100 protein-coding genes, 3 tRNA genes and 1 pseudogene are annotated in these 102839 nt (G+C 72.1%); 88 read left to right on the plus strand and 16 right to left on the minus strand.

From position 1 onward, the window contains the following. Positions 1 to 1028: 1028 nt before the first annotated feature. Entirely contained in the window at positions 1029 to 1322 is a 294-nt protein-coding gene (locus tag ACFYE3_RS02870) for a cytoplasmic protein (RefSeq protein WP_387605087.1), read from the plus strand. Between the two features lie 127 nt (positions 1323 to 1449). On the opposite strand, the gene ACFYE3_RS02875 is transcribed toward ACFYE3_RS02870, so the two are convergent. After that, positions 1450 to 1593: a hypothetical protein gene (locus ACFYE3_RS02875; protein WP_387605086.1), complete on the minus strand. Its 144-nt coding sequence runs from the start codon at positions 1591 to 1593 to the stop codon at positions 1450 to 1452. A gap of 516 nt (positions 1594 to 2109) precedes the next feature. Between ACFYE3_RS02875 and ACFYE3_RS02880 the strand changes: the two genes are divergently transcribed. The 8 genes from ACFYE3_RS02880 (at position 2110) to ACFYE3_RS02915 (ending at position 11215) form a co-directional block, all read left to right on the plus strand. After that, positions 2110 to 3321, plus strand: coding sequence for a glycosyltransferase family protein (locus tag ACFYE3_RS02880; RefSeq protein ID WP_387605085.1), 1212 nt, complete (start codon positions 2110 to 2112; stop codon positions 3319 to 3321). Next, a complete protein-coding gene (locus tag ACFYE3_RS02885) occupies positions 3318 to 4652 on the plus strand; it encodes a glycosyltransferase (protein WP_387605084.1) in 1335 nt (444 codons plus the stop codon). Before ACFYE3_RS02880 ends, ACFYE3_RS02885 begins: the two co-directional genes overlap by 4 nt. Further along, on the plus strand, positions 4652 to 5926 hold the full coding sequence (locus ACFYE3_RS02890) for a glycosyltransferase family 4 protein (RefSeq protein ID WP_387605083.1): 1275 nt from the start codon (positions 4652 to 4654) through the stop codon (positions 5924 to 5926). The genes ACFYE3_RS02885 and ACFYE3_RS02890 overlap by 1 nt, the downstream gene beginning before the upstream one ends. Then, complete coding sequence (locus ACFYE3_RS02895) at positions 5923 to 7752, plus strand: ABC transporter ATP-binding protein (RefSeq protein WP_387605082.1); 1830 nt, start codon at positions 5923 to 5925, stop codon at positions 7750 to 7752. The genes ACFYE3_RS02890 and ACFYE3_RS02895 overlap by 4 nt, the downstream gene beginning before the upstream one ends. Further along, positions 7749 to 10301, plus strand: coding sequence for a phosphotransferase (locus ACFYE3_RS02900; protein WP_387605081.1), 2553 nt, complete (start codon positions 7749 to 7751; stop codon positions 10299 to 10301). Before ACFYE3_RS02895 ends, ACFYE3_RS02900 begins: the two co-directional genes overlap by 4 nt. A 54-nt stretch (positions 10302 to 10355) precedes the next feature. After that, positions 10356 to 10835, plus strand: coding sequence for a hypothetical protein (locus ACFYE3_RS02905; RefSeq protein WP_387605080.1), 480 nt, complete (start codon positions 10356 to 10358; stop codon positions 10833 to 10835). A 173-nt stretch (positions 10836 to 11008) separates the two neighbouring features. Next, positions 11009 to 11080 (plus strand) — tRNA-Thr (locus tag ACFYE3_RS02910). 61 nt (positions 11081 to 11141) lie between these two features. Next, positions 11142 to 11215: transfer RNA gene (locus tag ACFYE3_RS02915), tRNA-Met, on the plus strand. A gap of 108 nt (positions 11216 to 11323) precedes the next feature. On the opposite strand, the gene ACFYE3_RS02920 is transcribed toward ACFYE3_RS02915, so the two are convergent. Further along, positions 11324 to 12469 carry a calcium/sodium antiporter gene (locus ACFYE3_RS02920; RefSeq protein WP_387605079.1) on the minus strand — a complete coding sequence of 382 codons (1146 nt, stop codon included), beginning with the start codon at positions 12467 to 12469 and terminating at the stop codon, positions 11324 to 11326. 112 nt (positions 12470 to 12581) lie between these two features. On the opposite strand from ACFYE3_RS02920, the gene ACFYE3_RS02925 reads away from it, so the two are divergent. The 4 genes from ACFYE3_RS02925 to ACFYE3_RS02940 are packed head-to-tail and all read left to right on the plus strand — an operon-like array spanning position 12582 to position 15078. Then, positions 12582 to 13031: a MaoC family dehydratase N-terminal domain-containing protein gene (locus tag ACFYE3_RS02925; protein WP_298586249.1), complete on the plus strand. Its 450-nt coding sequence runs from the start codon at positions 12582 to 12584 to the stop codon at positions 13029 to 13031. Between the two features lie 2 nt (positions 13032 to 13033). Next, positions 13034 to 13513 carry a MaoC family dehydratase gene (locus tag ACFYE3_RS02930; RefSeq protein ID WP_387606006.1) on the plus strand — a complete coding sequence of 160 codons (480 nt, stop codon included), beginning with the start codon at positions 13034 to 13036 and terminating at the stop codon, positions 13511 to 13513. A 43-nt stretch (positions 13514 to 13556) separates the two neighbouring features. Next, the gene (locus ACFYE3_RS02935) at positions 13557 to 14672 is read left to right on the plus strand and encodes a UDP-N-acetylmuramate dehydrogenase (RefSeq protein WP_387605078.1); all 1116 of its coding nucleotides are present in this window, start codon (positions 13557 to 13559) and stop codon (positions 14670 to 14672) included. Between the two features lie 10 nt (positions 14673 to 14682). After that, positions 14683 to 15078: a PGPGW domain-containing protein gene (locus ACFYE3_RS02940; RefSeq protein WP_387605077.1), complete on the plus strand. Its 396-nt coding sequence runs from the start codon at positions 14683 to 14685 to the stop codon at positions 15076 to 15078. A 21-nt stretch (positions 15079 to 15099) separates the two neighbouring features. On the opposite strand, the gene ACFYE3_RS02945 is transcribed toward ACFYE3_RS02940, so the two are convergent. The 9 genes from ACFYE3_RS02945 to ACFYE3_RS02985 all read right to left on the minus strand — a co-directional run bounded on the left by ACFYE3_RS02945 (position 15100) and on the right by ACFYE3_RS02985 (position 23763). Further along, positions 15100 to 15480, minus strand: a complete 381-nt coding sequence (locus tag ACFYE3_RS02945) for a GntR family transcriptional regulator (RefSeq protein WP_387605076.1) — start codon at positions 15478 to 15480, stop codon at positions 15100 to 15102. Between the two features lie 3 nt (positions 15481 to 15483). After that, entirely contained in the window at positions 15484 to 16626 is a 1143-nt protein-coding gene (gene asd, locus ACFYE3_RS02950; RefSeq protein WP_387605075.1) for an aspartate-semialdehyde dehydrogenase, read from the minus strand. A 10-nt stretch (positions 16627 to 16636) separates the two neighbouring features. After that, a complete protein-coding gene (locus ACFYE3_RS02955; protein ID WP_387605074.1) occupies positions 16637 to 17029 on the minus strand; it encodes a GNAT family N-acetyltransferase in 393 nt (130 codons plus the stop codon). A gap of 31 nt (positions 17030 to 17060) precedes the next feature. Next, positions 17061 to 17678, minus strand: a complete 618-nt coding sequence (locus ACFYE3_RS02960) for a dihydrofolate reductase (RefSeq protein WP_387605073.1) — start codon at positions 17676 to 17678, stop codon at positions 17061 to 17063. Then, entirely contained in the window at positions 17675 to 18517 is an 843-nt protein-coding gene (locus tag ACFYE3_RS02965) for a thymidylate synthase (protein WP_387605072.1), read from the minus strand. The genes ACFYE3_RS02960 and ACFYE3_RS02965 overlap by 4 nt, the downstream gene beginning before the upstream one ends. A gap of 116 nt (positions 18518 to 18633) precedes the next feature. Continuing rightward, positions 18634 to 19659 carry an NUDIX hydrolase gene (locus tag ACFYE3_RS02970; protein ID WP_387605071.1) on the minus strand — a complete coding sequence of 342 codons (1026 nt, stop codon included), beginning with the start codon at positions 19657 to 19659 and terminating at the stop codon, positions 18634 to 18636. Between the two features lie 92 nt (positions 19660 to 19751). Next, positions 19752 to 22037: an RNA degradosome polyphosphate kinase gene (locus tag ACFYE3_RS02975; protein WP_387605070.1), complete on the minus strand. Its 2286-nt coding sequence runs from the start codon at positions 22035 to 22037 to the stop codon at positions 19752 to 19754. 59 nt (positions 22038 to 22096) lie between these two features. Beyond that, positions 22097 to 23029, minus strand: coding sequence for a mycothiol synthase (mshD, locus tag ACFYE3_RS02980; RefSeq protein ID WP_387605069.1), 933 nt, complete (start codon positions 23027 to 23029; stop codon positions 22097 to 22099). Positions 23030 to 23079: 50 nt separating this feature from the next. Then, the gene (locus ACFYE3_RS02985; protein ID WP_387605068.1) at positions 23080 to 23763 is read right to left on the minus strand and encodes a response regulator transcription factor; all 684 of its coding nucleotides are present in this window, start codon (positions 23761 to 23763) and stop codon (positions 23080 to 23082) included. Positions 23764 to 24003: 240 nt separating this feature from the next. On the opposite strand from ACFYE3_RS02985, the gene ACFYE3_RS02990 reads away from it, so the two are divergent. From ACFYE3_RS02990 to ygfZ, 3 genes are all read left to right on the plus strand, one after another. Then, entirely contained in the window at positions 24004 to 24609 is a 606-nt protein-coding gene (locus ACFYE3_RS02990; RefSeq protein ID WP_387605067.1) for a hypothetical protein, read from the plus strand. Positions 24610 to 24725: 116 nt separating this feature from the next. Next, positions 24726 to 25325 carry an FABP family protein gene (locus ACFYE3_RS02995; protein ID WP_387605066.1) on the plus strand — a complete coding sequence of 200 codons (600 nt, stop codon included), beginning with the start codon at positions 24726 to 24728 and terminating at the stop codon, positions 25323 to 25325. Between the two features lie 5 nt (positions 25326 to 25330). Next, positions 25331 to 26428, plus strand: coding sequence for a CAF17-like 4Fe-4S cluster assembly/insertion protein YgfZ (gene ygfZ / locus ACFYE3_RS03000; RefSeq protein ID WP_387605065.1), 1098 nt, complete (start codon positions 25331 to 25333; stop codon positions 26426 to 26428). A gap of 117 nt (positions 26429 to 26545) precedes the next feature. On the opposite strand, the gene ACFYE3_RS03005 is transcribed toward ygfZ, so the two are convergent. Next, positions 26546 to 27577 carry a 6-phosphofructokinase gene (locus ACFYE3_RS03005; RefSeq protein WP_387605064.1) on the minus strand — a complete coding sequence of 344 codons (1032 nt, stop codon included), beginning with the start codon at positions 27575 to 27577 and terminating at the stop codon, positions 26546 to 26548. A gap of 182 nt (positions 27578 to 27759) precedes the next feature. Between ACFYE3_RS03005 and ppk2 the strand changes: the two genes are divergently transcribed. Further along, positions 27760 to 28677, plus strand: a complete 918-nt coding sequence (ppk2, locus tag ACFYE3_RS03010) for a polyphosphate kinase 2 (protein ID WP_387605063.1) — start codon at positions 27760 to 27762, stop codon at positions 28675 to 28677. Positions 28678 to 28755: 78 nt separating this feature from the next. Here ppk2 and ACFYE3_RS03015 read toward each other — a convergent pair whose 3' ends face one another. Both ACFYE3_RS03015 and ACFYE3_RS03020 read right to left on the minus strand, forming a co-directional pair. Further along, positions 28756 to 29103: a hypothetical protein gene (locus tag ACFYE3_RS03015; RefSeq protein ID WP_387605062.1), complete on the minus strand. Its 348-nt coding sequence runs from the start codon at positions 29101 to 29103 to the stop codon at positions 28756 to 28758. Then, entirely contained in the window at positions 29100 to 30305 is a 1206-nt protein-coding gene (locus ACFYE3_RS03020) for a pyridoxal phosphate-dependent aminotransferase (protein ID WP_387605061.1), read from the minus strand. The genes ACFYE3_RS03015 and ACFYE3_RS03020 overlap by 4 nt, the downstream gene beginning before the upstream one ends. A gap of 283 nt (positions 30306 to 30588) precedes the next feature. On the opposite strand from ACFYE3_RS03020, the gene ACFYE3_RS03025 reads away from it, so the two are divergent. The 60 genes from ACFYE3_RS03025 (at position 30589) to glmM (ending at position 84308) form a co-directional block, all read left to right on the plus strand. Then, positions 30589 to 30661 (plus strand) — tRNA-Trp (locus tag ACFYE3_RS03025). A 111-nt stretch (positions 30662 to 30772) separates the two neighbouring features. Further along, entirely contained in the window at positions 30773 to 31045 is a 273-nt protein-coding gene (gene secE / locus ACFYE3_RS03030) for a preprotein translocase subunit SecE (RefSeq protein ID WP_387605060.1), read from the plus strand. An 83-nt stretch (positions 31046 to 31128) separates the two neighbouring features. Next, positions 31129 to 31986: a transcription termination/antitermination protein NusG gene (nusG, locus tag ACFYE3_RS03035; RefSeq protein ID WP_387605059.1), complete on the plus strand. Its 858-nt coding sequence runs from the start codon at positions 31129 to 31131 to the stop codon at positions 31984 to 31986. A gap of 146 nt (positions 31987 to 32132) precedes the next feature. Then, the gene (rplK, locus tag ACFYE3_RS03040; RefSeq protein WP_368830424.1) at positions 32133 to 32564 is read left to right on the plus strand and encodes a 50S ribosomal protein L11; all 432 of its coding nucleotides are present in this window, start codon (positions 32133 to 32135) and stop codon (positions 32562 to 32564) included. An 88-nt stretch (positions 32565 to 32652) separates the two neighbouring features. Continuing rightward, complete coding sequence (rplA, locus tag ACFYE3_RS03045; protein WP_368830423.1) at positions 32653 to 33360, plus strand: 50S ribosomal protein L1; 708 nt, start codon at positions 32653 to 32655, stop codon at positions 33358 to 33360. Positions 33361 to 33505: 145 nt separating this feature from the next. After that, positions 33506 to 34657 carry a GNAT family N-acetyltransferase gene (locus ACFYE3_RS03050; RefSeq protein WP_387605058.1) on the plus strand — a complete coding sequence of 384 codons (1152 nt, stop codon included), beginning with the start codon at positions 33506 to 33508 and terminating at the stop codon, positions 34655 to 34657. Between the two features lie 343 nt (positions 34658 to 35000). Then, on the plus strand, positions 35001 to 35525 hold the full coding sequence (gene rplJ / locus ACFYE3_RS03055) for a 50S ribosomal protein L10 (protein ID WP_058872511.1): 525 nt from the start codon (positions 35001 to 35003) through the stop codon (positions 35523 to 35525). Positions 35526 to 35623: 98 nt separating this feature from the next. Next, positions 35624 to 36007 carry a 50S ribosomal protein L7/L12 gene (rplL, locus tag ACFYE3_RS03060; protein ID WP_368820424.1) on the plus strand — a complete coding sequence of 128 codons (384 nt, stop codon included), beginning with the start codon at positions 35624 to 35626 and terminating at the stop codon, positions 36005 to 36007. Between the two features lie 384 nt (positions 36008 to 36391). Continuing rightward, positions 36392 to 39319 (plus strand): aminomethyl-transferring glycine dehydrogenase, encoded by a 2928-nt coding sequence (gene gcvP / locus ACFYE3_RS03065; RefSeq protein WP_387605057.1) that lies wholly within the window; start codon positions 36392 to 36394, stop codon positions 39317 to 39319. A 316-nt stretch (positions 39320 to 39635) separates the two neighbouring features. Then, entirely contained in the window at positions 39636 to 43145 is a 3510-nt protein-coding gene (rpoB, locus tag ACFYE3_RS03070) for a DNA-directed RNA polymerase subunit beta (RefSeq protein WP_368820422.1), read from the plus strand. 62 nt (positions 43146 to 43207) lie between these two features. Continuing rightward, on the plus strand, positions 43208 to 47092 hold the full coding sequence (locus tag ACFYE3_RS03075) for a DNA-directed RNA polymerase subunit beta' (protein WP_368830419.1): 3885 nt from the start codon (positions 43208 to 43210) through the stop codon (positions 47090 to 47092). A gap of 147 nt (positions 47093 to 47239) precedes the next feature. Next, on the plus strand, positions 47240 to 48004 hold the full coding sequence (locus tag ACFYE3_RS03080; RefSeq protein ID WP_387605056.1) for an IclR family transcriptional regulator: 765 nt from the start codon (positions 47240 to 47242) through the stop codon (positions 48002 to 48004). Between the two features lie 117 nt (positions 48005 to 48121). Further along, complete coding sequence (locus ACFYE3_RS03085) at positions 48122 to 49321, plus strand: 4-hydroxybenzoate 3-monooxygenase (RefSeq protein ID WP_387605055.1); 1200 nt, start codon at positions 48122 to 48124, stop codon at positions 49319 to 49321. Positions 49322 to 49488: 167 nt separating this feature from the next. Then, positions 49489 to 50310, plus strand: a complete 822-nt coding sequence (gene pcaH, locus ACFYE3_RS03090) for a protocatechuate 3,4-dioxygenase subunit beta (protein WP_387605054.1) — start codon at positions 49489 to 49491, stop codon at positions 50308 to 50310. Beyond that, on the plus strand, positions 50303 to 50887 hold the full coding sequence (gene pcaG / locus ACFYE3_RS03095; protein ID WP_387605053.1) for a protocatechuate 3,4-dioxygenase subunit alpha: 585 nt from the start codon (positions 50303 to 50305) through the stop codon (positions 50885 to 50887). Before pcaH ends, pcaG begins: the two co-directional genes overlap by 8 nt. A 109-nt stretch (positions 50888 to 50996) precedes the next feature. Further along, the gene (locus tag ACFYE3_RS03100; RefSeq protein ID WP_387605052.1) at positions 50997 to 52472 is read left to right on the plus strand and encodes a lyase family protein; all 1476 of its coding nucleotides are present in this window, start codon (positions 50997 to 50999) and stop codon (positions 52470 to 52472) included. Next, positions 52469 to 53308, plus strand: coding sequence for an alpha/beta fold hydrolase (locus ACFYE3_RS03105; protein WP_387605051.1), 840 nt, complete (start codon positions 52469 to 52471; stop codon positions 53306 to 53308). Before ACFYE3_RS03100 ends, ACFYE3_RS03105 begins: the two co-directional genes overlap by 4 nt. Further along, positions 53305 to 53736: a 4-carboxymuconolactone decarboxylase gene (gene pcaC, locus ACFYE3_RS03110; RefSeq protein WP_387605050.1), complete on the plus strand. Its 432-nt coding sequence runs from the start codon at positions 53305 to 53307 to the stop codon at positions 53734 to 53736. Before ACFYE3_RS03105 ends, pcaC begins: the two co-directional genes overlap by 4 nt. A 54-nt stretch (positions 53737 to 53790) precedes the next feature. After that, positions 53791 to 54984, plus strand: a complete 1194-nt coding sequence (locus ACFYE3_RS03115) for a thiolase family protein (RefSeq protein WP_387605049.1) — start codon at positions 53791 to 53793, stop codon at positions 54982 to 54984. Positions 54985 to 55033: 49 nt separating this feature from the next. Beyond that, complete coding sequence (locus ACFYE3_RS03120; protein WP_387605048.1) at positions 55034 to 55726, plus strand: 3-oxoacid CoA-transferase subunit A; 693 nt, start codon at positions 55034 to 55036, stop codon at positions 55724 to 55726. 1 nt (position 55727) lies between these two features. Further along, positions 55728 to 56405 (plus strand): 3-oxoacid CoA-transferase subunit B, encoded by a 678-nt coding sequence (locus ACFYE3_RS03125; protein WP_387605047.1) that lies wholly within the window; start codon positions 55728 to 55730, stop codon positions 56403 to 56405. Between the two features lie 77 nt (positions 56406 to 56482). After that, positions 56483 to 57295, plus strand: a complete 813-nt coding sequence (locus ACFYE3_RS03130) for an IclR family transcriptional regulator domain-containing protein (protein WP_387605046.1) — start codon at positions 56483 to 56485, stop codon at positions 57293 to 57295. Positions 57296 to 57601: 306 nt separating this feature from the next. After that, positions 57602 to 57976 (plus strand): 30S ribosomal protein S12, encoded by a 375-nt coding sequence (gene rpsL, locus ACFYE3_RS03135; RefSeq protein ID WP_017833291.1) that lies wholly within the window; start codon positions 57602 to 57604, stop codon positions 57974 to 57976. Beyond that, the gene (gene rpsG, locus ACFYE3_RS03140; RefSeq protein ID WP_368799104.1) at positions 57976 to 58446 is read left to right on the plus strand and encodes a 30S ribosomal protein S7; all 471 of its coding nucleotides are present in this window, start codon (positions 57976 to 57978) and stop codon (positions 58444 to 58446) included. The genes rpsL and rpsG overlap by 1 nt, the downstream gene beginning before the upstream one ends. A 69-nt stretch (positions 58447 to 58515) precedes the next feature. Continuing rightward, positions 58516 to 60630, plus strand: a complete 2115-nt coding sequence (fusA, locus tag ACFYE3_RS03145) for an elongation factor G (protein ID WP_387605045.1) — start codon at positions 58516 to 58518, stop codon at positions 60628 to 60630. A gap of 160 nt (positions 60631 to 60790) precedes the next feature. Further along, complete coding sequence (gene tuf / locus ACFYE3_RS03150; protein ID WP_387605044.1) at positions 60791 to 61981, plus strand: elongation factor Tu; 1191 nt, start codon at positions 60791 to 60793, stop codon at positions 61979 to 61981. A gap of 630 nt (positions 61982 to 62611) precedes the next feature. Further along, positions 62612 to 62920 carry a 30S ribosomal protein S10 gene (gene rpsJ, locus ACFYE3_RS03155; protein WP_003803825.1) on the plus strand — a complete coding sequence of 103 codons (309 nt, stop codon included), beginning with the start codon at positions 62612 to 62614 and terminating at the stop codon, positions 62918 to 62920. Between the two features lie 16 nt (positions 62921 to 62936). Next, entirely contained in the window at positions 62937 to 63593 is a 657-nt protein-coding gene (gene rplC, locus ACFYE3_RS03160) for a 50S ribosomal protein L3 (RefSeq protein ID WP_017833296.1), read from the plus strand. A gap of 7 nt (positions 63594 to 63600) precedes the next feature. Beyond that, positions 63601 to 64224: a 50S ribosomal protein L4 gene (gene rplD, locus ACFYE3_RS03165; RefSeq protein ID WP_368820408.1), complete on the plus strand. Its 624-nt coding sequence runs from the start codon at positions 63601 to 63603 to the stop codon at positions 64222 to 64224. Beyond that, positions 64221 to 64526: a 50S ribosomal protein L23 gene (rplW, locus tag ACFYE3_RS03170; RefSeq protein WP_017833298.1), complete on the plus strand. Its 306-nt coding sequence runs from the start codon at positions 64221 to 64223 to the stop codon at positions 64524 to 64526. Before rplD ends, rplW begins: the two co-directional genes overlap by 4 nt. Positions 64527 to 64556: 30 nt before the next feature. Then, on the plus strand, positions 64557 to 65396 hold the full coding sequence (rplB, locus tag ACFYE3_RS03175) for a 50S ribosomal protein L2 (RefSeq protein ID WP_017833299.1): 840 nt from the start codon (positions 64557 to 64559) through the stop codon (positions 65394 to 65396). A gap of 12 nt (positions 65397 to 65408) precedes the next feature. Further along, positions 65409 to 65690 carry a 30S ribosomal protein S19 gene (gene rpsS, locus ACFYE3_RS03180; protein ID WP_368820407.1) on the plus strand — a complete coding sequence of 94 codons (282 nt, stop codon included), beginning with the start codon at positions 65409 to 65411 and terminating at the stop codon, positions 65688 to 65690. Between the two features lie 53 nt (positions 65691 to 65743). Next, positions 65744 to 66109, plus strand: a complete 366-nt coding sequence (gene rplV / locus ACFYE3_RS03185) for a 50S ribosomal protein L22 (protein WP_368820406.1) — start codon at positions 65744 to 65746, stop codon at positions 66107 to 66109. Beyond that, a complete protein-coding gene (rpsC, locus tag ACFYE3_RS03190; RefSeq protein ID WP_387605043.1) occupies positions 66110 to 66967 on the plus strand; it encodes a 30S ribosomal protein S3 in 858 nt (285 codons plus the stop codon). Then, positions 66968 to 67384, plus strand: a complete 417-nt coding sequence (gene rplP / locus ACFYE3_RS03195; RefSeq protein WP_017833303.1) for a 50S ribosomal protein L16 — start codon at positions 66968 to 66970, stop codon at positions 67382 to 67384. Positions 67385 to 67386: 2 nt separating this feature from the next. Beyond that, entirely contained in the window at positions 67387 to 67662 is a 276-nt protein-coding gene (gene rpmC / locus ACFYE3_RS03200; protein ID WP_017833304.1) for a 50S ribosomal protein L29, read from the plus strand. Then, on the plus strand, positions 67659 to 67949 hold the full coding sequence (rpsQ, locus tag ACFYE3_RS03205; protein ID WP_368820404.1) for a 30S ribosomal protein S17: 291 nt from the start codon (positions 67659 to 67661) through the stop codon (positions 67947 to 67949). Before rpmC ends, rpsQ begins: the two co-directional genes overlap by 4 nt. Before the next feature lie 357 nt (positions 67950 to 68306). Further along, positions 68307 to 68675, plus strand: coding sequence for a 50S ribosomal protein L14 (gene rplN / locus ACFYE3_RS03210; protein WP_017833306.1), 369 nt, complete (start codon positions 68307 to 68309; stop codon positions 68673 to 68675). Between the two features lie 2 nt (positions 68676 to 68677). After that, the gene (gene rplX / locus ACFYE3_RS03215; protein ID WP_109268117.1) at positions 68678 to 69022 is read left to right on the plus strand and encodes a 50S ribosomal protein L24; all 345 of its coding nucleotides are present in this window, start codon (positions 68678 to 68680) and stop codon (positions 69020 to 69022) included. After that, positions 69022 to 69591 (plus strand): 50S ribosomal protein L5, encoded by a 570-nt coding sequence (gene rplE, locus ACFYE3_RS03220; protein WP_387605042.1) that lies wholly within the window; start codon positions 69022 to 69024, stop codon positions 69589 to 69591. The genes rplX and rplE overlap by 1 nt, the downstream gene beginning before the upstream one ends. A gap of 79 nt (positions 69592 to 69670) precedes the next feature. After that, positions 69671 to 70069: a 30S ribosomal protein S8 gene (rpsH, locus tag ACFYE3_RS03225; RefSeq protein ID WP_017833309.1), complete on the plus strand. Its 399-nt coding sequence runs from the start codon at positions 69671 to 69673 to the stop codon at positions 70067 to 70069. A gap of 24 nt (positions 70070 to 70093) precedes the next feature. Continuing rightward, positions 70094 to 70630, plus strand: coding sequence for a 50S ribosomal protein L6 (gene rplF / locus ACFYE3_RS03230; RefSeq protein WP_368820401.1), 537 nt, complete (start codon positions 70094 to 70096; stop codon positions 70628 to 70630). Positions 70631 to 70632: 2 nt separating this feature from the next. Further along, the gene (gene rplR, locus ACFYE3_RS03235; protein WP_368820400.1) at positions 70633 to 71004 is read left to right on the plus strand and encodes a 50S ribosomal protein L18; all 372 of its coding nucleotides are present in this window, start codon (positions 70633 to 70635) and stop codon (positions 71002 to 71004) included. Then, positions 71001 to 71732 carry a 30S ribosomal protein S5 gene (gene rpsE, locus ACFYE3_RS03240; protein ID WP_387605041.1) on the plus strand — a complete coding sequence of 244 codons (732 nt, stop codon included), beginning with the start codon at positions 71001 to 71003 and terminating at the stop codon, positions 71730 to 71732. Before rplR ends, rpsE begins: the two co-directional genes overlap by 4 nt. Next, positions 71732 to 71941 (plus strand): 50S ribosomal protein L30, encoded by a 210-nt coding sequence (gene rpmD, locus ACFYE3_RS03245; RefSeq protein ID WP_017833313.1) that lies wholly within the window; start codon positions 71732 to 71734, stop codon positions 71939 to 71941. The genes rpsE and rpmD overlap by 1 nt, the downstream gene beginning before the upstream one ends. A gap of 2 nt (positions 71942 to 71943) precedes the next feature. Further along, complete coding sequence (gene rplO, locus ACFYE3_RS03250; protein ID WP_387605040.1) at positions 71944 to 72432, plus strand: 50S ribosomal protein L15; 489 nt, start codon at positions 71944 to 71946, stop codon at positions 72430 to 72432. Positions 72433 to 72700: 268 nt separating this feature from the next. Continuing rightward, complete coding sequence (gene secY / locus ACFYE3_RS03255) at positions 72701 to 74011, plus strand: preprotein translocase subunit SecY (protein WP_368820397.1); 1311 nt, start codon at positions 72701 to 72703, stop codon at positions 74009 to 74011. A gap of 87 nt (positions 74012 to 74098) precedes the next feature. Then, positions 74099 to 74662, plus strand: coding sequence for an adenylate kinase (locus ACFYE3_RS03260; RefSeq protein WP_387605039.1), 564 nt, complete (start codon positions 74099 to 74101; stop codon positions 74660 to 74662). Between the two features lie 117 nt (positions 74663 to 74779). Further along, on the plus strand, positions 74780 to 75616 hold the full coding sequence (gene map / locus ACFYE3_RS03265) for a type I methionyl aminopeptidase (protein ID WP_387605038.1): 837 nt from the start codon (positions 74780 to 74782) through the stop codon (positions 75614 to 75616). 47 nt (positions 75617 to 75663) lie between these two features. Beyond that, entirely contained in the window at positions 75664 to 76839 is a 1176-nt protein-coding gene (rlmN, locus tag ACFYE3_RS03270) for a 23S rRNA (adenine(2503)-C(2))-methyltransferase RlmN (protein WP_387606003.1), read from the plus strand. A 265-nt stretch (positions 76840 to 77104) separates the two neighbouring features. Further along, positions 77105 to 77326 (plus strand): translation initiation factor IF-1, encoded by a 222-nt coding sequence (gene infA / locus ACFYE3_RS03275; protein WP_017833319.1) that lies wholly within the window; start codon positions 77105 to 77107, stop codon positions 77324 to 77326. 55 nt (positions 77327 to 77381) lie between these two features. Further along, positions 77382 to 77495 carry a 50S ribosomal protein L36 gene (gene rpmJ / locus ACFYE3_RS03280; protein WP_017833320.1) on the plus strand — a complete coding sequence of 38 codons (114 nt, stop codon included), beginning with the start codon at positions 77382 to 77384 and terminating at the stop codon, positions 77493 to 77495. Positions 77496 to 77662: 167 nt separating this feature from the next. Next, entirely contained in the window at positions 77663 to 78031 is a 369-nt protein-coding gene (gene rpsM, locus ACFYE3_RS03285) for a 30S ribosomal protein S13 (RefSeq protein WP_368820394.1), read from the plus strand. 82 nt (positions 78032 to 78113) lie between these two features. After that, entirely contained in the window at positions 78114 to 78518 is a 405-nt protein-coding gene (gene rpsK, locus ACFYE3_RS03290) for a 30S ribosomal protein S11 (RefSeq protein ID WP_017833322.1), read from the plus strand. A 137-nt stretch (positions 78519 to 78655) separates the two neighbouring features. Continuing rightward, positions 78656 to 79663 (plus strand): DNA-directed RNA polymerase subunit alpha, encoded by a 1008-nt coding sequence (locus ACFYE3_RS03295; protein ID WP_017833323.1) that lies wholly within the window; start codon positions 78656 to 78658, stop codon positions 79661 to 79663. A 67-nt stretch (positions 79664 to 79730) separates the two neighbouring features. After that, positions 79731 to 80492, plus strand: coding sequence for a 50S ribosomal protein L17, sunset domain variant (gene rplQ, locus ACFYE3_RS03300; RefSeq protein ID WP_368820392.1), 762 nt, complete (start codon positions 79731 to 79733; stop codon positions 80490 to 80492). A gap of 103 nt (positions 80493 to 80595) precedes the next feature. Next, the gene (locus ACFYE3_RS03305; protein WP_387605037.1) at positions 80596 to 81576 is read left to right on the plus strand and encodes a tRNA pseudouridine synthase A; all 981 of its coding nucleotides are present in this window, start codon (positions 80596 to 80598) and stop codon (positions 81574 to 81576) included. Positions 81577 to 81836: 260 nt separating this feature from the next. Continuing rightward, positions 81837 to 82280, plus strand: coding sequence for a 50S ribosomal protein L13 (gene rplM / locus ACFYE3_RS03310; RefSeq protein ID WP_017833326.1), 444 nt, complete (start codon positions 81837 to 81839; stop codon positions 82278 to 82280). A gap of 33 nt (positions 82281 to 82313) precedes the next feature. Continuing rightward, on the plus strand, positions 82314 to 82820 hold the full coding sequence (rpsI, locus tag ACFYE3_RS03315) for a 30S ribosomal protein S9 (protein ID WP_368820390.1): 507 nt from the start codon (positions 82314 to 82316) through the stop codon (positions 82818 to 82820). A gap of 132 nt (positions 82821 to 82952) precedes the next feature. Further along, positions 82953 to 84308: a phosphoglucosamine mutase gene (gene glmM / locus ACFYE3_RS03320; RefSeq protein WP_387605036.1), complete on the plus strand. Its 1356-nt coding sequence runs from the start codon at positions 82953 to 82955 to the stop codon at positions 84306 to 84308. A 100-nt stretch (positions 84309 to 84408) separates the two neighbouring features. On the opposite strand, the gene ACFYE3_RS03325 is transcribed toward glmM, so the two are convergent. Both ACFYE3_RS03325 and coaA read right to left on the minus strand, forming a co-directional pair. Beyond that, positions 84409 to 85227 (minus strand): M15 family metallopeptidase, encoded by an 819-nt coding sequence (locus ACFYE3_RS03325; RefSeq protein ID WP_387605035.1) that lies wholly within the window; start codon positions 85225 to 85227, stop codon positions 84409 to 84411. Beyond that, entirely contained in the window at positions 85227 to 86183 is a 957-nt protein-coding gene (gene coaA / locus ACFYE3_RS03330; RefSeq protein ID WP_368830397.1) for a type I pantothenate kinase, read from the minus strand. Before coaA ends, ACFYE3_RS03325 begins: the two co-directional genes overlap by 1 nt. A gap of 173 nt (positions 86184 to 86356) precedes the next feature. Between coaA and ACFYE3_RS03335 the strand changes: the two genes are divergently transcribed. The 11 genes and pseudogenes from ACFYE3_RS03335 to ACFYE3_RS03385 all read left to right on the plus strand — a co-directional run. Then, a complete protein-coding gene (locus ACFYE3_RS03335) occupies positions 86357 to 88435 on the plus strand; it encodes a PTS mannitol transporter subunit IICBA (RefSeq protein ID WP_387605034.1) in 2079 nt (692 codons plus the stop codon). After that, on the plus strand, positions 88435 to 89580 hold the full coding sequence (locus ACFYE3_RS03340) for a mannitol-1-phosphate 5-dehydrogenase (RefSeq protein ID WP_387605033.1): 1146 nt from the start codon (positions 88435 to 88437) through the stop codon (positions 89578 to 89580). Before ACFYE3_RS03335 ends, ACFYE3_RS03340 begins: the two co-directional genes overlap by 1 nt. 126 nt (positions 89581 to 89706) lie before the next feature. Then, positions 89707 to 91599 carry a glutamine--fructose-6-phosphate transaminase (isomerizing) gene (glmS, locus tag ACFYE3_RS03345; RefSeq protein WP_387605032.1) on the plus strand — a complete coding sequence of 631 codons (1893 nt, stop codon included), beginning with the start codon at positions 89707 to 89709 and terminating at the stop codon, positions 91597 to 91599. Between the two features lie 77 nt (positions 91600 to 91676). Next, positions 91677 to 92048 carry a holo-ACP synthase gene (locus ACFYE3_RS03350; protein WP_387605031.1) on the plus strand — a complete coding sequence of 124 codons (372 nt, stop codon included), beginning with the start codon at positions 91677 to 91679 and terminating at the stop codon, positions 92046 to 92048. Beyond that, complete coding sequence (locus ACFYE3_RS03355) at positions 92045 to 93613, plus strand: NAD(P)H-hydrate epimerase (protein ID WP_387605030.1); 1569 nt, start codon at positions 92045 to 92047, stop codon at positions 93611 to 93613. The genes ACFYE3_RS03350 and ACFYE3_RS03355 overlap by 4 nt, the downstream gene beginning before the upstream one ends. A gap of 135 nt (positions 93614 to 93748) precedes the next feature. Further along, positions 93749 to 95935: a glycogen debranching protein GlgX gene (gene glgX / locus ACFYE3_RS03360; protein WP_387605029.1), complete on the plus strand. Its 2187-nt coding sequence runs from the start codon at positions 93749 to 93751 to the stop codon at positions 95933 to 95935. 84 nt (positions 95936 to 96019) lie between these two features. Continuing rightward, on the plus strand, positions 96020 to 98377 hold the full coding sequence (treY, locus tag ACFYE3_RS03365) for a malto-oligosyltrehalose synthase (RefSeq protein WP_387605028.1): 2358 nt from the start codon (positions 96020 to 96022) through the stop codon (positions 98375 to 98377). Between the two features lie 5 nt (positions 98378 to 98382). Then, a complete protein-coding gene (treZ, locus tag ACFYE3_RS03370; protein ID WP_387605027.1) occupies positions 98383 to 100254 on the plus strand; it encodes a malto-oligosyltrehalose trehalohydrolase in 1872 nt (623 codons plus the stop codon). A 107-nt stretch (positions 100255 to 100361) separates the two neighbouring features. Next, positions 100362 to 101387: an aldo/keto reductase gene (locus tag ACFYE3_RS03375; RefSeq protein ID WP_387606001.1), complete on the plus strand. Its 1026-nt coding sequence runs from the start codon at positions 100362 to 100364 to the stop codon at positions 101385 to 101387. 19 nt (positions 101388 to 101406) lie between these two features. Beyond that, positions 101407 to 102084 carry a LysE family translocator gene (locus ACFYE3_RS03380; RefSeq protein WP_387605026.1) on the plus strand — a complete coding sequence of 226 codons (678 nt, stop codon included), beginning with the start codon at positions 101407 to 101409 and terminating at the stop codon, positions 102082 to 102084. A gap of 150 nt (positions 102085 to 102234) precedes the next feature. Beyond that, positions 102235 to 102839: pseudogene (locus ACFYE3_RS03385) on the plus strand (inositol-3-phosphate synthase); the annotation flags it as partial.

A 102839-nucleotide genomic window follows, 5' to 3' on the forward strand; every position in this document is an offset into this window, starting at 1 on the left:
CCGAGCCGGTGCCCCGCCCGGCGAGCAGGCCCGCGCGGGACCGGAGACCGACTCCGGGCCTTGCCCACGCAGCGCGGAAATCGTCCGCCGCAGGTGGTCGACCATCTCGGTCCCGGTCATCGGGTCGCGGCCGTGGTCGGACTGGTAGGCGCTGTAGATCGGCAGGCCGAGCAGGAAGACCTGGTGTTCGGCGCCGGCGAGCACCGGGCGGTGGAGCACGGGGAAGTCGTTGATGCGGTGATGACCGCTCTGCCAGTGCGCCTCGGGGACGGCGGTGGTGATGATCTGCCCCAGGTAGGAGGCGAACCCGTCCGCCAGTGCCAGGGACTCGGCGGGTGGGTGCGGGTCCACGAGCATCCCGTGCCGTGCCCAGCTGGGCCAGCCGGGCCGGGTCGGGTCCTCGGCCAGCGATCTCGGGTCGACCCCGAGCTCGGCGACCCGGTCGGTGACCCATTCCCACACCGATGCGACGGAGTCGAGCGTGCCGTCGAGCACCTCGTCCGGGCAGAGGGCGTGACCGGCAAGTTCAGAGCGCAGGTGCTCCAACACCGGGCCACGCTCGGTGAGGTGTTCCTCGAGAGCGTCGGCTGCCTGCGACGGTGTCATCCACTCGTAGAACTGCTCGGTCAGGAGCGCCACTGCAGGTGTCCCACTCACCGCCCAGAACGTGGACCGGAGTCAGGACCACAGCCTGGGCACCCACGTGGTCTGCATGGCAGCAGGGGTTCCGTGAGGACCCATGGGTCGGGCGACTCGGGGGCGGCCGCCGGGTGACCTGAGCACTGAGGGGTGGTGCTGTCGGCACGGTGGCGGCGGCGCCTGGTTCGGCCATCATGTCGCCGCCGGTTCCCCACTGGCACCGGGCTGTCTGCGCAGCGCCGATCGCCGCCGTTGCCTGTGGGGCCCAGGCGTCGATGAGCTCGTGGGGATGGCGCTGTTCTGCCCGAGGGCAAGGCGTATCGTGCGGGCTCGCAGGCTCCGATCCTCCGATGCACAGCGACGGGAGCCGCACCTTTCGGGAGCCGACCATGGCACAGGCCCCGATGACGACTGACCCGCACCTCTACAGGGTGGTTCTCGAGAACGAGCAGATGAGGATGCTGGAGTACCGGGACCACCCCGGCGACAGGACCCATGAGCATCACCAGGGGGACAGCGTGATGGTCACCCTCAGCGCGCTCCAGCGGGAGATCACCGTCGACGGCACTGCTCGTGCGGTCGAGATGGCTGCCCACCACGTGCAATGGCTGCCGGCCCAGAACCACGTGGGTCACCACGTGGGAACCACGGATACCCGGGTGCTGTTCATCGAACTGGAGTGAGCGGAGCCGCTCCGCTCGGTGCACGTGATGCTGGAGAACCGCTCCATGACCTGATCGCCAGGACCGACCTTTCCTGCGGGGACGGCTTGCGGTGCCTGCAGGACGAAGCGGGTTCGGTCCGGGCGCATCACTCGTCGATGCCCACGACCGTGGTGTCGGCAGGTACATCGTGAGTGACCACGGCGCCCGCGCCGATCCTCGCCCTGGGCCCGAGCATGACCGGGCCGACGACCTTGGCCCCGGAACCGATGAGCACTCCGTCCCCGACCACGGCGTGGCGACGGCCTGGGCCGCGGGTTGGCCCCACCGGGTGGACCACAGGCGGTGGGCGAGTCGATGGGCGGCCACGGCGTGCAGGCCCGGACAGCTGAGCAGGGTGGTCGCGGTGCCTTGCCCGGCGGGGTCGGCAGCGGCGATCGCACGGGCGTCTGCCAGGACACTGGGGCGGGTGGACTCGGCCATGGCCACACCTCAGAGGACATCCGGCCGGGCCGGCTCACCACCACGCGCTCTTCGCGGGGCCGGTGACCGGCGTTCGGGTCCTCCGCGCCACTGAGCGCACCGGCCGTTGCACGAGGCGTCCTCGATGCCGACCGGCGGCCGGCGGACTGCGACCGTTCCACGGGCGGAACGGCCGCAACGGGCGGCCCCGGAAGGAGACAGGGACCACTCCGCAGATGAGAACCTTTTCATCGACGGCTCATGTTCTCATCATGTCCCTCGGCCACAGTGGGCGGCAGCTGCACCGGCGCCGGACCCACCGGCGCCTTCCCCCGAGGAGGACACGATGAGCGACGACGAGCTGCGGGTGGTGCTGTACTCGCACGACTCCCAGGGTCTGGGCCACACCCGCCGGAACCTGGCCCTCGCCCGGACCCTCGCCCAGCACCTGCCGGCGCTGACCGGGCGCCCGGTGACGGGCATGCTGCTGACCGGCATCGACGCCGCCACCTCCTACGGGCGGCCCGAGGGCTTCGACTGGGTGGTGCTGCCCGGGATCCGCAAAGGGGCGGGCGGCTACGCGCCCCGCAACCTCTCCGTGGGCATGCCCCATCTGACCGCACTGCGCTCCGGGATGGTGGACGCCGCCCTCACGGGCTTCCGCCCGCACCTCGTCGTCGTCGACCGCCACGCCTGGGGCGTGGACCAGGAGCTGCTGGGTCCGCTGCGGAGGCTGCGGGACCGGAGCCCCGGCACGGTCGTGGTCCTCGGCCTGCGCGAGGTCCTCGACGAGCCCGCGGCCGCGTCCCGCGAGTGGGCGGCGCTCGGGGACCTGCACTCCGTGCGCGACGTCTACGACCAGATCTGGGTGTACGGCGACCGTGCGGTGCACGACCCGGTGGTCTCCGGCGAGATCCCGGCCGAGCTCGCCGACCTGGTCCGCCACACCGGCTACCTCGCGACCGGCCGGGCGACGGGGAGGCGCACGAGCGGCGTGGACCGCCCCTACGTCCTGACCATGGCCGGCGGGGGCTCCGACGGCCACCGTCTGACGCTCGCGGCCGCGCGCGCCCGGGTGCCCCACGGCCACCGGCACGTGGTGATCACGGGTCCGCAGATGCCGGAGGAGCACGCCGAGCAGGTGCACGCCGCCGCCGTGCCGGGCACCCTCGTCCTGCCCTCCGTCCCCGACGCGCTCGCGGAGGTGGTCGACGCGAGCGCGGTGGTGTCCATGGGCGGCTACAACTCGGTCGCCGAAATCCTCACCACGAACACCCCCGCCCTCCTGGTGCCCCGCGACCGGCCCCGGCAGGAGCAGCTGATCCGGGCCCGCGCCCTCCAGGCGCACGGCGCGGTGGACGTGCTGACCGCCGACGCCCTCACCAGCACCGCGCTCAGCGGCTGGCTGCACCGCGTGGTCGGCACCGTGCGGCTGCGCCGGCACCTGGCGCTCGACGGTCTGCACACCGTGCCCGTCCTCGCGGCGCGGCTCCTGCCCGCCGGTCCACCACCGGTGCCGGCGGCGGCCGTCCCGGCCCGGGCCGGAGACCTCCGGTGAGCGGGCACCGCATCGGCTACGTGCTGAAGGTCTACCCCCGCTTCTCGGAGACGTTCGTCGTCACCGAGGTCCTGGCCCGGGAGGCCCAGGGCGAGGACCTCACGATCTTCGCCCTGCGGCACAGCACCGACCCGCGCTTCCACCCCGAGCTCGCCCGCGTCCAGGCACCGGTCCAGCACGTGGAGCGTCCCGAGCGGGCCTCTGCCGGCTGGTCGGTCCTGGCCCGCGCGGCGGAGGTGGTCCCCGGCTTCGGGCCCCGCTTCGCCGCCCTGCTGCCGGAGCTGGCCGGCACGGAGGCCTCGGAGGTCCATCAAGGGGTGGCGCTGGCCACCCGCGTCGTGGAGCAGGGCATCACCCACCTGCACGCGCACTTCGCGACCCTTGCCGCGCACGTCGCGGAGATCGCCTCCCGGCTCACGGGGGTGCCGTTCTCCGTGACGACCCACGCGAAGGACATCTTCCACGAGTCCGTGGACCCCGCCCGGCTGCGCCGCACCATCGAGCGGGCGGACCACGTGGTGGCGATCTCCGCGTACAACCGGCGGCACCTGGCGGCGGCGTTCCCCGCGCAGGCGCACCGGCTGCGGCTCGTGCGCAACGGCCTCGAGCTCGACCGCTTCCCCTACCGGGACCCCGCGCCCGTGGGGGAGGCCCTGCGGGTCGTGGCGGTGGGCCGGCTCGTGGAGAAGAAGGGCTTCGAGCGCCTCGTGCGGGCGGCAGCCCGGTACCGGGACCGCGGCGGGCGGCTGTCCGTCACCATCGCCGGCGGCGGCGAGCTGGACCGGCCGCTGCGCGCCCTGGTCGCGGAGCTCGGCGCCGAGGACGTCGTCGAGCTGGTGGGGCCCCGCACCCAGGCCGAGATCGGGCGGCTGCTGCGCGCCGCGGACGTCTTCGCGGCCCCGTGCACGGTGGGCGCCGACGGCAACGCCGACGGCCTGCCCACCGTGCTGCTCGAGGCGATGGCCATGGGCGTGCCCGTGATCGCGAGCGACGTCACCGGCATCCCCGAAGTGGTGCGCACCGCGGCGCCGCGCACCGGGATCCTCGTGCCCGCCGACGACGACGACGCCCTCCTCGGCGCGCTCGCCGCGGTCGCCGACCCCGGCTTCGACCGGGTGCGCGCCGCCCGTGCCGCCCGCGCGCTCGTCGCCCGGGACCACGACTCCGCCGGCCAGGCCGCCGCGCTGCGGGCGCTGCTGCCCCCGCCCGTTCCGGCCCTGTCGGTTCCCGGCCGGCACCTGGCCCAGGTCCCCGCCCCCGGCCTCGCCCCGGTCCCCGCGCGCGTCCCCGCCCCGGGTCTCGTCCCGGTCACCGAAGGAGCCGACCGCTGATGCGCCTCGCCTACGTCTGCGCCGACCCCGGCGTCCCCGTGTTCGGCACGAAGGGCGCCTCCGTCCACGTCCAGGAGATCCTGCGCGCCTGGCGGGCCCGGGGCGCCGACGTCCGCCTCTATGCGACCCGTGTCGGCGACGACGTCCCCGACGACCTCGCCGACGTCCCGGTCGTCCACGTCCCGGTGCCGGCGGCCCCCTCCGGGCCCGCCCCCGGGCGCGCCGCCCTCGTCGCCGCCCGGGAGCGGGCCCAGGCGGACGCCGCCCGCCGGATCGCGGAGCGGGTCGTCGCCGACGGCGCCGACGCGGTCCACGAGCGGTACTCCCTGTTCTCGACCGCCCTCGCCGGGATCACCGGGGCGCTGGGCGTCCCGGGCGTCCTCGAGGTCAACGCCCCCCTCATCGACGAGCAGCGGACCCACCGAGACCTCGTGGACGAGGCCGCCGCCCGCGCCGCGCTCGCCGCGCAGGTCGCCGCCGCCGAGCGCACGGCCTGCGTCTCCGAGCCGGTCGCCCGCTGGGTGGAGCGGACCGTTGCGGCCGCCGGCGGAACCGCCGGCCAGGTCCTGGTCGCCCCCAACGGCGTGAACGTGGAGCGCATCCCTCCGTGCCGCGACTCGGCCGCCCGGGGACCGGACCCTGTGCCGCCGGTGGTCGTGTTCGTCGGCACGCTCAAGCCCTGGCACGGCGTGGAGCACCTGCTCCACGCCCGCGCGGTGGCCTGCGCCGAGTGGCGCCTGTGCGTGGTGGGGGACGGCCCCCAGCGGGCGTCCCTCCAGGAGCTGGCCGGCGGGCTGGGCGTCGAGGTCGAGTTCACGGGCGCGGTGGCTCCCGCCGAGGTGCCGGAGCTGCTGGCCGACTGCGCCGTGGCCGTCGCGCCCTATCCCGCCACGCGGCACGCCGCGGACCAGTACTTCTCGCCGCTGAAGATCTACGAGTACGCCGCCGCGGCCCTGCCGGTCGTGGCGTCCCGCGTGGGCCAGGTCCCGGCCGCCGTCGAGGACGGGGTCACCGGGCTGCTCGTGGAGCCCTCGGACCCCGCCGCGCTGGCCGGGGCCGTCGACGCGCTGGTGACCGAGCCCGAGCGGCGGCGTGCCATGGGGCGCGCCGGCCGTCACGACGCGGTCGCCCGGCGCTCCTGGACCGCGGTGCTCGACGGCATCCTCGCCGGCACGGACCTCGCCGGCACGGATGTCGCCGGCACGGACGTCACCGGCACGCGGCTCGGCGGGAGCGCCGCGCCGCGCCCGGCTCCCGGGGGAGCGCCGCGGTGAGCGGGGGGAAGCGGCTCGACCGCCGGGCCCTGCGCCGCACCCTCGGGCTGCTCGCCCCGCACCTGCGCGAGCACCGGCTGCTCGCCGCGGGCGGCGTCGTGGTGCTGCTGGCGGAGGTGGCCTTCCGCGTGCTCGAGCCCTGGCCGCTGAAGATCGTCGTCGACGCGATCTCCCTCACCCTCGGCGCCGACAACGTCGACCCGTGGATCCCGGAGGCCTCGTGGCAGCTGCTCCTGGCCGCCGGCCTGGCCACGATCGCGGTGGTCGGCTTCCGCGCGCTCGCCAACTACCTCGCCACGGTCGCGTTCGCCCTCGTCGGCTCCCGGGTCTCCACCGCCCTGCGGGAACGGGTGTTCGCGCACGTCCAGGCCCTCTCCGACCGCTACCACTCGGTCTCCCGGGCCGGGGACACGGTCCAGCGGCTCGTCTCGGACATCGGCAAGCTCCAGGAGGTGGCCGTGACCGCGGGCCTGCCGCTGCTGGCCAACGTCATCACCCTCGTGGTGATGTGCACGGTGATGCTCCTCCTGGACTGGCTCCTCGCCTCCGTGGTGGTCGTGGCGATCCTGGCCTTCCTGCTCGTGGGACGCGGGTCCTCCGGGCGGATCACCGAGGCCTCGCGCCGGACCCGGCAGGGGGAGGGCGCGCTGGCGAACACCGCCCACGAGTCCCTCGGCGCGATCCGCACGGTCCAGGCCTACGGGCTGGAGGAGCACCTGGCCGAGTCCTTCGGCCGCTCCAACCGGCAGGCCCTCACCCAGGGCGTGCAGTCCCGCCGTCTGGCCGCCGCGCTCGAGCGGGCCACGGACGTGATCGTGGGCGTGGCCACCGCGGCCGTGATCTTCGGCGGCGGCCTGCGGGTGCTCGAGGGGGCCATGAGCCTGGGCGACCTCGTCCTGTTCACGACCTACCTCAAGACGTGCATGAAGCCCCTGCGGGACATGGCCAAGTACACGGGGCGCATCGCCCGCGCCGCCGCCTCCGGAGAACGGGTGGCCGACCTCGTGGAGGAGCCCGTGGACGTGCGCGAGGCCCCGGACGCCCTGGTCCTGCCGGGAGTGCGCGGGGAGATCGCCTTCCACCTCGTCGACGCCGCGTACGGAGACCCGGGCAGCGGCGGGCGGACCGTGCTGCGCGACCTCGACCTCGTCGTCCCGGCGGGCCAGCACGTCGCCGTCGTCGGCCCCTCCGGGTCCGGGAAGTCCACCCTCGTCTCCCTGCTGGTGCGGATGATGGACCCGGTCACCGGCTCCGTGACCCTCGACGGCCACGACCTGCGGGGCCTCAGCCTCGGCACGGTGCGCGGCAGCACGGCCCTGCTGCTGCAGGACTCCGTCCTGTTCCACGGCACCGTGCGGGAGAACATCCGGCTCGGTCGCCCGGGCGCCACCGACGCCGAGGTCGAGGCCGCCGCGGCCGCGGCCCAGGCCCACGAGTTCGTGATGTCCTTCCCGCAGGGCTACGACACCCCGGTGGGGGAGCGCGGCTCGACGGTCTCGGGCGGGCAGCGCCAGCGGCTCGCCATCGCACGCGCCCTGCTGCGGGACGCGCCGGTCGTGCTGCTCGACGAGGCCACCACCGGGCTGGACCCCCGGTCCGCCCGGGACGTGCTGGACGCCGTCGACCGTCTCGTCCGCGGCCGCACCTCCCTCGCGGTGACCCACGACGCCGCCCTCGCGCTCGCCGCCGACCGCGTGCTGTGGGTCCAGGACGGGCGCATCCTGCTCGACGGAACCCCCGAGGAGCTGCTCGCCCGGCCGGACGGCGTGTTCACCGCGTGGGTCGAGCAGCAGCGGGCGCAGGACCGCCGGGAGGTCCGCTCGTGACGTCGCCCCTGCCGGACTCCTGGGAGAGCCTGCCCGCGCTCGCCACGGTCCTCGACCCCGGCCGGCTCACCGAGCTCTTCGGCCACGAGCTGGGCGGTCCGCTCCGGACCAGCCACCTGCGCTACAAGCCCGGCGTCTCGGTCGTGGCCCGCGTGGACGTCGGGACCACGGGCTCGGTGCACTGGGTCGCGGCCTACGCCCCCGCCGGGAACGGGCGCGACAAGCTCGAGAAGGTCCTGGACCTCGGCGCGCGCGACGAGCACGGCCGCGCCGCGCCCGTGCTCGTCGCGGACCTGCCGGGACGGACCGGTCACCGCCTGGCGGTGGGGACGGTCGGCACGGACCCTGCGCTGCGGCGCGCGCTCGCCGTGCTCGGGCCGGAACGGGCCGGGAGGCTCGGGCGGCCGGGGGACCCCGCGCGGCTGCTGCGCTACAATCCCCGCCGCCGTGCGGTCCTCACGGGTCCCGACGACGACGGGCCCGGCCCGGTCACGAAGCTCACCGCCGGTCCCGCCCCGGCGGACCCGCTGCTGCTGACCCGGCTCGCCGCCGCCGGGCTCCGGGTGCTCGCCCCGGTGCCCGTCCCGGGCCTCCCGGTGTCACCGCACGTGCTGCACTACCCGTGGTTCGGGGACGGGGACCTCGCGGCCCACGCCGCCGACCCGGACGGACCCGGCCACGGCGGGCCCGTGCTCGCGGCCGCCGCCGCGGGCACCGCCCTGGCGGAGCTGCACGTGCGCGGCCCGTCGCTCCTCGGCTCCGCACGGGTCGGCGCTCCTCTCGACGCGGACCGGAAGCTGCGCTCCCTGGCCGCCGACCTGTCGGCCCTCGACCCGCGGTCGGCCGCGCGCTGCGCCGTCGCCGGCCGAGCCGTCGCCGAGGCCCTCGCGGGCCGCGCCGGAGCCGCGGCCCGCCTGCTCCACGGGGACTTCTCCGCGGACCAGGTGCTCGTGCGCCGCTCCGGGCGCCCCGGGGTGCCGGAGCTCCGCCTCGCCGACCTCGACCGGGTGCGCACCGGCGCGGCGGCCGACGACCTCGGCGGGTTCCTCGCCGTCGAACTCCTCGCCGCCGAGACCCTCGGGACGGGCGCCGGGCAGGCACTCGCCGGACCGGACGAGCTCCCCCTGACCGGCGCACTGCTGCGCGGTTACGGGTCCGGGGCGGCGCTCCCGCCGTGGTCCGAGATCCTGGCCTGGGCCGCGTTCCACGTCCTGGCCCGCAGCATGGAGCCGTTCCGTTCGACCGCCGCCGACTGGCGGGAGCGCACGGAACAGCGGCTCGCGCTCGCCGAGCGGCTGGTGGCGCAGGCGGGGCGGGCGCCGGTGGCCGCGCCGTCCGTGGTGGTGGGCGCCGCCCGCTCCGGTCCGGTGCGCGCCGGCGCGGACCGGGTGCACGTCCCGGAGGCCGGCCAGGTGGGCGCCGGAGCCGACTCGGCGCGCGTCCCGGCCGCCAACCCGACGCGCGTCCCGGACGACAACCCGGTGCGGGTCCGGGGGACCGGCCCGGTGCGCATCCCGGAGAGCGTGCCGGATGCCGACGGACGTCCGCTGCGGGTGCGCCGCGCCTGGCCCGCGGACTCCCCCCGGATCGTGCTCGAGCTCGAGGACGAGCACGGACGCGTCCGGGCGGGCGAGGCGACCCCCGGTCCGGGACGGCCGTGGACCGTCCGCGTCCTGCCCCACGGCGAGGATCCCCGCCTGCCGGGACTCGCCGCCGCGGTTGCGGCGGGCGGCCGGGTGGTCGTGCACCGGCACCGCCGCCGTGCCGTGGTCGGGACCCCGGACCGCTTCGTCAAGTTCCTCGCCCGAGCCCAGGCGCCGCGGGTCGCCGAGCGGTCCGACCGGCTGCACGGACTCGGCACGGCGGCGGGCTTCGCCGTGCCCGCGGTCCTGTCCCGGGCCGAGGACCGGGTGGAGTTCTCCGTGCTGCGCGGCCGGAGTCTGCACGAGCTGGGCGCGGCGGGGCAGACGGACGCGTACCGTGCGGCCTGGGAGGAGTGGGCACGGTGCTGGCCGGCCCTGGCCACCGCCGTGCCGGGCGCGGAGCTGCCGGAGCACGCCGCCGAGGACGAGGCCCGCACGCTGGCCCGCTGGGCGGTTCACCTCGAGGCGTTCCCCGGCCTGCTCGAGGCCCCGCCGGGAACGGCCGCGGCACTGGCGCGGCGGATCGGGGAGGAGCTCTCCGCCCTGCCCGCCGCCCGGCGGACCAGGGTGGTGCTGCACCGGGACCTGCACGACAAGCAGCTGCTCTTCGACGGCGCACGGCTGGGTCTGCTGGACTTCGACACCGCGGCGCTCGGCGAGCCCGAGCTGGACCTCGCGAACCTCTCCGTGCACCTGGAGCTGCGGGCGGCGCAGGGCCTGCTCGACCCCGCGCTGCGGGCGGCGGGACAGGAGGCCGTCAGCGTGGTGTCCCGGGCACTGGGCGCCGACCCCGCGCGTCTGGCCCTCCACGCCGAGGCGACCCGGCTGCGGCTCGCCTGCGTCTACGCGTTCCGCCCGCAGGGGCGCGGCGTGGCCCAGGACCTGCTCGACGGGCTGCGTTCCTGAGAGGGCTCTCATGTTCTCATGCCCCCCTCAACCGGTTCCGGGACACTGGGGGGCATGAGGATCCTCTGGTCGGCAGTCTCCCTCCTGGTCGTCGCGGGACTGGCGCTCCTGCTGTGGAACGCGGCGAGCGGCACGGACCGCGTGGAGGTCGTGCGCGACGGCGTCTCGGTGAGCGGCACCCCCGTGCCGGACCCGTCGCCCGGCACCGTCCGGCGCGCCGAGGCCCCGTCGTCGTCACCGTCCTCCACCGGCTCCACCGGCTCCACGGGCGCGGGGGAGGACGCCCCGGGGACGGGTGCCCGGGGCGGACGGGACTCCGGCACGCCGGTCCCGCCCGTCGAGCAGCCGCCGGCCCCGCTCCCTCCGGCGGTGGCACCCGACCCCGTCCCGCCGGCCGCACCCGTCCCCGCTCCGCCGGCGCAGGTCCCGCTGCCCGTGCAGCCCGCCCCCCTCGACGACGACCGCGACGACGCCCGGGACGACGACCGCGGCGACGACCTGGACGACGACCTGGACGACGACCGGGACGACTGAGCGCCGGGGCCCGCCGCGCCTGCCCCCGGCCGGGGCACCGGCGGGCGGGAACGGCGCCGCCGGGCCCGAAAACCGCTCCCGACCAGGGTCGACGGGACGGCCCCGCGAGTGCCGGACGGGGGTGTCCGGCGATTTTGGTTCTGCCGAAACGTGCTGGTAGAGTCTTCGTCGTTGCCCCGATAGCTCAGTGGTAGAGCGCCATCTTGGTAAGATGGAGGTCCCGGGATCGATTCCCGGTCGGGGCTCTCGTGATGAGATCCCGTGGCCCGGCCGTCAAGGCCGTCAGCCGCGGTGTCCCATCCCTCTGGCGGTGTAGCTCAGCTGGTTAGAGCGCACGACTCATAATCGTGAGGTCGACGGATCGAGCCCGTCCACCGCTACGGCGAAAAGCCCGTGACCTTCCGGTCACGGGCTTTTGTCGTCCCCGGGCGCGATGCGTTCCGGCTCCCGCCCCGGCGGGACCCGACGGGTCCCGCCGGGCGGAGTGGTCACGGCGAGAGCCCGGGACCCCGGCGGCCCCGGCGCAGCCCGATCTCGTAGGCCGTGAAGGCGACCAAGGTCACCGCGAGCAGCGGCAGCACGAACCAGGCCATGGCCGCGGTGAACCCCTCCAGCGCATCGTGGGCGGTGGCGGCGAGGACGACGTAGGCGGTGTAGGCCAGGTACAGGCCCACGAAGAGCGCGCCCTCCCAGCGGGCCACCGCGAACCCGGTGAACGCAATGGGCAGCAGAGCGACCGCGGCGGCGAGCATCACGGGGAGGTCGAAGGCCACCGCGGCACTGGACACGGGGATGCCCTCGCGAGAGATCAGCGCGGGCAGGCCGAGCACCACCCCGATGTTGAAGATGTTGCTGCCCACCACGTTGCCCACGGCCAGATCGCGCTCGCCGCGGCGCACGGCGATGACGGAGGTCGCCAGCTCGGGCAACGATGTTCCGAGGGCCACCACGGTCAGTCCGACCACCAGACTGCTCACCCCCAGGGTGGTGGCGATGTACACCGCGCCTTCGACGAGCAGAGTGGCGCCGACGACCAGCGAGGCGATCCCCAGCACCACGAGCAGCACGGAGCGGGGGACCGAGGCCGGGGACGGATCGTCCTCGGTCCCGGCGTCCTCGGCACCGCCGGCGGCGTCGCCCGCTCCGCGGCCACCGGGTGGAGCTGCCGCGGGGACGCGGGCCCCGCGCCGGCTGACCACGACCGTCAGCACCGTGTGCACCACCACGGCCGAGAGGAGGATCGACCCGTCCACCGCGCTGATCCGCCCGTCGAGGGACACGAGCAGCAGCCCGATCGACAGGACGACCATCAGGGGCAGGTCGAAGCGCACCAGCCGCTGCTTCACGGCGAGGGGAAGGACGAGTGCGGAGAGCCCGAGGATGAGCAGGACGTTGACGATGTTGCTGCCGACCACGTTGCCCACCGCTAGGCCCGGTTCGTCGCGCAGCACGGCCCCGACGGTGACGGCCAGCTCCGGCGCGGACGTGGCCGCGGAGACCACGGTGAGCCCGACCACGAGGGAGGAGATGCCGACCCGCCGGGCGAGCGCGGACGCCCCCCGCACCAGGAGCTCCCCGCCCGCCACCAGGAGCACCAGCCCGACGACGATCCGGCCCACGTCCATGAGGTCCATGGGTCAGGAGTGTACGTGCACCGGGCTGCGCCGCCGCGCGGGCCGGGAGCGCCACCGTAGACTGGTCGAATTCCCGCCGCCTGCGCGCGGCCCCGTCGAGCGAGGAGCTGCCATGCCCGTGAACCCCGATCTCGTCGGGCGGACCTACCCGCCGGCCGAGCCCTACAGCGTCGGGCGGGAGGCGATCCGCGACTTCGCCCGCGCCGTCCAGGCCGGCCACCCCGCACACCACGACGTCGAGGCGGCCCGGTCCCTCGGCCACCCCGACCTCGTGGCGCCCCCCACCTTCGCGATCGTGGTGGCCCAGCGCGCCGACGCCGCGCTGATCGCCGACCCCGAGGCCGGCATCGACTTCTCCCGCGTGGTCCACGCCGACCAGCGCTTCACCCACCACCGCCCGATCGTCGCCGGGGACGAGCTCGTGGCCGAGCTGCACGTGGACCAGGTCCGGGCCATGGGCTCCGGCGCGATGGTGACGTCCCGCGCCGAGATCCGCGCCGCGGACGGCGAGCACGTCGCCACCGCGGTGTCGTCCCTGCTCGTGCGAGGAGAGGACCAGTGACCGTGAGCATCGCCTTCGACAGCCTCGAGAAGGGCCAGGAGATCGGGCAGCGCCGCATCGAGCTCTCCCGCGCGGACCTGGTCCGGTACGCGGGGGCCTCCGGGGACCTCAACCCGATCCACTGGAACGAGGAGTTCGCCCGCTCCGTGGACCTGCCCGACGTCATCGCCCACGGGATGCTCACGATGGGCGCCGCCGTGCAGCTCGTGACCGACTGGGTCGGCGACCCGGGCGCGGTGGTCGACTACCAGACGCGCTTCACCAAGCCGGTGGTCGTCCCCAACCGGTTCGGGACCGCGGTCGAGGCCTCCACGGCCCTCACTGTCTCCGGGAAGGTCGGCGCCCTCGACGACGACGCCCGCACCGTGCGCGTCGACCTCACGGTGACCGCCCCCGACCTCGCCACGGAGGGAGCCGACCCGGCGACCGCCGCCCCGCTGAAGGTGCTGGTCAAGGCCCAGGCCGTGGTGCGGCTGGCGTGAGTCCCGGCCGGGGCGCCGCGGACCGCCCGATAAACTGCTCGCCATGACGTCCCCTCGCATCGCAGACCTCACGACCGCCGCCGTGGGCGGGCCCGCCCACCACTACGTGCGGGCAGAGTCCGAGCAGGCGGTCGTCGACGCCGTCGCGGCGGCCGACGCCGCGGGGCGGGACGTGCTCGTGGTCGGGGGCGGCTCCAACCTCATCGCGGCCGACGCCGGGTTCGCGGGCACCGTGGTGCACGTGCTCTCGCGCGGCGTCGAGGTCCTCACCGACGATCCCGGCACCGCCCTCCTGGAGGTCCAGGCCGGCCACTCGTGGGACGAGCTGGTCGCGCAGGCCGTGGCCGAAGGGCTGGTGGGCATCGAGGCCCTGTCCGGGATCCCCGGCACCACGGGCGCCACCCCGGTGCAGAACGTGGGGGCCTACGGCCAGGAGGTGGCCCAGACCGTCGAACTGGTGCGGGCCTGGGACCGCCAGGAGCGGCGCGTGCGGGAGTTCACCCCCGCCGACCTGGCGTTCTCCTACCGGGACTCGGCCCTCAAGCGCAGCACGGTGGCCGGCTCGCCGCGCCACGTGGTGCTCGCGGTGCGGTTCCGGCTCGAGCACGGCACCGAGAGCGCCCCGGTGCGCTACGGCGAGCTCGCCCGCCGGCTCGGTGTCCAGGTGGGGGAGCGCGCCCCGCTGGCGCGGGTGCGGGAGACCGTCCTGGCCCTGCGCGCGGGCAAGGGCATGGTCCTCGACCCGGACGACCGCGACACCTACAGCACCGGATCGTTCTTCACGAACCCCATCCTCCGGGCGGACGCCCTGGGGGAGCGGCTGCCCGCCGACGCCCCCCGCTTCCCCGTGGTGGACGCCGCGGGGCGCCCGCTCGAGGACCGGGTCAAGCTCTCGGCCGCGTGGCTCATCGACCACGCGGGCTTCGGCAAGGGCTTCGGTCTGCCCGGAACCCGCAACGAGCTCCTGGACCTCGACGGCGACGCGGTCGCCGGGGGCCGCGCCTCGCTGTCGACCAAGCACACGCTCGCCCTGACCAACCGCGGCGGCGCGACCGCCCAGGACCTCATGGCGCTGGCCCGGACGGTGCGCGACGGCGTCGCGACCGTCTACGGGGTTGACCTCGTCGCCGAGCCCGTCATCGTGGGCACGGCGGTCTGAGGCGGCGGCCGTGAGCAGCCTCGAGGAGGAGATCGCCCAGGGGGAGAGCTCCGAGGGCCGGGTGCGCCGCGGCCTCCGGCGCTTCCGGCGCTGGACCGTCCATCACCCGCTGTTGCGCATCGTCTACAAGACGGTCGTCACGATCGTCGGGGTGACCCTCGTGCTGCTGGGGATCGCGATGCTCGTCCTCCCCGGTCCGGGGTGGCTCGCAATCTTCCTGGGTCTCGGTGTCCTGGGCACCGAGTTCCACTGGGCGCACCGGCTCAACCAGCGCGCCAAGCGGCTGGTAATGCGCGGCTGGCGGTGGTGGCTGGCCCGCACGGCCGAGGGGCGCCACCGTCGGGCCCTCGCGGGGCCGGGCAACCTCGTGCTCGGTCCCCGTCACCTGCGGGCCCCGGGCGCCTGAGGCGGGACCGTGCGCTCCGGGTCAGCCGGAGCGGCGCAGCTGCGCGGCCACCAGCTCCAGGGCCTGCTCGGCCGAGAGCCCGAGGTCCGCGATCTCGTGCGCGTAGCGACGGGCGGCCTGCACCGCCAGCTCCTCGGTCCGGTCCGCGGCGCGCACGAAGCTGCCCTGACGGCCCCGCGTCTCGATGACCCCGGCGGCCTCGAGCTCGCGGTAGGCCTTGGCCACGGTGCCGGCGGCGAGACCGAGCGCCTCGGCGAGCCGCCGCACCGGCGGGAGCCGGGTGCCCGCGGGCAGGGTGCCGTCCGCGCGGCCCTGCTGCACCCGGTGCCTGAGCTGCTCGGAGGGCGGGCGCGCGTCACCCGCGTCGAGCGACAGCCCCGGCGGGATCGAGGTGTCCGCCACCGGCTACAGGGTGCCGGTGGCGATGCGCAGCATGCGGCGCAGCGGCTCGGCCGCGCCCCACAGCAGCTGGTCGCCGATGGTGAAGGCGCTGATGTAGCCCGGGCCCATGGTGAGCTTCCGGATCCGGCCCACAGGGATGTCCAGGGTGCCGGAGGTCGCCACGGGGGTGAGGTCCCGCATCGAGTCCTCCTTGGTGTTGGGCACCACGGTGGCCCACTCGTTGTCGGCGTCGATGATCCGCTCGATCTCGTCCACGGGCAGGTCCTCCCGCAGCTTGACGGTGAGGGCCTGGGAGTGCGAGCGCATCGTGGCGATCCGCACGCACAGCCCGTCCATGGGCACCCAGTCCTGGGCGTACCGGTCCGTGCGGCCCAGAATCTTGTTGGTCTCGGCCGCGGACTTCCACTCCTCGCGGGACTGCCCGTTGCCGAGGTCGGCGTCGATCCACGGGATGAGGGAGCCGGACAGGGGCGCGCCGAACATCGAGGTGTCGAGGGCGTCGCCGCGCTGGGCGGCGAGCACCTTGCGGTCGATGTCCAGGATCGCGGAGGCGGGGTCGGCCAGCTCGTCCGCGGCGACCCCGTGGAGCTCGCCGAACTGCGCCAGCACCTCGCGCATGTGCCGGGCCCCGCCGCCCGAGGCTGCCTGGTAGGTCATCGACGTGGCCCACTCCACGAGGTCGTTGCGGAACAGCCCGCCGAGCCCCACGAGCAGGCAGGAGACCGTGCAGTTGCCGCCCACGAAATCCTTCACGCCGCTCGCGAGACCGCGGTCGATGACGTCCCGGTTGACGGGGTCGAGGACGATGATCGCGTCGTCGTTCATCCGCAGGGTCGAGGCGGCGTCGATCCACAGCCCGTCCCAGCCGGCGGCGCGCAGCTTCCCGTGCACGTCCTTGGTGTAGTCCCCGCCCTGCGCGGTGACGATGATCGGCAGCTTCGCCAGGGTCTCGAGGTCGTAGGCGTCCTGGAGCGTGCCGGCGTCCCCGGCGAACGACGGGGCGGGGCGGCCGGCGCTGGAGGTGGAGAAGAACACCGGGGTGATCCCCCCGAAGTCCTCCTCCTCCTGCATGCGCTGCATGAGCACGGAGCCCACCATGCCCCGCCAGCCGACGAACCCTACCGAATCACCCGAGCGAAAAGTCATGGCCCCCAGTCTACTGGGCGCGGTGGAGGGCCCAGCGCCGCCGCTTCTCCTTCACCTTCTGCGCCGGCGGCAGCTCGAGGCCGGGCATCACCAGGTCCCCGTACTGCGGGAAGCGGTGGAGGTAGTCCTGGACGTAGGTGCACGTGGGGCGCACCGCGACGCCCTGCTCCCGGAAGCCGTCGAGCAGGAGCGTGACGAGGGTGCGCGCATAGCCCTGCCGGCCGAACTGCTCACCGATGATGGTGTGCTGGAGCTCGACCGTGCCGTCCTCGTGGTCCTGGAAGCCCTCGAAGCCGATGAACTGCTCCCCCCGCCACAGCTCGTAGCGGTCGAGGTCCGTGTTCTTCACGACGCGCAGCTGCTCGTCGTCCCGGATCGTGGGGTCGGGGTGCCGATCGGTCACGGTGGTCCTCCTGGTCGTGGTGCAGCTCACGCTACCGGAGCCGCCGGGCCACCGGAACCGCCGCCGCTCCGCCGGGCCCGCCCCGGTCGCGCGTGCGCCGGTCGATCCGGTACCCCAGGCCGGTGCGGGACACCGACGGGCCCACGACCGGCTCGGTGGCCCATGCGTCGTCGAGCTCCGGGGCGTGGGTGTCCCCGTCGCTGTCGAGGTCGATGACGGTCACGAGCGCCTCCGTCACGGGGTGCTCGGCGTCCTCGAGGGCCTGCCGGTAGACCTCGCCGCCGCCGATCACCCAGATGCGCTCGGCGCCCGGGCTCGCCCGGGCCAGGCGCACGGCCTCGGCGTACGAGGACGCGGTCAGCACCGCGCCGGGAGCCGCGTCCCGGTCCACCCGCTCGGGGGAGGAGGTGATGACGATGTTGGTCCGCCCGGGCAGGGGCCGGAAGCGCTCCGGGAAGGACTCCCAGGTGCGACGGCCCATGATCACGGGGTGGCCGGTCGTCGTGCTCCGGAAGAAGGCCATGTCCTCCGGCAGCGACCACGGCATCGCCCCGGCGCGGCCGATGACGCCGTCGGCGGTCTGCGCCCAGATCGCCCCCACCGTCCCGGTGGGGGCGGACGGGCGGGCCCGGTCCGGCGCGCCGGTCATACGGCCACCGGGGCCTTGATCGCCGGGTGGTGGCGGTAGCCGAGGACCTCGAAGTCCTCGAACTCGTAGTCGAAGACGGTGGCCGGCCGCCGGGCGAGCCGCAGCCGAGGATAGGGGTAGGGCTCCCGGGAGAGCTGCTCGCGGACCTGCGCCACGTGGTTGTCGTAGACGTGGCAGTCCCCGCCGGTCCAGACGAACTCCCCGGGCTCGAGGTCGGTCTGCTGGGCGATCATCACGGTGAGCAGGGCGTAGGAGGCGATGTTGAAGGGCACGCCCAGGAACATGTCCGCGGAGCGCTGGTACAGCTGGCAGGACAGCCGGCCCGGCCCGTCCTCCCGGGGCTCGACGTAGAACTGGAACAGGGCGTGGCACGGCGGCAGGGCCATCTCGTCCACCTCGGCGGGGTTCCACGCGGTCACCACGTGGCGCCGCGAGTCGGGGTTCGTGCGGATCTGCTCCACGACCTTGGCGATCTGGTCGATGGACCCGCCGTCGGCAGTCGGCCAGGATCTCCACTGCACGCCGTAGACCGGTCCGAGCTCCCCGTCCTGGTCCGCCCACTCGTCCCAGATGGACACGCCGCGCTCCTGCAGCCACCGCACGTTCGAGTCCCCGCGCAGGAACCAGAGCAGCTCGAGGGCCAGCGACCTGAAGTGCACGCGCTTCGTGGTCAGCAGCGGGAAGGACTCCGCCAGGTCGAAGCGGATCTGGCGCCCGAAGACGCTGCGCGTCCCGGTGCCCGTGCGGTCGGACTTGTGCGCGCCCTGCTCGAGGACCTCGCGCAGGAGGTCCTCGTAGGGCGTCGGCACCGGGGCGGGACCGGGGTCGGGGGAGGTCATGCGGGGCTCCTCGGGAAGGATCGTGGCTGGGAGGTTCGTGGCGGGTCGTTCGTGCCGGGACGGTGCGCCGCGGGTCATGGGTCGCGGCGCCGGTGCGGAGGACGCTTCTTCGGATGTCAGTCGTCGAAGGGCTTCACGAGCTCCACGGAGACCACCCGCCGGCGGTGCCGGCGGGAGACCTGGAGCACGATCATCTCGCCGGGGGACAGGTACGGGTCCTTGGCCGGGAGCAGCGCGGCGAGCTCGGGGCTCGCGTGCCGGGCGATGACCTTGAGGACGGTGGGCAGCACCGGGCGGTGCGTGCACAGCGCCACGGGCGTGTCCTTGTCGAACATGGTCTGGGCCACGGCGGCCGCCTTCTTGGGGTGGCGCTTGTGGGAGGCCTCCGTGAGCTGCGGGCGTTCCCGCACGGGGACGCCGGCCTTCCGCGCGTACGGCACCACGGTGGACAGGCAGCGCAGCCAGGGGGAGGTGAGCACCCGCTCGGGGGACCATGCCCGGAGCAGGCGGGTCACGGCGAGGGCCTGGCGCTTGCCGGTCGCGGCCAGCGGCCGGTCGCCCTCGGCCCGGGACCAGGCCGAGCGCGGCTTCGCCTTGGCGTGGCGCACGACGATCGCCGGGCGGGTGGCGAGGTCCCCGCGCTCGTGCAGGTCCACGAGGGCCGCCAGCGGCTCTCGGTCGGAGGGGTTGGTCAGCATCCGGTGCGCCTCGTCGGGCCCGACCCAGCGGACCGCGTCGACCTCACGGCCGTCGGGCTCGGGCCGCGCGCCGGGACCGAACTCCGCGGCCCAGTAGTGCACGTCCTTGCTGCCGTCCTTGACGTCGTAGCGGATCGTGGGCAGGGGCACCCCCAGGCGCGGGAGCAGGCCGATCTCCTCGCTGACCTCCCGGTGGGCGGTCTCGGGCAGCGTCTCGCCGTCGTCCTGCTTGCCCTTGGGGAAGGACCAGTCGTCGTAGCGCGGCCGGTGGATGAGCAGGACCTCCAGGCCGCCGCTCGTCCGGCGCCAGCACAGGCACCCGGCCGCGAGCACGTCGGCGGGCCGCCTGCTCCCGGGGGCGGTCTTCGTGGCGGTCCTCGCGCCCGCCCAGCCGGTGCTCTCGTCCGTGCTCTGCTCGGCGGTCTTCTCTGCGGTCCTGGGCATGGCCCCTCTTTCGTCCCCTGTCCGTGGTGCACGGGCGTGCCGGGGCCCGCGGTCCGGACCGTCGGGTGGCACCCCCACGATGCTACCGCCGACTAGATCGTCGGCCGGCCGAGGGCCCGGCTGCGCAGGAGGTGGTCCTGGACGTCCACGAGCGGGTTCCCCTCGGCGTCCCGGTGGTGGCGGGTCCACACGCCCTCGGCGTCCAGGTGCCAGCTGGCCGTGGCGTCCGAGACGTAGCGGGCCAGCAGCCGCACGAGCGCCTCCGCCTGGTGGGGGTCCGTGATCCGCACCAGGGTCTCCACCCGGCGGTCCAGGTTGCGGTGCATCATGTCCGCCGACCCGATGTACACCAGGGGCTCGTCGGCGTTGCAGAAGGCGAAGACCCGGGAGTGCTCCAGGAACCGGCCCAGCACCGAGCGGACCCGGATGTTCTCGCTCAGCCCCGGCACCCCGGGGCGCAGGGCGCAGATCCCGCGGACCACCACGTCGACGGGCACCCCTGCCTGCGACGCCCGGTAGAGGGCGTCGATCACAGCCTCGTCCACGATCGAGTTGCACTTGACCTGGATCCGGGCCGGCCGGCCGTCCCGGTGGTGGCGGATCTCGGCCTCGACCAGGTCGATGAGCCCGGAGCGCACCGAGCGCGGCGCCACGAGCAGGCGCTGGAAGGTGGTCTTGGGCGCGTAGCCGGAGAGCTGGTTGAACAGCCGGGAGACGTCCTCCCCGACCTCCGGGTCGCAGGTGAGCAGCCCCAGGTCCTCGTAGAAGCGCGCGGTGGAGGGGTGGTAGTTGCCGGTGCCGATGTGCACGTACCGGCGCAGCCCGTGCTCCTCCTGGCGGACCACGAGGGAGAGCTTGCAGTGGGTCTTCAGCCCCACGATGCCGTAGACCACGTGCACCCCGGCCTGCTCGAGCTTCCGGGCCCAGGAGATGTTGGCCTGCTCGTCGAACCGGGCCTTGATCTCCACGAGCGCCAGCACCTGCTTGCCGGCCTCGGCGGCGTCGATGAGCGCGTCCACGATGGGGGAGTCCCCCGAGGTCCGGTACAGGGTCTGCTTGATGGCCTGGACCCTCGGGTCCGCGGCGGCCTGTTCCAGGAAGGCCTGGACGCTCGTGGCGAACGAGTCGTAGGGGTGGTGCAGCAGCACGTCCCGGGCCCGGGTCGCGGCGAAGACGTCCGCGGCCTTGGCGGTCTCCGCGGCGTTGAGGTAGCGGGAGGTGTGGGCCACGTGGCGGGAGTAGTGCAGCTCCGGGCGGTCGATGCCGGCGATGACCCCCAGCCCGCGCAGGTCCAGCGGGGCGGGCAGCCGGTAGATCTCGGACTCGTCGATGCCCAGCTCGGAGACGAGCAGCTCGAGCACCTCCGTGCTGATGCTGTCCGTGACCTCCAGGCGCACCGCGGGACCGAAGCGGCGGCGCAGCAGCTCCTTCTCGAGGGCCTGCAGGAGGTTCTCGGCGTCGTCCTCCTCGACCTCCAGGTCCTCGTTGCGGGTCACGCGGAACACCTGGTGCTCCTCGACCTCCATCCCGGGGAACAGGTCGTCCAGGTGCCGGGCGATGACGTCCTCGAGCGGGATGAACCGGGCCTGGCCGTTCGGCAGGCGGGACGCCCGGGACCCGTCCACCGACAGCAGCCGGGGCAGCTGGTCCGGGACCTTCACACGGGCGAACAGCCGCTTGCCCGACTGCGGGTTGCGGACCATCACGGCCAGGTTGAGGCTCAGCCCGGAGATGTAGGGGAACGGGTGGGCCGGGTCCACGGCCAGCGGCGTGAGGATGGGGAACACCTGCCGGCGGAAGTCCCCGGTGAGCCGCTCCCGGGTGGCGGCGTCGAGCTCCTCCCACCCGACCAGGTGGATGTTCTGCTGGGTCAGCTCGGGCCGCACCAGGTCGTGGAAGGCCCGCGCGTGCCGCTCCTGGAGCTCGTGGGCGCGCGCGGCGATGGTGGCCATCTGCTCCGCGGGGGAGTGCCCGGAGGCGGCCGGCCGGGCGATGCCCGTCGCGATGCGCCGCTTGAGCCCCGCCACCCGGACCATGAAGAACTCGTCCAGGTTGGAGGCCACGATGGACAGGAAGTGCACCCGCTCCAGGAGGAAGAGGTCCGGGTCCTCCGCGAGCTCCAGGACCCGGGAGTTGAACGCGACCCAGCTGGCCTCGCGGTCCAGGAAGCGCTCGGGTCCGTGCCGGCCCTCCAGCACCTGCCGGGCCGCGGGCACGGGGTCGTCGATCCGGTCCCGGTCCCCGTGGCCCCGGGCGGCGTCGGGGCCGGGGGGCTCGTCGGGGCCCGCGAGGGGTGCGGTCTCCGGCCCGGCGGCCGGGGCGCCGGGCGCGCCCGGGGCCGGCGCGGGCTGATGGGTGTCCTGCTGGTGCGTGGTCATCACGGTCCTGTCTCGTCGTGTCCGGTCCGGGCGGTCCGGGCGCGGGAAGGGCGGGCGGGTCAGCCGGGGAGGGTCCCGGCGTACATCACGTCGAGGTGCCAGGGCCGGAAGCCCAGCGCCTCGTACAGCCGCAGGGCGGCGGCGTTGTCCCCGTCCACGTAGAGCATGACCTCGGCCAGTCCCTGTCGGGCCAGGTGGTTGACGCCGGCGGCCGTCAGCGCCCGGCCCAGTCCCGTGCCCTGGTGCCCGGGTGCCACGCCCACGGCGTACACCTCGCCGAGGGGGCCGCGCTCGGCGTCGCCGGCGTGGACCTTGGTCCAGTGGAAGCCGGCCACGGTCCCCGGGTCGTCCTCCCGGACGGCGAGCAGGAAGCCGGCGGGGTCGAACCACGGCTCCGCCTCCCGCAGCCGGAGGTCGTCGAGGGTCATCCGGCCCTGCTCGGGGTGCGCGGCGAACGCGGCGGCGTTGACCCGCAGCCACTCCTGCTCGTCCCTGCCCGGCTCGAACGCCCGCAGGCGGAAGCCCGCGGGCATCGTCTCGGGGAGGGGCAGGTCCGCCGCGCCGCGCAGCGGGCGCAGCAGCCGGTGCAGGTCCCGCACGGGGGCCAGTCCGTGCCGGGCGGCGAGCGCGGCGGCCGCGGGGTGCCCGCCGTGCGCCCAGGCGCGGACCGTGCCGGTGGTCCCGGCGGACACGGCGTCGGCCAGCGCCGCGCCGATCCCGGCACCGCGGTGGCCGGGGCCGACCACGAGCTCCACGAGGTGGGCGCCGTCGGGCTCGGGCACGCGCACGGCCGCGCCGAGGAGCTCCCCGCCGCGAGAGCGCGCCAGGACGGTGCGGACCCGGCCGTCCTGCGCCGAGCGGAGGTCCACCAGGGTCTGGTCGGAGAACGGCGGGTCGCCGTCCGCGGCGGCGGCGCGGGACGCGAGCTCCAGGATCTCCTCGGCCGGCGGGACGTCCGGGCGGTCGAGGTCGTACGGCACGGGCTGGGACATGGGGACCTCCTGCGGGACGGTGTGGGGCGCGCGGACCGGGGTGGTCGTGCTCAGCTCTCCCGGGCCCGCGTCGTGGCGAAGCTGTAGCCCACGTTACGCACCGTGGTGATCAGGTGCTCGTGGTCGGCGCCCAGCTTGGCGCGCAGGCGCCGCACGTGCACGTCCACGGTGCGGGTGCCGCCGTAGTAGTCGTAGCCCCAGACCTCGCTGAGCAGCTGGGCACGGGTGAAGACCCGACCCGAGTGCTGGGCCAGGTACTTCAGCAGCTCGAACTCCTTGTAGGTCAGGTTCAGGGGCTGGCCGTTGACGTGCGCGGAATAGGCGGCGTCGTCGATGACCACGGAGCCCGCACGGATGCGGGTGTCGTCCTCGGGGACCTCGGCCGTGCGGGAGGAGGCGAGGCGCAGCCGCGCCTCGACCTCCGCGGGGCCGGCGGTGTCGAGCACGACGTCGTCGACCATCCAGTTCGCGGCCACGGCCGCCATCCCGCCCTCGGTGAGCACCATCAGCAGCGGCGCCGCCAGCCCCTTGGCCGTGAGCAGCTGCGCGAGGTTGCGGGCGGTGATCAGATCGGTGCGCCCGTCCAGCAGGACCACGTCCGGGGACCGGCCGTCCAGACTCCCGGACGCGGTCCGCGTCGGGGCGACCGAGACCTTGTGGTTGAGCAGGTCGAGGGCCGGGAGCACCGATGCCGAAGGTCCGTCCGCGTCGGTCAGCATCAGGATCTGGAACACTCGTGCTTCTCCACTCTGGCGTACGGACTGAGCTGTCAGTATAGGTGCGGGTGGGCGACCGGCCCCGCGAGCCCCCCGGCCCGGAGCGTCCCCGGCCCGGATCCGCCCGGCGGTCCGCCCTGTTCCCGGCGCTCCACCCCGCCCCGGCACTCCGCCCGCGCCCCGCGGCGAGCCGCTATCGTTGCTCGTGTCCGCCCGGGCGCACGTCCCGACCCTCGACAGTGCAGGAACCCGATCGCCATGAGATACGCCATGATCGCCGTGTGCAGCGTGGTCGGCCTCGTGGCGGCCCTGCTCGCGGTCGCGGTCGCCGGGCCCGCGCCGCTGCTGCTGGCTCTCGGGATGTCCGTGGTCATCGGGTTCGGCTGGCCGGCGGCCACCGGCATCGCGGCGAGGCACCGCCACAACGTGATCATGACAGCCGCCGGTGTCGTCGCGGCCCTGCTCGTGCAGTTCCTGCCGGGCCAGCAGCTCGTGTGGCTGCCCGCCGTCGTCGGGGTGGCCCTGATGACCGTGTTCGCGGCGGAGCTGGTGCGCGGCGAGGGCGCCGAGCACCGGCTCGAGTCCGCGATCGCCTCGACGGCCGGAGTGCTCGCGGCGGTCAGCTCCTCCGGCTGGATCGCCCTGGCCGGCGACTACCGGGCCAGCGGCCCGGACCCGGCCCTGCTCGTGATGGTCGGGGCGGTCCTGGCCGCGCTGGTGGCCCTCGTGGGCGGCCGCGTCATCGCGGCGGCCCCGAAGAGCTCGCCCAAGCGGGGCGTCGTGGTCCTCGGCGTGACCCCCGTGGCGTTCCTCGGGGTGGGGGCCGTGTTCACTGCCCGGCTGGTGAGCACCGTGGTAGTTTAGGGCCATGCTTGCACTCGAAATCTTCTACCTCGCCCTGCTCGGCATCTCCGGCCTGTTCATCGCCGGGATCTCCCTGAAGGTGGTCCTCGGTCTGTTCAAGGGACAGCACTAGTCCCGTGCCGATCGAGATCCCCTCGGATCTGCTGCCGGAGCTCGTCCCGTTCGCCTGGTTGCTGGGCACCTGGGAGGGCGACGGCTTCATGGGCTACGGAGAGGTCGAGCAGCGGCCGTTCCGGCAGCGCGTGACCTTCGAGCAGAACGGACTGCCGTTCCTCGAGTACCAGGCGCAGACCACGCTCCTCGACGAGGAGGGGCAGCCGATGCGCCCGGCCACCGTGGAACAGGGCTTCTGGCAGCTCGACCGCACGCTCGAGGACGGGGACGTGGGCCCCGGGATGCTCCCGCCGGACCTCGTGCCCGTGCTCCAGGGCGCCGAGGACGTGGAGCGGATGCGCAACACGGACGGCGGCTTCGACGTCCTCGTGACCCTGACCCACCCCGGTGGCGTCGCGGAGCTCTACGCCGGGCAGATCAAGGGCCCCCGGATCGATCTCGCCACCGACGCCGTGATCCGGGCCCGCGGGGCCAAGGAGTACAGCTCCTCGACCCGCATGTACGGCCTGGTCCACGGCGACCTGTTCTGGGCCTGGGACATGGCCGCCCTCGGCGAGCCCCTGACCACCCACGCCTCCGCGCAGCTGCGGAAGATCGGCTGACCTCCGTGACCGAGCACCTTTCCCCCCTGCTCCACCGACCGGGCGCCGTCGAGGCCGAGGGCCTGGACCGCGGGGTGGCCGCACACTACGGCGACCCGCTGCGGGAGCAGCGCTCCCTCGTGCGGACCCCCGGCACCGTGGTGGACCTCTCCCACAAGGGCGTCGTCACCGTCACCGGGCCCGACCGGCTCAGCTGGCTCACCACGCTCTCCTCGCAGGTGCTCACCGGGCTCGAGCCCGGTCGCAGCGCCGAGACCCTCTTCCTGTCCGTCCAGGGGCGGATCGAGCACGCCCCCCACGTGGTGGACGACGGCGCCACGACCTGGCTGCTCACCGAGGCCGACGAGACCGCGCCCCTCGTGGCGTGGCTGGAGTCCATGCGCTTCGCGCTGCGCGTCGAGATCGAGGACCGCACCGGGCAGTGGGCCGTGCTCGGCGCCACGGGCCCCGTGCCCGGCCTGCCCGCCACGGTCGTGTGGCGGGACCCCTGGCCCCACGTCGCCCCGGGCGGATGGAGCTACGCCGTCCTCGACGGCCCCCACCCCGGCGAGGAGCGCACCTGGTGGGAGCACCTCGTGCCCCGCGACGAGCTCGACGCCCTGACCCTCGACCTCCCGCTCGCCGGTTCCTGGGCCGCCGAGGCGCTGCGGATCGCCGCGTGGCGCCCGCGCTGGGGCGCCGAGACGGACGAACGGACGATCCCGCACGAGCTCGACCTCCTGCGCACCGCCGTGCACCTGTCCAAGGGCTGCTACAAGGGCCAGGAGACCGTCGCGCGGGTGCACAACCTCGGGCACCCGCCCCGCCGGCTGGTGCTGCTCGACCTCGACGGCTCGGAGCACACGCTGCCCGCCGCGGGAGCCGACGTGGTCGCGGGAGAGCGCACGGTGGGGCGCGTCACCTCCGTGCAGCTGCACCACGAGCAGGGGCCCGTCGCGCTGGCCGTGCTCAAGCGCACCGTCGACCCCGCCGCCCAGCTCGTCGTCACCGACGGTGAGCAGCGGTGGGCCGCGGCGCAGCAGGTCGTCGTCCCCCCGGACGCCGGCCAGGTGGTCGGCCGACAGACGGGCTTCCTCCGCGGCGCCCGGGACGCGCGCCCGTAGACTCCGCCCCGAGCCCGAGCCCGAGCCCGAGCCCGAGCCCGAGCCCGAGCCCGAGCCCGAGCCACGAACCCCGGGTGCGCGAGCCCGTGGACCGCGCACCCGGGGTCGCCGCCCGCCTCAGCGTCCGAAGAGGACGCGGGCCTCGTCCCAGCGGTCCTGGGGGACGGTCTTGAGGCCTTCGAGGGCCTCGGCGAAGTCCACGCGGACCATGTCGGTGCCGCGGATGGCGACCATCCGGCCCCACTGCTTCTCGTGCACCAGGTCGACCACGGACATCCCGAAGCGGGTGGCCAGCACCCGGTCGAAGCCCGTGGGGGCGCCCCCGCGCTGGATGTGCCCGAGCGTGGTGTTGCGGGTCTCGATCCCGGTGAGCCGCTCGATCTCCTGCGTGACGTACTCCCCGATCCCGCCCAGGCGCGGACGCCCGTCGGCCTCGGTGCCCTTCCCGGCCAGCACGTCCTCCCGGTCCTCGGGGATGAACCCCTCCGCGACGACCACCAGCGGGGACCGGCCCCGGTCGTAGACCTCCTGCACCCAGGCGCAGACCTGGTCCATGGAGACCTTCTGCTCCGGGATCAGCACCGCGTGGGCGCCGGCGGACATCCCCGAGTGCAGCGCGATCCACCCCACGTGGCGGCCCATGACCTCGGCCACCATGCACCGGTGGTGGGACTCCCCGGTGGTGCGCAGCCGGTCCATGGCGTCGGTGGCGATGGACACGGCGGTGTCGAAGCCGAACGTGTAGTCGGTGGCCTGCAGGTCGTTGTCGATGGTCTTGGGCACCCCGACCACGGGCAGCCCGGCGTCGGCCAGGCGCTTGGCCCCGGCCAGCGTGCCCTCCCCGCCGATGGCGACGATCGCGTCGATCGCGTGGCGCTCGAGCATCACCCCGATGTTCTCGGGCCCTCCGCCGGGCCCGGAGTAGGGGTTGGTGCGGGAGGTGCCCAGGATGGTCCCGCCCTCCCGTGCCAGACCTCGGACCCGGGTGCGGGGCAGGTCCATGATGTCGCCCTCGAGCACCCCCCGCCAGCCGTCGCGGAAGCCCACGAACTCGTGGCCGTAGGTCTTGATCCCGTGCAGCACGGCGCCGCGGATCACCGCGTTGAGCCCGGGGCAGTCCCCGCCGCTGGTCAGCAGTCCGATCTTCATCCGTACAGTCTCCTCCGGGTGGGCGGGGCGTGCGTGGCGGCCGGACGTGCTCCGGCAGGCCCAGTCTAGTGAGTCCGGGCCCCGGCGGCGGGGGCGGCCCCGGACGTGTTGGCTCCGGCACCGCTGCCCGCCGCCCCGGGCCTAGACTGCCGGGGAGGGCCCCACCGGGCCCGGAAGGAGGGGTGGCGTTGAACGAGGACAAGGAACCGGCCCGGGAGAACCTGCGGGAGTTCATCGACAAGCTGGTCGACCAGGGGTACACGGTGCGGGACGGGCAGTCCCCGGACCCCGACCTCATCGATCCCGGGGGCTCGGCGGTGGAGACGTGGCGGGAGGACTACCCGTACGACGAGCGGATGAGCCGGGAGGAGTACGAGCTGGAGAAGTACCAGCTGCAGATCGAGCTGCTGAAGTTCCAGTACTGGGGACAGGACCACGACCTCCAGCACGTCATCGTGTTCGAGGGCCGGGACGCCGCCGGCAAGGGCGGGACCATCAAGCGGTTCACCGAGCACCTGAACCCGCGCGCGGCCCGCGTCGTCGCCCTCACGAAGCCCTCGGACCGGGAACGGGGCCAGTGGTACTTCCAGCGCTACATCCAGCACCTGCCCACCGCCGGGGAGATCGTCATGTTCGACCGCTCCTGGTACAACCGCGCCAACGTCGAGCGCGTCATGGGCTTCTGCACGAACCCGCAGTACGAGCAGTTCATGGCCCAGGCGCCCGTCTTCGAGAAGATGCTCGTGGACTCCGGCATCCACCTCACCAAGTTCTGGTTCTCCGTCACCCAGCACGAGCAGCGCACCCGGTTCGCGATCCGCCAGATCGACCCCGTGCGCCGGTGGAAGCTCTCTCCCATGGACCTGGCCTCCCTGGACCGGTGGGAGGACTACACCGAGGCGAAGGAGGAGATGTTCCTGCGCACGGACACCGACCACGCCCCGTGGACCACGGTGAAGTCCAACGACAAGAAACGGGCGAGGATCAACGCGCTGCGCTTCTTCCTGGACCAGTTCGACTACGAGGACAAGGACCCGGACGTGGTCTATCCCACCGATCCGCTGATCGTCCGCCGCGGCCTGGAGGCCGTCGGCGACTGAGCCGCGGTCCGGGCGCACGGGACGACGCCGCCGCCCGTCCCCATCCGGGGCCGGACGGCGGCGCAGGACGGTCGGGGGTCAGCGACCGGGGCGGTCCACCAGGACGGTGTTGGCGGCGGCGTTGACGGCGGTCACGGCCAGGACCGAGGGCCAGGCCCCGATCCGCTTGGCCAGCGGGTGGGAGAGCCCGAAGCCCAGGACGTAGAGCCCGCCGAGCGCCGCGGTGGTCCCCGGCCCGCCGCGGCGCCACCACGTGTGGGCGGCCGCCGCACCCGCGGCGGCCAGCACCACCCCGCCCAGGGGACGGACGCCGGTCGCCCGGGCGGTGGCGTACCCGCCGATCAGTCCCGCGGTCACGAGCGCCGCCGCGGGCACCTGCTCCGCCGCGGCCACGGCGGTGCCCAGGACGTCCGTCGCGGCGCTCACGCGGCGCCGCCCAGGTACTCCTGGAGCCGGCGCAGGCCCTCGGCGAGGTCGTCGTCGCCGAGGGCGTAGGACAGGCGCAGGAAGCCGGAGGGGCCGAACGCCTCGCCGGGCACCACGGCCACCTCCGCCTCCTCCAGGATCAGCTCGGCGAGCTCGGCGGAGGTCTGCGGCGTCGCGTCGCCGAACCGCCGGCCGAGCAGACCGCGCACGTCCGCGTAGGCGTAGAACGCGCCGGTCGGGGTGGGGCACTCCACGCCGTCGATGGCGTTGAGGGCCTCGACCATGACCCGGCGGCGGCGGTCGAAGGCCTCCCGCATCCGGTGGGCCTCGTCGAGGGGCCCGGACACGGCCGCGAGCGCGGCCCGCTGGGCCACGTTGTTGACGTTGGACGTCAGGTGGGACTGCAGGTTCGTGGCCGCCTTGATGACGTCGGGGGCCCCGATCATCCAGCCCACCCGCCAGCCGGTCATCGCGTACGTCTTGGCCACGCCGTTGAGGATGACCACGTTCTCGCCCAGCTCCGGGACGGCGGCGGCGATCGAGGTGAAGGGCACGCCGTCGTAGGTGAGGTGCTGGTAGATCTCGTCGGTCAGCACGAAGATCCCCTTCTCCGCCGCCCAGCGGCCCACGGCCGCGGTCTCCTCGGGGGAGTACACGGCGCCCGTGGGGTTCGACGGCGAGCAGAACAGCAGCGCCTTGGTGCGCTCGGTCCACGCCGCCTCGAGCAGCTCGGGGGTGACCTTGTAGCCGAGCTCCGGTCCGGCGAAGACCTCGACCGGGTTGCCGCCGGCGAGCTTGATGGCCTCGGGGTAGGTGGTCCAGTACGGGGCGGGCAGCAGCACGTCGTCGCCCTCGTCCACGACCGTCGCGAAGGCCTGGAACACGGCCTGCTTGCCACCGTTGGTGATGAGCACCTGGGAGGGCTCCACCGCGTACCCGTCGTCCCGGGCGGTCTGCTCGGCCACCGCCTTCCGCAGCGCGGGCAGGCCCGCCGCCGGCGTGTACCGGAAGTTCGCCGGGTCCTGGAGGGCGGCCGCGGCGGCCTCCACGATGTACTGGGGGGTCGGGAAGTCGGGCTCCCCGGCGCCGAAGCCGATCACGGGCCGGCCGGCGGCCTTGAGCGCCTTCGCTTTGGCGTCCACGGCGAGCGTCGCGGACTCTGCGATGGCGCCGACGCGCCGGGAGATGCGGGACGTGGTCATGACCGGGGGCCTCCTGGAGGGGAACGGACGGTCTCCGCCGGGTGCGGGGACGGCGGTGCGGACGCCCCCATGCTACTCGGGGGTCCGGACCGCGGGCCCGTCCCCCCGGCCGCCGCGCCCGCCCGGATTGCACCCCGCCGCCCGGGTCGCCTAGGATGGTCCACTGGTGTCATCGACGCCTGCTCGGCCGCGCCGTCGCGGCGGGGCCGGATGGTAGAGTCGGTGACCGGGTCCGAGCGATCGAGGCCGGCGTTCCGACGCCGGCGGAGGCCGCGAGGCACGTAGGGCAGTGGCGCAATTGGTAGCGCAGCGGTCTCCAAAACCGCAGGTTGCAGGTTCGAGTCCTGTCTGCCCTGCTCCAGTCCGGGGTGGTCCCCGGCGCCCCTCACCGGGGTGCCGGGAGCCGCCGCGGCGACGGCGGGCCGGCAGCACTGCGCGGCACGCACGAGTCCACACAGGGAGAGCCGATGTCGCAGACCACCGCCGGCCGCGCGTCGGGCCAGCCCCCGGAGCAGGGGGCGGAGAGCCCCCGCAGCGTCTTCGGGCGCCTGTTCCTGTTCCTGCGCCAGGTCGTCGGGGAGCTCCGCAAGGTGGTCACCCCCACCCGGCGTGAACTGGTCAACTACGTCCTGGTCGTCCTCGTGTTCGTCGCGTTCATGATGGTGCTCATCTCGGTCCTGGACCTGGCGTTCGGCCAGGCCGCCCTGTGGATCTTCGGGCAGGGGGACGCCGCCGGCTGATCCGGGCGGCGCACGGACCGGCGCGGCCGGGCACCGTGACCCAGCAGAGCACGACATCCACGAAAGAACTTGAGGGAGAACCAGTGACCGAGCACGAGCTCGAAAACGGCACCGAGGCACCGGCCGAGGTCGACCAGCAGGCTCCGGAGCTGCCGGAGGCCGAGACCTCCGTGCAGGAGGACGACTTCGCGGCCGCCCACGAGCCGGACGACGCCGCGGCGGCCCCGGTCGCCGACGAGGTTCCCGCCGAGCCGGCCGCCGACGAGGCCCCCTCCGACGGGGAGGCACCGGTCGACGAGGAGGCCCCCGCCGCCGAGGACGCGGCTCCCGCCGTGGACCCCGTCGAGGAGTTCAAGTCGAAGCTGCGCCGCCAGGAGGGTGACTGGTACGTCATCCACACCTACGCCGGCTACGAGAACCGCGTGAAGACGAACCTCGAGACCCGCATCCAGTCCCTCAACATGGAGGACGACATCTTCCAGATCGAGGTGCCGATGGAGGAGGTCGTCGAGATCAAGAACGCCCAGCGCAAGATCGTGCGCCGGGTGCGGATCCCCGGCTACGTGCTGGTGCGCATGAACCTCACCGACGCCTCCTGGGGCGCGGTCCGCCACACCCCGGGCGTCACCGGCTTCGTCGGCCAGGACGCCTACAACCCCGTGCCGCTGCGCCTCGACGAGGTCTTCGAGATGCTCAACCCGGTCTTCGAGGCACCGCAGGGCGCGGGCGCCGACTCCGCCGCCCAGCCCAGCGCGCAGCCCCAGATCGACGTCGACTTCGAGGTCGGCGAGTCCGTCATCGTCAAGGAGGGCCCGTTCGAGACCCTCCCCGCCACCATCTCCGAGATCAAGGTGGAGTCCCAGCAGCTGGTCGTCCTCGTGTCGATCTTCGAGCGCGAGACCCCCGTCACTCTCGGCTTCAACCAGGTCTCCAAGATCTGAGCCCCGCGGGCCGCTCCGGCCCGCCCCAGTTCCCGGCCCCGCGGTGCATGCTTCGCCGCCGGGCCGCCCGGCCGCCGCGCCACGGCGGCCATCCACCGCCGTACGCTCCTGTGCGCCGGTACGTCCAGCAGAAGAAGGACCAGCACATGGCTCCCAAGAAGAAGAAGGTCTCCGGCCTGATCAAGCTGCAGATCCAGGCAGGCGCCGCCAACCCGGCGCCCCCCGTGGGTCCGGCCCTCGGTCAGCACGGCGTCAACATCATGGAATTCTGCAAGGCCTACAACGCGGCCACGGAGTCCCAGCGCGGCAACATCGTGCCGGTGGAGATCACGGTCTACGAGGACCGTTCGTTCACCTTCGTCACGAAGACCCCGCCCGCCGCGCAGCTGATCAAGAAGGCCGCCGGCGTCGCCAAGGGCTCGGGTGTCCCGCACACCCAGAAGGTCGGCAAGCTCAGCATGGACCAGGTCCGCGAGATCGCCGAGACCAAGAAGGAAGACCTCAACGCCAACGACCTCGACGCCGCCGCGAAGATCATCGCCGGCACCGCCCGCTCCATGGGCATCGAGGTCGAGTGATCAGCCTCGGCTGACACCACCCACCGTTATTGACGTGGCAGGGCCGAGCGCGGCCCGCAGACCACAACTGCACAAGGAGAAGAAGCAGATGGCAAAGCGCAGCAAGGCATACCAGGCGGCCGCCGCCAAGATCGACGAGAACACGCTGTACGCCCCGGCCGAGGCCGTGGCCCTGGCCAAGGAGCTCGACACCGCGAAGACCGACTCCACCGTGGAGGTCGTCCTCCGCCTCGGTGTGGATCCCCGCAAGGCCGACCAGATGGTCCGCGGCACCGTGAACCTGCCCAACGGCACCGGCAAGACCGCCCGCGTCGTCGTCTTCGCGACCGGCGACAAGGCCGCCGCCGCGGAGGAGGCCGGGGCCGACTACGTCGGCTCCGACGACCTGATCGCCCGCATCCAGGGCGGCTGGACCGACTTCGACGCCGCCGTGGCGACCCCGGACATGATGGGCAAGGTCGGCCGGCTGGGCAAGGTCCTCGGCCCCCGCAACCTGATGCCGAACCCCAAGACCGGCACCGTCACCATGGACGTGACCAAGGCCGTCAACGACATCAAGGGCGGCAAGATCGACTTCCGCGTCGACAAGCACTCGAACCTGCACTTCATCGTGGGCAAGACGTCCTTCGAGCTCGAGAAGCTCGCGGAGAACTACGGCGCCGCTCTCGAGGAGATCCTGCGCCTGAAGCCCTCCGCGTCGAAGGGCCGCTACATCACGAAGGCGACCGTCTCGACCACGTTCGGCCCGGGCATCCCGGTCGACCCGAACGCCACCGAGGTCGTCGTCGGCGCCTGACGCCGTGCACCGGAGCCCGCGGGGCTCCGACGGGTGGGGGCCCGGCCGATGCGGCCGGGCCCCTTCCCGTCCGACGGGACCACCCCTCCCACGACCCAGCAGCCGACGGGCGTCCGCCGGCGCCCACGGAACGGAGATCCCCCACGTGAGCGAGCACCCCCCAGTGCGGATCGAGCAGATGCGCATCCCTGACGAGTTCGACGACGCCGCGCAGGAGCTCCTGGGGCGCGTCGCCGATCTCGTGCGCCGGTCCCGGCAGCACGTGTGGGGGATCTCGGATCTCACCGGTGACGCCCAGGAGCTCTACCGGGACCTCCTGGACCCCTTCGAGCGCGTGGTCGTCCTGCTCGCCTGGGCGAAGGACCGGCTCGCGGGGCGGGCCGAGGTGCGGATGCCCCTCGTCACGCTCACCGACTCCGCCCACATCACCGTCGACGTGGACCCCGACGTCACCTCGCAGGGCACCGGCAGCGAGCTGCTGGCGGCCGCCGAGCAGCTGGCCGTCGGGGAGTCCCGCCGGCACCTGCGGATCCAGACCGAGCACCCCGGCCCCGAGGAGATCCAGGGCGACGGCAGCGTCACCGGGGTCTTCCCGGTGATCACGCCCGGGATGGTCGAGTGGGTGGACGCCGCCGACGGGTCGGGCCGGCTGCCCGTGTCCAACCGGCAGACCCGCTTCGCCCTGAGCGCCGGCTACCGGCTCGAGTCGGTCAGCGACTTCGGGGTGCTGGACGTGCCGCTGCCGCCCGAGCGTGTCGAGGCCCTGCTGCGCGAGGTCGAGGCCGCGCCGGCGCAGGAGCCGTACCGGATCCACATCTGGAGCGGCCCGGCCCCCGAGGAGCGGCTCGACGAGCTCGCGGCCCTGCACTCGCGCATGGCGTCCGACTCCTTCCTGGCCCCGGTGGCCGCCGTCGAGCACGACCCCTGGGACGCCGAGCGGGTGCGTCGGACCGACCAGCTGCGCGCCGAGGCGGGCAACCTCTCCCTCGTGGCCGTGGCCGAGCACGAGCCCACCGGACGGCTCGTCGGGATGACCGAGATCGTCCTGGCGGGGGAGGAGCCGCCGATCGGGATGCAGGACGAGACCGTGGTCCTGCGCGAGCACCGCCGCCGGTGGCTCGCCACCCGGCTGAAGCTGGCCAACCTGCAGCAGCTCGAGCGGCTGGCCCCGAGCGTGCGCACCGTCTACTCCTGGAGCCACAGCGGCGATGACCGGATGAGCCGGGTCAATGCCCGGCTGGGCTTCCGCGTGGCCGGGCGCAGCGGCGTCTGGACCCGCGACTTCCCTTCGGCCTGAGCCGGATGCCGGGCCGGCCCCCGGCCCGGCTGCGAAGATCATCGGGCGGTTCCCGGGCCGCTCCGGAGCCGATTTGGCCGGGGCCTGGCCCTCCGGTAGCCTGGGGCGTACCAAAGACCGCCGGTCGTTGTTCTTCTGCCTCGTGCGCCTCGTTTCGGAGTGCGCGGTACGGGAGGACAGCCGTAAGAGTTCCGCCAGGAACCGCCAGCGCAGGTGAACCAGCACAGCGAGCACGTCCCGTCCTGCACGGGCCGCGACGCCGAGCCCCGGGCATCTGCGCGGGGCTTTTTCTGTGCCCGGGACCTTCCGGCAGCGGCCGGCATCGAAGACCGGAAGGAGTACCATGGCGAACCCGGAAAAGGCAGCCGCGGTCGCCGAGTTGAAGGAGATGTTCTCCAACTCGGACGCCGCTGTCCTGACTGAGTACCGCGGCCTCACCGTGGCCCAGCTCAAGGAGCTGCGCCGCTCGCTCGGTGAGAACGCCGAATACGCCGTGGTGAAGAACACGCTGACCGCGATCGCGGCCAAGGAGCTGGGCATCGACGCGTTCGACGGCCAGCTCGCCGGCCCGAGCGCGATCGCCTTCATCTCGGGGGACCCCGTCGAGGCCGCCAAGAGCCTGCGTGACTTCGCCAAGGCGAACCCGCAGCTCGTCGTCAAGGGCGGTTACCTCGAGGGCAAGGCCCTCAGCGACGCGGAGATCAAGCAGCTCGCGGACCTCGAGTCCCGCGAGGTGCTGCTGGCCAAGGTGGCCGGTGCCGCCCAGGCGTCCCTGTCCCAGGCCGCGGCGCTGTTCCAGGCCCCGCTGTCGAAGACCGTCCGCACGGCCGAGGCGCTGCGCGCCAAGGTCGAGGAGCAGGACGCCTGACCAGCACCCCCGCCGCGAGGCACATTCTCACCACGGAACCAGACCGTCCCGCGCCGACGAACCCGGCCGGGGCACACCATCGAAAAGGAGCCACAACCATGGCCAAGCTCACCACCGCTGAACTGATCGACGCGTTCAAGGAGCTCTCCCTCATCGAGCTCTCCGAGTTCGTGAAGGCCTTCGAGGAGACCTTCGACGTCACCGCAGCCGCCCCCGTGGCCGTCGCCGGTGCCGCCGCTCCGGCCGCCGCCGCCGAGGAGGCCGAGGAGCAGACCGAGTTCGACGTCGTCCTCGAGGCCGCCGGCGAGAAGAAGATCCAGGTCATCAAGGAGGTCCGCTCGCTGACCTCCCTCGGCCTCAAGGAGGCCAAGGACCTCGTGGACTCGGCCCCCAAGGCTGTCGTCGAGGGCGCCACCAAGGAGGCCGCCGAGAAGGCCAAGGAGGCCCTCGAGGGCGCCGGCGCCACCGTCACCCTCAAGTAGGACCCCAGCAGGACCCGGACGCGTTCCTTCCCGAACGCTCCTGCGAGGCCCCGGACGCACGGCGTCCGGGGCCTCGTGCCGTGCTCGGCCGGTCTGTGGGAGACTGGGCGCACAACCACATCGGCCGCCCACGCGCAGCGAGAGGTCCGACGTCGTCCGCGTCCCGGGCGGCGCCGAGGGAGCAGGCTCTCCCGAGCTTCTCCCGGTCCCCGGTACGCTGCGAGCAGGCCACGCTGAAGAGGTCACCGCCCCCGCCGCCGGCCCGCTCGGGAGACCGCCGACGGTGCAGGCGGTCCGCACCGGCCGGTGAGACCTCTCCGGTCAGGAACTTCAGCGGGGAGGTCGGACGGGCCCCACGGGGTCCCGAACCACGAGGAGCTGACCTTGTCCTTCCTGCCACGCCACCTCGGACCGGACGCCGCCGAGATCCGGAGCATGCTCCAGGTCGTCGGCGCCGCGGATCTCGACGAGCTCGTCGCCCGCGGGGTCCCCGCCGCCATCGCCTCGGACGAACCCCTGCAGCTGCCCCCTCCGCTGTCGGAGCACGAGGCGCTCTCGGCCCTGCGCCGGGTCGCCGCGAAGAACCGCGTGATGACCCAGATGATCGGGCAGGGCTACGCGGACACCGTGACCCCGCCCGCGCTGCGCCGCAACATCCTCGAGAACCCCGCCTGGTACACCTCCTACACCCCGTACCAGCCCGAGATCTCCCAGGGCCGCCTGGAGGCGCTGCTGACGTTCCAGAACGCCGTCATGGACCTCACCGGTCTCGATCTGGCGAACGCGTCCCTCCTGGACGAGGCCACCGCGGTGGCCGAGGCCGTGCTCATGATGCGCCGGTCCAACCGGAAGGCCTCGAGCCGGCGCGTCGTCGTGGACGCCCGGACGCTGCCCCAGACCCTCGCCGTGCTCCGCGGGCGCTGCCGGGCCGTGGGCATCGAGCTGGTCGTCACCGACCTCGCCGAGGGGCTGCCCGAGGGCGACCTCTTCGGCGTGGTCCTGAGCCAGGTGGGCGTCGACGGGGAGGTGGTCCCCCTCGCCGAGACCGCCGAGGCGGCGCACGCCCGGGGTGCGCTCGTGGCCGTGGCCACCGACCTGCTGGCCCTCACCCTGCTGCGCTCCCCGGGGGAGCAGGGGGCGGACATCGCCGTGGGCTCCGCCCAGCGCTTCGGGGTGCCCCTGTTCTTCGGCGGGCCGCACGCCGCGTTCCTCGCCTGCCGCAAGGGCCTCGAGCGGAACCTGCCGGGGCGCCTGGTGGGCGTCTCGACCGACTCCTCCGGCCGTCCCGCCTACCGGCTGGCCCTGCAGACCCGTGAGCAGCACATCCGCCGGGAGAAGGCCACCTCCAACATCTGCACCGCCCAGGCCCTCCTGGCCATCGTGGCCGGTGCCTACGCCGCCTACCACGGCCCGGACGGTCTGCGCGCCATCGCCGACCGGGTGCACGCGCTGGCCGCCCGCCTGGCCACCGGGCTCGTCGCCGCCGGCGTCCGGGTGGTCCACGACCGGTTCTTCGACACCGTGCTGGCCGAGGTCCCCGGGCGCGCCGACGCCGTCGTGGCGGCCGCCGCGGAGCGCGGGATCAACGTGCGCCGGGCCGACGCGGACCACGTGTCCGTGTCGGTCGGGGAGCCCCACGACGAGCAGGACGTCGACGCCGTGCTCGCCGCGTTCGCCGCTGCGGCCACGGACGACGGCGGCGCGGGGGCCGACTGGGAGCTCCCGGCCGAGCTGCTGCGCACCGACTCCTACCTGATGCACCCGGTGTTCACCCTGCACCGCTCCGAGACCGCGATGATGCGCTGGCTGCGCGCCCTCGCGGACAAGGACCTGGCCCTCGACCGCACCATGATCCCGCTGGGCTCCTGCACCATGAAGCTCAACGCCGCCGCCGAGATGGAGCCCATCAGCTGGCCCGAGCTCGCCTCGATCCACCCGCTGGCCCCCGAGGAGCAGACCGCCGGCTGGCGTGAGCTCATCACCCAGCTCGAGGCCTGGCTCACGGAGATCACCGGCTACGCCGCGGTCTCCGTCCAGCCCAACGCGGGGTCCCAGGGCGAGCTCGCCGGGCTGCTCGCGATCCGCCGCTACCACCTCTCCCGGGGCGACCGGCAGCGCAAGACGATCCTCATCCCGTCCTCGGCCCACGGCACCAACGCCGCCTCCGCGGTGCTCGCCGACCTCAAGGTCGTGGTCGTGGCCACCGCCGGGGACGGCTCCGTGGACATGGAGGACCTCGCCGCGAAGATCGGGACCGTGGGGGAGGAGCTCGCGGGCATCATGGTCACCTACCCCTCGACGCACGGGGTGTTCGAGGAGCAGATCACCGACGTGTGCGCCGCCGTGCACGCCGCGGGCGGCCAGGTCTACGTCGACGGCGCCAACCTCAACGCCCTCATGGGCCTGGCCCGGCCGGGCCGCTTCGGCGGGGACGTCTCCCACCTCAACCTGCACAAGACCTTCTGCATCCCGCACGGCGGCGGGGGACCGGGCGTGGGCCCCGTGGGCGTCGCGGAGCACCTCGTGCCGTTCCTGCCCGGGGACCCCGGCGCGGTGGACGGCGACGAGTGGACGTTCCCCGTGTCCCAGGCCCGCTACGGCTCGGCCGGGGTGCTGCCGATCACCTGGATGTACATCGCCATGACGGGCGCGGAGGGGCTCACCGCGTCGTCGCGCACCGCGATCCTCAGCGCGAACTACGTCTCCACCCGGCTCGCCGACGTCTTCCCGACCCTCTACACCGGCCCCGGCGGGTTCGTGGCCCACGAGTGCATCCTGGACCTCCGCGCGCTCACCAAGGCCTCCGGGGTGACCGCGGAGGACGTGTGCAAGCGGCTCGTCGACTACGGCTTCCACGCGCCCACCCTCGCGTTCCCCGTGGCGGGCACGCTCATGGTGGAGCCCACGGAGTCCGAGAACCTCGCGGAGCTGGACCGGTTCGTGGACGCGATGCGCGCGATCCACGCGGAGATGACCGCCGTGGCGGAGGGCGAGGTGGCGCTCGAGGACTCGGTCCTGCGCCACGCCCCGCACACCGCGGAGGTGCTCACGGCCGACGAGTGGGACCGGACCTACCCGCGCTCCCGGGCCGCCTACCCGCTGCCCGAGCTGCGCCTGACCAAGTTCTGGCCGCCCGTGGGCCGGGTGGAGAACGCCGCCGGCGACCGCAACCTCGTCTGCAGCTGCCCGCCGATCGAGGCGTTCGCCGTCGAGGGCCCGCCGCCCGCCGACGAGACCGTCGAGGCCTCCTCCGTGGCCCCGGCGACGGCCGCAGAGACCGTCGAGGGCGGGATCGTGGAGACCACCCGGTGAGCGGCCGGGTCGAGGCGGGCGCGGCGCCGACCCGGCGTCGCGGCCGTGCGCTCCTCGCGTGGGGGCTCTGAGACCCGGAGCACGAAAATCTCCCATCCTACGAGTGGTGGACGCCCGCGTCCACCACTCGTGTGGACAGAGCCGCGCTTCGGGTCTATGCTGGATCTTTGCGTTGTCCCTCATTCTGCGTGCCTTCATATAGCGGTGGGCGCCCCGGGGAGCGAACCAGCATCGTCAGTCAGCCGGCCCTCGCCCACCCGTATCCCCGATTCGGGAACTGCGCGATTCAACTGCAGGTCTGTGGAAGGAATCCATCTTGGTCGCCTCGAGCACCGATTCGAACGTAACCGCTAACCGACCGGCCGACGGGAACATCCCGCGCCGCATCTCCTTCGCCAAGATCCATGAACCGCTGGACGTGCCGAACCTGCTGGCCCTCCAGACGGACAGCTTCGACCGTCTCGTCGGCAACGAGCGGTGGCAGGCCCGCGTCCAGCAGGCCATCGAGACCGGGGAGCAGGGCATCGCCCGCACCTCCGGCCTGTCCGACATCTTCGAGGAGATCTCCCCGATCGAGGACTTCCAGGGCACCATGTCCCTGTCCTTCTCGGAGCCGGAGTTCTACGACCCGAAGTACACGATGGACGAGTGCAAGGACAGGGACGCCACGTACTCGGCGCCCCTGTACGTCAAGGCCGAGTTCATGAACAACAACACGGGCGAGATCAAGCAGCAGACCGTGTTCATGGGCGACTTCCCGCTGATGACCGAGAAGGGCACCTTCGTCATCAACGGCACCGAGCGTGTCGTCGTCTCCCAGCTCGTCCGCTCGCCGGGCGCCTACTTCGAGCGCGGCCAGGACCGCACCTCGGACAAGGACATCTACTCCGCGAAGATCATCCCGTCCCGCGGCGCGTGGTTCGAGCTCGAGATCGACAAGCGCGACCAGGTGGGCGTGCGCCTCGACCGCAAGCGCAAGCAGTCGGTGACCGTGCTGCTCAAGGCCCTCGGCTGGAGCGAGTCCCGCATCCTCGAGGAGTTCGGGGAGTTCGACTCCATCCGGGCGACCCTCGAGAAGGACACCGTCGAGTCCCGCGAGGACGCGCTGCTGGACATCTACCGCAAGCTGCGCCCGGGGGAGCCGCCCACGGTCGACGCCGCGCAGGCGCTGCTCGACAACATGTACTTCAACTCCAAGCGCTACGACCTCGCGAAGGTGGGCCGCTACAAGATCAACCGGAAGCTGGGCCTCGACAAGGCGTTCGAGGACGAGGACGCCTCCGTGCTCTCGGTCGACGACATCGTCGCGATGATCCGCTACCTCGTGACCCTGCACGCCGGCGGCGGCACCATGAAGGGCGTGCGCGACGGCGAGCCCCGCGAGGTCGTCGTGGACGTCGACGACATCGACCACTTCGGCAACCGCCGCATCCGCGCCGTGGGCGAGCTGATCGAGAACCAGATCCGCACGGGCCTGTCCCGGATGGAGCGCGTGGTGCGCGAGCGCATGACCACCCAGGACGTCGAGGCGATCACCCCGCAGACCCTGATCAACATCCGTCCCGTCGTGGCGGCGATCAAGGAGTTCTTCGGCACCTCGCAGCTGTCGCAGTTCATGGACCAGAACAACCCGCTCGCGGGCCTGACCCACAAGCGCCGCCTGTCCGCGCTCGGCCCGGGCGGTCTCTCCCGCGACCGCGCCGGCATGGAGGTCCGTGACGTCCACCCGTCGCACTACGGCCGGATGTGCCCGATCGAGACCCCTGAGGGCTCCAACATCGGCCTCATCGGCTCGCTGGCGACCTACGGGCGGATCAACCCGTTCGGCTTCATCGAGACCCCGTACCGCAAGGTCGTCGACGGCCTGGTCACCGACGACGTCGAGTACCTCACCGCCGACGACGAGCGCGGCGTCACGATCGCCCAGGCCAACGCCCCGCTGGGCCCGGACAACCGGTTCGCCGAGGACGCCGTGCTGGCGCGCGCCGCCGACGGCTCGGGCGAGGCCGTGCTGGTCGACCCGACCGCCGTGCAGTTCATGGACGTCTCCCCGCGCCAGATGGTGTCCGTGGCGACCGCCCTCATCCCGTACCTGGAGCACGACGACGCCAACCGCGCGCTGATGGGCGCCAACATGCAGCGCCAGGCCGTGCCGCTGCTCGAGTCCGAGGCCCCGCTCGTGGGCACCGGCATGGAGCGCTACGCGGCCCTGGATGCCGGGGACTCCGTGCTGGCGCGCAAGGCCGGCGTGGTCGAGGAGGTCTCGGCGAACCTCGTGCGCGTGCTCAACGACGACGGGACGACCACGGTCTACCCGATCAACAAGTTCACGCGCTCCAACCCGGGCAACACGTACAACCAGCGCGTCATCGTCTCCGAGGGCGAGCGCGTCGAGGAGCGCTCGGTCATCGCCGACGGCCCCTCGACGGACCAGGGCGAGCTGGCCCTGGGCAAGAACCTGCTGGTCGCCTACATGTCCTGGGAGGGCCTCAACTACGAGGACGCGATCATCCTCTCCCAGCGCATGGTCTCCGAGGACGTGCTCACCTCGATCCACATCGAGGAGCACGAGATCGACGCCCGCGACACCAAGCTGGGCGCCGAGGAGATCACCCGGGACATCCCGAACGTGTCCGAGGAGGTGCTGTCCGCCCTCGACGAGCGCGGCATCATCCACATCGGCGCGGAGGTCCAGGCGGGCGACATCCTCGTGGGCAAGGTCACCCCGAAGGGCGAGACCGAGCTGACCCCGGAGGAGCGCCTGTTGCGGGCGATCTTCGGCGAGAAGTCCCGCGAGGTGCGCGACACGTCCCTGAAGGTGCCCCACGGCGAGTCCGGCACCGTCATCGGCGTGCGCGTGTTCGACCGCGACGACGAGGACGACGACCTGCCCGCGGGCGTCAACCAGGTGGTCCGGGTGTACGTGGCGCAGAAGCGCAAGATCACGGACGGCGACAAGCTCGCCGGCCGCCACGGCAACAAGGGCGTCATCTCGAAGATCCTGCCTCTGGAGGACATGCCGTTCCTCGAGGACGGGACCCCCGTGGACATCATCCTCAACCCGCTGGGCGTGCCCGGCCGCATGAACCTGGGGCAGGTCCTCGAGGTGCACACCGGCTGGCTCGCGAAGCAGGGCTGGAACATCGAGGGCGACCCCGAGTGGCTCGACCGGCTGCCGAACTTCCCGAAGCAGTCCGGCCCCACGAACGTGGCCACCCCGGTGTTCGACGGCGCGCGCGAGGAGGAGATCTTCGACCTCCTCGACCACACCAACCCGACGCGCGACGGCGTGCGGCTGATCGACCGGTCCGGCAAGGCCCGGCTGTTCGACGGCCGCTCCGGCGAGCCGTTCCCGGACCCGGTGTCGGTGGGCTACCAGTACATCCTGAAGCTCCACCACCTCGTGGACGACAAGATCCACGCGCGCTCCACCGGCCCGTACTCCATGATCACCCAGCAGCCGCTGGGCGGTAAGGCGCAGTTCGGCGGCCAGCGCTTCGGCGAGATGGAGGTCTGGGCGCTCGAGGCGTACGGCGCCGCCTACACGCTGCAGGAGCTGCTGACGGTCAAGTCCGACGACGTGCACGGGCGCGTGAAGGTCTACGAGGCCATCGTGAAGGGCGAGAACATCCCCGAGCCGGGTGTCCCCGAGTCCTTCAAGGTCCTCATCAAGGAGATGCAGTCACTGTGCCTGAACGTCGAGGTGCTCTCGGCGGACGGCAACACCATCGAGATGCGCGATTCGGATGACGAGGTCTTCCGGGCGGCCGAGGAACTGGGCATCGATCTCTCGCACTCCGAGCCCAGCTCGGTCGAAGAGGTCTGATCCCTCTCGTTCCACCCCGACGAGACGTCAACTTTTCTTAGAGAAAGAGATAAAGGACCCTCATGTCCAACGAATCTTCACTAGGCCTCATGCGGATCGGTCTTGCGACCGCCGAGGACATCCGGACCTGGTCCTACGGCGAGGTCAAGAAGCCGGAGACCATCAACTACCGCACGCTCAAGCCCGAGAAGGACGGCCTGTTCTGCGAGAAGATCTTCGGTCCCACCCGGGACTGGGAGTGCTACTGCGGCAAGTACAAGCGCGTGCGCTACAAGGGCATCATCTGCGAGCGCTGCGGCGTGGAGGTCACCCGGGCCAAGGTGCGCCGTGAGCGGATGGGCCACATCGAGCTCGCCGCTCCGGTGACCCACATCTGGTACTTCAAGGGCGTGCCCTCGCGGCTGGGCTACCTGCTGGACCTCGCCCCGAAGGACCTGGAGAAGGTCATCTACTTCGCGGCGTACATGATCACGTCGGTGGACGAGGACGCCCGCCACGACGACCTGCCGAACCTGCAGGCCGCCGTGGACCGCGAGAAGGCGCAGATGGAGTCCACCCGCGACTCCGACATCGCCGCGATCGCCCGCGACCTCGAGACCGAGCTCGGCCGGGTCGAGGAGGAGGGCGGCAAGGCCGCGGAGAAGCGCAAGCTCCGCGACTCCGCCGACCGCCAGATGGCCAACGTGCGCAAGCGCGCCAACCTGGAGATCGACCGCCTCGAGCAGGTCTGGGACCGCTTCAAGAACCTCAAGGTCAACGACCTCGAGGGCGACGAGGCGCTCTACCGCGTCATGGTGGACCGCTACGGCATGTACTTCGAGGGCTCGATGGGCGCCGAGGCGATCAAGAAGCGCCTCGAGACCTTCGACCTCGAGGCGGAGGCCGAGTTCCTGCGGGAGACCATCGCCACCGGCAAGGGCCAGCGCAAGACCCGTGCCCTGAAGCGGCTCAAGGTCGTCAACGCGTTCCTGACCACGGACAACTCCCCGCTGGGCATGGTCCTGGACGCCGTCCCGGTGATCCCGCCGGAACTGCGCCCGATGGTCCAGCTCGACGGCGGCCGCTTCGCCACGTCGGACCTCAACGACCTCTACCGGCGCGTGATCAACCGCAACAACCGGCTCAAGCGCCTGCTGGACCTGGGCGCCCCGGAGATCATCGTCAACAACGAGAAGCGGATGCTGCAGGAGGCCGTGGACTCGCTGTTCGACAACGGCCGCCGCGGCCGCCCGGTCACCGGGCCGGGCAACCGGGCGCTGAAGTCGCTGTCCGACATGCTCAAGGGCAAGCAGGGCCGGTTCCGGCAGAACCTGCTCGGCAAGCGCGTCGACTACTCCGGCCGCTCGGTCATCGTGGTCGGCCCGCAGCTGAAGCTGCACCAGTGCGGTCTGCCCAAGCAGATGGCGCTCGAGCTGTTCAAGCCGTTCGTGATGAAGCGGCTCGTGGACCTCAACCACGCGCAGAACATCAAGTCGGCCAAGCGCATGGTCGAGCGCTACCGCCCCCAGGTGTGGGACGTGCTCGAGGAGGTCATCACCGAGCACCCCGTGCTGCTCAACCGTGCCCCCACCCTGCACCGTCTGGGCATCCAGGCGTTCGAGCCGCAGCTCGTCGAGGGCAAGGCCATCCAGCTCCACCCGCTCGTGTGCGGCGCGTTCAACGCCGACTTCGACGGCGACCAGATGGCCGTGCACCTGCCCCTGTCCCCCGAGGCCCAGGCCGAGGCGCGCATCCTGATGCTGTCCTCGAACAACATCCTGAAGCCCTCGGACGGCAAGCCGATCGCCCTGCCCTCGCAGGACATGATCATCGGGCTGTACCACCTCACCACCGTCCGCGAGGGCGAGGAGGGGGAGGGCCGCTCGTTCTCCTCGGTGGCCGAGGCGATCATGGCCCACGACGCCGGGAAGCTGCACCTCAACGCGCTGTGCCGGATCGAGCTGGACGACTTCGTGCCGTTCGAGGGCTGGGAGGCCCCCGAGGGCTGGGAGCCGGGTCAGCCGGTGCTGGTGCAGACCACGCTGGGCCGGGTGCTGTTCAACGAGACCCTGCCCGAGGACTACCCCTGGGACGAGGCCGTCGCGGACAAGAAGCACCTGTCCGCGCTGGTCAACGATCTCGCGGAGCGGTACCCGATGGTCACCGTGGCGCACACGCTGGACGAGCTCAAGGACGCCGGTTTCCACTGGGCGGCCCGCTCGGGCGTGACCGTGGCGATCTCGGACATCGCGACCCCGCCGGAGAAGCCCGCCATCATGGAGGGCTACGAGGCGCAGGCCGCGAAGATCCAGGGCCAGTACGACCGCGGTCTGATCGACGACGACGAGCGCCGCTCGGAGCTCATCGACATCTGGACCAAGGCCACGGACGAGGTCGCCCGCGCCATGCAGGCGAACCTGTCCCCGCTGAACACCATCAACCGCATGGTGTCCTCCGGCGCCCGGGGCAACTGGATGCAGGTCCGCCAGATCGCCGGCATCCGCGGGCTCGTGTCCAACCCCAAGGGCGAGATCATGCCCCGCCCGATCAAGTCCTCCTACCGCGAGGGCCTGTCGGTGCTGGAGTACTTCATCGCGACCCACGGTGCCCGCAAGGGCCTGGCCGACACCGCGCTGCGCACGGCGAACTCGGGGTACCTGACCCGTCGTCTCGTCGACGTCTCCCAGGACGTCATCGTGCGGGAGGCGGACTGCATGACGGAGCGCGGCCTGAACCTCCCGCTCGCCGACGTGCAGGAGAGCGGCTCCCGCGTGCTGCACGAGGACATCGAGAACACCGTGCACGGCCGCGTGCTCGCGGTGGACGTGGTGGACGCCAACGGCGAGATCCTGGCCGAGGCCGGCACGGACCTCTCCGACGGGCTCATCAGCGCCCTCTTCGCGGGCGGGGCGGACACGGTGCGCGTGCGCTCCGTGCTGACCTGCGAGTCCGCGGTGGGCGTGTGCGCGGCGTGCTACGGCCGCTCGCTGGCGTCCAACCAGCTGGTGGACATCGGCGAGGCCGTGGGCATCATCGCCGCGCAGTCCATCGGCGAGCCGGGCACGCAGCTCACCATGCGCACGTTCCACACCGGTGGCGTGGCATCCTCGGACGGCGACATCACCCAGGGTCTGCCCCGCATCCAGGAGCTCTTCGAGGCCCGCACGCCCAAGGGCGTCGCGCCGATCTCGGAGGTCGCCGGGCGGGTCAGCATCGAGGACACCGAGAAGGCCCTGAAGCTCGTCGTGACCCCGGACAACGGGGACGAGGCGATCGGGTACCCGGTGCTGCGCCGCGCCAAGCTGCTCGTGACCGAGGGCGACCACGTCGAGGTCGGCCAGCAGCTGGTCTCGGGCGCCGTCGACCCCAAGGAGGTGCTGCGCATCCGCGGTCCGCGGCAGGCGCAGAAGCACCTCGTGGACGAGGTGCAGCGCGTGTACCGCTCCCAGGGCGTGGGCATCCACGACAAGCACGTCGAGGTCATCGTGCGGCAGATGCTGCGCCGCGTGACGATCATCGAGTCCGGCGAGACGGACCTGCTGCCGGGCGAGCTCGTCGAGAACGTGCGCTTCCTGGAGGCCAACCGCAGGGCCGTGGCCGAGAGCAACCGTCCGGCCGCCGGCCGTCCGGAGCTGATGGGCATCACCAAGGCCTCGCTGGCCACCGACTCGTGGCTGTCGGCCGCGTCCTTCCAGGAGACCACCCGCGTGCTCACGCAGGCGGCCATGGAGGGCAAGTCCGACCCGCTGGTGGGCCTCAAGGAGAACGTGATCATCGGCAAGCTGATCCCGGCCGGCACCGGGCTCGCGCGGTACAACAACATCGACGTGGAGCCGACGGACGAGGCGAAGGCCTCGCTGTTCACGGAGCCGGGCTCGTTCTCGGACTTCAGCTACGCGGAGGAGAACTCCACTCCCGCCGAGTTCCAGGCGATCCCGCTGGAGGACTACGACTTCGGTTCCAACTGAGGTCGGCGCCCCTGCAGGACCTGATCACTCTCGTGGTCACCACGGCAGCCCCGTTCCGGAAGCAGCGTCTTCCGGGGCGGGGCTGCCCCCGTCCCACGGCGGGCCGCGACGCCCGGCCGCCCACCAGGAAGGAGCGCGAGGAGGACCATGGCGAACTCACCCACCGGGGAGTCCGTGCTCGAGCGGGCGGACCGGATCCTCGCGGCGTTCACCGCCGAGGAGTCCCGGCTGACGGGGGGCCGGATCGCGGTCCTCGCCGGGCTGCCCACCGCCACCGCGCACCGGCTCGCCCGCGACATGGCCCGCCAGGGCTGGCTCGAGCGGGTGGAGGGCGGGCACTACGTGGTCGGCACCCGGCTGTGGGAGCTGGCCAGCCGCTCCTCCCGCGAGCTCGGGCTGGCCCGCGCCGCCCGCCCGTTCATGGGGGACATCCACGCGGTGCTGCGCCAGCACGTGCAGCTCGGCATCGTGGAGGGCCGCGAGGTGCTGCTCGTGGAACGGCTCTCCCACCCCCGGGCGGTGCCCGTCCGGTCGGAGGTGGCGGGCCGGCTGCCCCTGCACCTCTCGGCCACGGGCCTCGTCCTGCTGGCGCACGCCCCGCAGGACTACCAGGAGGAGTACCTGCGGGGTCCCCTCGCCGCGTTCACCGAGCTCTCGCCGACGGATCCCGGGTTGCTCGCCGCGGAGCTCGAGCGGATCCGCGGCGCGGGCCACGCCCTGCAGACCGGCTACCTGGAGGCCGGCACCGCGGGCATCGCCGTCCCGGTGCGGGGGCGCGGCGACCAGGTGGTGGCGGGCCTGGGGGTCATCACCCCCGCGGGCGACCCGGCCGCGCGGGCGGGGGCGATCGTGCAGGCGCTGCACACCGCGGCGCACGGCATCCGTCGGACGCTGCGGGACGCGACCCGCTGAACCGGCCGCACCCCGCGCGCACCACTCCGCCCGTATCGTTCAACGGGACGTCTGTGGTGCCGCCCACAGGCCGCTGAGACACTGGACACGACTTCCGTCGTATCACCAGGAGCACTCATGAGCGCACAGCGCACCGTTCTCAGCACGCAGGTCGGCATCGTCGGCGGCGGCCCGGCCGGGCTGATGCTCGCCCACCTGCTCGGCCGTGCCGGCATCGACAGCATCGTCGTCGAGCGGCGCGACAAGGACACCATCCACGCCACCCACCGGGCCGGCATCCTCGAGGCGCCCACCGTGCGCATGCTCGTCGACGAGGGGGTCGACGGGCGGGTGCTCACGGAGGGCCACGAGCACGAGGGCACCGTGCTGCGCTTCGAGGGGGAGAGCCACCGGATCGACTTCAAGAAGCTCGTCGGCGAGTCCGTGTGGCTCTACCCCCAGAACGAGGTGTTCCTGGACCTGGCCAACGCCCGGGAGCGCGACGGCGGCGACGTCCGCTGGTCCGTCACGGACACCGAGGTGGTCGACCTGACCACCGACCGCCCGGGGATCCGCTTCACTGACGCCGCAGGCGAGGACCTCGAGATCCGCTGCGAGATCCTCGTGGGCGCCGACGGCTCGCAGAGCGTCTGCCGCCGCGCGATCCCGGAGCAGGAGCGCACCGACAACTTCATCGAGTACCCCTTCGCCTGGTTCGGCATCCTCGCCGAGGCCCCGCCGAGCGCCCCGGAGCTCATCTACTCGAACTCCCAGCACGGCTTCGCCCTGGTCTCCCAGCGCAGCGAGACCGTCCAGCGGATGTACTTCCAGTGCGACCCGGAGGAGAACGTCGACGACTGGGACGACGAGCGGATCTGGGCCGAGCTCCAGCGCCGCGTCGAGGGCCCCGACGGGCTCCGGCTCCAGGAGGGCCGCATCTTCGACAAGACCGTGCTGAAGTTCCGCTCCTACGTCTGCGAGCCCCTGCGCCACGGGAACCTGTTCCTCGTCGGCGACGCCGGCCACACCGTCCCCCCGACCGGAGCCAAGGGCCTGAACCTCGCGTTCTGCGACGTCCGCGTGCTCGCCCCGGCGCTCGTGGAGTTCTTCCGCTCGGGCGACGGCACCGGGCTGGCCGGGTACTCGGCCACGGCGCTGGAGCGCGTGTGGAAGGCGCAGAACTTCTCCTACTGGGCCACCCACCTCATGCACACCCAGCCGGGGGAGAACCCCTTCAACCAGAAGCGCCGGCGCGGCGAGTTCGGGGCGATCACCGGCTCCGAGCGCGGCGCCGCCTACTTCGCGGAGTCCTACACGGGCTGGCCCGACGACCGCTGACGCCCGCCCCCCGCACTGTGACCCCACAAGAAGTTCGCACAACGAACACATGTGCGAATGCTGCACCGGATGCGCTAGCCTCGGAGAGTTCGTCGCGGACGCGCCGGCCACCGCGGGCACCACGCCCGCCGGTGCGGCAGCCACCTCGCAACACAAGGAGCTGAACCATGACCGACCAGGACCAGGGGGCGGGAGAGTCCTTCGTGCACCTCACGCCGAAGGGCCCCGACGACGCGGCGGACACGCAGGCCGACCTCGACCGAGAGATGGCGCGGGTCAGCGAGGACTACGCCGCCTCGGGACGCACCGAGACGCAGCCGCGGCTGGACTACGCGCCCTACCGCAGCTCGATCCTGCGGCACCCCACCAAGGACCTGCACCACACGGACCCGGAGACCATCGAGCTGCACGCCCCCGCCTTCGGTGAGCGGGACGTGCACCCGCTCGAGTCGGACCTGACCGTCCAGTCGGGCGGGGAGCCGATCGGCGAGCGGATCAAGATCCGCGGCCGGGTCCTCGACGGCGACGGCCGGCCCGTGCGCCGCCAGCTCGTGGAGATCTGGCAGGCCAACGCCGCCGGGCGCTACATCCACAAGCGGGACCAGCACCCCGCCCCCATCGACCCGAACTTCACGGGCGTGGGACGGTGCCTCACCGGCGACGACGGCTCCTACGAGTTCGTCACCATCAAGCCCGGCCCGTACCCCTGGAAGAACCACCACAACGCCTGGCGGCCCGCGCACGTGCACTTCTCCCTGTTCGGCACGGACTTCACCCAGCGGATGATCACCCAGATGTACTTCCCCTCGGACCCGTTGTTCGCGCTGGACCCGATCTTCCAGTCCATCGTGGACCCCGAGGCCCGCCGGCGGCTCGTGGCCGAGTACGACCACCACGCGTCCGAGCACGAGTGGCTGCTCGGCTACACCTGGGACATCGTGCTCAGCGGCTCGAACCGCACCTGGACGGAAGGCGACCCCAATGTCTGAGACCCCCGCTCACCCCCAGCTCCCGGCCACCCCCGGCCAGACGATCGGGCCGTTCTTCGGCTACGCGCTGCCCTACGACAAGGGCGAGCTGCTGGTCCCGCTCGGGCACCCGCAGGCGGTGCGCCTGCACGGCACCGTCACCGACGGCCACGGCGACCACGTGCCGGACGCCATGCTCGAGATCTGGCAGGCGGACGGCCACGGTGCGGTCCCCACCGCGACCGGCTCGCTCGTGCGCGACGGCTACACCTTCACCGGCTTCGGCCGCGCGTCCGTCGACAACGAGGGCCACTACACCTTCACGACGGTGGACCCGGGGCCGACGGAGCCCGGCAAGGCGCCGTTCATCACGCTGACCGTCTTCGCCCGGGGCGTGACGAACCGGCTGTTCACCCGCATCTACCTGCCGGAGGACACCGCGGCCCTCGCGAACGACCCGCTGCTGCGCTCTCTGCCCGAGGACCGGCGCCGCACCCTGGTCGCCGAGCGCGAGGCCGACGGCTCCCTGCGCTTCGACCTCCGGCTGCAGGGCGAGGGGGAGACCGTCTTCCTCACCTACCCGAACCTCGAGGCGTGACCCGCGCGCAGGGGCTCCGGCCGGTGCGGCCGGAGCCCCTGCGCAGCGCCCGGCCCGCTCTGCGCCCGGTGAGCGACCCCGTGACCGAACGACCCCCAGGAGGACCCGCATGACCGACGTCGGCCTGCTCAGCCCCGGCACCCACCGCGGCGCCGCGCGCACGGACGACACGGCGGTGCTCCAGGCGCTGCTCGACGTGGAGGCCGCGTGGGTCGCCGCCCTGTCGGCCGCCGGCCTCGCGCCGGCGGAGGCCGCGGACGCCGCCCGCCGCGCCGCCCGCGCCGGGGACTACGACGCCGCCGACCTCGCCCGCCGGGCCGAGGGCGGCGGCAACCCCGTCATCCCGCTCCTTGCCGACTACCGCCGGCGGCTCGGGGAGCTCGATCCCGCCGCGGTGCGCTGGGTGCACCGCGGCCTCACCAGCCAGGACGTCATGGACACCGCCATGATGCTCGTCCTGCACCGAGCCGCGGAGCCCCTGGCCCGCGACCTGGCGGCCGCCCGGGACGCGCTGGCCGCCCTGGCCGACGCCCACCGCGCCACCGTGCAGACCGCCCGCACGCTGACCCAGCACGCCCTGCCCACCACCTTCGGGCTCAAGGCCTCCAGCTGGCTCGCCGGCCTCCAGGACCTGGACGGGGACCTGGCCGAGCTGCGCCGCCTGCCCGTGTCCTACGGCGGCGCCGCGGGCTCCCTCGCCGCGAGCCTCGCCCTCTTCCCCGACGCCCCCGACGCCGCCGAGCGCGCCCTCGGTCTGGCCGGGCACTGGGCCGACGAGCTCGGCCTCGCCCTGCCTCCGCACGTCTGGCACACGACCCGGCGCCCCGTCCTGCGCACGGCCGGCACCCTCGCGGCCGTGTGCGCGGCCCTCGGGCGGATCGCCAACGACGTCCTCCTGCTCGCCCGCCCCGAGCTGGGGGAGCTGCGGGAACCGGCCGCCGAGGGCCGGGGCGTGTCCTCGGCGATGCCGCAGAAGCAGAACCCGGTCCTGTCGGTGCTGCTCAAGCGGACCGCGCTGAGCGCCCCCCAGCTGCTCGCGCAGGTCCACCTCGCCGCCGGCCAGTACGTGGACGAGCGCCCCGACGGGGCCTGGCACGCCGAGTGGGCCGCGCTGCGGGAGCTCGCCCGGCTCGCGGTCGCGGCGTCGTCGCACGCCGCCGAGCTCGCGCAGGGACTCGTGGTGGACCCCGCACGGATGCGCGCGAACCTCGACGCCTCCGGCCCCGCCGTGCTCGCCGAGCGGATCAGCGCCGCCCTGGCGCCGCTCGTGCCCCGGGCCGGTGGCGCCACGGGCAAGCAGCAGGTGCAGGACGCCGTGCGCGAGCACGCCACCGACCGCGACGGCATGGTCAGCGCCCTCCTCGCGCTGGCCGGGGGCGCCGCCCGGCCCGACGGCACTCCGGTGGACGAGGCCTTCGTCGCCGGGCTGCTGGACCCCGCCGGCTACCTCGGCGCCAACGACCTGCTGATCGACCGGGCGCTCGAGCGGGCACACCGCTCCGCGAACGACCGTTCGGCCGCGGAGGCCACCGCCGGGGCGTCCGCCGAGACCTCAGCCCCGACCCGTTCCAGGAGCACCGCATGACCGTTCCCGAGCTCGCCCTCGTCCGGTTCCCCGGCCGGCCGGCCCCGTCCCCCCAGGCCCGCCTCGTCGTGCTCGGCCCCTCCCTGGGCACGTCCGTCACCTCCCTCTGGTCGGGTGTCGTGCGCCGGCTCGAGGGGGACTTCCACGTCTTGGGCTGGGACCTGCCCGGCCACGGGGTCTCCGCGCCCGCCGGCGAGCCGTTCACCATGGCGGAGCTGGCGCAGGGAGTGCTGGCCGCGCTGGACCGCCACCGCGCCGACGCCGACGTCGACGCAATGAGGGAACATCCGTTCTACTACGCCGGCAACTCGATCGGCGGCTGCGTGGGCCAGCAGCTGCTCGTCGACGCCCCCGACCGGGTGCGCGCCGCCGTCCTGCTCGGCACCGCCGCCCAAGTGGGCGAGCCCGCCGGCTGGGCCGAGCGCGCACGGCTCGTCGCCGCCGCCGGCACGCCCACCCAGGTGGTGGGATCCGCCCAGCGCTGGTTCGGCCCCGGGTTCATCGAGCGGGACGCGGTCACGACCACCGGCCTGCTGCACGACCTCCAGGACGCCGACCGCTTCTCCTACGCCCGGGCCTGCGAGGCGCTCGGCGCCTTCGACCTGCGCGAGCGGCTCGGCGGCGTGCGCGCCCCCGTGCTCACGGTCGCCGGAGCCCACGACGCCGCGACCCCGCCCGGGGCCGTGGGCGCCCTCGCCGAGGCCGTCGGCGGGCGGGCCGTCGTCCTGGACGGCGCCGCCCACCTGCTCCCGGCCGAGGCCCCGCAGGACGTGGCCAGCCTGCTGGCCGGGCACTTCACCGCCCACCCCGCCGACGCCGAAGGAGCACGAGCATGAGCACCGACCCCCAGCGCACCGAGCAGCAGGCGCACGCCGACGGCATGGTCGTGCGCCGCGAGGTGCTCTCCGACGCCCACGTGGACCGTGCCGAGGCCGGCAAGGACGCCTTCACCGCCGAGTTCCAGGACTTCATCTCCCGCTACGCGTGGGGCGAGATCTGGACCCGGCCGGGACTGGACCGGCGGATGCGCAGCGCCGTGACCCTGACCGCGCTGATCGCGGCCGGGCACTGGGAGGAGTTCGAGATGCACGTGCGCGCCGCCCTGCGCAACGGCCTGGAGCGGGACGAGATCAAGGAGATCCTGCTGCAGTCGGCGATCTACCTCTCCGTGCCCTCCGCCAACAACGCCTTCAAGCACGCCAAGCAGGTGCTCGACGCCCTCGACGCCGAGGGCCGCGGCCGCCCCGCGCCCCCGGCCACCTGACCTCCCCTCCCGACACCCCGTGACCGACGTGCAACGACGCAAGTGAGGAACACCATGACCGAGGCCTACATCTACGACGCCGTGCGGACCCCCTTCGGCCGCTTCGGCGGCGCCCTGGCGGGCGTGCGCCCCGACGACCTGGCCGCCCTGGTGATCGGCGAGCAGGTCCGGCGCGCGGCCGGCCTGGACCCGGCCGCGATCGACGAGGTCGTGCTCGGCAACGCCAACGGCGCCGGCGAGGAGAACCGCAACGTCGCCCGCATGGGCACGCTGCTGGCCGGCCTGCCCGTCGAGCTCCCCGGCACCACCGTCAACCGCCTGTGCGGGTCCTCCCTGGACGCGGCGATCATCGCGTCCCGGCAGATCAACGCGGGCGAGGCCGACCTGATGCTCGTCGGCGGGGTCGAGTCCATGAGCCGGGCCCCCTGGGTCCTCCCGAAGACGGAGAAGCCCTACCCGGCCGGCGATCTGACCCTGGCCTCCACCACGCTCGGCTGGAGGCTCGTCAACAAGCGGATGAAGCCGGAGTGGACCGTGTCCCTGGGCGAGGCCACCGAGCAGCTCGCCGAGCGGCACGGCATCACCCGCGAGCGGATGGACGAGTTCGCGTTCCGCTCCCACCAGCTCACCCAGCAGGCGTGGGACGAGGGCTTCTACGACGACCTCACCGTGCCCGTCCCGGACACCGAGCTGACCCGGGACGAGTCCGTCCGCGCGTCCTCGACGGTCGAGAAGCTGGGCGGGCTCAAGACCGTCTTCCGCCCGGCGGAGGAGGGCGGCACCGTCACCGCCGGCAACGCCTCGCCCCTCAACGACGGGGCGTCGGCGGCGCTGCTGGGCTCCGAGAAGGCCGCCGAGCTGACCGGACTGGCCCCCCTCGCCCGCATCGCGGGCCGCGGTGCCGCCGCCAACGAGCCGCAGTTCTTCGGCTTCGCCCCGGTCGAGGCCGCGAACCTCGCCCTGGCCCGCGCCGGCATCACCTGGGACGACGTCGCCGCCGTGGAGCTCAACGAGGCCTTCGCCGCCCAGTCCCTCGCGTGCGTCGACGCCTGGGGGATCGACCCCGGGATCGTCAACCGGCACGGCGGCGCCATCGCCATCGGCCACCCCCTCGGAGCCTCCGGCACCCGCATCCTCGGCACGCTCGCGAAGTCCCTGCGGGCCTCCGGGGCCCGCTGGGGCGTGGCGGCCATCTGCATCGGCGTGGGCCAGGGCCTCGCCGTCGTGCTCGAGAACCAGAACGCCTGAGGCCCCCGGGGCACCGGGCGGAGAAGACCACCGAAGGAAGGCACATCGCATGCTGAACATCGCAGAGAGCTGCGCGCAGGCCGTGGCCGGCATCCACGACGGCGCCACCGTCATGATCGGGGGCTTCGGCGTGGCCGGCCAGCCCGTCGAGCTCATCGACGCGCTCATCGACCACGGCGCCACCGGCCTGACGGTCGTGAACAACAACGCCGGCAACGGCGACGTCGGCCTGGCCCGGCTGATCCAGTTGGGCCGCGTGGCCAGGATCATCTGCTCCTTCCCGCGCCAGTCCGACTCGTGGCACTTCGACGAGAAGTACCGGGCCGGGCAGATCGAGCTCGAGGTCGTGCCCCAGGGCAACCTCGCCGAGCGGATCCGCGCCGCCGGCGCCGGCATCGGGGGGTTCTTCACCCCCACCGGCTACGGCACCCCGCTCGCGGAGGGCAAGGAGGTCCGCGAGATCGACGGCCGCCACTACGTCCTCGAGCACCCCATCAAGGCCGACTTCTCCCTGACCAAGGCGCACGTCGCGGACCGGGCCGGCAACCTCGTCTACCGCAAGACGGCGCGCAACTTCGGCCCGATCATGGCCGCGGCCGCCACCACCTCCATCGTGCAGGTCGCGGAGATCGTGGAGCGCGGCGCGCTGGACCCGGAGGTCGTCGTGACCCCGGGCATCTACGTGGACACCGTCGTACGGATCGACGCACCCGCCCAGACCGACCCCCGAGAGGACAGCTGAGATGAGCGAGAACACCGTGGACACCGTGCCCCGGACGTCCGAGACCCCGCTCGCCCCGGAGGAGCTCGCCCGTGTGGTGGCCCGGGACATCCCTGCCGGGTCCTACGTCAACCTCGGCATCGGCCAGCCCACCCTGGTCTCCAACTACCTGAGCGCCGAGGACGACGTCACCCTGCACACCGAGAACGGCATGCTCGGCATGGGCCCCGAGGCCCAGGGCGAGGAGGTGGACGCCGATCTCATCAACGCCGGCAAGATCCCCGTGGTCGAGACGCCGGGCTGCTCGTACTTCCACCACGCGGACTCCTTCGCCATGATGCGCGGCGGGCACCTCGACTGCTGCGTGCTCGGCGCCTTCCAGGTGGACGCCAAGGGCAACCTCGCGAACTGGCACACCGGCAAGACGGACGCGATCCCCGCCGTGGGCGGGGCCATGGACCTGGCCACGGGTGCGAAGATGACCTTCGTGATGATGTCCCTGCAGACCAAGAAGGGCCAGTCCAAGCTCGTGGAGCGGTGCACCATGCCGCTCACCGGCGTCGGCTGCGTCTCGCGGATCTACACCGACCAGGCCGTGTTCCTCATCGAGGAGGACGGCGTGGCGGTGCGCGAGACCTTCGGCACGAGCTTCGAGGAGCTCCAGCAGATCGTCGACGTCCCGCTGCGGCCTGCCCGCTGAGCCCAGCACCGATCCCGCGGGTGCGGCGGGCCGGCACCGGCCGCCGCACCCCGGACGAGGCCCGCAGGAGGCCACTGATGACCGAGCAGGACCCGACCGCCCCGGCGGGGGAGCGGGGCGCCCCCGGACAGTTCGTGCAGTCGCTGGCACGCGGGCTCGGCGTGATCACGGCCTTCGACGCCCGGCACCCCCGGATGACCCTCAGCGACGTGGCCCGGCGCACCGGGCTGACCCGCGCCACCGCCCGCCGGTTCCTGCTCACGCTCGAGGAGCTGGGCTACGTCCGGACCGACGGGCGGCTCTTCGAGCTCACCCCCACGGTCCTCCAGCTCGGCTACTCCTACCTCTCCTCGCAGCCGCTGCCGGCCCTGGCCGCCCCCCACCTCGAGACGCTCTCGGCGCGGGTCGAGGAGTCCACGTCCGCCTCCGTGCTGGACGGCTCCGACATCGTCTACGTCGCCCGCGTCTCCACGCACCGGATCATGACCGTGGCGATCGCCGTGGGCACCCGGTTCCCCGCCCACGCCACGTCCATGGGCCGGGTGCTGCTCGCCGGGCTGGGCCCGGAGCAGCTCGCCGAGTACTTCCGCACGGCGCGGATCGAACGCCTGACCGAGCACACCCTCACCGACCGCGCGGCCCTCGAGGCCGACCTGCGACGGGTCCGCGCCCAGGGCTGGGCCCTCGTGGACCAGGAGCTCGAGATCGGGCTGCGCTCCGTCGCCGCCCCCGTGACCGACGGCACCGGGCGCGTGGTCGCGGCCGTGAACGTCTCCATGCGCGTGGGGATGCCCGGCGCAAGCGCCGGGGACCCCGTGGACGACGTGGTGCCGCCCCTGCTCGAGTGCGCACGGCGGATCTCCGCAGACCTCGCCGCGACCGGGCGCTGACCGGTCGGCCCCGTTTCCCCGCCCCGGCCGGGGTCTGATAGGCTGTCGAGGAATTGAACGGTCATCCCCCGGCGCCCGCGCCCCTGGAGGCCGAAGAAATCATGGCAGAACGGACTCGGTCCTCCGGTACGCGGTGTGTACCGAAATGCCATCCTTTTCGTCTGCCCAGCTACCTTCGGCGCGGCGACCGTGGTGCCCGCCCTGCGGGCGCACGTCGTGCGCCGCACCCGCTCCCGGCCCCGGCCGGTCGCGGGGAGCCGAACACCCAGCGGGCCGCTGACGCGTCCCGTCCGATCAGGAGACACTGTGCCTACAATCCAGCAGCTGGTCCGCAAGGGCCGGACCCCGAAGGTCGTCAAGACCAAGGCGCCCGCACTCAAGGGCAGCCCCATGAAGCGCGGCGTGTGCACCCGCGTCTACACCACCACCCCCAAGAAGCCGAACTCCGCGCTGCGCAAGGTCGCCCGCGTGAAGCTCAACGGCGGCGTGGAGGTCACGGCCTACATCCCCGGTGAGGGCCACAACCTGCAGGAGCACTCCATCGTGCTCGTCCGCGGCGGTCGCGTGAAGGACCTCCCCGGTGTCCGCTACAAGATCGTCCGCGGCGCGCTCGACACCCAGGGTGTCAAGGGCCGCCAGCAGGCCCGTTCCCGTTACGGCGCCAAGAAGGAGAAGAAGTAATGCCTCGTAAGGGTCCCGCTCCCAAGCGCCCGCTCGTCGTCGACCCGGTCTACAGCTCCCCGGTCGTCACGCAGCTGATCAACAAGGTCCTCCAGGACGGCAAGAAGTCCACCGCCGAGCGCATCGTCTACGGTGCCCTCGAGGGCGTCCGCGCCAAGTCCGGTGCCGACCCCGTCGTCACCCTCAAGAAGGCCCTGGAGAACGTCAAGCCGGCCCTCGAGGTGAAGTCCCGCCGCGTCGGCGGCGCCACCTACCAGGTGCCCGTCGAGGTCAAGCCGGGCCGCGCCCAGGCGCTGTCCCTGCGCTGGCTCGTCGGCTACTCGAAGATCCGCCGTGAGAACACCATGACCGAGCGTCTGCAAAACGAGATCCTGGACGCGTCCAACGGTCTCGGTGCCGCCGTGAAGCGCCGGGAGGACACCCACAAGATGGCGGAGTCCAACAAGGCCTTCGCCCACTACCGCTGGTAGAATCTTCCAGGCCTGTCGGCCCCACCCGGGCCGACAGGCCGCCGGCACCATCTCCGAAAGGGAATCACCGTGGCACTTGACGTGCTTACCGACCTCAAGAAGGTCCGCAACATCGGCATCATGGCGCACATCGATGCCGGGAAGACCACCACCACCGAACGCATCCTGTTCTACACCGGTATCTCCCACAAGATCGGCGAGACCCACGATGGTGCCTCCACCATGGACTGGATGGCGCAGGAGCAGGAGCGCGGCATCACGATCACGTCCGCCGCGACGACCTGCTACTGGCACGACAACCAGATCAACATCATCGACACCCCGGGCCACGTGGACTTCACGGTCGAGGTCGAGCGCTCCCTGCGCGTGCTCGACGGCGCCGTGGCGGTCTTCGACGGCAAGGAGGGCGTCGAGCCCCAGTCGGAGACGGTCTGGCGCCAGGCCGACAAGTACGACGTCCCCCGCATCTGCTTCGTCAACAAGATGGACAAGCTGGGCGCCGACTTCTACTTCACCGTCGACACCATCATCAACCGCCTCGGCGCGAAGCCGCTGGTCATGCAGCTCCCGATCGGCTCCGAGTCCGAGTTCACCGGCGTGGTCGACCTGCTCACCATGAAGGCCTTCGTCTGGCCGGGCGACTCCAAGGGCGACGTCTCCCTCGGCGCGAAGTACGAGATCGAGGAGATCCCCGCTGACCTGCAGGAGCGGGCCGAGGAGTACCGCAACCAGCTGGTGGAGTCCGTCGCCGAGGCCGACGACGAGCTCATGGAGAAGTACCTGGGCGGCGAGGAGCTCACCCTCGACGAGATCAAGGCCGGCATCCGGAAGCTCACCATCACCTCGCAGGCGTACCCCGTGCTCTGCGGCTCCGCGTTCAAGAACCGCGGCGTGCAGCCGATGCTCGACGCCGTCATCGACTTCCTGCCGTCCCCGCTGGACGTGCCGAACGTCGAGGGCCACGCGCTGAACAACGAGGAGGAGATCCTCTCCCGCCCGGTCGACTCGACCGCGCCGTTCTCCGCGCTCGCCTTCAAGGTGGCCAACCACCCGTTCTACGGGCAGCTGACCTACATCCGCGTGTACTCCGGCAAGGCCGGCAACGGCGACCAGGTGCTCAACTCCACCAAGGGCAAGAAGGAGCGCATCGGCAAGCTGTTCCAGATGCACTCCAACAAGGAGAACCCGGTCGACACCGTCCAGGCCGGACACATCTACGCCGCGATCGGGCTCAAGGACACCACCACGGGCGACACCCTGTGCGACCTGCAGAAGCCGATCGTGCTCGAGTCCATGTCCTTCCCGGCCCCGGTCATCTCGGTGGCCATCGAGCCGAAGACCAAGGGCGACCAGGAGAAGCTCTCCATCGCGATCCAGAAGCTCTCCGCCGAGGACCCCACGTTCACCGTGTCCCTCAACGAGGAGACCGGCCAGACCGAGATCGGCGGCATGGGCGAGCTCCACCTGGACATCCTGGTGGACCGCATGAAGCGCGAGTTCAAGGTCGAGGCGAACGTCGGCAAGCCGCAGGTGGCCTACCGCGAGACGATCAAGAAGGCCGTCGAGAAGATCGACTACACGCACAAGAAGCAGACCGGCGGCTCCGGCCAGTTCGCCAAGGTGCAGATGGCCTTCGAGCCGATCCCGCTGGACGCCGAGGAGCTCTACGAGTTCGACAACAAGGTCACCGGCGGCCGCGTCCCGCGCGAGTACATCCCCTCCGTGGACGCCGGCATCCAGGACGCCATGCGTCTCGGCATCCTCGCCGGGTACCCGGTCGTGGGCGTCAAGGCCACCCTGCTCGACGGCGCCTACCACGACGTCGACTCCTCCGAGATGGCGTTCAAGATCGCCGGCTCGATGGTGTTCAAGGAAGGTGCCCGCAAGGCGCAGCCCGTCCTCCTCGAGCCGCTCATGGCGGTCGAGGTGCGCACCCCCGAGGAGTACATGGGCGAGGTCATCGGCGACCTGAACTCCCGCCGCGGCCAGATCCAGTCGATGGAGGACGTGAGCGGCATCAAGCTGGTCAGCGCCCTCGTCCCGCTGTCCGAGATGTTCGGCTACATCGGCGACCTCCGGTCCAAGACCCAGGGCCGCGCCGTGTACTCCATGCAGTTCGACAGCTACTCGGAGGTCCCCAAGGCCGTCGCCGAGGAGATCGTCCAGAAGAACCGCGGCGAGTAGGCACCACCCCTCGGCCCCCGGCCGGGAATTTCATCAAACAAGTACAGCCAAAGTAGACTTGCAGAGGTTTCAGTACTGCTGAGCGCCTCAAGCTCCCCCCGACAACACCCGGTGGGGAAGTGCTGAGCAAACTACGACAAATGTTCTAGGAGGAACAACCATGGCGAAGGCCAAGTTCGAGCGCACCAAGCCGCACGTCAACATCGGCACCATCGGCCACGTCGACCACGGCAAGACGACGCTCACGGCTGCCATCTCCAAGGTCCTGGCCGACAAGTACCCGGACCTGAACGAGAAGCGCGACTTCGGTGCCATCGACTCCGCTCCGGAGGAGAAGCAGCGCGGCATCACCATCAACATCGCGCACATCGAGTACCAGACGGAGAAGCGCCACTACGCGCACGTCGACGCCCCGGGCCACGCGGACTACGTCAAGAACATGATCACCGGTGCGGCGCAGATGGACGGCGCCATCCTCGTGGTCGCCGCCACGGACGGCCCCATGGCCCAGACCCGCGAGCACGTGCTGCTCGCCCGCCAGGTGGGCGTGCCCTACCTGCTGGTGGCCCTGAACAAGTCCGACATGGTCGACGACGAGGAGCTGCTGGACCTCGTCGAGATGGAGGTGCGCGAGCTCCTCGCCGACCAGGGCTTCGACGGCGACAACGCGCCGGTCGTCCGCGTCTCGGCGCTGAAGGCCCTCGAGGGCGACCCCGAGTGGGTCGCCAAGGTCGAGGAGCTCATGCAGGCCGTCGACGAGAACGTGCCCGACCCCATCCGTGAGATGGACAAGCCGTTCCTCATGCCCATCGAGGACGTCTTCACCATCACCGGTCGCGGCACCGTGGTGACCGGCCGTGCCGAGCGTGGCACGCTGCCGATCAACTCCGAGGTCGAGATCGTCGGCATCCGCCCGGTCCAGAAGACCACGGTCACCGGCATCGAGATGTTCCACAAGCAGATGGACGAGGCCATGGCGGGCGAGAACTGCGGCCTGCTGCTGCGCGGTCTCAAGCGTGACGACGTCGAGCGCGGCCAGGTCGTGTGCAAGCCGGGTTCCATCACCCCGCACACCGACTTCGAGGCCAACGTCTACATCCTCTCCAAGGAGGAGGGCGGGCGCCACAACCCGTTCTACTCCAACTACCGTCCGCAGTTCTACTTCCGGACCACCGACGTCACCGGTGTCATCACGCTGCCCGAGGGCACCGAGATGGTCATGCCCGGCGACAACACCGAGATGACGGTCGCGCTGATCCAGCCGATCGCCATGGAGGAGGGCCTCGGCTTCGCCATCCGCGAGGGTGGCCGCACCGTGGGCTCCGGCCGCGTCACCAAGATCATCAAGTAGTCCCCGGACTGCTCGATCTGCGCAGAACCCCCCGTCGCTCGCGCAGCGGCGGGGGGTTCCGCGCGTTCCGGGAGCGGTCGGGCTCCCGCACGGAAACCTCCGCGCCCGGGCTGGCGCTCGACGGCAGGGCAACCGTCCGTCCGGAGGCCGGCGCGCGGACGGGACCGGGGCCCGAGCGCCGGCGCGGGCACGGGGCGGGGGAGCCCCACGGCTTCCGCTCCGCCGCCCACGCCGTTCGCCCCGGCGGCCGAGGCCGTGCGTTTGCACCGGTCTGCCATCTCTGGCAGGATGGAGGACGTTGTTCAAGCGCCGACGTGTGCTCCCAACGGTTCGAACCGGCAGACCCCAGGACACCATCGGGTTCCGAAGCAGAACCGGGAGCCAGCAGCTCCTGGGAGCTGCCACGGACGGACCACATACAGCCCGCCCCGAGGAACGGACCCGGTGCGCCCTCGTGCCCGCACGAGGCGACACGCCCGAGTTCGGGGGTCGGAGCTCCAGCAGGGTGAGGAACCCGGATCCTTCCGGATTCAGTCTGCGTGGAGGGGCGCCCACTCAGGTGGCGCCATGCACAAGGAGCCCTCGGCTCCGTCACAGGGAAGTACGTTCAAGAAAGAGAGTCACGACGCCATGGCGGGACAGAAAATCCGCATCCGGCTGAAGTCTTATGACCACGAGGTCATCGACGTCTCGGCCCGGAAGATCGTTGAGACGGTGACGCGCGCAGGCGCCACGGTGGTCGGCCCCGTGCCGTTGCCCACCGAGAAGAACGTGTACTGCGTCATCCGTTCGCCGCACAAGTACAAGGACAGCCGTGAGCACTTCGAGATGCGCACGCACAAGCGGCTGATCGACATCATCGACCCCACGCCGAAGGCCGTCGACTCGCTCATGCGCCTCGACCTGCCGGCTGACGTGAACATCGAAATCAAGCTGTAAAGAGGATCGCATCCCAATGACTACCACTTTCGAACGCCAGGTGAAGGGCCTGCTGGGCACGAAGCTCGGCATGACCCAGGTCTGGGACGAGAACGGGAAGTTCGTGCCGGTGACCGTCGTCAAGGCGGACTCCAACGTCGTGACCCAGCTGCGCAACCAGGACCGTGACGGCTACTCGGCCGTCCAGATCGGGTTCGGTGCGATCGACCCCCGCAAGGTCACCCAGCCGCTGGCCGGCCACTTCGAGAAGGCCGGCGTGACGCCGCGCCGCCACGTCGTGGAGCTGCGCACGGCCGACGCCGACACCTACGAGCTGGGCCAGGAGCTCTCCGTCGAGCTCTTCGAGGCCGGCCAGAAGGTCGACGTGATCGGCAAGACCAAGGGCAAGGGCACGGCCGGTGTGATGAAGCGTCACGGCTTCTCCGGCGTCGGCGCCTCCCACGGTGCCCACAAGAACCACCGCAAGCCGGGATCCATCGGCGGCGCGTCCTATCCCGCTCGCGTGTTCAAGGGCATGCGCATGGCGGGCCGCATGGGCGCCGTCCGTCACACGACGCAGAACCTCACCGTTCACGCCGTGGACGCCGAGAACTCCCTGCTGCTCATCAAGGGCGCCCTGCCGGGCCCCAAGGGTTCGGTCGTCCTCGTCCGCACCGCAGTGAAGGGAGCCTGATCAGACCATGGCAACTCAGACCGTCAACGTCGAACTGCCCGCCGAGATCTTCGACGTCCAGACCAACGTGCCCCTGCTGCACCAGGTCGTCGTCGCGCAGCTGGCCGCGGCCCGCCAGGGCACGCACAAGACCAAGAACCGCGCCGAGGTCTCCGGCGCCGGCCGCAAGCCCTTCAAGCAGAAGGGCACCGGCCGCGCCCGCCAGGGCTCGATCCGCGCCCCGCACATGACCGGTGGCGGCGTGGTGCACGGCCCGACCCCGCGGGACTACAGCCAGCGCACCCCCAAGAAGATGAAGGCCGCCGCCCTGCGCGGAGCCCTGTCTGACCGGGCGCGCAACAACCGCATCCACGTCGTGGAGGCCGTCGTCGAGGGCACCGTCCCCAACACGAAGGCCGCCCAGGCGACGCTGCGCGGGCTCTCCGACCGCAAGAACCTGCTGGTCGTCCTGCACCGCTCGGACGACGTGGCCGCGCTGTCGGTGCGCAACCTCGACGACGTGCACACCCTCTACGCGGACCAGCTCAACACGTACGACGTGCTGGTCTCCGACGACGTGGTCTTCACCAAGGACGCGTTCGAGTCCTTCGTGGCGGCCGCCAGCAAGAAGAAGCAGGAGGACGCCAAGTGAGCGCGACCACCATCAAGGATCCCCGGGACGTCATCATCGCGCCGGTCGTCTCGGAGAAGTCCTATGGGCTCATCGACGAGGGCCGCTACACGTTCTTCGTGGCGCCCGACTCGAACAAGACGCAGATCAAGTACGCCGTGGAGCAGATCTTCGGCGTCAAGGTCGAGTCCGTGAACACCATCAACCGTGCCGGGAAGCGGAAGCGCACGCGCTTCGGCTGGGGTCAGCGCAAGGGCACCAAGCGTGCCGTTGTGACCCTGAAGGAAGGCACCATCGACATCTTCGGCGGTCCGCTCGCCTGAGCGGAGACCACTTTAACGAGGAACTGACACATGGCTATCCGTAAGCACAAGCCGACAACCCCGGGCCGTCGCGGCTCCTCCGTTGCCGACTTCGCAGAAATCACGCGCACGACCCCCGAGAAGTCGCTGGTCCGGCCGCTGCCCAAGAAGGGCGGCCGGAACAACACCGGCCGCATCACCACCCGGCACAAGGGTGGCGGGCACAAGCGCCAGTACCGCGTCATCGACTTCCGTCGCCACGACAAGGACGGCGTCGACGCCAAGGTCGCGCACATCGAGTACGACCCCAACCGCACGGCGCGCATCGCGCTGCTGCACTTCGTGGACGGCTCCAAGCGCTACATCATCGCGCCGAACAAGCTGTCGCAGGGCGACGTCGTCGAGTCGGGCCCCGGCGCCGACATCAAGCCCGGCAACAACCTGCCGCTGCGCAACATCCCCGTCGGCACCGTGATCCACGCCGTCGAGCTCCGTCCGGGCGGCGGCGCCAAGCTCGCCCGCTCCGCCGGTGCGTCCGTGCAGCTCGTCGCGAAGGAGGGCAAGTACGGCCAGCTCCGGCTGCCCTCCGGCGAGATCCGCAACGTCGACGTGCGCTGCCGCGCGACGGTCGGCGAGGTCGGCAACGCCGAGCAGTCGAACATCAACTGGGGCAAGGCCGGCCGCAACCGCTGGAAGGGCGTCCGCCCGACCGTCCGCGGTGTCGTCATGAACCCCGTCGACCACCCGCACGGTGGTGGCGAGGGCAAGACCTCCGGTGGCCGTCACCCGGTCAACCCGAACGGCAAGCCCGAGGGCCGCACCCGCCGCCCCAACAAGGAGAGCGACAAGCTCATCGTCCGCCGTCGTCGCACCGGCAAGAACAAGCGCTAAGGAGCCTGACACATGCCACGCAGCCTGAAGAAGGGCCCTTTCGTCGATCAGCACCTTTTCCTGAAGGTCGCCAAGGAGAACGACAAGGGCACCAAGAACGTCATCAAGACGTGGTCCCGCCGCTCGATGATCATCCCCGACATGCTGGGGCACACGATCGCCGTGCACGACGGACGCAAGCACATTCCCGTGTTCATCACCGAGTCGATGGTCGGGCACAAGCTCGGCGAGTTCGCCTCCACGCGGACCTTCCGCGGCCATGTGAAGGACGACAAGAAGGGCAAGCGCCGCTGATCCTCCGGGATCCCGCAGCGTGAGCACTTCGAGAAGACGAGAGAAGGAAAGCAATGGAAGCCAAGGCATCTGCGCGCTACATCCGCGTGACGCCTATGAAGGCCCGGCGCGTCGTCAACCTGATTCGTGGCCAACAGGCGAATGAGGCTCTGGCGATTCTGAAGTTCGCCCCCCAGGCTGCTTCGGAGCCGGTGTTCAAGGTCCTCCAGTCGGCGGTCGCGAACGCGCGCCAGCTGGCGGACCGTGACGGCCTGCCGTACAAGGAGGAGGAGCTCGTCGTGAGCGAGGCCTTCGTCGACGAGGGTCCGACCATGAAGCGGTTCCGGCCGCGCGCCCAGGGCCGCGCCTACCGCATCAACAAGCGCACGAGCCACATCACCGTGATCGTGGCGAGCCCTGACAGCGAGGAGGTCCGCTAAGTGGGACAGAAGATCAACCCGCACGGGTTCCGGCTGGGCATCACCACCGACCACGTGTCGCACTGGTACGCGGACTCCACCAAGGAGGGCCAGCGCTACAAGGACTACGTCCGTGAGGACATCAAGATCCGCAAGCTCATGTCCACGGGCATGGAGCGGGCCGGCATCTCCAAGGTCGAGATCGAGCGGACCCGGGACCGCGTGCGCGTGGACATCCACACCGCCCGCCCCGGCATCGTCATCGGCCGCCGCGGCGCCGAGGCCGACCGCATCCGCGGCGAGCTCGAGAAGCTCACGGGCAAGCAGATCCAGCTGAACATCCTCGAGGTCAAGAACCCCGAGGTGGACGCCCAGCTGGTCGCCCAGGGCGTCGCCGAGCAGCTCGCCTCCCGCGTGGCCTTCCGCCGCGCCATGAAGAAGGCCATCCAGTCGGCGCAGCGCGCCGGCGCGAAGGGCATCCGCATCCAGTGCGCCGGCCGCCTCGGCGGCGCCGAGATGAGCCGCTCGGAGTTCTACCGCGAAGGCCGTGTGCCCCTGCACACCCTGCGCGCGAACATCGACTACGGGTTCTTCGAGGCCAAGACCACCTTCGGCCGCATCGGCGTGAAGGTCTGGATCTACAAGGGCGACCTCACCGCGAAGGAACTGGCGGCCCAGCAGGCCGCCGCTCCCTCCCGCGGCCGTGGCGGCGGCGAACGCGACCGTCGTGGCGGTCCGGGCGAGCGTCGCGGCGGCGGCGGCGGCGGCGACCGTCGTCGTCCCGACCGTAACGACCGTGGCGGACGCCGTGAGCGCACCGACTCCGCCGCCTCCCCGGCTCCGGCCGCGGGAGCGACCAACGCAGAGGGTGGTAAGTAAATGCTCATCCCACGTCGTGTGAAGTTCCGCAAGCAGCACCACCCCAAGCGGTCGGGCGCTGCCAAGGGCGGCACCACCGTCGCCTTCGGTGAGTGGGGCATCCAGGCGCTCACGCCGGCCTACGTGACGAACCGTCAGATCGAGGCCGCGCGTATCGCCATGACCCGCCACATCAAGCGTGGCGGCAAGGTCTGGATCAACATCTACCCGGACCGCCCCCTGACCAAGAAGCCCGCCGAGACCCGCATGGGCTCCGGCAAGGGCTCCCCCGAATGGTGGGTCGCCAACGTCAAGCCCGGGCGCGTGATGTTCGAGCTCTCCGGTGTCTCCGAAGAGGTCGCCCGCGAGGCCCTGCGCCTGGCGATCCACAAGCTCCCGATGAAGGCACGCATCGTGCGTCGCGAAGGTGGTGAATGAGAATGGCTGTTGGATCCAAGGATCTGAGCATCGAGAACCTCGCGGCCCTCGACAAGGACTCTCTGGGTGAGGCGCTGCGCAAGGCCAAGGAGGAGCTGTTCAACCTCCGCTTCCAGTCCGCAACCGGTCAGCTCGAGAACAACGGCCGCCTCAAGGCCGTCAAGCGCGACATCGCCCGCATCTACACGGTGCTGCGCGAGCGCGAGCTCGGCATCCGGCCCCAGGCGGGCTCCGCCGAGACCACCGCCGAGACCACCTCCGAGGAGGACGCCAAGTGACCGAGCAGATCAACAACGAGGCCGAGCAGGCCGACGAGCGCGGTGACCGCAAGAGCCGCCGTGGCTACGTGGTCTCCGACAAGATGGACAAGACCGTCGTCGTCCAGCTGCAGGACAACGTCAAGCACGCGCTGTACGGCAAGGTCATGCGCCGCTCCTCGAAGGTCAAGGCCCACGACGAGCAGAACGCCGCCGGTGTCGGCGACCTCGTCCTGATCTCCGAGACCCGCCCGCTGTCCGCCACCAAGCGGTGGCGGATCGTGGAGATCCTCGAGAAGGCCAAGTGACCCGAGCTCGCTAGAGCCGGCCACGGCCGCGACGGCCCGTCCCTTCCACGAAGGGGCGGGCCGTCGTCCGTCCACCGCCCCGCACGGACGGGCGTCCCGCCTGTGCTAGGCTGGTGAGCTTGTATGGGCCGATACGTCTGCCCGTGCATCCCACAGCTCTTCGTGCCAGCGCATAATGACCGCGTGCAGGGCGCCCCCGTGCCACCTGGTGGCGGGTTCAGATGCTCCTGGCATGGAGGGCTGGGCCCGGTCCGGCGTGCGCGCCGGGGGAGGGCACATCATCCGACAAGCTGTTCCGCAAGGCCCGCACCGTGCTCTCGATCGGTGTTGGAACCGGCGTGACGACAGGAGTAATCAGTGATTCAGCAGGAGTCGCGACTGAAGGTCGCCGACAACACGGGTGCGAAGGAGATCCTCACCATCCGTGTTCTCGGTGGATCCGGACGTCGCTACGCAGGCATCGGCGACATCATCGTCGCCACCGTCAAGGACGCGATCCCCGGCGGGAACGTGAAGAAGGGCGACGTGGTCAAGGCCGTCATCGTCCGCACCAAGAAGGAGCGCCGTCGTCCGGACGGCTCCTACATCAAGTTCGACGAGAACGCCGCAGTGATCCTGAAGAACGACGGTGACCCCCGGGGCACCCGCATCTTCGGCCCCGTGGGCCGTGAGCTGCGCGACAAGAAGTTCATGAAGATCATCTCGCTGGCCCCGGAGGTGCTCTGACCATGGCGAAGTTCAAGATCAAGACCGGCGACCTGGTGCAGGTCATCTCCGGCAGCAAGGACAACAAGGGCAAGCAGGGCAAGGTCCTGCGCGTCATCCCCGAGACGTCCCGTGTGGTCGTGGAGGGCATCAACGTGATCACCCGCCACCGCAAGGCCTCCATGCAGGGCGAAGCCGGCGGCATCGACAAGGTCGAGGCCCCGATCCACGTGTCCAACGTGGCGCTCGTGGACCCGGAGACCAACAAGCCGACCCGCGTCGGCCACCGCACCGAGACCGTGGAGCGCGACGGGCGCCAGAAGACCGTCCGCGTCCGCGTCTCCAAGAGCACCGGCAAGGACCTGTGATGACCGAAACCACCGAGATCAGCGTGTCCCCGCGCTTCAAGGACAAGTACCAGGAGACCGTCGTGCCCGCGCTGCAGGAGCAGTTCGGCTACGGCAACGTCATGGAGATCCCGCGCGTCGTCAAGGTCGTCGTGAACATGGGTGTCGGCGACGCCGCGAAGGACTCGAAGCTCATCGACGGCGCCGTCCGCGACCTCACCGCCATCACGGGCCAGAAGCCGCTCGTGACCCGGGCGAAGAAGTCCATCGCGCAGTTCAAGCTCCGCGAGGGCATGCCGATCGGCGCGCACACCACGCTGCGCGGCGACCGCATGTGGGAGTTCCTCGACCGCCTGGTGACCCTGGCCCTGCCGCGCATCCGTGACTTCCGTGGGCTGTCCGCGCGCCAGTTCGACGGCAACGGCAACTACACCTTCGGCCTCACCGAGCAGTCCATGTTCCACGAGATCGACCAGGACCGCATCGACCGGGTCCGCGGCATGGACATCACGGTGGTCACCACCGCGAAGACCGACGACGAGGGCCGCGCGCTGCTGAAGGCGCTCGGTTTCCCCTTCAACTCCAACTAATCTCGCTACGTTCCAGGTCTGCTCGCGCGCCGCACGGCGCCGGCGGAAACCGGGACGAGGAAGGGCACGTGCCCCCAAAATGACAATGACAGATCCTGTCGCGGACATGCTGACGCGTCTGCGCAACGCCAACTCCGCCTACCACGACTCCGTGAGCATGCCGTACTCGAAGCTCAAGGCTCGCGTGGCGGACATCCTCAAGGCCGAGGGCTACATCGCGGACTACAAGGAGGAGGCGGCCGAGGTCGGCAAGACCCTCACGCTGTCCCTGAAGTTCGGCCCCAACCGGGAGCGCTCCATCGCGGGCGTCCGGCGCATCTCCAAGCCGGGCCTGCGCGTCTACGCCAAGTCCACCAACCTCCCCAAGGTCCTGGGCGGCCTGGGCATCGCCATCCTGTCCACCTCTTCCGGGCTGCTGACCGACAAGCAGGCCGCGAAGAAGGGCGTGGGCGGCGAAGTCCTCGCCTACGTCTGGTAACCCCGGAACAGAAAGGAAGAGAACATGTCACGTATCGGACGTCTCCCCATCTCTGTGCCGGCCGGTGTGGAGATCAACGTCGACGGCAACGTCGTCTCCGTCAAGGGCGCCAAGGGCGAGCTGCAGCACACCGTTGCCAGCCCGATCTCGGTCGCGCTCGAGGACAGCACCCTCACCGTCACCCGACCCGACGACGAGCGCGAGTCCCGCTCGCTGCACGGCCTCACCCGCACCCTGATCGCCAACATGATCCAGGGCGTCACCCAGGGCTACTCCAAGGGCATCGAGATCGTGGGCACCGGGTACCGCGTGCAGGCCAAGGGCCAGGACCTCGAGTTCGCCCTCGGCTACAGCCACCCGATCACCTTCAAGGCCCCGGAGGGCATCTCGTTCGCCGTCGAGGGCGTCAACAAGCTCTCGGTCAACGGCATCGACAAGCAGCAGGTCGGCGAGGTCGCCGCCAAGATCCGCAAGCTCCGCGCCCCCGAGCCCTACAAGGGCAAGGGCGTGCGGTACGCCGGCGAGCAGATCCGCCGCAAGGCCGGAAAGGCTGGTAAGTAACCATGGCTCTGAAGATCAAGGGCAAGTCCAAGGCCGCCGCCCGCAGCCGCCGCCACGTCCGGGTGCGCAAGCACCTGGCCGGCACGGCAGCGCGCCCGCGCCTGGTCGTCAACCGCTCGGCCCGCCACGTGTTCGTCCAGGTCGTCGACGACACCCAGGGTGTCACCGTCGCCTCGGCGTCCACCATGGAGGCCGACCTGCGCGGCGCCGACGCGGACAAGACCGCGAAGGCCAAGCGCGTGGGTGAGCTCGTCGCCGAGCGCGCCAAGGCCGCCGGTGTCGAGTCCGTCGTGTTCGACCGCGGCGGCAACAAGTACCACGGTCGCGTGGCGGCTGTCGCCGACGGCGCCCGCGAAGGAGGTCTGGCACTGTGAGCGAGCAGAACAACGAGAAGGAAACCCAGGTGACCGAAGCCAGCACTGCCTCCACGGAGGCGACCGGGGCCCAGCAGACCACCGAGGCCAACCGCTCCCAGGACTCCCGCGGCGACCGCGGGGGCCGTGGCGAGCGCGGCGGCCGCGGTGAGCGCGGCGGCCGCGGTGAGCGCGGCGGCCGCGGTGGCCGCGGCGGCCGCGACGAGGAGAAGGACAAGTTCCTCGAGCGCGTCGTGACCATCAACCGTGTCTCCAAGGTCGTCAAGGGCGGTCGTCGCTTCAGCTTCACCGCCCTCGTCGTCGTCGGCGACGGCAACGGCATGGTCGGTGTGGGCTACGGCAAGGCCAAGGAGGTGCCGGCCGCGATCTCCAAGGGCGTCGAGGAGGCGAAGAAGAACTTCTTCCGCGTCCCGCGCATCGAGGACCGCACGATCCCGCACCGCGTGCAGGGCGAGGCCGCCGCAGGCGTCGTCATGCTGCGCCCGGCGACCCCCGGTACCGGTGTGATCGCCGGTGGGCCGGTCCGCGCCGTGCTCGAGTGCGCCGGCATCCACGACGTGCTGTCGAAGTCCCTCGGCTCGTCGAACCAGATCAACATCGTGCACGCAACCATCGAGGCGCTCCGCCAGCTCGAGGAGCCGGCGGCCGTCGCGGCCCGCCGTGGGCTGCCGATCGACGAGGTCGTCCCCGGTCCGTTGCTGCGCTCGATCCAGAAGGCAGGTGCCTGATGTCCGGCAAGCGTATCCAGCCCGACGGCACGGAGCTGCGCATCACGCAGGTCCGGTCGGTGGTCGGCCAGAAGCAGAACATGCGGAACACCCTGCGGTCCCTCGGCCTGAAGCGGCCGGGCAACGTCGTGGTCCGCAAGGCCGACGGCGTGACCGCGGGCATGGTCAACACCGTCGCCCACCTGGTCAAGGTCGAGGAGGCCAAGTAACCATGGCAGAGAACACTGCTGAGAACACCGTTCAGAGCACCGAGAAGGTGCACGCCCTCAAGGTGCACCACCTGCGTCCGGCGAAGGGCGCGAAGACCGCCAGGACCCGCGTGGGTCGCGGCCAGGGCTCCAAGGGCAAGACCGCCGGCCGCGGCACCAAGGGCACCAGTGCCCGGTACCAGGTCAAGGCGGGCTTCGCGGGCGGGCAGCTTCCGCTGCACATGCGCCTGCCCAAGCTGCGCGGGTTCAAGAACCCGTTCCGCGTGGAGTACCAGGTCGTCAACCTGGACAAGCTCACCGAGCTCTTCCCGGAGGGCGGCGAGGTGACCGTGGAGTCGCTCGTGGCCCGCGGCGGGGTGCGCAAGAACCAGCCCGTCAAGGTGCTGGGCTCCGGCGAGATCGCGGTCGCGGTCGACGTGAAGGCGCACGCCTTCTCGGGCTCCGCCGCGGAGAAGATCGCCGCCGCCGGCGGCAGCACGACCGCGCTGTGAGCGCGGGCCGCGGGGCCGGGCGCACGCCCGGCCCCGCGGCACCCCTGGATCAGGCCCCGTCCACGCCAGCGTGGGCGGGGCCTGATCCGTCGGCGGGCACGAACCCGCCCCGTCGGCGCGCGCCCCGGGTGAGTCCCGGGGCCGACGCGTTCGTTAGACTTGCCGGAGTCGTCCGCGCCCCCCGGGTGCGCGGACCCCGGACCGAGCCCCCGCACCACCACACTCCCCGCCACCGGATGCCGGTCGGACCCAGTCTCTAGGAGGACATGTGCTCAGCGCTTTCGGACGGGCGTTGCGAACCCCCGACCTGCGACGCAAGCTGGGGTTCACCCTCGCCCTCATCGTGCTCTACCGCCTGGGCACGTTCATTCCGGCGCCGGGCGTCGACTACGGCAACGTGCAGCAGTGCCTCGCCCTGGGGACCACCACGGGCGGCGTGTACGACATGGTGAACCTCTTCAGCGGCGGCGCCCTGCTGCAGCTGTCGGTCTTCGCCCTGGGCGTCATGCCCTACATCACCGCGAGCATCATCGTGCAGCTGCTGCGCGTGGTCATCCCGCGCTTCCAGGAGCTGCACGAGGAGGGCGCGCAGGGGCAGACGCAGCTGACCCAGTACACCCGCTACCTCACCATCGGCCTCGCGCTGCTCAACGCCACCACGGTGGTCTCGCTCGCCCGGTCCGGCGCGCTGCTGGGGGACTGCCCCCTGCCGATCATCCCGGACGACACCTGGCTGACGGTGCTGATCATCATCATCACGATGACCGCCGGCACGGCGATCATCATGTGGCTGGGGGAGCGGATCACGGAAAAGGGCGTGGGCAACGGCATGTCGCTGCTCATCTTCACCTCCATCGCCGCGACCTTCCCCTCCGCGCTGGGCGAGATCCTCCGCACCCGGGGCTGGGGCGTGTTCCTCTCGGTCCTCGCCGTGGGTCTCGTGGTGATCACCTGCGTGGTCTTCGTGGAGCAGTCCCAGCGCCGCGTGCCCGTGCAGTACGCCAAGCGGATGGTGGGCCGGCGCACGATCGGCGGGACCACCACCTACATCCCGCTCAAGGTCAACATGGCCGGGGTCATCCCCATCATCTTCGCGTCCTCGATGCTGATGCTCCCCGGGATGCTCGCCCAGTTCGGCATGCCGGACGACGGGACGGACATCCCCGGCTGGGTCAACTGGATCAACACCTACCTCATCACCGGCGACCACCCCGTCTACATGGCGATGTACTTCCTGATGATCGTGTTCTTCACGTACTTCTACGTGTCAATCACCTTCAACCCGGAGGAGGTCTCCAACAACATGAAGCGCTACGGCGGCTTCATACCGGGGATCCGCGCGGGCCGGCCCACGGAGAAGTACCTCGCGTACGTGCTCAGCCGGATCACGTTCCCGGGCGCCCTCTACCTGGGCATCGTGTCGATGATCCCGCTCGTGGCGCTCGTGCTCATCGACGCGAACCAGAACTTCCCCTTCGGCGGGCCGTCGCTGCTGATCATGGTGGGCGTGGGCCTGGACACGGTGAAGCAGATCGAGGCGCAGCTGCAGCAGCGCAACTACGAGGGCCTGCTGCGCTGACCCCCGTCCCCGCCGCCCCCTCGCGGGGGCGCCGGGGGCGTCCCGGTAGACTGGGACCGCAGCCACCACCGACCGCAAGGAGACTTCATGACCCGCATGCTCATCATCGGCCCCCCTGGCGCAGGCAAGGGCACGCAGGCCGTGCGCATCTCGGAGCGGCTCGGCATCCCCGCAATCTCCACCGGGGACATCTTCCGGGCCAACATCAAGGGCCAGACCCCCCTGGGGCAGGAGGCCAAGAGCTACATCGACGCCGGCGACCTCGTCCCGGACTCGGTGACCAACCGGATGGTCCGCGACCGCCTCGCCGAGACGGACACCGCCGACGGCTTCCTGCTGGACGGCTACCCGCGCAACGCCGCGCAGGTGGACGAGCTGGACGCCATCCTCGCCGAGCTGGACCAGGAGCTCGACGCCGTGCTGAAGCTGACCGCCGACCGCGACGAGCTCGTCCAGCGGCTCCTCGGGCGGGCCCAGAAGGAGGGGCGCACCGACGACACGGAGGCGGTCATCCGGCACCGCCTCGACGTGTACGACGCGGAGACCGCCGTGGTCGTCGACGTCTACGACCGGCGCGGCATCGTCCGCGAGGTCGACGGTCTCGGGAGCGTCGACGAGGTCTCCCAGCGGATCATGACGGCGCTGTCCTGACGCACCGCCCCGCTCCACGAACGCCGTGACACCCCCGGACATCCCCGGGGGTCTCACGTTTAACCCACGACAGCCGCGAGCTCCCCGACCGGGGGAGCGGCTCGGAAGGAAGACCGCATGTTCGGCCGCCGCCGGATCGAGTACAAGACCAACGCCCAGCTGCGCTCCATGCAGCGCGCCGGGGTGGTGACCTCGCGCGCCCTCGACGCCGCCGTGGCGGCCGCCGTCCCCGGGGCGACCACCGCGTCCCTCGACGACGTCTTCCGCTCCGTCCTCGACGAGCACGGGGCGAGCTCCAACTTTCTCGGCTACTTCGGCTATCCCGCCGCGGTGTGCGTGTCCGTCAACGACGTGGTGGTCCACGGCATCCCGGGGGAGCAGGTGCTGCAGGAGGGGGACATCCTCTCCGTGGACGGCGGGGCGATCGTCGAGGGCTGGCACGGGGACTCGGCGCGCACCGTGCTCCTGGGCCGCCCCGACCCCTCGGACGCGGAGCTCTCCGACGTCACGCGCAACGCCATGTGGCACGGCATCGCGGCGGCGGCCACCGGCACGCACGTCGGCGACATCGGCGCGGCCGTGGAGGACTACGTGCGGAAGGTCTCCGGGCACCGCTTCGGCATCCTCGAGGAGTACGTGGGCCACGGCATCGGCTCCAAGATGCACATGGCCCCCGACGTCCTGAACTTCCGCAGCACCGACCGCGGGCCCCGCCTGCGCCCCGGGATGGCGCTGGCCATCGAACCGATGCTCGTGCGCGGCGGGATCGGCACCCGCGTGCTCGACGACGAGTGGACCGTGGTCACCACCGACGGGGCCCGCTCCAGCCAGTGGGAGCACTCCGTGGCCCTGCACGCCGACGGCGTCTGGGTGCTCACGGCCGAGGACGGCGGGGCTTCGGAGCTCGAGTCCCTCGGCGTGCGCCCCGTCCCCATCCCGGAGGACCTGCCGTGAACCGGCCCTCCGTCACCCCGGACCCGCGCGACCGCGAGGAGAACACCGTGGCCCAGCAGCCGCAGCAGAGCACCACCACCAGGACGCCCGTCGAGCTCACCGTGAAGCCGCGACCCGGTCAGCTGACCTTCGCCGCCCCGCGGCGCGGCAAGCCTCCGCGCCACCTCGCCGACTTCGACATGGCCGGCCGCCGGGAGTTCCTCGCCGAGCTGGGGCACCAGCCGTTCCGGGCGGGACAGCTCTCCCGGCACTACTTCGACCGGTTCGCCACCGCGCCGGAGGACATGACCGACCTGCCCGCGGCAGGCCGGGAGGAGCTCGTGTCCCAGGCCCTGCCGCCGCTGCTGACGACCGTGCGCAGCCTCGAGGCCGACCAGGGGGACACCGTCAAGAACGTCCACCGGTGCTTCGACGGGGCCACCGTGGAGTCCGTGCTCATGCGCTACACCAACCGGGTGACCATGTGCATCTCCTCCCAGGCCGGCTGCGGGATGAACTGCCCCTTCTGCGCGACCGGCCAGGCGGGCCTGACCCGCAACCTCTCCACCGCGGAGATGGTCGAGCAGGTCGTGCAGGGCGCGCGGATGCTCCGCGGCGGCCGGGTCGGCAGGGCCGAGCAGGAGCCGCTGCGCATCTCCAACATCGTGTTCATGGGCATGGGGGAGGCCCTCGCCAACTACAAGGCGTCGATCGGCGCGATCCACCGCCTCATCGACCCCTCGCCGGAGGGCCTCGGCATGTCGGCCCGCGGGATCACCATGTCCACGGTGGGCCTCGTGCCCGGCATCCGGAAGTTCACGCAGGAGGGACTCCCGGTCACGCTGGCGCTGTCCCTGCACGCCCCGGACGACGAGCTGCGGGACGAGCTCATCCCGATCAACACCCGCTGGAAGGTCGACGAGGCCCTCGACGCCGCCTACGACTACTACCAGGCCACCGGCCGGCGGGTCTCGATCGAGTACGCCCTGATCCGCGACATCAACGACCACGGGTGGCGGGCCGACCTCCTCGGGGAGAAGCTCAACGCCCGCGGCGGGGGCTGGGTGCACGTGAACCCCATCCCGCTCAACCCGACCCCGGGCTCCAAGTGGACCGCGTCGCGGCCCGGCGTGGAGCAGAACTTCGTGGAGCGGCTGCGGGCCCACGGCATCCCCACCACCGTGCGGGACACCCGCGGCTCCGACATCGACGGGGCCTGCGGGCAGCTCGCCGCGACCGTCTGAGCGCCGTCGTCCCCGGTCCGCCGGACCCGTCCCCGCGCCCCATGGGCGCCTCCCGCGTTGCGGGGGGCGCCCCCGATCCCGTAGAGTGTCCTGTTGGTTGTCTGTGCTCCAGCGATTCCGCACACATCGGACCACGCCGACCCTCACCGTGCACCACGAACGGTGATGGTGCACGCGTACGGGTCCGCTGCGGCGTTTAACGACGACGTACACCCGAAACCCTGCTCGCCGCCCCGGCGGCGGGCACCTGAAGTTAGCGGAGGATATGGCCAAGAAAGACGGAGTCATCGAGATCGAAGGCACTGTGGTCGAGGCTCTGCCCAACGCGATGTTCCGCGTTGAGCTGAACAACGGTCACCTGGTCCTCGCCCACATCTCCGGGAAGATGCGCCAGCACTACATCCGGATCCTCCCCGAGGACCGCGTGGTGGTGGAGCTGAGCCCGTACGACCTCACCCGCGGTCGTATCGTCTACCGCTACAAGTAGGACCGGCGGCCGTCCGGGCCGCACACCACTCGAGAGAACGACGCGAAGGAATGCGATGAAGGTCCAACCGAGCGTGAAGCCGATCTGCGACAAGTGCAAGGTGATCCGCCGCAACGGGCGGGTCATGGTGATCTGCGAGAACCCGCGCCACAAACAGCGTCAGGGCTGACCAGCCTCGACCACCCCACGCAAGTGGATCCACAAGGGCACCGCTCCCGACCGGAGAGATCCAGGCGGGTGCCCCCGGCACAGAGGCCGGGGACCGGCGGAACGACATGACGTCACCGACCGGGCAGCGATGCTCCAGACCTCTGGAACACAAGGAGAACCGCCGATATGGCTCGTCTCGCAGGCGTCGACCTCCCCCGCGAAAAGCGGCTGGAAATTGCGCTCACCTACATCTACGGCGTGGGTCGCACCCGCGCGCTGGCCACCCTGGACGCCACCGGCATCTCGGGCGACCTGCGCGTGCGCGAACTCACCGATGCCCAGCTCGTGGAGCTGCGCGACTACATCGAAGGCAACTACAAGGTTGAGGGTGACCTCCGCCGCGAGGTGGCCGCCGACATCCGCCGCAAGGTCGAGATCGGCAGCTACCAGGGCATCCGGCACCGCCGCGGCCTGCCCGTGCACGGTCAGCGCACCAAGACCAACGCCCGCACCCGCAAGGGTCCGAAGCGCACGGTCGCCGGCAAGAAGAAGTAGCCCGCTGCCGCTCGCGCGCCAGGACCCCACGGTCCCCCGAGCGGCCCACCACCACTCTTCCCGAACTTTGTAGGAGATCTCCATGCCCCCGAAGACTCGCGCAGCGGCTGCCCGCAAGCCCCGCCGCAAGGACAAGAAGAACGTCACCCAGGGCCAGGCCCACATCAAGTCGACGTTCAACAACACCATCGTCACCATCACCGACCCCTCCGGCGCCGTCCTCTCCTGGTCGTCCGCCGGCGAGATGGGTTTCAAGGGCTCTCGCAAGTCCACCCCCTTCGCGGCCCAGATGGCCGCCGAGGCCGCCGCGAAGCGCGCGCAGGAGCACGGCATGCGCAAGGTCGACGTGTTCGTCAAGGGCCCCGGCTCCGGGCGCGAGACCGCCATCCGCTCCCTGCAGGCCACCGGCCTCGAGGTCGGCTCCATCTCGGACGTCACCCCGAGCGCGCACAACGGTTGCCGCCCGCCGAAGCGCCGCCGCGTCTGATGCGAGCACGCCCACCGGGACCCCGCGGGGTCCCGGTGCGCGTGCCGACAGCGGGCCGGGCACCGGTCCGCACCCCTCAACTGTTTTCCACCATTTGCGCGCGTCATATAGCGGATGCCCGCTGAAAGGAAACATCAGTGCTCATCGCACAGCGCCCCACCCTCTCTGAAGAGGTCGTGGCCGACAACCGGTCCCGCTTCGTGATCGAACCGCTCGAGCCCGGCTTCGGCTACACCCTCGGCAACTCCCTCCGCCGCACCCTCCTGTCCTCGATCCCCGGTGCCGCCGTGACCAGCATCCGGCTCGACGGGGTGCTCCACGAGTTCTCCACCGTGGAGGGCGTGAAGGAGGACGTCTCCGAGGTCATTCTCAACATCAAGAAGCTCGCCGTCTCCTCGGAGCAGGACGAGCCCGTCGTCGCCTACCTGCGCAAGCAGGGCCCCGGCGTCGTCACCGCCGCCGACATCACGGCCCCGGCCGGTGTGGAGATCCACAACCCGGACCTGCACATCGCGACCCTCAACGCGAAGGGCCAGCTCGAGCTCGAGCTGACCATCGAGCGCGGGCGCGGGTACGTCTCCGCCGCCCAGAACAAGGCCGGGGACGCGGAGATCGGCCGCATCCCGGTCGACTCGATCTACTCGCCCGTCCTGAAGGTGACCTTCCGCGTGGAGGCCACCCGCGTGGAGCAGCGCACCGACTTCGACAAGCTGGTCCTGGACGTGGAGACCAAGGAGGCCATCACCCCGCGTGACGCCGTGGCCTCCGCCGGCACCACACTGGTCGAGCTGTTCGGCCTCGCCCGTGAGCTCAACACGGCCGCCGAGGGCATCGAGATCGGGCCCTCCCCGACGGACGCCGCGATGGCCGCCGACATGGCGCTGCCCATCGAGGACCTCGAGCTCACCGTGCGGTCCTACAACTGCCTCAAGCGCGAGGGCATCCACACCGTGGGTGAGCTCGTGGGCCGTTCCGAGGCGGACCTGATGGACATCCGCAACTTCGGCGCCAAGTCGATCGACGAGGTCAAGGCCAAGCTCGTCGACCTCGGGCTGTCCCTCAAGGACTCGCCCCCCGGTTTCGACCTCGCCGCTCGCGCCGCCGCGATCGACGACGAGAACCCGTTCGACGACGACGACCACTAGTCCTTCCCGCTGACGTCCCGACGGGTGCCCGCCCGGGCCGGGACACACTTCCAGGAGATCAACAACCATGCCTACTCCCACCAAGGGACCCCGCCTCGGAGGCGGACCCGCGCACGAGCGCCTGATGCTGGCGAACCTGTCCCAGCAGCTGTTCGAGCACAAGCGCATCACCACCACCGTGACGAAGGCGAAGCGGATGCGTCCCTACGCCGAGCGCCTGATCACCTTCGCCAAGCGCGGTGACCTGGCCGCCCGCCGTCGCGTGCTGGCGCAGCTGACCGACAAGTCCGTGGTGCACGAGCTGTTCACGACCATCGCCTCGGCGATGGAGGACCGCAACGGCGGCTACACCCGCATCACGAAGATCGGCAACCGCAAGGGCGACAACGCCCCCATGGCCGTCATCGAGCTCGTGATGGAGCCCGTCGCGACCAAGGCCACCGTGGCCGAGGCCGAGCGCGCCACCGAGAAGGCCGCCCCGGCCCCCGCGGCCCCGGTCGACACCCCGGCGGACTCCACCGCCGGTGAGGTCGCCACCGAGGAGATCCCCGCCGAGGAGCAGGCCCCCGAGGTCGGCTCCGAGCAGGCCGCCGAGGTCGCCGCCGAGCACTCCGACGCGGAGTTCCCCGGCTCGCGCGCCCCGCTCGAGTCCGGTGAGGCCCCCGAGGGCTTCGAGGTCAAGGGCAACAAGAACTCGATGAAGTACCACGTGCCCGGCTCGCGCTGGTACGCGGGGACCACCGCCGAGATCTGGTTCGACTCGCCGGCCAACGCCGAGGCCGCCGGCTTCCAGCCGGCCGGTGGCGCCGCCGCGCAGAAGCTGCGCTGACCGGACGTCTCACGGACAGACACGACGACGCCGCCGGGGACCTGGTCCCCGGCGGCGTCGTCGTGCCCGCCGACCTCCCGACCACCCCTCCCAGGAGCTGACCATGAGCCCGTCCGAGTCCCCCGTGCGCGTGCGGATCGACCTGGCCTACGACGGCGCGCCGTTCGCCGGGTGGGCCCGCCAGCCGGGCCTGCCCACCGTGCAGGGGGCCCTGGAGGACGCCCTCGCCGTGCTGGTCCGCCGGGACGTGCGGGTCGCGGTGGCCGGCCGGACGGACACCGGTGTGCACGCCCGCGGCCAGGTGGCGCACCTGGACCTGGCGCCGGAGGAGTGGGCCGGTCTCGCCCGCGGCCGGGAGGAGGACCCGGCGCGCGCGCTCGAACGCCGCCTCACGGGGGCGCTGGCGCACGTCCTGGGCCGCGGCCGCCGCGAGCAGGGCCTGCCGGAGTGCCCGGGCGCGGTGGTCGTCCGCCGCGCGGGCGCCGCCCCCGCCGGCTTCGACGCCCGCTTCTCCGCCGTCTCGCGCCGCTACAGCTACCGGATCGACGACGGCGCGGCGGGCCGGGACCCGCTGACCCGGCACCTGACGTGGTGGTCGAAGGACGTGCTCGACGTCCCGGTGATGGCCCGGGCGGCGCAGGAGCTCGTGGGCCTGCACGACTTCCTGTCCTTCTGCCGCCCGCGGGAGGGCGCCACCACGGTGCGGGAGGTCCTGGACGTGTCCGTCGAGCGGGACCGGGACGGCCTCGTGCGGCTGGGCATCGAGGCGGACGCCTTCTGCCACCACATGGTCCGCTCGGTCGTGGGCGCGGCCGCCCGGGTGGGCGCGGGCCGCGAGGACCCCGACTGGCTCGGCCGCCGGCTCGCGGAGCGGGTCCGGGACGCCAAGGCGCTGCTGGCCCCGCCGCACGCCCTCGTGCTCGAGGAGGTCCGCTACCCCGGGGACTCCGCCCTGGGGGATCGGGCCGAGCGCACCCGGGCGCGGCGCGCCCCGATCGGCGGCGGTCTCCGCGACGCTTCGCGGGAGCCCCGGCACGACGCGCCCCGAGCCGCCGACGGTCCCGGCCGGCCGCGGGGAGATTGACCGCCGCACCCTCCGGGTGTATGGCCCGAGTGGTCTTTGGCCGCTCCATCCGGTACCGTTGGTTGCTGTTGTGCGTGTCCCGCCTCGGTTCACGTGTACCCGGATCCGCTGTCCCGTTGCAGGACGCCTGGCGGTCCGGTGCACCGGGGTCTCGGGCACCGGATGCAGCTCGGCCCTCACCCGAGCCCCGGACGGCACACCGAGAAACGGCGTGATCCCAACTAGCGCCACCGAGATAACCCGAACGAAGGCAAACTAACGTGCGTACGTACACCCCGAAGCCCGGTGACATCCAGCGCCAGTGGCACGTCATCGATGCCACCGACGTCGTCCTGGGTCGCCTTGCCAGCCAGACCGCAACGCTGCTGCGCGGAAAGCACAAGCCGACCTTTGCTCCCCACGTGGACGCCGGTGATTTCGTCATCATCATCAACGCCGAGAAGGTGGCCCTGACCGGCTCCAAGCTCGAGAAGAAGCGGGCCTACCGCCACTCCGGCTACCCGGGCGGGCTCAAGTCCAGCTCCTACGCCGAGCTGCTGGAGAAGCACCCGGTCCGCGCCGTGGAGAAGGCCATCCGTGGCATGCTCCCGAAGAACAAGCTGGCCGCCCAGCAGATGTCCAAGCTCAAGGTCTACGCCGGCCCGGAGCACCCCCACGGTGCCCAGCAGCCGCAGACCTTCGAGTTCACCCAGGTCGCCCAGTAACCGGGCCTACGACAGAAACTAGCGAGGAAAATCGTGGCTCAGAATACTGAAGAGCAGAACATCGTGGACGGCGAGGAGCAGCTGAGCAGCTACACCTCCGAGTCCTCCCCCGCCGAGGAGACCGAGGTCGCCGCCGAGCGCCCGGCCCTCACCGTCTCCGGGCAGGCCGTCGGCCGCCGCAAGGAGGCCGTGGCCCGCGTGCGCGTCGTCCCCGGCTCCGGCCAGTGGACCGTCAACGGCCGCACCCTGGAGAACTACTTCCCGAACAAGCTGCACCAGCAGGAGGTCAACGACCCCTTCAAGGTGCTGGAGCTCGAGGGCGCCTACGACGTCATCGCCCGCATCCACGGCGGTGGCCCCTCCGGCCAGGCCGGTGCCCTGCGCCACGGCGTGGCGCGCGCCCTGAACGAGATCGACCTCGAGAACAACCGCGCGACCCTCAAGAAGGCCGGCTTCCTGACCCGCGACCCGCGCGTCATCGAGCGCAAGAAGGCCGGTCTCAAGAAGGCCCGCAAGGCCCCGCAGTACTCGAAGCGCTGATCGGAGGGCCTCCCGGCCCGCCCGCAGCGTCACGGACCCCGTCCGACCCGGTGCACACCGGTGTCGGGCGGGGTCCGTCCGTTGTGGCCCGCCTGCCGCCGTCCGGGCCGCGGGGAACGTAGGATGGGGGCGATGTCTAGATTATTCGGAACGGACGGCGTGCGCGGGCTCGCGAACGACCTCCTCACAGCCAACATGACCCTGGACCTGGCCCAGGCCGCCGCGATCGTGCTCGGCCACGGCCGCGCACGCGAGGGGCGGCGCCCCACGGCGGTCGTCGCCCGCGACGGGCGCGCCAGCGGGGAGTTCCTCAGCGCCGCCGTCAGCGCGGGCCTCGCCGGGTCGGGCGTGGACGTCCACGACGCCGGGGTCCTGCCGACCCCCGCGCTGGCCTACCTGGTGGCCGACCTCGACGCCGACTTCGGCGTGATGATCTCCGCCTCGCACAACCCTGCCCCCGACAACGGGATCAAGTTCCTGGCCCACGGCGGACGGAAGCTGCCGGACCGGGTGGAGGACGAGATCCAGCAGGTCTTCGAGGCCGGCGACTTCCGGCGCCCCACCGGCGCCGGGGTCGGGCGCATCCACCTGCTCACGGACGCGGAGGACCGCTACGTGCTGCACCTGGTGGGGGCCATCCCGCACCGGCTCGAGGGGATGCGCGTGGTCCTGGACTGCGCCAACGGCGCCGCCAGCGGGGTCTCGCCGGACGCGTTCCGCGGCGCGGGCGCCGACGTGCACGTCATCGGCGCGGAGCCCGACGGCCTGAACATCAACGACGGCTGCGGCTCGACCCACCTGGTGCCCCTCCAGCGGGCCGTCGTCGAGCTCGGGGCCGACCTCGGGATCGCCCACGACGGCGACGCCGACCGCTGCCTCGCCGTGGACGCCACCGGCCGGGAGGTGGACGGGGACCAGATCATGGCGATCCTCGCCCTCGCGCTCAAGGACGCGGGCCGGCTCGTCGACGACACGCTCGTGGCCACCGTGATGAGCAACCTCGGCCTCAAGCTCGCCCTGCGCGACGCGGGGATCGACGTGCGCGAGACCGCCGTGGGGGACCGCTACGTCCTCGAGACCATGACCGAGCACGGGTACAACCTGGGCGGCGAGCAGTCGGGCCACGTGATCATGTCCGACTACGCCACGACCGGCGACGGGCTGCTGACCGGGCTGATGCTGGCCTCCCGTGTGGCCCAGACCCGCGCGCCGCTCGCGGAGCTGGCCCGCGTCATGACCCGGCTGCCGCAGGTGCTGCTCAACGTGCGCGGCGTGGACCGCGCCGCGGTGGGCTCCAACCCCGGCGTGCAGGCGGCCGTCGCGGAGGTCGAGCAGCGCCTCGGCGAGACGGGCCGCGTGCTGCTGCGTCCCTCGGGGACCGAGCCCGTGGTCCGCGTGATGGTCGAGGCGGCCTCCGAGGAGATCGCCCGGGCCGAGACGGAGTTCCTCGCCTCCGTGGTGGAGCGCGAGCTGTCCCTGACGGTCTGAGCCGGCTCTGCCGCCCGGCCCCGGAGGCCCGCACCGAGAACCTCGGCGCGGGCCTCCGGCGTTCGCGGCGGCGGGATCGGGTGCGCCGGCGCGGAGCCGGTCAGCGGGGCGCGGGCGGTCCGTAGTCCGGGGCCGGCGGCAGACCGGAGAACTCCTCGAGCGTCGCGGCGCCCGAGCGGACGAGCTCCCGGGCCCGCTCCGGGCCGAGGTAGCGCAGGTGCCACGGCTCGTACCAGTAGCCGGTGGTGCCGTGCTCGCCCCAGGGGTAGCGCACCACGAAGCCGTGCTCCGGCCCGTGCGCGGCCACCCAGGCGGCGGTGGCCGTCCCGTCGAAGCACACGCGCAGGTCGCACCCGGAGCCGTCCCCGACGTCCACCGCCAGGCCCGTCTGGTGCTCCGAGTGGCCCGGCCGGGCGGACACCGTGTCGGCGCCCTCGCGGCCCTTCTGCGCGACCCACCCGGCGTACGTGCCGGACTGCTCGGCGAAGGAGCGGTAGCCCGACACGATCCGGATCGGCACGCCGTCCGCCCGGGCCGCGGCCAGCAGCGCGCGCGCCGCGGCGGCCGCCTCGGGGCGCAGCAGGTGGCCCTCGACGTCCTCGAGGGCCGCGGGGGCCCAGTCCTCCGGGTCCAGGGGCCGCTGCTTGTTGACCACCACGGCGAGCGAGGCGGGATCGTCCAGGTCCGCGACCGGTTCCAGGCCCCGGCGCGGTTCCCGGTCCCGGGCGGGACCCGGTGACGACGGCGCGGGACCCGGCGCGGGACCCGACGCCGGCGCAGGGCCCGACGCCGGTGCGGCGGCGGACGTGGTGACGGAGGGCTCCGGCGGCACCGGGGGAGCGGCCCCGGGACCTGGCGCGCACCCGGCCACGAGCACCGCGGCTGCGAGCACGAGGGCGCCGGCGCGCGGGGCGTCCATCAGTTCTTGCGCAGCAGCACGCGCCGGATCGAGTGATCGGAGTCCTTGGAGAGGATCAGCCGGGCGCGGCCGCGCGTCGGCTGCACGTTCTCGATCAGGTTCGGCTCGTTGATCCGCCGCCAGATGCCGGTGGCGGTGGCCACCGCCCCCTCGTCGGAGAGGTCGGCGTAGCGGTGGAAGTAGGACCCGGGGTCGGCGAAGGCGGAGTAGCGCAGGGCCTGGAAGCGCTCCACGTACCACCGCTCGATGTCCGCGGGCCGGGCGTCCACGTAGATGGAGAAGTCGAAGAAGTCGCTCAGTGCGAGGGCGGCCCGGTCCCCGGGCCCCACCTTGGCGGGAGCCAGCACGTTGAGCCCCTCGATGATGACCACGTCCGGACGGGTCACCACGACCTCCTCGCCGGGCAGGATGTCGTAGCTGTGGTGCGAGTACTTGGGCGCCCGCACCTCGGGGGCCCCCGACTTGATCTTCGCGACGAAGCGCAGCAGCGCGCGGCGGTCGTAGGACTCCGGGAAGCCCTTGCGGTCCATGAGCCCGCGGCGCTGCAGCTCCTCGTTGGGGTACAGGAACCCATCGGTGGTGATGAGCTGCACGTGGGGGGTGGACGGCCACCGGGACAGCAGCTCGCGCAGGAGCCGGGCCGTGGTGGACTTGCCGGCGGCCACGGACCCGGCGATGCCGATCACGAAGGGGGTCCGGGCGTGCTCCTCGCCGAGGAACGCGTTGGTCGAGGCGTTGAGCCGGTTCGAGGACTCGTCGTAGAGGGTCAGCAGCCGCGAGATGGGGAGGTACACCTCGCGGACCTCCGCGACGTCGAGCCGGTCGCCGAGGCCGCGCAGGTTCTCGATCTCCCGAGAGGTGAGGGGAACGTCGATCTCGTGGGAGAGCCTCGACCAGGTCTGCCGGTCGAGCTCCACGAAGGGCGAGGCGCGTTCGCTCAGCGTAGATGCGGTCATCGACCACAGTCTAGACCGCGCCCGGACGCCCGCGGCGTCCGGGAGACAGGCGTCGTACCCGGGTGTAGATTGAATCTCGATCCGGCATCGGCTGTGAACTGCCTCACGCGGTCGCCCCGCGCGAGGCGCCCCGCCGGAGGAGCCCCACCTCGTTCGAGAGTCAGGACAGCACCATGGCGACGGCAACGACCTCAGAGACCACAGCACCGGCGGGCGGCCGGTCGACCGCCGCCCGCGCGCACGTCCAGCGCTTCGGCACGTTCCTGTCCGGGATGATCATGCCCAACATCGGGGCGTTCATCGCGTGGGGGTTGATCACCGCGTTCTTCATCGAGGCGGGTTTCACCCCGTTCGGTCCGCTGGGCGGGTTCGGTGAGAACGCCGAGGGCGAGCCGCACACGGGCCTCGTGGGGCCGATGATCACCTATCTGCTGCCGCTGCTGATCGCCTACACGGGCGGGCGGATGGTCTACGACGTGCGCGGCGGGGTGGTCGGGGCGATCGCCACGATGGGGGTGATCGTGGGCACCGACATCCCGATGTTCATCGGGGCGATGCTGATGGGCCCGCTGACCGCGTGGGTGATGAAGAAGGTCGACGGACTCTGGGACGGGAAGATCAAGCCCGGCTTCGAGATGCTGGTGAACAACTTCTCGGCCGGCATCCTGGCCGCGGCGATGGCGATCTTCGGGTTCTTCCTGGTGGGCCCGGCCGTGCTGGCCTTCTCGAACGCGGCCGCCTCGGCGGTGGACTTCCTGGTGACCCGGGGGCTGCTGCCGCTGACCTCGATCCTGATCGAGCCGGCGAAGGTGCTGTTCCTCAACAACGCGATCAATCACGGCATCCTCACCCCGCTGGGCACCGCCCAGGCCCTGGAGCAGGGCAAGTCCGTCCTGTTCCTGCTCGAGGCCAACCCCGGCCCCGGCCTGGGCATCCTGCTGGCCTACACGGTGTTCGGTCGCGGCGCGGCGCGGGCCTCGGCCCCCGGCGCGGCGCTCATCCACTTCGTGGGCGGGATCCACGAGATCTACTTCCCGTACGTGCTGATGAAGCCGGCGCTGATCCTGGCCGCGATCGCCGGCGGGATGACGGGGATCTTCACCCTGACCCTGTTCGACGCCGGCCTGCGCGCCCCGGCCGCCCCGGGCTCGATCATCGCCGTGTTCGCCCAGGCCACCACCGACAGCTACGTGGGCGTCGCGATCGCGGTGACGGCCGCGACCGCGGTGTCCTTCTTCGTGGCCTCGATCATCCTCAAGGCCTCCAAGGACAAGGGCGAGGGGGACCTCACGGAGGCCACCACCCGGATGGAGACCATGAAGGGCAAGAAGTCCTCCGTGGCCTCCGCGATGGTCGGCACCAGCGGCGGTGCCGACACCGGCGGGCACAGCACCCGCGAGCTGGCCGAGGGCGGGCCGGTGCAGCGCATCGTGTTCGCCTGCGACGCCGGCATGGGCTCCTCCGCGATGGGCGCCTCGGTGCTGCGGAACAAGGTCAAGGCCGCCGGCTTCGGCGACGTGAAGGTCACCAACGCGGCGATCGCCAACCTCACCGACGACTTCGACATCGTGGTCACCCACCAGGACCTGGCCACCCGGGCCCGGCCCAAGGTGCCCAGCGCCTCGGTGGTGACCGTGGACAACTTCATGGGCAGTCCCCGCTACGACGAGATCGTCGAGGCCGTGCAGCAGCGCAACGGGGCCGCCGTCCCGGCGGGCGCGGCGAGCGGTGGGGCGGCGGGATCCGTGCCCGGCACCGTGGGCGAGCCCTCCGGCGGCGGCACCGTGACCGCGGCGGACGAGGGCGCAGGGTCCTCCGGGGCCACCATCCTCACCAGGGACCGGATCGTGATGGACGGCGGCGCGCAGAACGCCGCGCAGGCCATCGACGAGGCCGGCGGCCTGCTGGTCGCGGCCGGTGCCGTGACCGACGAGTACGTGGCCTCCATGCACGAGCGCGAGGAGTCGGTGTCCACCTTCATGGGCAACGGCCTCGCCATCCCGCACGGCACCAACCAGGCCAAGGACAGCATCCGCTCCTCGGCCCTGTCGGTCGTGAAGTACCCGGAGGGCCTGGACTGGAACGGCAAGCCCGTCACCTGGGTGATCGGCATCGCCGGCAAGGACAACGAGCACCTCGCGATCCTCTCCCGGGTCGCGAAGATCTTCGGCAACAAGGCGAAGGTGCGGCAGCTGGACGAGGCGAGGACCGCGGACGAAGTGCTCGACCTGCTGGGGAAGGTGAACGACTGATGAAGTGCGTGCACTTCGGGGCGGGCAACATCGGCCGGGGCTTCGTCGGCCTGCTCATGCACCGCTCGGGCTACGAGGTCGTGTTCGCCGACGTGGCGGCCCCGCTGATCGACGCGCTGGCGACGACCCCCAGCTACACCGTGCACGAGGTCGGCGCCGGGTCCCGGGACACGGTCGTCGAGGGGTACCGGGCGGTCAACTCGGCGTCCGACCCGGAGGCCGTCGTCGCGGAGATCGCCTCGGCGGGCGTGGTCACCACGGCCGTGGGCGCGCACATCCTCAAGTTCGTGGCGCCGCTCGTGGCCCGGGGCATCGCGGCGCGTCCGGACGGCGCCGACCCTGTGGCGGTCATGGCGTGCGAGAACGCCCTGTCCGCCACGGAACTGCTCGCCGAGGCGGTCCGCGCCGACTACCCGGGCGGGGACCTCGACCGGCGGGCGGTGTTCGCCAACACGGCCGTCGACCGGATCGTGCCCCAGCAGGACGGCGGCGGTCTCGACGTGGTCGTGGAGCAGTTCCACGAGTGGGTCATCGACCGGACCCCGTTCGCGGGGAGCGAGCCCGCCATCGACGGGGCGACGTACGTCGACGACCTCGTGCCCTACATCGAGCGGAAGCTGTTCACGGTCAACACCGGCCACGCCGCGTGCGCGTACTTCGGCTACCGCGCCGGCCGGCACCGCATCGCGGAGGCGATCGCCGACCCCGGGATCCGGGAACGTGTCGCCGCGGCGCTCGCGGAGACGCAGGCGCTGCTCGTCGCCAAGCACGGCTTCGACGAGCAGGAGCACGGCCGGTACGTCGCGAAGATCCTCGACCGCTTCGCCAACGAGCACCTCCCGGACACCGTCGAGCGCGTCGGCCGCGCCCCGCTGCGCAAGCTCGGCCGGCACGAGCGGTTCGTGGGCCCGGCCGCAGAGCTGGCGGAGCGGGGCCTCGGCACCGACGGGCTGCAGGCCGCCATGGCGGCGGCCCTGCGCTTCGACCCGGCCGACGACCCGGAGGCCGTCCGGCTGAGCGAGCTCCTCGACACGCGGGCCCCGGCCGACGCCGTCCGGGAGATCACGGGGCTGAGCGCCGAGCACCCCCTCTTCCCGCCGCTCGAGGCGCTGGTGGCGGACGCCGTCCGGGACCGCCGGGGCTGACCGGAGGGCCCACGGAAGAGCCCACAGGCGGGCCGGCTCGTGTCCCCAGAAGAGGCAGGAACACGGCCCGCCCCGCCGGGTCCGGCACGCCCGGACGGGCAGGATCCATGCGGTACTGTGAAGCGCATGTGTGGAATTGTTGGATATGTGGGCCCCTCCTCCCAGCGGACGGACGAGCGCGGCACCGGCTCCGGGCACGACGCCCTGGACGTCCTCGTCGAGGGCCTGCGGCGCCTCGAGTACCGCGGCTACGACTCCGCGGGCGTGGCCGTGGTCTCGGACGGCACCGTCGGCTTCCGCAAGAAGGCAGGCAAGCTGCTGAACCTCGAGCAGGAGCTGCGCGACAGCCCGCTGCCCCGCTCCACCACCGGCATCGGGCACACCCGCTGGGCCACCCACGGCGGACCGTCGGACGTCAACGCCCACCCGCACGTCGTCGACGGCGGCCGGCTCGCCGTGATCCACAACGGCATCATCGAGAACTTCGCCGAGATCAAGCGCGAGCTCGTCGAGAAGGGCCACGAGTTCCGCTCGGAGACCGACACCGAGGTCGCCGCCGTGCTCCTGGCCGACACCTACAACGACCTCGGCGACCAGGACCTCACGGCGGCCATGCAGGTCGCGTGCCGCCGGCTGGAGGGGGCGTTCACGCTCCTCGCCGTGCACGTCGACCACCCCGGGCGCGTGGTCGCGGCCCGGCGCAACTCCCCGCTGGTGCTCGGCCTGGGCGAGGGCGAGAACTTCCTCGGCTCCGACGTCTCCGGCTTCATCGACTACACCCGTGACGCCGTGGAGCTGGGCCAGGACCAGGTCGTGTCCATCACGGCCGACGACTACGAGATCACCGACTTCCACGGCAACCGCGCCGACGGCAAGCCCTTCCGGGTGCTGTGGGACGCCGCCGCCGCCGAGAAGGGCGGCTTCCCGTCCTTCATGGAGAAGGAGATCAACGAGCAGCCCGCCGCCGTGGAGCAGACCCTCATGGGCCGCACCGACCCGGACGGGAACCTGGTCCTCGACGAGCTCAAGATCGACGAGGCGGTGCTCCGTGCCGTGGACAAGATCGTCGTCGTCGCCTGCGGAACGGCCGCCTACGCGGGGCAGGTCGCCCGCTACGCGATCGAGCACTGGTGCCGGATCCCCACCGAGGTCGAGCTGGCCCACGAGTTCCGCTACCGCGACCCGATCGTCAACGAGCGGACCCTGGTCGTCGCCCTGTCCCAGTCCGGCGAGACCATGGACACCCTCATGGCGGTCCGCCACGCCCAGGAGCAGGGGGCCAAGGTCGTGGCGATCTGCAACACCAACGGCTCCACGATCCCGCGCGAGGCCGACGCCGCGCTGTACACCCACGCCGGCCCCGAGATCGCCGTCGCCTCGACCAAGGCGTTCCTGGCCCAGATCACCGCCGCCTACCTCCTGGGGCTCTACCTGGCCCAGCTGCGCGGCAACAAGTACAAGGACGAGATCGGGCAGATCCTCGCCGAGCTCGAGGCCATGCCCGCGAAGATCCAGCAGGTCATCGACGCGCAGGCCGGGGTCAAGGAGCTCGCGCAGTCGATGAAGGACGCCTCCTCGGTGCTCTTCCTGGGCCGCCACGTCGGCTTCCCGGTGGCCCTCGAAGGAGCGCTCAAGCTCAAGGAGATCGCCTACATCCACGCCGAGGGCTTCGCCGCCGGCGAGCTCAAGCACGGGCCCATCGCCCTCATCGAGGAGGGCCAGCCGGTGTTCGTCATCGTCCCCTCCCCGCGCGGGCGGGACTCGCTGCACGCGAAGGTGGTCTCCAACATCCAGGAGATCCGCGCCCGCGGGGCCGTGACCATCGTCATCGCGGAGGAGGGGGACGAGGCCGTCGCCGACTACGCCAACCACATCTTCCGCGTGCCGCAGTCCCCGGTGCTGCTCCAGCCGCTGCTGACCACCGTCCCGCTGCAGATCTTCGCGTGCGAGCTGGCCACGGCGAAGGGCTACGACGTCGACCAGCCCCGCAACCTCGCGAAGTCCGTCACCGTCGAGTAGTCCGTCTCCGCCCCACCGCCGGCCCGCCGCCCCGGATCCTCCCGGGCGGCGGGCCGGCGGTCGTTAGGCTGGGGACCATGATCATCGGCACCGGCATCGACGTGGTGGACATCGCCCGCTTCGAGGAGCAGATCGCCCGCACCCCCGGCCTCGTGGCCCGGCTGTTCACGCCGCTCGAGCGGGACCTGCACGTGCGATCGCTCGCGGCGCGCTTCGCCGCCAAGGAGGCGGCGGCGAAGGCGCTCAAGGCCCCGCCCGGGATGATCTGGCAGCACTGCTGGATCGAGAAGGACCCCTCCGGGGCGCCGCAGCTGTGCACCGAGGGGACGGTGGCGGAGGAGGCGCGCCGGCAGGGCATCGACCGGTGGCACCTCACCATGACGCACGACGGGGGGATCGCCATGGCCATGGTCATCGCCGAGCGCACCGGGGCCGGGGGGCCGGCGTGATCACCGCCTGGACCGGCGCGCAGGTGCGCGCCGCCGAGACGCCCTTCCTCGACCGGGGGGAGGGTCCCGCGCTGATGCGGCGCGCCGCCCACGGCCTGGCCCTGGTCTGCGCGGAGCGCCTGCGCGAGCGCCGGGACCGGGTCTCCGGGGCGCGCGTGGTGGTGCTCGCCGGGACCGGCAACAACGGCGGGGACGGGCTGTGGGCGGGGTCGGAGCTGGCGCGCCGCGGCGCCTCCGTGCTCGCGGTGGCGGTCGGCGACCGGCTGCACCCCGACGGCGCCGCGGCGCTCGAGGCCGCGGGGGGACGGGTGCTGCACGCCGGGGACGGCGGTCCCGCCGTCGGGCCGGCGGCCGAGCACGTGCTCCGCGCCGACCTCGTGCTCGACGCCGTGCTGGGCACCGGCGCCCGGGGCGGGCTGCGCGGGCCGGCGGCCGTGCTCGTCCGCTCGGTCCTGGACCGGTGGCCCGGGAGCGGGGGGCCCGCGGTCGTGGCGTGCGACGTCCCCTCGGGCGTCTGCGCGGACACGGGCGCGGTGGCCGGACCGGTCCTGCCCGCGGACGTCACCGTCACGTTCGCCGGGGCCAAGGCCGGGCTCCTCCTGCCGCCGGGGGACCGCTGGTGCGGCGAGGTGCGGACCGTGGCCCTGGGGATCGAGCACGCCCTGCCCGCGCCCGCGCTGCGTCGGCTGGAGCCCGGCGACGTCGCGGCGCTGTGGCCGCGGCCGGGGGCGGCCTCCCACAAGTACTCCCGGGGCGTGGTGGGCGTCGTGGCCGGCTCCCCGACCTACCCCGGGGCCGCGCTGATGTGCACCCGCGCCGCCGTGGACGCCGGCGCCGGCATGGTCCGCCACCTCGGCGACGCGGCCACCCGCTCCCTCGTGTGCCTGACCAGCCCCGAGGTGGTCGCCTCCGAGGACCACCCCGACGACGTCCACGTCCAGGCGTGGGTCGTGGGCCCCGGCGCCGTGGGCGACGCCGCCCAGGAGTCCCGGATCGGCGCCGTGCTCGCGGTCGGCACCCCTGCCGTCGTCGACGCCGGAGCGCTCGGCGCGGCGGCCCGGGCGGCCGCTGACGGCGCCCTCGGCCCGGGGAAGGTCCTCACCCCGCACGCCGGGGAGCTCGAGCAGGTGCTCGCCTGGCTCGCCGCCCTCGGCGCCGGCGGAGAGGCCCCGGACCGGGCGGCGATCGAGGCCGAGCCCGCCCGGTGGGCGCGCGCGGCCGCGGAGGCGACCGGCGCCGTCGTCGTCCTCAAGGGCGCCACCACCCTGGTCGCGTCCCCCGACGGGACGCTGCTCTCCCAGGCCGACGGGAGCCCGTGGCTGGCGACCGCCGGCAGCGGGGACACCCTCGCGGGGATCATGGGCACGGCGCTCGCCGGGTGCGCCGAGGACCCCGACGCGTTCGCCGCCGCGGGGGAGTGGGCCCGCGGGGACGCCCGCCGCGCGGTGGCGGCCGCCCTCGCCGTGGCCGTGCACGGCTACGCGTCCCGGCTGGAGGGACTCGGCCCCGTGCCGCCCACGGCGCTGTCCGCGAACGTCCGCGCGGTCCTGCGTCACGGCCGCTGAGACCGTGGTCCCGGCCCCGGCGGACCGCCCCCGGGACGCGGCCGGCTCCGGTCCGGGCTAAGATCGATCCCACTTGCCCCAAAACCCAGCCCGCTGACGGTGACCCCTGCCCGGCGGTACGACAGGAGATCCCCCATGGAAGTCTGGCCAGGTCAGCCCTATCCCCTCGGAGCCACCTTCGACGGGACCGGCACGAACTTCGCCCTCTTCAGCGAGGCCGCCGAGAAGGTCGAGCTGTGCTTGTTCGACGAGGACGGCACCGAGACCCGCATCGACGTCGCCGCGCAGGACAGCTACGTCTGGCACTGCTACCTCCCGACGATCCAGCCCGGGCAGCGCTACGGCTACCGCGTGCACGGACCGTGGAACCCCGCCGAGGGCCAGCGCTTCAACTCCGCCAAGCTGCTGCTCGACCCCTACGCCAAGGCCGTCTCCGGCCAGATCGACTGGGACCAGGCGCTGTTCTCCTACGACTTCGGCGACGAGGACTCGTTCAACGACGAGGACTCGGCCTCCCACATGATGATGGGCGTGGTGATCAACCCGTTCTTCAACTGGGAGGGCGACCGCACCCCCCGCACGCCGTACCACAAGTCGGTGATCTACGAGGCCCACGTCAAGGGGCTCACCCAGCAGCACCCGGAGGTGCCCGAGGAGCAGCGCGGCACCTACGCCGGCGTGGCCCACCCCGTGGTGATCGCGCACCTGAAGAAGCTCGGCGTCACGGCCATCGAGCTCATGCCCGTGCACCAGTTCGTGCAGGACAGCACCCTGCTCGACCAGGGGCTGCGCAACTACTGGGGCTACAACACCATCGGGTTCTTCGCCCCGCACAACGAGTACCACTCCACCAACGACCTCGGCGGTCAGGTCCAGGAGTTCAAGGCCATGGTGCGCGCCCTGCACCAGGCCGACATCGAGGTCATCCTCGACGTGGTGTACAACCACACGGCCGAGGGCAACCACATGGGCCCCACGCTGTCCATGAAGGGCATCGACAACCAGGCCTACTACCGGACGGTGGAGGGCGACCAGAAGTTCTACATGGACTACACGGGCACCGGCAACACCCTCAACGTCCGCCACCCGCACTCCCTGCAGCTCATCATGGACTCCCTGCGCTACTGGGTGACCGAGATGCACGTGGACGGCTTCCGCTTCGACCTCGCCTCCGCGCTGGCCCGCGAGTTCTACGACGTGGACAAGCTGGCCACGTTCTTCGAGCTCGTCCAGCAGGACCCGGTCGTCTCCCAGGTGAAGCTCATCGCGGAGCCGTGGGACGTCGGCCCCGGCGGCTACCAGGTGGGCAACTTCCCGCCCCAGTGGACGGAGTGGAACGGTAAGTACCGGGACACCGTGCGCGACTTCTGGCGCGGGGAGCCCGCGACCCTCGGCGAGTTCGCCTCCCGCATCACGGGCTCGGCGGACCTCTACGAGCACAGCGGCCGCCGTCCGTTCGCGTCGATCAACTTCGTCACCGCCCACGACGGCTTCACGCTGCGGGACCTGGTCTCCTACAACGAGAAGCACAACGAGGCCAACGGCGAGGGCAACAACGACGGCGAGTCCCACAACCGCTCCTGGAACTGCGGCGTGGAGGGCCCCACCGACGACCCCGAGGTGCTCGCCCTGCGCTCCCGCCAGCAGCGCAACTACCTCGCGACACTGCTCCTGTCCCAGGGCACGCCCATGGTGCTGCACGGCGACGAGCTCGGCCGCACGCAGGACGGCAACAACAACACCTACTGCCAGGACAACGAGCTGTCGTGGATCAACTGGGACACCATGGACGGCCCGCTCACCGAGTTCGTCGCCGCCGTGACCCACCTGCGCCACGACCACCCGACGTTCCGGCGCTCGGACTTCTTCGACGGCCGGCCCGTCGAGATGGACGCGGACGACACCGGCCGCCCCATGCCCGACATCGCGTGGCTGAACACGGACGGGGCCCCGCTCAAGCCCGCCGACTGGGGCGAGCCGCTGTCCCGCTCCTTCGGGATGTGGCTCAACGGCAACGGCATCGCCGGCGTGGACATGCGCGGGCGGCCCATCACGGACGTGAACTTCATCGTGTACTTCAACTCCAACCCGGAGCCCGTGAAGTGCAAGCTCCCCCCGGTGCGCTACGGCCGGCAGTGGGAGGAGGTGATCGACACCGCGGGCAAGTACGCCGACGGACAGATCCGCAAGGCCCGCACCGCGATCGTCCTCGAGGGCAAGTCGATGGTCGTGCTGCGCGCCTACGAGGCGCCCGAGGAGGAGCCCGACGCGTCGGTCGCCGCCTCCGTGGCCGCGTACGCGAAGGCGCCGCAGGACCAGTGACCTGACGGCCCCGGCAGGCTGTCGACCCGGACACGGGTCGACAGCCTGCTGGCGTTTCCGGGGCCGGGCCGACAGACTGGTGCGGTGCGCACACCTATCTCGACCTACCGACTCCAGATCACCTCCGACCTGACGCTCGACCGTGCCGCGGGGCTCGTGGACTATCTCCACGACCTCGGCGCCGACTGGGTCTACCTGTCGCCGATCCTCCGGGCCGTCGACGGCTCCGACCACGGCTACGACGTCGCGTCCCCCGCCGAGGTGGACCCCGTCCGCGGCGGTGCCGCCGGGCTCAAGGCCCTCGCCGACGCCGCCCACGCCCGCGGCATGGGCGTGCTGGTGGACATCGTCCCCAACCACCAGGGCGTCGCCGCCCCGGAGCAGAACCCCTGGTGGTGGTCGCTGCTGGCGCAGGGCCAGGAGTCGCCGTACGCGAAGGCCTTCGACGTCGAGTGGGCGGCCGGTGGCGGCAGGGTGCTGATCCCCGTGCTGGGCGACGGCGACGACGAGCTCGCGCAGCTCCGGGTCCAGGACGGCACGCTGCGCTACTACGACAACGTCTACCCGCTGGCCGAGGGCACGTGGGCGGAGGGCGACGACCCGCAGGACGTCCACGACCGGCAGCACTACGAGCTCGTGAACTGGCGCCGCGGCGACGCCGAGCTCAACTACCGCCGCTTCTTCACCGTCGCCACGCTCGCGGGCGTGCGCGTCGAGGACCCGGAGGTCTTCGACGAGTCCCACGCGGAGATCAGGCGCTGGATCGACGAGGGCCTCGTCGACGGTCTGCGCATCGACCACCCCGACGGGCTGCGCGACCCGCGGCAGTACCTCGAGCAGCTGAAGGAGCTCACGGGCGGCGCCTACGTCGTCGTCGAGAAGATCCTCGAGCCCGGCGAGCGGCTGCCGCGCGACTGGGCCACCGCGGGCACCACCGGCTACGACGCCCTCGGCGTGATCGACCGGCTGCTCACCGACCCGGCCGGGGAGTACGCGCTCACGAGCCTGGACGCCCGGCTGCGGAACGGCGAGCCCGTGCACTGGGACGAGATGATCCACGGCACCAAGCGCGCCATGGCCGACGGCGCGCTGCTGGCCGAGGTCCGGCGCCTCGCCCGCCTCGTGCCCGAGGACGCCGGCCTGGAGCAGGCCGTCGCGGAGGACGGGCTGGCGGAGATCCTCGCGAACTTCCCGGTCTACCGCAGCTACCTGCCCGAGGGCGCCGAGCACCTGCGGGCGGCCCTCGAGGCGGCCCGGGAGCAGCGCCCGGACCTCTCCGGCGCGCTCGGGATCCTCGGCGGGCTGCTCGGGGTCGACGCGACGGACGAGGCCGAGCTCGGGGAGCTCGCCCGCCGCTTCCAGCAGACCTCCGGGATGGTCATGGCCAAGGGCGTCGAGGACACCGCGTTCTACCGCTTCCCCCGCCTGACGTCGCTGACCGAGGTCGGCGGCGACCCGTCGCACTTCGCCGTGACCCCCGAGGAGGCGCACGCCGAGCTCGCCCGGCGGGCCGCCGAGGAGCCTCTGGCGATGACGACGCTGTCCACGCACGACACCAAGCGCTCCGAGGCGGTGCGGGCACGGATCACCGTGCTCGCCGAGGCCGGGGAGCAGTGGGCCGGCGTGGTCGGCACCGTCAAGAAGCTCGCCGAGCAGGCCGGGGCCCCGGTGGGCGACGGCCCGCTCGTGAACCTCGTGCTCCAGGCCGTGGTGGGCGCCTGGCCCATCTCCCAGGACCGCGTGCTGGACTACGCCCTCAAGGCCGCCCGCGAGGCCGGCAACTCCACCGCCTGGGTCGACGGGGACGCCGGGTTCGAGCAGCGGCTCACCCGGTTCGTCGAGCTCGTCCACCACGACCCGCAGATGCGGGCCGTGGTCGAGGGCTTCGCCGCGCACGTCACCCCGGCCGGCTGGGCGAACGGGCTCGCCGCCAAGCTCGTCCAGCTCACGATGCCCGGCGTCCCGGACGTCTACCAGGGCTCCGAGCTGTGGGCCGAGTCCCTCGTGGACCCCGACAACCGCCGTCCCGTCGACTTCCAGGACCGGGCCGCCCGGCTGGCGCGCCTGGACACCCCCGTGGGCGGCACCGTGGACGGGATCCCCGCCGTGGGACCGGACGGCGCCGCCAAGCTGCTCGTCACCAGCCGCGCCCTGCGGCTGCGCCGGGACCGTCCCGAGCTGTTCACCGGCTACACCCCGCTGACCGCGTCCGGGCCCCTGGCCGGGCAGGTGTTCGCGTTCGACCGCGGCGGCGCCGTGACCGTGGCCACCCGCCTGCCCCTCGGCCTCGCGGCCGCGGGCGGCTTCGACGGCGAGACCCTCGAGCTGCCCGCGGGCGACTACGAGGACGTGCTGACCCGCCGTCTGCACACGGGCACCGTGGCGCTGTCCCGGCTGCTGGCCGACTACCCCGTGGCGCTGCTGCGCCGGAAGGACTCCTGACCTCCATGAACACCCGTGAGCACCTGAACCGCTTCGACGTCTGGGCCCCGCACGCCAGGACGGTGACCGTGCGGATCGAGGGCGACGACCACGACATGATCCCCGCCGCGGACCTGCCCGAGGACTCCCCGGCGGGCACCGCGGCGCGCCGCGACGGCTGGTGGACCCTGCCCGACGGCGCTGAGGTGCCCGAGGGCACCGTGCGCTACGGCTACCTCCTGGGCAAGACCTTCGACGAGGGCACGGGGCAGGAGCGCTCCCAGGTCTCCGAGGTCCTGCCGGACCCGCGCTCCCGCCGCCAGCCCCAGGGCGTGCACGACCTCTCCTGCACGTTCGAGCCGTCCGCGCACCGGTGGGGGGACGCCGCGTGGACCGGGCGCACCCTCGCCGGGTCGGTGATCTACGAGCTGCACCCCGGCACGTTCACCGCGGAAGGCACCCTCGACTCGGCGGTCGAGCGCCTCGACCACCTCGTCGAGCTCGACGTGGACTTCGTGGAGCTGCTGCCCGTCAACGGGTTCAACGGCGAGCACAACTGGGGCTACGACGGTGTCCTCTGGTACACCGTGGACGAGTCCTACGGCGGGCCCGCCGCCTACCAGCGCTTCGTGGACGCGTGCCACCAGCGCGGGATCGGCGTGATCCAGGACGTGGTCTACAACCACCTGGGCCCGTCCGGGAACTACCTGCCCCTGTTCGCCGACTACTTCAAGCCGGGTTCCAGCACCTGGGGCGACCTCATCAACCTCGACGGCTGGGGCTCGGACGGGGTCCGGGACTACATCCTGGACAACGTCGAGATGTGGCTGCGCGACTACCACGTGGACGGGTTCCGCCTCGACGCCGTGCACGCCCTGCAGGACCACCGGGCCGTGCACATCCTCGAGGAGATCGCCGAGCTCGTGGAGCGCGTGGGCGTGGAGACCGGCAAGCCCCTGTTCACCGTCGCGGAGTCCGACCTCAACGACCACCGGATGATCACGCCGACCACGGCCCACGGCCTCGGCATGACCGGGCAGTGGCTCGACGACTTCCACCACGCCGCCCACGTGGCGCTCACCGGGGAGACCCAGGGCTACTACGCCGACTTCGCCGCCCTCGGGACCCTCGACAAGGTGATGCGGGACGCGTTCTACCACGACGGCACCATGTCGGTCTTCCGCGGCCGCCACCACGGCCGGCCGGTCGACAAGCAGCGGGTGCGCCCGTGGCAGTTCGTCACGTGCATCCAGAACCACGACCAGATCGGCAACCGCGCCGCGGGGGACCGGATCAGCGCGAGCCTCACGACCGACCAGCTCGTGCTGGGCGCCGCCGTGCTGCTCACCCAGCCGTTCACCCCCATGCTGTTCATGGGGGAGGAGTGGGGCGCGTCCACCCCGTGGCAGTTCTTCACCGCCCACCCCGAGCCCGAGCTCGGGGAGGCCGTGGCGAAGGGCCGCAAGGCGGAGTTCGCGTCCATGGGCTGGGACGAGGACACGGTCCCGGACCCGCAGGCCCCCAGCACGTTCACGGACTCGAAGCTCGACTGGGACGAGCTCGCCCGGGACGACCACGCCCGGGTGCTGACCGCCTACCGCGAGCTCATCGCGCTGCGGCGCGCCGTGCCCGAGCTCACCGACCCGCGCTTCGCCACGATCGGCACCGACCTCGACGAGGACGCCCGCTGGTTCGTGCTGCGCCGGTCCACGGCCCCGGGCTCCGCCCACGGGGTCGCGGTGCTGCTGAACTTCGGCGCCGAGCCCGCGCGGGTCCCGTTCCCCGGCCGCCAGGACGCCGAGGTGCTCTTCCGCTCCGGCGAGGTGTCGCTGACCGCGGGGACCGGCGGCGGCGTCGCCGCGCTGCCCGCCCACGGCGCCGCCGTGGTGCGCTACTGAGCCAGCACCACCGTCCCTCGAACGACCTCCCCGATCCCCGAAAGGCCGCCGTGCGCACCTACGGACCCGACGTCCCCTACCTCCCGGCCGACGACCGGTACGAGACCATGCCGTACCGCCGAGTGGGCGAGTCCGGGCTCAAGCTGCCCGTGATCTCGCTCGGGCTGTGGCACAACTTCGGCGACGACAAGCCGCTGGACACCCAGCGCGCCACGCTGCGCCGGGCCTTCGACCTCGGCGTGACCCACTTCGACCTCGCCAACAACTACGGCCCCCCGGCCGGCGCCGCGGAGCTGAACTTCGGGCGGATCCTGGCGCAGGATCTCGCGCCGTACCGGGACGAGCTCGTCATCTCCTCGAAGGCCGGCTGGACCATGGGGCCGGGCCCGTACCACTTCGGCGGCTCCCGGAAGTACCTGGTGTCCTCCCTGGACCAGTCCCTGCAGCGGATGGGCCTGGACCACGTGGACATCTTCTACCACCACCGCCCGGACCCGGACACCCCGCTCGAGGAGACCATGCGGGCCCTCGACCACATCGTGCGCTCCGGGCGGGCCCTGTACGTGGGGATCTCCTCCTACAACGCCGAGCTGACCCTGCGCGCCCAGCAGATCATGCGGGAGCTCGGCACGCCGCTGCTGATCCACCAGCCGTCCTACTCGCTGCTCAACCGGTGGATCGAGTCCCCCGGCCCCTCGGGGACCTCCCTGCTGGGCGCCCTGACGGAGGCGGGGATGGGCTCGATCGTGTTCTCCCCCCTGGCCCAGGGCATGCTCACGGACCGGTACCTGGAGGGGGTCCCGGAGGACTCCCGGGCCGCGGCGGAGAAGTCGCTGAACCCCGAGTGGCTGACCGACACGACCCTGGAGAAGGTCCGCGGGCTGCACGACATCGCCGCCGCGCGCGGGCAGAGCCTGGCCCAGATGGCGATCGCCTGGGTGCTGCGCGAGCAGGCGGACGGTCAGGTCAGCACCGCGCTCGTGGGGGCCTCCTCGCCGCAGCAGCTCGAGGACAGCGTGGGCGCCGTGCACCGCCTCTCCTTCACGCCGGAGGAGCTGGACGCGATCGACCGGCTGGCCACGGACTCCGACATCAACATCTGGGCGGGCGCCCGCGACTCCAAGACCGCGTGAGCGGCGGGACCCGGTAGCCGTGGAGGCCTCGCAGTACCTCGCCCTGCTCGGGCTGTGGATCGCCGGGATCGTCGCCCCCGGCCCGGACGTCCTGGTGATCCTGCGCAACGCGTCGCTGGGCTCCCGGGCGGCCGGCGTGCTCACCGCGGTGGGTGTGATGACCGGCAACCTGGTGTGGATCACGCTCTCCCTCACGGGGGTGACCGTCCTGATCGGCCAGGCGGACCCGCTCCAGCGGATCATCCAGGTGGCCGGGGCGCTGTTCCTCGGCTGGCTGGGGGTGAGCGGGATCCGGGCGGGACTCGCCGCGCGGACCGTGCCGGACCGGGTGCCGAGCCCGGCGGGCGGCGGACCCGGGAGCGTCCCGGGGGAGCCGCAGGCCCCGCCCGGGCGCACCGTCACCCCCGGACGGGCCTTCGTGCTCGGGCTCGTGACGAACCTCTCCAACGCGAAGGCCATCATCTTCTTCGTGGCGCTGTTCGCCAACGTGGTCCCGGCGGGCGCGCTGTGGTGGGAGACGGCCCTGGTCTTCGCGCTGCTCGTGGCGGTGGGCCTCGCCTGGTTCACCGCGGTCGCGTGGGTCGGCTCGGTCGAGCGGCTGGCCGCGGGCTTCCGGCGGCACGGCGCCGCCGTGGAGCTCGCCGCCGGCGTGCTGTTCCTCGTGCTCGCCCTCGGTCTGCTGCTCAGCGCGCTGTGAGCCCGCCGGCCGTCCGCCGGAACGGGCCCGCCCCCGGCGGGCACTAGACTGGAGCGCTGGGTCCTGCCCGGCCGGGCGCCGGGCGCCCGTGCGGGAGTCCGCCCGGCGTGCGCCGGGGACGGGACCCAGACGACCAGACAAAGGAGTCCCGTGTCCCACCATCCCATTCGTGTGGCCGTTGCCGGTGTCGGCAACTGCGCCTCCTCGCTGATCCAGGGCGTGCACTTCTACGCCGACGCCGACCCGGCCGCCACCGTGCCGGGTCTGATGCACGTGGTCTTCGGTGACTACCACGTGGGCGATCTCGAGTTCGTGGCCGCCTTCGACGTCGACGCCGACAAGGTCGGGCTCGACCTGTGCGAGGCGATCGGCGCCTCGCAGAACAACACCCTGGTCTTCGCCTCGGTGCCGCACACCGGGGTCACCGTGCAGCGCGGGCCGACCCTGGACGGGCTGGGGTCCTACTACCGGGAGGTGGTCCAGGAGTCCGCGGCGGAGCCGGTGGACGTGGTCCAGGCCCTGAAGGACGCGCAGGCCGAGGTGCTGGTGTCGTATCTGCCGGTGGGCTCGGAGGAGGCCGACCGGTTCTACGCCCAGGCCGCCCTGGAGGCCGGGGTGGCGTTCGTCAACGCGCTGCCGGTGTTCATCGCCTCCGATGAGCAGTGGGCGGAGAAGTTCACCGCCGCCGGGGTGCCGATCGTGGGCGATGACATCAAGTCCCAGATCGGGGCGACGATCACCCACCGGGTGCTGGC

Source organism: Kocuria arenosa (genome assembly GCF_042879215.1).
Lineage (GTDB): Bacteria > Actinomycetota > Actinomycetes > Actinomycetales > Micrococcaceae > Kocuria > Kocuria arenosa.

Coding starts and splice junctions, on each gene's coding strand:
- ACFYE3_RS02870 (WP_387605087.1), top strand. CDS start 1,029: ATGGCACAGGCCCCGATGACGACTGACCCGCACCTCTACAGGGTGGTT.
- ACFYE3_RS02880 (WP_387605085.1), top strand. CDS start 2,110: ATGAGCGACGACGAGCTGCGGGTGGTGCTGTACTCGCACGACTCCCAG.
- ACFYE3_RS02890 (WP_387605083.1), top strand. CDS start 4,652: ATGCGCCTCGCCTACGTCTGCGCCGACCCCGGCGTCCCCGTGTTCGGC.
- ACFYE3_RS02905 (WP_387605080.1), top strand. CDS start 10,356: ATGAGGATCCTCTGGTCGGCAGTCTCCCTCCTGGTCGTCGCGGGACTG.
- ACFYE3_RS02920 (WP_387605079.1), bottom strand. CDS start 12,469: ATGGACCTCATGGACGTGGGCCGGATCGTCGTCGGGCTGGTGCTCCTG.
- ACFYE3_RS02925 (WP_298586249.1), top strand. CDS start 12,582: ATGCCCGTGAACCCCGATCTCGTCGGGCGGACCTACCCGCCGGCCGAG.
- ACFYE3_RS02935 (WP_387605078.1), top strand. CDS start 13,557: ATGACGTCCCCTCGCATCGCAGACCTCACGACCGCCGCCGTGGGCGGG.
- asd (WP_387605075.1), bottom strand. CDS start 16,626: ATGACTTTTCGCTCGGGTGATTCGGTAGGGTTCGTCGGCTGGCGGGGC.
- ACFYE3_RS02960 (WP_387605073.1), bottom strand. CDS start 17,678: ATGACCGGCGCGCCGGACCGGGCCCGCCCGTCCGCCCCCACCGGGACG.
- ACFYE3_RS02965 (WP_387605072.1), bottom strand. CDS start 18,517: ATGACCTCCCCCGACCCCGGTCCCGCCCCGGTGCCGACGCCCTACGAG.
- ACFYE3_RS02970 (WP_387605071.1), bottom strand. CDS start 19,659: ATGCCCAGGACCGCAGAGAAGACCGCCGAGCAGAGCACGGACGAGAGC.
- ACFYE3_RS02975 (WP_387605070.1), bottom strand. CDS start 22,037: ATGACCACGCACCAGCAGGACACCCATCAGCCCGCGCCGGCCCCGGGC.
- mshD (WP_387605069.1), bottom strand. CDS start 23,029: ATGTCCCAGCCCGTGCCGTACGACCTCGACCGCCCGGACGTCCCGCCG.
- ACFYE3_RS02990 (WP_387605067.1), top strand. CDS start 24,004: ATGAGATACGCCATGATCGCCGTGTGCAGCGTGGTCGGCCTCGTGGCG.
- ACFYE3_RS03005 (WP_387605064.1), bottom strand. CDS start 27,577: ATGAAGATCGGACTGCTGACCAGCGGCGGGGACTGCCCCGGGCTCAAC.
- ACFYE3_RS03020 (WP_387605061.1), bottom strand. CDS start 30,305: ATGACCACGTCCCGCATCTCCCGGCGCGTCGGCGCCATCGCAGAGTCC.
- secE (WP_387605060.1), top strand. CDS start 30,773: ATGTCGCAGACCACCGCCGGCCGCGCGTCGGGCCAGCCCCCGGAGCAG.
- rplK (WP_368830424.1), top strand. CDS start 32,133: ATGGCTCCCAAGAAGAAGAAGGTCTCCGGCCTGATCAAGCTGCAGATC.
- rplA (WP_368830423.1), top strand. CDS start 32,653: ATGGCAAAGCGCAGCAAGGCATACCAGGCGGCCGCCGCCAAGATCGAC.
- rplJ (WP_058872511.1), top strand. CDS start 35,001: ATGGCGAACCCGGAAAAGGCAGCCGCGGTCGCCGAGTTGAAGGAGATG.
- rplL (WP_368820424.1), top strand. CDS start 35,624: ATGGCCAAGCTCACCACCGCTGAACTGATCGACGCGTTCAAGGAGCTC.
- ACFYE3_RS03075 (WP_368830419.1), top strand. CDS start 43,208: ATGTCCAACGAATCTTCACTAGGCCTCATGCGGATCGGTCTTGCGACC.
- ACFYE3_RS03080 (WP_387605056.1), top strand. CDS start 47,240: ATGGCGAACTCACCCACCGGGGAGTCCGTGCTCGAGCGGGCGGACCGG.
- ACFYE3_RS03085 (WP_387605055.1), top strand. CDS start 48,122: ATGAGCGCACAGCGCACCGTTCTCAGCACGCAGGTCGGCATCGTCGGC.
- pcaH (WP_387605054.1), top strand. CDS start 49,489: ATGACCGACCAGGACCAGGGGGCGGGAGAGTCCTTCGTGCACCTCACG.
- pcaG (WP_387605053.1), top strand. CDS start 50,303: ATGTCTGAGACCCCCGCTCACCCCCAGCTCCCGGCCACCCCCGGCCAG.
- ACFYE3_RS03100 (WP_387605052.1), top strand. CDS start 50,997: ATGACCGACGTCGGCCTGCTCAGCCCCGGCACCCACCGCGGCGCCGCG.
- ACFYE3_RS03105 (WP_387605051.1), top strand. CDS start 52,469: ATGACCGTTCCCGAGCTCGCCCTCGTCCGGTTCCCCGGCCGGCCGGCC.
- pcaC (WP_387605050.1), top strand. CDS start 53,305: ATGAGCACCGACCCCCAGCGCACCGAGCAGCAGGCGCACGCCGACGGC.
- ACFYE3_RS03115 (WP_387605049.1), top strand. CDS start 53,791: ATGACCGAGGCCTACATCTACGACGCCGTGCGGACCCCCTTCGGCCGC.
- ACFYE3_RS03120 (WP_387605048.1), top strand. CDS start 55,034: ATGCTGAACATCGCAGAGAGCTGCGCGCAGGCCGTGGCCGGCATCCAC.
- ACFYE3_RS03125 (WP_387605047.1), top strand. CDS start 55,728: ATGAGCGAGAACACCGTGGACACCGTGCCCCGGACGTCCGAGACCCCG.
- ACFYE3_RS03130 (WP_387605046.1), top strand. CDS start 56,483: ATGACCGAGCAGGACCCGACCGCCCCGGCGGGGGAGCGGGGCGCCCCC.
- rpsG (WP_368799104.1), top strand. CDS start 57,976: ATGCCTCGTAAGGGTCCCGCTCCCAAGCGCCCGCTCGTCGTCGACCCG.
- tuf (WP_387605044.1), top strand. CDS start 60,791: ATGGCGAAGGCCAAGTTCGAGCGCACCAAGCCGCACGTCAACATCGGC.
- rpsJ (WP_003803825.1), top strand. CDS start 62,612: ATGGCGGGACAGAAAATCCGCATCCGGCTGAAGTCTTATGACCACGAG.
- rplC (WP_017833296.1), top strand. CDS start 62,937: ATGACTACCACTTTCGAACGCCAGGTGAAGGGCCTGCTGGGCACGAAG.
- rplD (WP_368820408.1), top strand. CDS start 63,601: ATGGCAACTCAGACCGTCAACGTCGAACTGCCCGCCGAGATCTTCGAC.
- rplB (WP_017833299.1), top strand. CDS start 64,557: ATGGCTATCCGTAAGCACAAGCCGACAACCCCGGGCCGTCGCGGCTCC.
- rpsS (WP_368820407.1), top strand. CDS start 65,409: ATGCCACGCAGCCTGAAGAAGGGCCCTTTCGTCGATCAGCACCTTTTC.
- rplV (WP_368820406.1), top strand. CDS start 65,744: ATGGAAGCCAAGGCATCTGCGCGCTACATCCGCGTGACGCCTATGAAG.
- rplP (WP_017833303.1), top strand. CDS start 66,968: ATGCTCATCCCACGTCGTGTGAAGTTCCGCAAGCAGCACCACCCCAAG.
- rpmC (WP_017833304.1), top strand. CDS start 67,387: ATGGCTGTTGGATCCAAGGATCTGAGCATCGAGAACCTCGCGGCCCTC.
- rplX (WP_109268117.1), top strand. CDS start 68,678: ATGGCGAAGTTCAAGATCAAGACCGGCGACCTGGTGCAGGTCATCTCC.
- rplE (WP_387605042.1), top strand. CDS start 69,022: ATGACCGAAACCACCGAGATCAGCGTGTCCCCGCGCTTCAAGGACAAG.
- rpsH (WP_017833309.1), top strand. CDS start 69,671: ATGACAATGACAGATCCTGTCGCGGACATGCTGACGCGTCTGCGCAAC.
- rplF (WP_368820401.1), top strand. CDS start 70,094: ATGTCACGTATCGGACGTCTCCCCATCTCTGTGCCGGCCGGTGTGGAG.
- rplR (WP_368820400.1), top strand. CDS start 70,633: ATGGCTCTGAAGATCAAGGGCAAGTCCAAGGCCGCCGCCCGCAGCCGC.
- rpmD (WP_017833313.1), top strand. CDS start 71,732: ATGTCCGGCAAGCGTATCCAGCCCGACGGCACGGAGCTGCGCATCACG.
- rplO (WP_387605040.1), top strand. CDS start 71,944: ATGGCAGAGAACACTGCTGAGAACACCGTTCAGAGCACCGAGAAGGTG.
- ACFYE3_RS03260 (WP_387605039.1), top strand. CDS start 74,099: ATGACCCGCATGCTCATCATCGGCCCCCCTGGCGCAGGCAAGGGCACG.
- map (WP_387605038.1), top strand. CDS start 74,780: ATGTTCGGCCGCCGCCGGATCGAGTACAAGACCAACGCCCAGCTGCGC.
- infA (WP_017833319.1), top strand. CDS start 77,105: ATGGCCAAGAAAGACGGAGTCATCGAGATCGAAGGCACTGTGGTCGAG.
- rpmJ (WP_017833320.1), top strand. CDS start 77,382: ATGAAGGTCCAACCGAGCGTGAAGCCGATCTGCGACAAGTGCAAGGTG.
- rpsM (WP_368820394.1), top strand. CDS start 77,663: ATGGCTCGTCTCGCAGGCGTCGACCTCCCCCGCGAAAAGCGGCTGGAA.
- rpsK (WP_017833322.1), top strand. CDS start 78,114: ATGCCCCCGAAGACTCGCGCAGCGGCTGCCCGCAAGCCCCGCCGCAAG.
- rplQ (WP_368820392.1), top strand. CDS start 79,731: ATGCCTACTCCCACCAAGGGACCCCGCCTCGGAGGCGGACCCGCGCAC.
- ACFYE3_RS03305 (WP_387605037.1), top strand. CDS start 80,596: ATGAGCCCGTCCGAGTCCCCCGTGCGCGTGCGGATCGACCTGGCCTAC.
- glmM (WP_387605036.1), top strand. CDS start 82,953: ATGTCTAGATTATTCGGAACGGACGGCGTGCGCGGGCTCGCGAACGAC.
- ACFYE3_RS03325 (WP_387605035.1), bottom strand. CDS start 85,227: ATGGACGCCCCGCGCGCCGGCGCCCTCGTGCTCGCAGCCGCGGTGCTC.
- coaA (WP_368830397.1), bottom strand. CDS start 86,183: ATGACCGCATCTACGCTGAGCGAACGCGCCTCGCCCTTCGTGGAGCTC.
- ACFYE3_RS03335 (WP_387605034.1), top strand. CDS start 86,357: ATGGCGACGGCAACGACCTCAGAGACCACAGCACCGGCGGGCGGCCGG.
- ACFYE3_RS03340 (WP_387605033.1), top strand. CDS start 88,435: ATGAAGTGCGTGCACTTCGGGGCGGGCAACATCGGCCGGGGCTTCGTC.
- glmS (WP_387605032.1), top strand. CDS start 89,707: ATGTGTGGAATTGTTGGATATGTGGGCCCCTCCTCCCAGCGGACGGAC.
- ACFYE3_RS03350 (WP_387605031.1), top strand. CDS start 91,677: ATGATCATCGGCACCGGCATCGACGTGGTGGACATCGCCCGCTTCGAG.
- glgX (WP_387605029.1), top strand. CDS start 93,749: ATGGAAGTCTGGCCAGGTCAGCCCTATCCCCTCGGAGCCACCTTCGAC.
- treZ (WP_387605027.1), top strand. CDS start 98,383: ATGAACACCCGTGAGCACCTGAACCGCTTCGACGTCTGGGCCCCGCAC.
- ACFYE3_RS03375 (WP_387606001.1), top strand. CDS start 100,362: ATGCCGTACCGCCGAGTGGGCGAGTCCGGGCTCAAGCTGCCCGTGATC.